This is a genomic window from Cupriavidus sp. JZ107, assembly GCF_053903255.1.
In genome coordinates this window covers 1,265,304-1,380,185 of sequence record NZ_CP096481.1, presented here as the reverse complement: position 1 = coordinate 1,380,185, position 114,882 = coordinate 1,265,304, and the positions used below count along the sequence as shown (strand labels likewise).

93 protein-coding genes, 1 tRNA gene, 1 other RNA gene and 1 pseudogene (2 of these 96 running past the window's edge) are annotated in these 114,882 nt (G+C 68.2%); 17 read left to right on the top strand and 79 right to left on the bottom strand.

What is annotated here, in order from left to right:
* A protein-coding gene (locus M1D55_RS15730; RefSeq protein WP_456282549.1) for an HlyD family secretion protein crosses the window boundary here: on the top strand, window positions 1–1,248 show its 3' portion. The gene continues 36 nt to the left of window position 1, outside the view; only the last 1,248 of its 1,284 coding nucleotides appear in the window; the start codon falls outside the window, past its left edge; its stop codon occupies window positions 1,246–1,248.
* Between the two features lie 2 nt (window positions 1,249–1,250).
* Entirely contained in the window at window positions 1,251–2,864 is a 1,614-nt protein-coding gene (locus tag M1D55_RS15725; RefSeq protein WP_456282548.1) for a DHA2 family efflux MFS transporter permease subunit, read from the top strand.
* Between the two features lie 199 nt (window positions 2,865–3,063).
* On the opposite strand, the gene truB is transcribed toward M1D55_RS15725, so the two are convergent.
* The 8 genes from truB to M1D55_RS15685 form a co-directional block, all read right to left on the bottom strand.
* Entirely contained in the window at window positions 3,064–4,035 is a 972-nt protein-coding gene (truB, locus tag M1D55_RS15720; protein WP_232207189.1) for a tRNA pseudouridine(55) synthase TruB, read from the bottom strand.
* 74 nt (window positions 4,036–4,109) lie between these two features.
* A complete protein-coding gene (rbfA, locus tag M1D55_RS15715; RefSeq protein ID WP_006577321.1) occupies window positions 4,110–4,478 on the bottom strand; it encodes a 30S ribosome-binding factor RbfA in 369 nt (122 codons plus the stop codon).
* Between the two features lie 107 nt (window positions 4,479–4,585).
* Window positions 4,586–7,462: a translation initiation factor IF-2 gene (gene infB, locus M1D55_RS15710; protein WP_023264588.1), complete on the bottom strand. Its 2,877-nt coding sequence runs from the start codon at window positions 7,460–7,462 to the stop codon at window positions 4,586–4,588.
* Window positions 7,463–7,537: 75 nt separating this feature from the next.
* Entirely contained in the window at window positions 7,538–9,013 is a 1,476-nt protein-coding gene (gene nusA, locus M1D55_RS15705; protein WP_006577322.1) for a transcription termination factor NusA, read from the bottom strand.
* The gene (gene rimP, locus M1D55_RS15700) at window positions 9,010–9,498 is read right to left on the bottom strand and encodes a ribosome maturation factor RimP (RefSeq protein ID WP_006577323.1); all 489 of its coding nucleotides are present in this window, start codon (window positions 9,496–9,498) and stop codon (window positions 9,010–9,012) included. Before rimP ends, nusA begins: the two co-directional genes overlap by 4 nt.
* A gap of 296 nt (window positions 9,499–9,794) precedes the next feature.
* Entirely contained in the window at window positions 9,795–11,654 is a 1,860-nt protein-coding gene (gene rluB, locus M1D55_RS15695) for a 23S rRNA pseudouridine(2605) synthase RluB (protein WP_082928709.1), read from the bottom strand.
* Window positions 11,655–11,660: 6 nt separating this feature from the next.
* Window positions 11,661–12,623, bottom strand: a complete 963-nt coding sequence (scpB, locus tag M1D55_RS15690; RefSeq protein ID WP_456282547.1) for an SMC-Scp complex subunit ScpB — start codon at window positions 12,621–12,623, stop codon at window positions 11,661–11,663.
* Between the two features lie 586 nt (window positions 12,624–13,209).
* A complete protein-coding gene (locus M1D55_RS15685; RefSeq protein ID WP_456282546.1) occupies window positions 13,210–13,983 on the bottom strand; it encodes a sulfite exporter TauE/SafE family protein in 774 nt (257 codons plus the stop codon).
* 190 nt (window positions 13,984–14,173) lie between these two features.
* Between M1D55_RS15685 and fnr the strand changes: the two genes are divergently transcribed.
* Window positions 14,174–14,821, top strand: a complete 648-nt coding sequence (gene fnr / locus M1D55_RS15680) for a fumarate/nitrate reduction transcriptional regulator Fnr (RefSeq protein WP_370646882.1) — start codon at window positions 14,174–14,176, stop codon at window positions 14,819–14,821.
* A gap of 61 nt (window positions 14,822–14,882) precedes the next feature.
* Here the strand turns inward: fnr and M1D55_RS15675 are convergent, their stop codons facing one another.
* From M1D55_RS15675 to ugpB, 18 genes are all read right to left on the bottom strand, one after another.
* Window positions 14,883–15,152: a hypothetical protein gene (locus M1D55_RS15675; protein WP_064577217.1), complete on the bottom strand. Its 270-nt coding sequence runs from the start codon at window positions 15,150–15,152 to the stop codon at window positions 14,883–14,885.
* A complete protein-coding gene (locus M1D55_RS15670) occupies window positions 15,149–15,397 on the bottom strand; it encodes a FixH family protein (protein WP_456282545.1) in 249 nt (82 codons plus the stop codon). Before M1D55_RS15670 ends, M1D55_RS15675 begins: the two co-directional genes overlap by 4 nt.
* 12 nt (window positions 15,398–15,409) lie before the next feature.
* Window positions 15,410–16,849 carry a cytochrome c oxidase accessory protein CcoG gene (ccoG, locus tag M1D55_RS15665; RefSeq protein ID WP_456282544.1) on the bottom strand — a complete coding sequence of 480 codons (1,440 nt, stop codon included), beginning with the start codon at window positions 16,847–16,849 and terminating at the stop codon, window positions 15,410–15,412.
* 52 nt (window positions 16,850–16,901) lie between these two features.
* Window positions 16,902–17,864 carry a cytochrome-c oxidase, cbb3-type subunit III gene (gene ccoP, locus M1D55_RS15660; protein ID WP_456282543.1) on the bottom strand — a complete coding sequence of 321 codons (963 nt, stop codon included), beginning with the start codon at window positions 17,862–17,864 and terminating at the stop codon, window positions 16,902–16,904.
* A gap of 4 nt (window positions 17,865–17,868) precedes the next feature.
* Window positions 17,869–18,078, bottom strand: coding sequence for a cbb3-type cytochrome oxidase subunit 3 (locus M1D55_RS15655; RefSeq protein WP_043438507.1), 210 nt, complete (start codon window positions 18,076–18,078; stop codon window positions 17,869–17,871).
* A gap of 2 nt (window positions 18,079–18,080) precedes the next feature.
* Window positions 18,081–18,728 carry a cytochrome-c oxidase, cbb3-type subunit II gene (ccoO, locus tag M1D55_RS15650; RefSeq protein ID WP_456282542.1) on the bottom strand — a complete coding sequence of 216 codons (648 nt, stop codon included), beginning with the start codon at window positions 18,726–18,728 and terminating at the stop codon, window positions 18,081–18,083.
* A 19-nt stretch (window positions 18,729–18,747) separates the two neighbouring features.
* Window positions 18,748–20,244, bottom strand: coding sequence for a cytochrome-c oxidase, cbb3-type subunit I (gene ccoN / locus M1D55_RS15645; RefSeq protein WP_456282541.1), 1,497 nt, complete (start codon window positions 20,242–20,244; stop codon window positions 18,748–18,750).
* 146 nt (window positions 20,245–20,390) lie between these two features.
* On the bottom strand, window positions 20,391–20,582 hold the full coding sequence (ccoS, locus tag M1D55_RS15640) for a cbb3-type cytochrome oxidase assembly protein CcoS (protein WP_006576823.1): 192 nt from the start codon (window positions 20,580–20,582) through the stop codon (window positions 20,391–20,393).
* Window positions 20,583–20,598: 16 nt separating this feature from the next.
* The gene (locus M1D55_RS15635) at window positions 20,599–23,307 is read right to left on the bottom strand and encodes a heavy metal translocating P-type ATPase (RefSeq protein WP_456282540.1); all 2,709 of its coding nucleotides are present in this window, start codon (window positions 23,305–23,307) and stop codon (window positions 20,599–20,601) included.
* 113 nt (window positions 23,308–23,420) lie between these two features.
* Window positions 23,421–24,518 carry a cell division protein ZapE gene (zapE, locus tag M1D55_RS15630; protein ID WP_456282539.1) on the bottom strand — a complete coding sequence of 366 codons (1,098 nt, stop codon included), beginning with the start codon at window positions 24,516–24,518 and terminating at the stop codon, window positions 23,421–23,423.
* Window positions 24,519–24,833: 315 nt separating this feature from the next.
* Window positions 24,834–26,270, bottom strand: a complete 1,437-nt coding sequence (gene lpdA, locus M1D55_RS15625; protein WP_456282538.1) for a dihydrolipoyl dehydrogenase — start codon at window positions 26,268–26,270, stop codon at window positions 24,834–24,836.
* 141 nt (window positions 26,271–26,411) lie between these two features.
* The gene (gene odhB, locus M1D55_RS15620) at window positions 26,412–27,668 is read right to left on the bottom strand and encodes a 2-oxoglutarate dehydrogenase complex dihydrolipoyllysine-residue succinyltransferase (protein ID WP_149319125.1); all 1,257 of its coding nucleotides are present in this window, start codon (window positions 27,666–27,668) and stop codon (window positions 26,412–26,414) included.
* Window positions 27,669–27,867: 199 nt separating this feature from the next.
* Window positions 27,868–30,720 carry a 2-oxoglutarate dehydrogenase E1 component gene (locus M1D55_RS15615; protein WP_006578969.1) on the bottom strand — a complete coding sequence of 951 codons (2,853 nt, stop codon included), beginning with the start codon at window positions 30,718–30,720 and terminating at the stop codon, window positions 27,868–27,870.
* 348 nt (window positions 30,721–31,068) lie between these two features.
* Window positions 31,069–31,857 (bottom strand): glycerophosphodiester phosphodiesterase, encoded by a 789-nt coding sequence (ugpQ, locus tag M1D55_RS15610; RefSeq protein WP_456282537.1) that lies wholly within the window; start codon window positions 31,855–31,857, stop codon window positions 31,069–31,071.
* Between the two features lies 1 nt (window position 31,858).
* Window positions 31,859–32,995: a sn-glycerol-3-phosphate import ATP-binding protein UgpC gene (locus M1D55_RS15605; RefSeq protein ID WP_006578416.1), complete on the bottom strand. Its 1,137-nt coding sequence runs from the start codon at window positions 32,993–32,995 to the stop codon at window positions 31,859–31,861.
* A gap of 219 nt (window positions 32,996–33,214) precedes the next feature.
* Complete coding sequence (gene ugpE, locus M1D55_RS15600) at window positions 33,215–34,063, bottom strand: sn-glycerol-3-phosphate ABC transporter permease UgpE (RefSeq protein ID WP_006578417.1); 849 nt, start codon at window positions 34,061–34,063, stop codon at window positions 33,215–33,217.
* Between the two features lie 48 nt (window positions 34,064–34,111).
* On the bottom strand, window positions 34,112–34,993 hold the full coding sequence (ugpA, locus tag M1D55_RS15595) for a sn-glycerol-3-phosphate ABC transporter permease UgpA (RefSeq protein WP_006578418.1): 882 nt from the start codon (window positions 34,991–34,993) through the stop codon (window positions 34,112–34,114).
* Between the two features lie 150 nt (window positions 34,994–35,143).
* Window positions 35,144–36,475, bottom strand: coding sequence for a sn-glycerol-3-phosphate ABC transporter substrate-binding protein UgpB (gene ugpB / locus M1D55_RS15590; RefSeq protein ID WP_232207162.1), 1,332 nt, complete (start codon window positions 36,473–36,475; stop codon window positions 35,144–35,146).
* A 235-nt stretch (window positions 36,476–36,710) separates the two neighbouring features.
* Here ugpB and M1D55_RS15585 point away from each other — a divergent pair, with 235 nt between their 5' ends.
* Complete coding sequence (locus M1D55_RS15585; RefSeq protein WP_456282536.1) at window positions 36,711–37,532, top strand: HAD-IIB family hydrolase; 822 nt, start codon at window positions 36,711–36,713, stop codon at window positions 37,530–37,532.
* 135 nt (window positions 37,533–37,667) lie between these two features.
* On the opposite strand, the gene M1D55_RS15580 is transcribed toward M1D55_RS15585, so the two are convergent.
* The 3 genes from M1D55_RS15580 to M1D55_RS15570 all read right to left on the bottom strand — a co-directional run bounded on the left by M1D55_RS15580 (window position 37,668) and on the right by M1D55_RS15570 (window position 41,448).
* The gene (locus tag M1D55_RS15580) at window positions 37,668–39,227 is read right to left on the bottom strand and encodes a UxaA family hydrolase (protein WP_023263641.1); all 1,560 of its coding nucleotides are present in this window, start codon (window positions 39,225–39,227) and stop codon (window positions 37,668–37,670) included.
* A gap of 157 nt (window positions 39,228–39,384) precedes the next feature.
* Entirely contained in the window at window positions 39,385–40,401 is a 1,017-nt protein-coding gene (locus M1D55_RS15575) for a Bug family tripartite tricarboxylate transporter substrate binding protein (RefSeq protein ID WP_232207165.1), read from the bottom strand.
* Window positions 40,402–40,503: 102 nt separating this feature from the next.
* On the bottom strand, window positions 40,504–41,448 hold the full coding sequence (locus tag M1D55_RS15570) for a dihydrodipicolinate synthase family protein (RefSeq protein ID WP_456282535.1): 945 nt from the start codon (window positions 41,446–41,448) through the stop codon (window positions 40,504–40,506).
* A gap of 353 nt (window positions 41,449–41,801) precedes the next feature.
* Between M1D55_RS15570 and M1D55_RS15565 the strand changes: the two genes are divergently transcribed.
* On the top strand, window positions 41,802–42,677 hold the full coding sequence (locus tag M1D55_RS15565) for a LysR family transcriptional regulator (protein ID WP_064577299.1): 876 nt from the start codon (window positions 41,802–41,804) through the stop codon (window positions 42,675–42,677).
* Window positions 42,678–42,710: 33 nt separating this feature from the next.
* Here the strand turns inward: M1D55_RS15565 and M1D55_RS15560 are convergent, their stop codons facing one another.
* Entirely contained in the window at window positions 42,711–44,528 is a 1,818-nt protein-coding gene (locus M1D55_RS15560) for an IlvD/Edd family dehydratase (RefSeq protein ID WP_456282534.1), read from the bottom strand.
* Window positions 44,529–44,663: 135 nt separating this feature from the next.
* Entirely contained in the window at window positions 44,664–45,686 is a 1,023-nt protein-coding gene (locus M1D55_RS15555) for a Bug family tripartite tricarboxylate transporter substrate binding protein (protein ID WP_456282533.1), read from the bottom strand.
* A gap of 324 nt (window positions 45,687–46,010) precedes the next feature.
* Here M1D55_RS15555 and M1D55_RS15550 point away from each other — a divergent pair, with 324 nt between their 5' ends.
* The gene (locus M1D55_RS15550) at window positions 46,011–46,712 is read left to right on the top strand and encodes a fumarylacetoacetate hydrolase family protein (protein ID WP_232207169.1); all 702 of its coding nucleotides are present in this window, start codon (window positions 46,011–46,013) and stop codon (window positions 46,710–46,712) included.
* Window positions 46,713–46,877: 165 nt separating this feature from the next.
* Here M1D55_RS15550 and ntrC read toward each other — a convergent pair whose 3' ends face one another.
* The 4 genes from ntrC to M1D55_RS15530 form a co-directional block, all read right to left on the bottom strand.
* Complete coding sequence (gene ntrC, locus M1D55_RS15545) at window positions 46,878–48,536, bottom strand: nitrogen regulation protein NR(I) (protein WP_456282532.1); 1,659 nt, start codon at window positions 48,534–48,536, stop codon at window positions 46,878–46,880.
* Between the two features lie 104 nt (window positions 48,537–48,640).
* Window positions 48,641–49,819 (bottom strand): nitrogen regulation protein NR(II), encoded by a 1,179-nt coding sequence (gene glnL / locus M1D55_RS15540; RefSeq protein WP_006578618.1) that lies wholly within the window; start codon window positions 49,817–49,819, stop codon window positions 48,641–48,643.
* 10 nt (window positions 49,820–49,829) lie between these two features.
* Complete coding sequence (locus tag M1D55_RS15535; protein WP_456282531.1) at window positions 49,830–50,438, bottom strand: DUF4124 domain-containing protein; 609 nt, start codon at window positions 50,436–50,438, stop codon at window positions 49,830–49,832.
* 138 nt (window positions 50,439–50,576) lie between these two features.
* Complete coding sequence (locus M1D55_RS15530) at window positions 50,577–51,992, bottom strand: 3-hydroxylaminophenol mutase (RefSeq protein WP_023264285.1); 1,416 nt, start codon at window positions 51,990–51,992, stop codon at window positions 50,577–50,579.
* 571 nt (window positions 51,993–52,563) lie between these two features.
* Here M1D55_RS15530 and M1D55_RS15525 point away from each other — a divergent pair.
* The gene (locus M1D55_RS15525) at window positions 52,564–53,028 is read left to right on the top strand and encodes a rhodanese-like domain-containing protein (RefSeq protein WP_064577293.1); all 465 of its coding nucleotides are present in this window, start codon (window positions 52,564–52,566) and stop codon (window positions 53,026–53,028) included.
* 104 nt (window positions 53,029–53,132) lie between these two features.
* On the opposite strand, the gene M1D55_RS15520 is transcribed toward M1D55_RS15525, so the two are convergent.
* The 6 genes from M1D55_RS15520 to hrpA form a co-directional block, all read right to left on the bottom strand.
* Window positions 53,133–53,957, bottom strand: a complete 825-nt coding sequence (locus tag M1D55_RS15520) for a competence/damage-inducible protein A (RefSeq protein WP_006579614.1) — start codon at window positions 53,955–53,957, stop codon at window positions 53,133–53,135.
* 13 nt (window positions 53,958–53,970) lie between these two features.
* Complete coding sequence (locus M1D55_RS15515; protein ID WP_006579613.1) at window positions 53,971–54,843, bottom strand: EI24 domain-containing protein; 873 nt, start codon at window positions 54,841–54,843, stop codon at window positions 53,971–53,973.
* A 204-nt stretch (window positions 54,844–55,047) separates the two neighbouring features.
* Window positions 55,048–56,022 carry a sterol desaturase family protein gene (locus tag M1D55_RS15510; protein WP_456282530.1) on the bottom strand — a complete coding sequence of 325 codons (975 nt, stop codon included), beginning with the start codon at window positions 56,020–56,022 and terminating at the stop codon, window positions 55,048–55,050.
* On the bottom strand, window positions 56,022–56,813 hold the full coding sequence (locus M1D55_RS15505; protein ID WP_456282715.1) for a polysaccharide deacetylase family protein: 792 nt from the start codon (window positions 56,811–56,813) through the stop codon (window positions 56,022–56,024). The genes M1D55_RS15510 and M1D55_RS15505 overlap by 1 nt, the downstream gene beginning before the upstream one ends.
* A 221-nt stretch (window positions 56,814–57,034) precedes the next feature.
* A complete protein-coding gene (locus M1D55_RS15500) occupies window positions 57,035–58,024 on the bottom strand; it encodes a YVTN family beta-propeller repeat protein (RefSeq protein WP_456282529.1) in 990 nt (329 codons plus the stop codon).
* 198 nt (window positions 58,025–58,222) lie between these two features.
* The gene (gene hrpA / locus M1D55_RS15495) at window positions 58,223–62,335 is read right to left on the bottom strand and encodes an ATP-dependent RNA helicase HrpA (protein WP_456282528.1); all 4,113 of its coding nucleotides are present in this window, start codon (window positions 62,333–62,335) and stop codon (window positions 58,223–58,225) included.
* 23 nt (window positions 62,336–62,358) lie between these two features.
* On the opposite strand from hrpA, the gene argA reads away from it, so the two are divergent.
* On the top strand, window positions 62,359–63,852 hold the full coding sequence (gene argA / locus M1D55_RS15490) for an amino-acid N-acetyltransferase (RefSeq protein WP_023263804.1): 1,494 nt from the start codon (window positions 62,359–62,361) through the stop codon (window positions 63,850–63,852).
* Window positions 63,853–63,967: 115 nt separating this feature from the next.
* The gene (locus M1D55_RS15485) at window positions 63,968–64,240 is read left to right on the top strand and encodes an oxidative damage protection protein (protein WP_006577139.1); all 273 of its coding nucleotides are present in this window, start codon (window positions 63,968–63,970) and stop codon (window positions 64,238–64,240) included.
* 208 nt (window positions 64,241–64,448) lie between these two features.
* Here the strand turns inward: M1D55_RS15485 and rpiA are convergent, their stop codons facing one another.
* Entirely contained in the window at window positions 64,449–65,135 is a 687-nt protein-coding gene (rpiA, locus tag M1D55_RS15480) for a ribose-5-phosphate isomerase RpiA (RefSeq protein WP_006577138.1), read from the bottom strand.
* Window positions 65,136–65,351: 216 nt separating this feature from the next.
* On the opposite strand from rpiA, the gene tal reads away from it, so the two are divergent.
* A complete protein-coding gene (gene tal / locus M1D55_RS15475; protein ID WP_064577306.1) occupies window positions 65,352–66,305 on the top strand; it encodes a transaldolase in 954 nt (317 codons plus the stop codon).
* Window positions 66,306–66,348: 43 nt separating this feature from the next.
* Here tal and M1D55_RS15470 read toward each other — a convergent pair whose 3' ends face one another.
* From M1D55_RS15470 to rnr, 3 genes are all read right to left on the bottom strand, one after another.
* Window positions 66,349–67,092, bottom strand: coding sequence for an SIR2 family NAD-dependent protein deacylase (locus tag M1D55_RS15470; protein WP_064577288.1), 744 nt, complete (start codon window positions 67,090–67,092; stop codon window positions 66,349–66,351).
* Window positions 67,093–67,118: 26 nt separating this feature from the next.
* Window positions 67,119–67,865, bottom strand: a complete 747-nt coding sequence (gene rlmB, locus M1D55_RS15465; RefSeq protein WP_064577287.1) for a 23S rRNA (guanosine(2251)-2'-O)-methyltransferase RlmB — start codon at window positions 67,863–67,865, stop codon at window positions 67,119–67,121.
* A 381-nt stretch (window positions 67,866–68,246) separates the two neighbouring features.
* Window positions 68,247–70,919: a ribonuclease R gene (gene rnr / locus M1D55_RS15460; protein WP_064577286.1), complete on the bottom strand. Its 2,673-nt coding sequence runs from the start codon at window positions 70,917–70,919 to the stop codon at window positions 68,247–68,249.
* Between the two features lie 70 nt (window positions 70,920–70,989).
* Between rnr and M1D55_RS15455 the strand changes: the two genes are divergently transcribed.
* The 3 genes from M1D55_RS15455 (at window position 70,990) to M1D55_RS15445 (ending at window position 72,762) form a co-directional block, all read left to right on the top strand.
* Window positions 70,990–71,076 (top strand) — tRNA-Leu (locus M1D55_RS15455).
* A gap of 526 nt (window positions 71,077–71,602) precedes the next feature.
* Window positions 71,603–72,037 carry an Rrf2 family transcriptional regulator gene (locus M1D55_RS15450; RefSeq protein WP_006577133.1) on the top strand — a complete coding sequence of 145 codons (435 nt, stop codon included), beginning with the start codon at window positions 71,603–71,605 and terminating at the stop codon, window positions 72,035–72,037.
* Window positions 72,038–72,141: 104 nt separating this feature from the next.
* Window positions 72,142–72,762 (top strand): NAD(P)-dependent oxidoreductase, encoded by a 621-nt coding sequence (locus M1D55_RS15445; RefSeq protein WP_456282527.1) that lies wholly within the window; start codon window positions 72,142–72,144, stop codon window positions 72,760–72,762.
* A 196-nt stretch (window positions 72,763–72,958) separates the two neighbouring features.
* On the opposite strand, the gene M1D55_RS15440 is transcribed toward M1D55_RS15445, so the two are convergent.
* From M1D55_RS15440 to ndk, 16 genes and pseudogenes are all read right to left on the bottom strand, one after another.
* Window positions 72,959–73,522: a phosphoribosyltransferase gene (locus M1D55_RS15440; RefSeq protein ID WP_006577131.1), complete on the bottom strand. Its 564-nt coding sequence runs from the start codon at window positions 73,520–73,522 to the stop codon at window positions 72,959–72,961.
* Between the two features lie 132 nt (window positions 73,523–73,654).
* Window positions 73,655–74,995 carry an adenylosuccinate synthase gene (locus tag M1D55_RS15435; RefSeq protein ID WP_456282526.1) on the bottom strand — a complete coding sequence of 447 codons (1,341 nt, stop codon included), beginning with the start codon at window positions 74,993–74,995 and terminating at the stop codon, window positions 73,655–73,657.
* A gap of 96 nt (window positions 74,996–75,091) precedes the next feature.
* Window positions 75,092–76,243, bottom strand: a complete 1,152-nt coding sequence (locus tag M1D55_RS15430; protein WP_023263801.1) for an ATP phosphoribosyltransferase regulatory subunit — start codon at window positions 76,241–76,243, stop codon at window positions 75,092–75,094.
* A 202-nt stretch (window positions 76,244–76,445) separates the two neighbouring features.
* Window positions 76,446–77,336: a protease modulator HflC gene (gene hflC, locus M1D55_RS15425; RefSeq protein WP_006577129.1), complete on the bottom strand. Its 891-nt coding sequence runs from the start codon at window positions 77,334–77,336 to the stop codon at window positions 76,446–76,448.
* A gap of 13 nt (window positions 77,337–77,349) precedes the next feature.
* On the bottom strand, window positions 77,350–78,711 hold the full coding sequence (gene hflK, locus M1D55_RS15420) for an FtsH protease activity modulator HflK (protein ID WP_456282525.1): 1,362 nt from the start codon (window positions 78,709–78,711) through the stop codon (window positions 77,350–77,352).
* A 330-nt stretch (window positions 78,712–79,041) separates the two neighbouring features.
* Window positions 79,042–80,226 (bottom strand): annotated as a pseudogene (hflX, locus tag M1D55_RS15415) (GTPase HflX); the annotation flags it as partial.
* Between the two features lie 173 nt (window positions 80,227–80,399).
* Window positions 80,400–80,639: an RNA chaperone Hfq gene (gene hfq / locus M1D55_RS15410; protein ID WP_006577126.1), complete on the bottom strand. Its 240-nt coding sequence runs from the start codon at window positions 80,637–80,639 to the stop codon at window positions 80,400–80,402.
* A 230-nt stretch (window positions 80,640–80,869) separates the two neighbouring features.
* The gene (gene der, locus M1D55_RS15405) at window positions 80,870–82,213 is read right to left on the bottom strand and encodes a ribosome biogenesis GTPase Der (protein ID WP_006577125.1); all 1,344 of its coding nucleotides are present in this window, start codon (window positions 82,211–82,213) and stop codon (window positions 80,870–80,872) included.
* A gap of 273 nt (window positions 82,214–82,486) precedes the next feature.
* Complete coding sequence (gene bamB / locus M1D55_RS15400; protein ID WP_370646875.1) at window positions 82,487–83,656, bottom strand: outer membrane protein assembly factor BamB; 1,170 nt, start codon at window positions 83,654–83,656, stop codon at window positions 82,487–82,489.
* 113 nt (window positions 83,657–83,769) lie between these two features.
* Window positions 83,770–84,402 (bottom strand): YfgM family protein, encoded by a 633-nt coding sequence (locus M1D55_RS15395; protein WP_006577123.1) that lies wholly within the window; start codon window positions 84,400–84,402, stop codon window positions 83,770–83,772.
* 63 nt (window positions 84,403–84,465) lie between these two features.
* Window positions 84,466–85,857 (bottom strand): histidine--tRNA ligase, encoded by a 1,392-nt coding sequence (gene hisS, locus M1D55_RS15390; protein ID WP_064577282.1) that lies wholly within the window; start codon window positions 85,855–85,857, stop codon window positions 84,466–84,468.
* Between the two features lie 66 nt (window positions 85,858–85,923).
* Window positions 85,924–87,210: a flavodoxin-dependent (E)-4-hydroxy-3-methylbut-2-enyl-diphosphate synthase gene (ispG, locus tag M1D55_RS15385; protein ID WP_006577122.1), complete on the bottom strand. Its 1,287-nt coding sequence runs from the start codon at window positions 87,208–87,210 to the stop codon at window positions 85,924–85,926.
* Between the two features lie 64 nt (window positions 87,211–87,274).
* Window positions 87,275–88,294: a RodZ domain-containing protein gene (locus M1D55_RS15380; RefSeq protein WP_456282524.1), complete on the bottom strand. Its 1,020-nt coding sequence runs from the start codon at window positions 88,292–88,294 to the stop codon at window positions 87,275–87,277.
* Window positions 88,287–89,153 (bottom strand): tetratricopeptide repeat protein, encoded by an 867-nt coding sequence (locus M1D55_RS15375; protein WP_456282523.1) that lies wholly within the window; start codon window positions 89,151–89,153, stop codon window positions 88,287–88,289. The genes M1D55_RS15380 and M1D55_RS15375 overlap by 8 nt, the downstream gene beginning before the upstream one ends.
* Window positions 89,150–90,298, bottom strand: a complete 1,149-nt coding sequence (gene rlmN / locus M1D55_RS15370; protein ID WP_456282522.1) for a 23S rRNA (adenine(2503)-C(2))-methyltransferase RlmN — start codon at window positions 90,296–90,298, stop codon at window positions 89,150–89,152. Before rlmN ends, M1D55_RS15375 begins: the two co-directional genes overlap by 4 nt.
* Before the next feature lie 53 nt (window positions 90,299–90,351).
* Entirely contained in the window at window positions 90,352–90,777 is a 426-nt protein-coding gene (ndk, locus tag M1D55_RS15365) for a nucleoside-diphosphate kinase (RefSeq protein WP_006577119.1), read from the bottom strand.
* A 339-nt stretch (window positions 90,778–91,116) separates the two neighbouring features.
* On the opposite strand from ndk, the gene M1D55_RS15360 reads away from it, so the two are divergent.
* Window positions 91,117–91,821: a Bax inhibitor-1/YccA family protein gene (locus M1D55_RS15360; RefSeq protein ID WP_456282521.1), complete on the top strand. Its 705-nt coding sequence runs from the start codon at window positions 91,117–91,119 to the stop codon at window positions 91,819–91,821.
* Between the two features lie 51 nt (window positions 91,822–91,872).
* Here the strand turns inward: M1D55_RS15360 and rlmD are convergent, their stop codons facing one another.
* The gene (rlmD, locus tag M1D55_RS15355) at window positions 91,873–93,441 is read right to left on the bottom strand and encodes a 23S rRNA (uracil(1939)-C(5))-methyltransferase RlmD (RefSeq protein ID WP_456282714.1); all 1,569 of its coding nucleotides are present in this window, start codon (window positions 93,439–93,441) and stop codon (window positions 91,873–91,875) included.
* Between the two features lie 40 nt (window positions 93,442–93,481).
* Between rlmD and M1D55_RS15350 the strand changes: the two genes are divergently transcribed.
* The gene (locus M1D55_RS15350; protein WP_456282520.1) at window positions 93,482–94,342 is read left to right on the top strand and encodes an endonuclease/exonuclease/phosphatase family protein; all 861 of its coding nucleotides are present in this window, start codon (window positions 93,482–93,484) and stop codon (window positions 94,340–94,342) included.
* A 42-nt stretch (window positions 94,343–94,384) separates the two neighbouring features.
* Here M1D55_RS15350 and M1D55_RS15345 read toward each other — a convergent pair whose 3' ends face one another.
* From M1D55_RS15345 to surE, 5 genes are read right to left on the bottom strand one after another with little or no spacing between them, the layout of a single operon-like run.
* Complete coding sequence (locus M1D55_RS15345) at window positions 94,385–95,227, bottom strand: 3'-5' exonuclease (RefSeq protein WP_064577276.1); 843 nt, start codon at window positions 95,225–95,227, stop codon at window positions 94,385–94,387.
* Window positions 95,224–96,390, bottom strand: coding sequence for an RNA polymerase sigma factor RpoS (rpoS, locus tag M1D55_RS15340; protein WP_043438004.1), 1,167 nt, complete (start codon window positions 96,388–96,390; stop codon window positions 95,224–95,226). The genes M1D55_RS15345 and rpoS overlap by 4 nt, the downstream gene beginning before the upstream one ends.
* 6 nt (window positions 96,391–96,396) lie before the next feature.
* Entirely contained in the window at window positions 96,397–97,257 is an 861-nt protein-coding gene (locus M1D55_RS15335; RefSeq protein WP_064577275.1) for a peptidoglycan DD-metalloendopeptidase family protein, read from the bottom strand.
* Between the two features lie 8 nt (window positions 97,258–97,265).
* On the bottom strand, window positions 97,266–98,192 hold the full coding sequence (locus M1D55_RS15330; protein WP_456282519.1) for a protein-L-isoaspartate(D-aspartate) O-methyltransferase: 927 nt from the start codon (window positions 98,190–98,192) through the stop codon (window positions 97,266–97,268).
* 45 nt (window positions 98,193–98,237) lie between these two features.
* A complete protein-coding gene (gene surE / locus M1D55_RS15325; protein WP_006579632.1) occupies window positions 98,238–98,990 on the bottom strand; it encodes a 5'/3'-nucleotidase SurE in 753 nt (250 codons plus the stop codon).
* 193 nt (window positions 98,991–99,183) lie between these two features.
* Here surE and M1D55_RS15320 point away from each other — a divergent pair, with 193 nt between their 5' ends.
* The gene (locus M1D55_RS15320) at window positions 99,184–100,158 is read left to right on the top strand and encodes an NADPH:quinone oxidoreductase family protein (RefSeq protein WP_456282518.1); all 975 of its coding nucleotides are present in this window, start codon (window positions 99,184–99,186) and stop codon (window positions 100,156–100,158) included.
* Between the two features lie 168 nt (window positions 100,159–100,326).
* Here M1D55_RS15320 and M1D55_RS15315 read toward each other — a convergent pair whose 3' ends face one another.
* From M1D55_RS15315 to M1D55_RS15265, 11 genes are all read right to left on the bottom strand, one after another.
* The gene (locus M1D55_RS15315; protein ID WP_064577454.1) at window positions 100,327–101,118 is read right to left on the bottom strand and encodes an ABC transporter permease; all 792 of its coding nucleotides are present in this window, start codon (window positions 101,116–101,118) and stop codon (window positions 100,327–100,329) included.
* Window positions 101,119–101,193: 75 nt separating this feature from the next.
* Window positions 101,194–102,006: an ABC transporter ATP-binding protein gene (locus M1D55_RS15310; RefSeq protein ID WP_006579634.1), complete on the bottom strand. Its 813-nt coding sequence runs from the start codon at window positions 102,004–102,006 to the stop codon at window positions 101,194–101,196.
* Between the two features lie 242 nt (window positions 102,007–102,248).
* The gene (locus M1D55_RS15305) at window positions 102,249–103,295 is read right to left on the bottom strand and encodes an ABC transporter substrate-binding protein (protein ID WP_006579635.1); all 1,047 of its coding nucleotides are present in this window, start codon (window positions 103,293–103,295) and stop codon (window positions 102,249–102,251) included.
* Between the two features lie 236 nt (window positions 103,296–103,531).
* A complete protein-coding gene (locus tag M1D55_RS15300; protein ID WP_023263603.1) occupies window positions 103,532–104,515 on the bottom strand; it encodes a Bug family tripartite tricarboxylate transporter substrate binding protein in 984 nt (327 codons plus the stop codon).
* Window positions 104,516–104,675: 160 nt separating this feature from the next.
* Window positions 104,676–105,674: a hydroxymethylglutaryl-CoA lyase gene (locus M1D55_RS15295; protein ID WP_456282713.1), complete on the bottom strand. Its 999-nt coding sequence runs from the start codon at window positions 105,672–105,674 to the stop codon at window positions 104,676–104,678.
* Window positions 105,675–105,676: 2 nt separating this feature from the next.
* A complete protein-coding gene (locus M1D55_RS15290; RefSeq protein ID WP_064577457.1) occupies window positions 105,677–106,873 on the bottom strand; it encodes a CaiB/BaiF CoA transferase family protein in 1,197 nt (398 codons plus the stop codon).
* A gap of 375 nt (window positions 106,874–107,248) precedes the next feature.
* The gene (locus M1D55_RS15285; protein WP_006579697.1) at window positions 107,249–108,154 is read right to left on the bottom strand and encodes a LysR family transcriptional regulator; all 906 of its coding nucleotides are present in this window, start codon (window positions 108,152–108,154) and stop codon (window positions 107,249–107,251) included.
* A 49-nt stretch (window positions 108,155–108,203) separates the two neighbouring features.
* Complete coding sequence (recR, locus tag M1D55_RS15280) at window positions 108,204–108,818, bottom strand: recombination mediator RecR (protein ID WP_053822074.1); 615 nt, start codon at window positions 108,816–108,818, stop codon at window positions 108,204–108,206.
* Window positions 108,819–108,846: 28 nt separating this feature from the next.
* On the bottom strand, window positions 108,847–109,179 hold the full coding sequence (locus tag M1D55_RS15275) for a YbaB/EbfC family nucleoid-associated protein (RefSeq protein WP_023263605.1): 333 nt from the start codon (window positions 109,177–109,179) through the stop codon (window positions 108,847–108,849).
* A 109-nt stretch (window positions 109,180–109,288) separates the two neighbouring features.
* Entirely contained in the window at window positions 109,289–111,691 is a 2,403-nt protein-coding gene (locus tag M1D55_RS15270; RefSeq protein ID WP_456282517.1) for a DNA polymerase III subunit gamma/tau, read from the bottom strand.
* 158 nt (window positions 111,692–111,849) lie between these two features.
* Window positions 111,850–114,369: an adenosylcobalamin-dependent ribonucleoside-diphosphate reductase gene (locus M1D55_RS15265; RefSeq protein WP_456282516.1), complete on the bottom strand. Its 2,520-nt coding sequence runs from the start codon at window positions 114,367–114,369 to the stop codon at window positions 111,850–111,852.
* Window positions 114,370–114,426: 57 nt separating this feature from the next.
* Here M1D55_RS15265 and ffs point away from each other — a divergent pair.
* An RNA gene (ffs, locus tag M1D55_RS15260) (signal recognition particle sRNA small type) lies at window positions 114,427–114,525 on the top strand.
* A 316-nt stretch (window positions 114,526–114,841) separates the two neighbouring features.
* Here the strand turns inward: ffs and M1D55_RS15255 are convergent.
* On the bottom strand, window positions 114,842–114,882 hold the 3' portion of the coding sequence (locus M1D55_RS15255; protein ID WP_456282515.1) for a UvrD-helicase domain-containing protein. Its footprint extends 3,625 nt past the window's final position; the window shows 41 of its 3,666 coding nt (coding positions 3,626–3,666); its start codon lies beyond the right edge, outside the window — the gene reads right to left on this strand; the stop codon is at window positions 114,842–114,844.

Below are 114,882 nucleotides of genomic sequence, written 5' to 3'. Positions count from 1 at the left end.
CAACTCTCCGACAACAACAACGGCAAGCGCAAGCGCCTGCTGCTCTCGCTGACCGCCGCCGTGGTGGTCGCGGGCCTGGCCTACGGCGGCTACTGGGCCCTGTATGCGCGGCATTTCGAAAGCACCGACGACGCCTACGTGGCGGGCAACGTGGTCCAGGTGACCCCGCTGGTGCCCGGCACCGTGGTGGCGATCGGCGCCGACGACACGCAGCTGGTCAACGCCGGCCAGCCGCTGATCCAGCTCGACCGCGCCGACAGCGAGGTCGCGCTGGCCCAGGCCGAGGCCCAGCTGGCACAGGCGGTGCGCGAGGTGCGCACGCTGTACGTCAACAACGGCTCGCTGGCGGCCAACGTGGCGCTGCGCCAGGCCGATGTCGCGCGGGCGCGCGAGGACCTGAAGCGCCGCCAGGCAATCGCCGGCTCGGGCGCGGTCTCGTCGGAAGAGCTCGCGCATGCGCGCACCACGCTGCAGGCCGCCGAATCGGCGCTGCAGGCGGCGCGCGAACAGCTCGCGTCGAACAAGGCGCTGACCGACCAGACCACCGTCGAGAAGCACCCGAACGTGCAGCGCGCCGCCGCCAACGTGCGCGCCGCCTATCTGAGCTATGCGCGCTCGGCGCTGCCGGCGCCGGTGACCGGCTATGTCGCCAAGCGCTCGGTGCAGGTCGGCCAGCGCGTGGCCGCCGGCGCGCCGCTGATGGCGGTGGTGCCGCTCGACCAGGTCTGGGTCGACGCGAACTTCAAGGAGGTCCAGATCACGCATATGCGGATCGGCCAGCCGGTCACGCTGCATGCGGACGTCTACGGTACCGACGTCGAATACCACGGCAAGGTGGCCGGCTTCTCGGCCGGCACCGGCTCGGCGTTCTCGCTGCTGCCGGCGCAGAACGCGACCGGCAACTGGATCAAGGTGGTGCAGCGCCTGCCCGTGCGCATCGCGCTCGATCCGCAGCAGCTGAAGGACCATCCGCTGCGCATCGGCCTGTCGATGAACGTCACCGTCGACGTGCGCAAGACCGAGGGCGCGGCGATGACGACGACCACCGCCAGCAAGCCGATGCAGACCGATGTCTATGACAAGGTCGGCCACGATGCCGATGCGCTGATCGCCCGCATCATCGCGACCAACAGCGGCCGCCAGGGCGCCGAGCCGGCGGCTCCGGCCTCGGCGGCGCGCGCTTCGACCGCCCGCGCCTCGACCGCGAATTCCACGGCAACCGCCAAGAAAGCGACCACGCACGCCTGATCATGGCCGATACCCTGACCGCCCGCGAGGGCGTCGAACCCACGCCCCCGGCGGCCCCTGCTGCGCCAGCCCGCCCGGCGCACCAGCAGCCGCTGACGGGCGGCAAGCTGATCGTCGGCACGATCGCGCTGTCGCTGGCCACGTTCATGAACGTGCTCGACTCGTCGATCGCCAACGTATCGATTCCCGCGATCTCGGGCGACCTCGGCGTGTCGCCGAACCAGGGCACCTGGGTCATCACCTCGTTTGCGGTGGCCAACGCGATCTCGGTGCCGCTGACCGGTTGGCTGACCACCCGTTTCGGCGCGGTGCGGCTGTTCGTCACGTCGATCCTGCTGTTCGTGCTGTCGTCGTGGCTGTGCGGCGTCGCGCCGAACCTGGAAGTGCTACTGGCCGCGCGGATCCTGCAGGGCGCGGTGGCCGGGCCGATGATTCCGCTGTCGCAGTCGCTGCTTCTGTCGAGCTACCCGCCGCACAAGAGCACGATGGCGCTGGCGCTATGGGGCATGACCACGCTGGTCGCGCCGATCATGGGCCCGCTGCTGGGCGGCTGGATCTCGGACAACATGACGTGGCCGTGGATCTTCTACATCAATATCCCGGTCGGCATCCTGGCCGCGTACGCGACCTGGGTCATCTATCGCGACCGCGAGACGCCAAAGCGCGTGCTGCCGATCGACACGATCGGGCTGGCGCTGCTGGTGATCTGGGTCGGCGCGATGCAGCTGATGCTAGACAAGGGCAAGGAGCTCGACTGGTTCCATTCGACCGAGATCGTCATGCTGACGGTGGTCGCGGTGGTCGGTTTCCTGTTCTTCCTTGCGTGGGAGCGCTACGAGAAGCATCCGATCGTCGATATCAGCCTGTTCAACGGCCGCAACTTCAGCGCGGGCGTGGTCGCGATCTCGGTCGCCTACGGGCTGTTCTTCGGCAATCTGGTGATCCTGCCGCTATGGCTGCAGACCATCGTCGGCTATACCGCGACCGATGCCGGCATCGTGATGGCGCCGGTGGGCATCTTCGCGATCCTGCTGTCCCCGGTGATCGGGCGCAATCTGCCGAAGATGGACCCGCGCTGGGTCGCCACCGCGGCCTTCGTCACGTTCGGCATCGTCAGCCTGATGCGTTCGCGGTTCACGATCGACGTGGACACCACCACGCTGATGATTCCGACGCTGATCCAGGGCGCGGCGATGGCGATGTTCTTCATCCCGCTGACGTCGATCATCCTGTCGGGACAGCCGCCCGACAAGATCCCGGCGGCCTCGGGCCTGTCGAACTTCGTGCGGATCACGTTCGGCGCGATCGGCGCCTCGGTGTCGACCACCGTGTGGGAAAACCGCTCGGCGATGCACCATGCGCACCTGGTCGAACAGGCCAATCCGTACAACCCGGTCTACAACGCCCAGGTCGAACACCTGATGCAGCAGGGCATGAGCCATCTGCAGGCGGTCGGCATGATCGAGCGCACCATCTCCCAACAGGCGTCGATGCTGGGCGCCAACGATATCTTCTGGATCTCGGGGGTGATGTTCTTCGCGCTGATCGTGTTCGTCTGGCTGACGAAGCCGAAGAGTGGCGGAGGCGGGTCGGCGGATGCGATGGGGGCGCATTGAGGCTCGCGCAATGGCGCACGCCCCCTGCCCTCTCCCCCGCCCCTGTCCCGCAGGCGGGAGAGGGGAGAAAACCAGCAGTGCCCTCGACCCCTCTCCCTTCTCGCTCCCCTTCTCGCTTACTGGTCTCCCTTCGTTGACCGATTGGGTTCTCCCTCTCCCGCTTGCGGGAGAGGGCCGGGGAGAGGGAGATCCGCCCGGATCAGTCGGCGGGAGTCAATCTGACCAGCCGCTCCGGCCGCAGCGCGCCTTCGCGCCATCTGGCCACGCCCAGCAGCCGCGGCGGTTCGCCGCCATAGACGCGCGCCAGCGCGTCTTGCTGCAATCCAAGCGCTGCGAACGCCTGTGCCGGCAGATCGCGCCCAGCAATCCGTTGGCCCTGCAGAAAGCGCTGCGTCGCGGCGGCATCGAGCGTGACCGGCGCGCAGCGTTGCAGCAGCGCGTCCACCGGCGCCAGCAACGCCGGACGCGCCGCGTCGTCGTGCTCGCCCAGCTGCTCCAGCGTGACCGCGCCGTCCAGCGTCAGATCGCCGACCGCGGTGCGCCGCAGCGCGGTCAGATGCGCGCCGCAGCCGAGCGCCTCGCCGATGTCCTCGGCCAGCGTCCGGATATAGGTGCCCTTGCTGCAGGTCACGCGCATCGCGAACACTGGCGCGCCGGGCAGCTCGCAGCGGAGCAACGCGATCTCGTGGATCGTCACGCTGCGCGCCGCGCGCTCGACGGTCTGGCCCGCGCGCGCGTACTCGTACAGCGGGCGGCCGTCCTTCTTCAGCGCCGAATGCATCGGCGGCACCTGCTCGATCGCGCCGACGAAACGCGCCAGCGCTTCGTTCAGCGCCGCGGCATCGCAGCGAACCGGACGCTCGGCGATCACCTCGCCTTCCGCATCGCCGGTCGACGTGCGCTGTCCCAGCCGCACGGTCGCCTCATAGGTCTTGTCGGCATCGAGCAGATCCTGCGAGAACTTGGTCGCCTCGCCGAAGCACAGCGGCAGCAGCCCGGTCGCCAGCGGGTCTAGCGTGCCGGTATGGCCGGCCTTGTTGGCGCGCAGCAGCCGCTTGGCGCGGATCAGCGCATCGTTCGACGACAGCCCGAGCGGCTTGTCGAGCAGCAGCACGCCATGCACGTCGCGGCGCGGCAGCCGCGGCGGACGTGGAGCGTTGGAATCGGTCATGGGAGAGGAAACGGCGGGGAGCGGTGCCGTACTTGAGGAGCGATGACGACGCAGGACGCACCGGCGCCGCGGACTTACTCGTCCTTGGCGCGCGTGGCGTTGGCCTGGTCGATCAGCCTGGACATCTCGATCGCGTGTTCGACCGAGGTATCGTGCACGAAGCGCAGCGTCGGCACGGTATGGATATGCAGCCGCTTGAACAGCAGCGAATGCAGGTAGCCGGCCTTCTCGTTGAGGATCGCCTCGGCGTCGGCCGGTTCGGCGCCCAGCACCGTGAAGTGGACCTTGGCGTGCGCGTAGTCGGGCGTCAGCGCCACCGACTGCAGCGTGACCAGGCCCAGGCGCGGATCGCGCAGTTCGCGCTGGATCATCTCGGCCAGATCCTTCTGGATCTGATCGGACAGGCGCAGGTTACGGGAGGAGATATTGCCTTTCTTGGCCATGCGATACGACTTTGCCAGCGGCGTCGCCGGCTAAGGCGATGGGTCCGACGGCGTGGATGGGCCGGCGGCGGCAAACCGGTGAAGGTTCGCCGCCGCGGCGCGCCGCCTTACAGCGTGCGCGCGACCTCGGTGATTTCATACACTTCGAGCTGGTCGCCTTCCTGAACGTCGTTGAAGTTCTTGATCGACAGACCGCACTCGAAGCCCTGCTTGACTTCCTTGACATCGTCCTTGAAGCGCTTGAGCGAATCGAGCTCGCCCGAGAACACCACGACGTTGTTGCGCAGCACGCGCACGAAGGCGCCACGCTTGACCAGACCGTCGGTGACCATACAGCCGGCCACCGCGCCGATCTTCGGCACGCGGAACACCTGGCGCACCTCGACCTGGCCGATCGTCACTTCGCGCTTCTCCGGCGCCAGCATGCCCGACATCGCCGCCTTGATCTCGTCTACCGCATCGTAAATGATGTTGTAGTAGCGGATGTCGATGCCGTTGCTCTCGGCCAGCTTGCGCGCACCGGCGTCGGCACGCACGTTGAAGCCGATGATGACCGCCTTCGATGCCGTCGCCAGGTTGACGTCCGACTCGGTGATGCCGCCCACCGCGCCGTGCACGATCTGCACCCGCACTTCGTCGGTCGACAGCTTCTGCAGCGACTGCACCAGCGCTTCCTGCGAACCCTGCACGTCGGCCTTGACGATCAACGGCAGCGTCTGCACTTCGCCTTCGGTCATCTGCTCCAGCATGGTCTCGAGCTTGGCCGCCTGCTGCTTGGCCAGCTTGACGTCGCGGAACTTGCCCTGGCGGAACAGCGCGATTTCGCGCGCCTTGCGCTCGTCGGGCAGCACCAGCACTTCCTCGCCGGCCGCCGGCACTTCGGACAGACCCTGGATCTCGACCGGAATCGACGGGCCGGCTTCCTTGGTCGGCTTGCCGTTCTCGTCGAGCATCGCCCGGACACGGCCGTAGGCGCTGCCCGCCAGCACGACGTCGCCGCGCTTGAGCGTGCCGCTGTTGACCAGCACCGTTGCCACCGGGCCCTTGCCCTTGTCCAGCTGCGCTTCGACGACTAGGCCCTTGGCCGGCGCGTCGACCGGCGCCTTGAGCTCCAGGATTTCGGCCTGCAGCGACACCTGCTCCAGCAGTTCTTCGACGCCAGCGCCGGTCTTGGCCGACACCGGCACGAACGGCGAATCGCCGCCGTACTCTTCCGGCACGACCTGCTCGGCCACCAGTTCCTGCTTGACGCGGTCCGGGTTGGCTTCGGGCTTGTCGATCTTGTTGATCGCCACCACGATTGGCACACCGGCCGCCTTGGCGTGGGCGATCGCCTCCTTGGTCTGCGGCATCACGCCGTCATCGGCGGCCACCACCAGGATCACGATATCGGTCGCCTTGGCGCCGCGCGCGCGCATCGCCGTGAAGGCCTCGTGGCCCGGCGTATCGAGGAAGGTGATCACGCCGCGATCGGTTTCCACATGGTAGGCACCGATATGCTGCGTAATGCCGCCCGCTTCGCCGGCCGCGACCTTGGTGCGGCGGATGTAGTCCAGCAGCGAGGTCTTGCCGTGGTCGACGTGACCCATCACGGTGACGACCGGCGGACGCGGCAGCTGCTCGGCGTCCGACTGGTCCTCGCCGCCTTCGATCAGCAACGCTTCCGGGTCGTCCAGCTTGGCCGCCAGCGCCTTGTGGCCCATTTCCTCGACCACGATCATCGCGGTCTCCTGGTCCAGCACCTGGTTGATGGTGACCATCTGGCCGAGCTTCATCATCTGCTTGATGACCTCGGAGGCCTTGACGGCCATCTTGTGGGCCAGATCCGCCACCGAAATCGTCTCGGGCACATGGACCTCGCGCACCACCGGCTCCATCGGCGCCTGGAAGCCGCTGCGGTCGTCCTGCTGATGCTTGCCGCCACGGCCGCGCGGGCCGCCGCGCCAGCCGCCGACACCGCCCGACGAATCGCCGCGGGTCTTCAGGCCACCGCCCTTCTTGCGCGAACCCTCGTCCTGCCAGGTCGACGAGCCCTTGACCACCTTGCCGGTCTTCTTGTCGACCGTCGTGGCAGCCACCGCGGGCTTCTTGTCGTCCTTCTTGGCCTCGACCGTGCCGGCCGGCTTGACCGGCTTGTGCAGCGTGCCGCTCTGCTCGGCCTTCTTTTCCTCGGCCTTGCGCTCGGACGGTGCCTTCAGCACGCGCGCCGGCGCATTGAGCATCTGCTGGATCGCGCGGGCCTCGGCTTCGGCGGCCTCGCGGCGCTTGCGGGCCGCGTCCTGCTCGGCGCGCACCTTGTCGGCGGCGGCCTTCGCATCGTCGGCGGCCTTCTGCGCGGCGGCCCGTTCGGCCGCCAGACGCGTCTTGTCGTCCTCGGCCTTCTTGCGGTCCGCGTCCTCGTTGGCCTCGCTCGCGGCGCGCGTCGCCGCGGCCTCTTCCTCGGCCTTGCGGGCAGCCAGCTCGGCCTGGCGGCGCTCTTCCGCCTCCAGCGCTTCCTGGCGGGCGCGGCGTTCGGCTTCCTCGCGTTCGGCCGCCTCCTGGCGGGCCTTCAGCTCGGCTTCCTGGCGCGCCAGCAATTCGGCCTGGCGGCGTTCCTCTTCGGCGCGGCGCGCCAGCTCGGCCTGGTCGACCACCGGCTCGGACACTTCCTGGCCGTCGGCCGCGCCATCGGCGGGCGTCTCGTCGCGCTTGATCAGCACGCGCTTCTTGCGCACCTCGACCTGCACCGTGCGCGTCTTCCCGGTCGCATCCGCCTGGCGGATCTCCGAGGTTTCGCGCTTGGTCAGCGTGATCTTCTTGCGCGAGCCGTCATCGGCCTGACCGTGCGAACGCTTCAGGTAGTCCAGCAACCTGGCCTTGTCGGTCTCGGTGACCACGTCCTCAGGCTTGGACTTGCCCACCCCAGCTGCCTGCAATTGTTCCAGCAGGGCAGCTGCGCTGCGACTCAGTTCTGCGGCCAGTTGGGCAACTGTTGTGCTTGCCATTCAAACCCTTTCAATGCTCGGTTTCTACGTCGGGACAGTCTTGTGCGGAAAGCGCGCTCTATGCGAACGTGTCCCTCAGTTGAACCAGTGTTCCCGTGCTTTCATGATCAGCGCCTTGGCTTCTTCTTCGCTGACCCCGGTCATCTCGACCAGTTCGTCGACCGCCAGTTCGGCGAGGTCGTCACGCGTGTGGATGTCGCCTTCGGCCAGCTTGCCGATCAGCTCCGGCGTCAGGCCGTCGAGCGAGCGCAGGTCCTGCGACACCGACTCGACCTTCTCTTCGCGGGCCAGCTCCATCGTCAGCAGCGCATCGCGGGCGCGATTGCGCAGCTCGTTGACGGTGTCCTCGTCGAAGGCCTCGATCTCCATCATCTCGCTGATCGGCACATAGGCGACTTCCTCGAGCGAGGAGAAGCCTTCCTCGATCAGGATGTCGGCCACTTCCTGGTCCACGTCCAGCTTGGACATGAACAGGCGCCGCACCACTTCGCTTTCCTCGGCCTGCTTCTGCGCCGATTCTTCCTGCGTCATGATGTTGATCTGCCAGCCGGTCAGCTCGGACGCCAGGCGCACGTTCTGTCCGCTGCGGCCGATCGCGACGGCGAGGTTTTCCTCGTCGACCACGACATCCATGCTGTGCTTCTCTTCATCGACGACGATCGACTGCACTTGCGCGGGCGCCAGCGCGCCGATCACGAACTGCGCCGGATCTTCCGACCACAGCACGATGTCGACCGCTTCGCCGCCGATCTCGTTGCGCACCGCGGTGACGCGGGTACCGCGCACGCCGACGCAGGTACCGATCGGATCGATGCGCTTGTCGTGCGCGACCACCGCTATCTTCGCGCGCACGCCCGGGTCGCGGGCGGCCGCCTTGATCTCCAGCAGGCCCTGTTCCATCTCGGGCACTTCGTTCTCGAACAGCTTGATCAGGAACTGCGGCGAGGTGCGCGACAGCTCGATCTGCGGGCCACGCGCGGTGCGGTCCACATTCAGGATATACGCTCGAACGCGGTCGCCGGTACGCAGATTTTCCTTCGGAATGATCTGGTCGCGGCCCAGCAACGCCTCGACGCGGCCGGACTCGACGATCAGGCCCTTCTTGTCGGCGCGCTTGACCGTGCCGGTCATGATCTTCTCGCCGCGCTCCAGGTAATCGTTGAGGATCTGCTCGCGCTCGGCGTCGCGGATCTTCTGCAGGATCACCTGCTTGGCGGCCTGCGCGCCGATGCGGCCGAATTCGACCGACTCGATCTGCTCCTCGACGAATTCGCCCAGTTCGATATTGGCATCCTGCTCACGGGCTTCGAACAGCAAGATCTGCTTGTCCGGCTCCTGCAGGCCCTGCTCGTCGGGCACCACCAGCCAGCGGCGGAAAGTCTCGTGCTCGCCGGATTCCCGATCGATGTGCACGCGGATATCGACGTCTTCCTCGAAACGCTTCTTGGTGGCCGAAGCGAGAGCCGCTTCCAGCGCACCGAATACCACATCCTTGTCGACGTTCTTCTCGCGCGCAAGCGCATCGACGAGCAACAGAACTTCGCGGCTCATTGCTTGTTCCCTTTTCTCTGATTTCCTTTGAAGTCGATTACCGGCACCAGGCGCGCCTTGTCGACATCGGATACGGTAAATTCCAGCAGCGCCGGGCCATCCTTGCCCTCGAATTCCAGGCCGATCTTCTCGGCGCCGGGCTCCCCGGTGGGCGGCTGCAGGATGCCGACGAAGTTCTTGCGGCCGTCGATCGGCAGGCGCAGCGTCACGCGCACCTCCTCGCCGGCAAAGCGAACATAGTCGGCCAGTTTTTTCAGCGGACGGTCCAGTCCCGGCGAGGAAACCTCGAGGCGTTCGTAATCGACGTTCTCGACGGTCAGCACGTGGGTCAGCTGGCGGCTGACCTTCTCGCAATCCTCGATGGCAATGCCGGTGTCAGGCTGATCGATATAGACGCGCAGCAACCCGCCTGGGGCGCGTTCGAGTTCGACCAGCTCATACCCCATGCCGGTCAGTGTGGTTTCGATCAAATCTGCCAGATGCACTGTCGTTCCGAAAAATGGCCATCAAACTACCGGGCGAGGCCGCGGCGAATGGCCGGCTGCCTGCCGTCATCTCCGGCGGAGCCCCACATCGCGATTTTCCGCGTGTTCGGACGATCGGACGAACCAAAAAAAAAATGGGCGGAACGCCCATCATTCGCCCATCCCCTTGGAGGATGACTTTTTGAATAGACTCGCATTATACGCGCTAGAGCCACAAAAGGCAAAGCCGAGCGAAGGGGGCACGGACTGTGCCCGCCCTCGCCCCGTGCCACCCTGCGGCCGGGCGCGCACGCGCCTCAGCGTTTGCCGCCGCGCGGGCGTCCGCGCCCGGGGCCGCTCGGCTTGCCAGCCTTGGGCATCACATTACCATTGGGCTCGCCACCGCGCCGTTGCGGACGTCCCTGCCCCTGGCCGCCCTGCCCCTGCGCGCCGCGGGCACCGCCACGCGGACCGCCGCGGCCGCCGCCGGCCGGCCCGCGCATGCCCGGCTGCTGCGGCAGGCCGACGCCCGCCGCGAACTTGCCGGTGTGCGAGGTCAGCAGCGTCGGCGCGGTGATATAGCCCATCGACGTCTGCATCGGATCGGGCTGGCCGCGATTGGCACCGCCGCGGCCGCCTTCCTTGTTGAAGCGCGGCAGGCCGTCCATGCCGGTCGCCATCGGCCGGCCCTCGATCGCGGCCTGCTCGCGCTGCTTGCGGCCGCCGACCTTGGTCGCCCCCTTCGGCGCGCCTGCCTGCTTGGCCGGCGCCTTCAGGCCGATCGCGGCCATCATCGCGCGCACCTCCTCGGGCTCGAGCTCCTGCCAGCGGCCGCGCTTCAGGCCCCTCGGCAGCAGGAACTGGCCATAGCGGGTACGGATCAGCCGCGACACGGTCAGGCCGACCGCCTCGAACATGCGGCGCACCTCGCGGTTGCGGCCTTCGGTCAGCGCCACGTGATACCAGTGGTTGACCCCTTCGCCGCCGCCATCGACGATGCGCAGGAAGTTGGCCTGGCCATCATCGAGCTGGATGCCGTGCAGCAGGCGCTGGCGATCCGCTTCGGCGAGTTCGCCCAGCGTGCGCACCGCGTATTCGCGCTCGACGCCGTAGCGCGGGTGCATGAAGCGGTTGGCGATATCGCCGGACGTCGTGAAGATCAGCAGGCCTTCGGTGTTGAAGTCCAGCCGGCCCACGGCGACCCATTTGGCGGTCTTCAGGCGCGGCAGGCTGTCGAACACGGTCGGGCGGCCTTCCGGATCCGACTGGCTGACGATCTCGCCCGACGGCTTGTGATACAGCAGCACGCGCGGGGGCTTGGTGGTCACACGGCGATGAATCAGCTTGCCGTTGACGCGGACCTGGTCGGTCGGCAGGATCCGCTGCCCGATATGCGCAGGCAACCCGTTGACCGACACGCGGCCCTGCAGGATCAGCTCTTCCATTTCACGGCGCGAACCGAGGCCGCCTTCGGCCAGCACCTTGTGCAGCTTGGGCGCGTCGTCCTCGGCGGACAGTTCGCGCACCGGCTTGGCCTTGCGCGCCGGGCCCGCGCCGCCGCCGTCGGCGTCGTACTGGCCCGAGATCACGAAGCGGAACAGGTCCTCGGCCGCGGCGCTCTTGTCGCCCTTCGCGGCCGGCCTGGCGCCGCCCTTGTCCGCCGTCGGCGCGGCCGGCTTGCCGGCGCCCCTGGCGGGCCGGGCCGCGTTCTTGCCGCCCTTGCGCTTGCCGGCCGGACGGGGCTGGCCGTTGTTGCCGCCCTCGCCTTCCGGGCGCGCGCCTTCCGTTCTCGCGCCAGCCTGCTGGCCTGCGTTCTGGCCGCCGCCCTGGCCGGCATTGCCTGCATTGCCGGCATTGCCGCGGCCGCGGCGCTTGCCGGCGTTCTCGCGCGACGCGTCGCCTTCGGCGGGCTTGGCGCGACGGCCGCGTCCGCCTCGCGATCCGGGCGCGGGCGCCGCCGTGGCGCCACCCTCGGGCGCCACCGCCGCGCCGGCTTCGCCTGCCACGGCGTCGGCGGCATCGCGGTCCTGCGCGGCCTGGCGGCGCGAGGCCACCAGATTGCGCAGCCCGCGGCGCAGGCCCTTGCGGCGCGGCGCGGCGCCCTCGGCAGGCGTCTCGGCCTCGCGCACGTCTTGATCGATAGAGTCGGACAAAGTATTCACACTCGCTTGTTGCATCTGGTGTTAGTTCGGGACGCGCGCGCCTTGCTCGTCGGCATCGCGTTCATCGAGTTGGGGCGCGTCGGCGTCGGCCTGGTCGGCTGTCTGGCCGACAGCGTCAGCAGCGTCGGCGGCTTCCGCGGCAGCGTCGCCGGTATCTTCGGCGGCCGCCGCGGCGGGCATCTCCGCGGATTCGCCAGGTATTTCAGGTTCGGCCGGTTCGTCGGTATCGGCCTGCGGCGGCGTCTCGTCTGCCTGTTCCGCAACATCGACCGCATCGACCGCATCGACCGCATCGACCGCATCGACCGCAGCGACCTCATCGACCGCAGCGACCGCGACCGCATCGACGCCATCCGCCTGCGCCACACCTTCCGGCGCCGCGGCGAAGGTTTCCTCATCGGCGCCGGCCGCGGTGGCGACCTCTTCGAAGTCGATGGCGCCCTGGTTCAGCAGCGCTGCCTGGACCTGCGCCTGCGGATCCTCCAGCGGCGGCAGTTCATCCAGCGTACGCAGCCCCAGGTCGTCGAGGAAGGTCTTGGTGGTTGCGTACAGCGCCGGCTTGCCGGGCACGTCGCGATGGCCAATGACCTCGATCCAGCTGCGATCCTCGAGCTTCTTGATGACCTCGGTGCTGACCGTGACGCCGCGGATTTCCTCGATATCGCCGCGCGTGACCGGCTGGCGATAGGCGATGATGGCCAGCGTCTCCATCACCGCGCGCGAATATTTGGGCGGCTTTTCGGGATTGAGCCGGTCAAGGTATTCGCGCATCGCCGGACGGCTCTGGAAGCGCCAGCCGCTCGCCAGCGCCACCAGTTCGACACCGCGCGGCTCCCAGTCCTTGCGCAACTCCTCCAGCAGAACACGGATCGTGTCGGCGCCGACATCGTCGGCGAACAAGCGGCGCAGATCGGCGACGCGCAGCGGCTCCTGCGCGCAGATCAGCGCCGTCTCGAGGACGATTTTCGCCTCTTGGGTATTCATGTTGTGGTGTGCGGCCTGTCTTTGCATCTGCGTCCGTGACACCCGGACGCGCTGGAGATTGGTCGATTCAGCGGCGCGCGTTCCGCTTCAGGGACGCCTGCCGCCATTCATCGCGCAGCCGACCGGGATGCTTGCCGCATCGGGTCCGCGCGCTTCTCATCGGTGCATCGATTGCCGGTCCGTTCCGGCAGAAGATCGTCCGCCCGTCTCCCGATATCGGTCGGCGGAAGGACCAGCGTGTCGCGCCGTCTCCCCTGTTGCGGCCGACACGCCCGGACAGCCGCGACCGTCCGGAATGCGAGACAACTTGGTCATGGCCTGGCGTGCAGCCTGTCGGGCCCCTCGCTGCCACGCCGCTGGCCGGTATTCTTGGCCGATGTCGACATCGGATGTTCTAGCCGGACAGTGCGGGGAGGGAGATGGGTATGGATACCCATGAGTGCCTTGACAGACGCCTGGATCAAGCGCGACCGGGCGACCACGACACCTGCGCGAAAGCGGCCCGGTCGCCGTGGCTTCCCGCGATTGTATGGCATTCCCGCGCCGGCCTGCAACCGCGGCCTTGGCGGGCGGGCGGCGCCCGGCCTCACAGGGTCAGGCAGAAGCCGTGCGCGGCCAGCGTCTCGGGCAGCATCGCGGCCCGCGCAAGACCGGCCGCGCCAAACAGCGCGACGGCCGCGCCGATGCCGCGGCGGACCCACGGCCGGCGCGCCAGCACGCGCAGGCCGGCCGACAGGCTCGACAGCATCAGCAGATTGGGCAGCGTACCGAGGCCGAAGGCCAGCATTACCAGCGCGCCGGACGCGGCGCTGCCGGCCAGCAAGGCCAGCGCGAGCGCGGCGTAGACCATGCCGCAGGGCACCAGCCCCCAGGCCAGTCCGGCGACGTAGCGGCGCAACAGGCGCCGGGCGCCGCGCGGGGCCGCGCCAGTTTCCTTGCGCGCGATGGCCCTTGCGCCCCAGCGCGCCCAGCGCGCGGCGAGCCGCCGCGCCACGGCATCGACGCCGGGGATCGCTCCAACCAGCCGCGCGGCACCCAACGTCCACAGCCCCGCCAGCAGCAGGCTCGCGCTGCCGGCGGCGAACAGCGCCCGCTGCACGGGCAGATACTGCGCCTTCCAGGCGGCCGCGCCGACCGCGCCCAGCAATGCGCCGAGCAAGGCGTAGGCGCTCAGGCGGCCGGCATGCAGCACCAGCAGTTCGCGCACCCACGCCGCGCGGCTGCGGTACAGCGCCACCGGCGCGGCCTGCCCGGCATCGTTGCCCTCGAGCACCAGCGCGATGCCGCCGCACATCGCCGCACAGTGGACGCCGCCCAACAGCGCCAGCAGAAACACGCTGGCCAGTACGCCGATCGCCATGTCAGGCTCCCCTCGCCGGCATGGGGCACGGTAGAATGGCCGCTTGCTTCACGCCCATCGCGCCCATCGCGCCGTCGATGGCAGTCCCTTCCCTTCGCGCGGATTCCAATTGCTGAACGCCATTCCCCTGAACGACCAATCGACCCGCTGCTCCACCTGCTCGCTGGGACAGCTGTGCCTGCCGGTCGGCATGTCGGCGCAGGACGTCGAGAAGATGGACACGCTGGTGCAGGAGCGCGTGCGCGTGCGCAAGGGCGAACCGCTGTATCGCCTCGGCGATCCGCTCGACGCGGTCTATGCGATCCGCTTCGGCACGCTGAAGACCCACGTGACGATGGAAGACGGCCGCGCGCAGATCACCGGCTTTCATCTGCCCGGCGAAGTGGTCGGCTTCGATGGGCTGACCGAGATGCGGCATGCGTCGGACGCGACCGCGCTCGAGGACACCGAGGTCTGCGTGGTGCGCTACGACGAGATCCAGACGCTGTCGGCCTCGCTGCCTTCGCTGCAGCACCAGTTCATGCGGCTGATGAGCCGGGAAATCACGCAGGACCAGATGATGCTGATTACGCTGGGCTCGATGCGCGCGGAGGAGCGGCTGGCGGGCTTCCTGATCAGCCTGTCCGAGCGCCTGTCGGCACGCGGCTATTCGCCGTCCGAGTTCGTGCTGCGGATGAGCCGCGAGGAAATCGGCAGCTATCTGGGCCTGAAGCTCGAGACCGTCAGCCGGCTGTTCTCGCGCTTCGCCGAGGCCGGCCTGATCCAGATCCGTCAGCGCCACGTAAAGCTGGTCGACATGGACGGCATCCGCCAGCTGCTGGGCAAGACCGCCTGCTGATCCCCGCGCGGCAGTCGCGGCAGTGACGCCCGCGGCAGCCGCTGCCAGCATTGCCATCGCCCTACTCCAGTTCGTCGGCCGCCGACATCGGCGACGACATCGGGGCCAGCATCGATGCCGGCAGCATGCACAGCGTCAGCGCGCTGGACAGCGCGCACACCGCCCACGCGACCGCGAAGCCGATCGTATAGATGGCGCCGTGCGACAGCTCGAGCGGCCGCCCGAAGACGCGCAGATCGCGCGGATCGATCAGCGAAAACACCAGCACGAAGGCCACGGCCGCGCCGACGAAGGCGGGCCACAGCACCCACATTAGCCAGCGCGCCTTCATGGCCGTGCCACCGTCCGAGCATTGGGCCCCTCGCCCACGCCCCGCCCGCCCGGTGTTGCCGGCGCCGAGGTTGCGGCGGTCTGCCGAATCACCAGCCCCTGACGCACCACGCCGTCGACGATCGGCCGGTCCGCGTGCCGCAGCGCGACCCAGATCGTCACCGCACAGCCGATCATCGCCAGCGCCGGGCCACTGATCAGCAGCCACGGCCACGGCTCCTTCCACCACGGTTTGCATTGGGACATGTCGATGCCTCGTTACGGTTGGTCGGGAACGAAAAAGCGGGTGGACTGCCGCACCTGCGCGCGCTCGGCTCCGGGTCCGGCCCCAGGCGCTGCGGGCGAGCCGCTGACGACGATGTCGACCACATGGGTGCCCGACGCGGCCTGCTCCAGCGGCACGCGCAACCGCAGCGGCAGCAGCCGGTTCGACGTCGGCGCCAGATGGCCGGCAGCGCGCTCGTATTCGACGGACAGCCCCGGCAGGCCAGGACTTTCCGCCGCGATGGCCACGTCCAGTTCGCCTTCGGTGGTGTTGATCAGCTGCAGCCGGTAGACGTTCTCGATCCAGCGCCCTTCCACTTCGCGCGCCAGCGCCTGCCGGTCGCGGATGATGTCCACCTTCAGCGGCGTGCGCACCGCGACCGACCAGACGAAGCCGCCGGCCAGCGCCAGCCACAGCACCGCATACAGCACGATGCGCGGGCGTACCACGCGGCGGCGCGCATTGGCCGCGGACAGCGCGCGCCGCATCGCGTTCTCGGAGGTGTAGCGAATCAGTCCGCGCGGATAGCGCATCTTGTCCATGACCTGGTTGCAGGCATCGATGCAGGCCCCGCAGCCGATGCACTCGTACTGCAGCCCGTCGCGGATATCGATGCCGGTCGGGCACACCTGCACGCAGATGCTGCAGTCCACGCAGTCGCCGATGCCCAGCGCGCGCGGGTCGGCCTTGCGCGAGCGCGAGCCGCGCGGCTCGCCGCGCTGCGTGTCGTAGGTCACCACATAGGTGTCCTTGTCGACCATCACGCTCTGGAACCGCGCATACGGGCACATGTACTTGCAGACCTGCTCGCGCATGAAGCCGGCGTTGCCCCAGGTGGCGAACGCGTAGAAGCCGATCCAGAACGTTTCCCACGGCCCGGTGGACAGGTCCAGCACCGCACGGCCCAGCGCGTCGATCGGCGAGAAGTAGCCGACGAAGGTAAAGCCCGTCCACAGCGCGATCGCGATCCACAGCAGATGCTTGGTCGCCTTCAGCCGCAGCTTGCGCGCGCCCCAGCGTTCGCCGTCGAGCCGGATGCGCGCGATGCGGTCGCCCTCGACCTTGCGCTCGATCCACAGGAAGATCTCGGTGTAGACCGTCTGCGGACAGGCATAGCCGCAGAACAGCCGTCCGGCGATCGCGGTGAACAGGAACAGCGACAGCGCCGAGATCACCAGCAGTACGGCCAGGTAGATCACGTCCTGCGGCCACAGCACCAGGCCGAACAGATAGAACTTGCGCGCGCCGAGGTCGAACAGCACCGCCTGGCGGCCGTTCCATTGCAGCCACGGCGTGCCGTAGAACACCAGCTGCGTGGCCAGCACCATGGCGATGCGCCAGTTGGCGAAGGCCCCGCTTACGGCGCGCGGATAGATCTTGCGCCGGACCTCGTACAGCGAGGCCTCGGCCGAGTCGATGCCTGGCGCGTTCATGGCTGCTCCGGACGAGTCGGCATGCGAGACCGGTTGCCGCAAGCGATGTCCATCATTGCCCCGCGGCCGGCATCGTGCCGTTGTCGGCCGACAGTCCCCACACGTATGCGGTCAGCATGCGGATGCGCTCGGGCGTCAGGATGTCCTCGTGCGCGGGCATCCGGTTGTCGTGTCCCTGCAGGATCGCCTTGACGATATTCGCCTCGGCGCTGCCGTGCAGCCAGACCTTGTCGGTCAGGTTGGGCGCGCCGAGCGCCTGGTTACCCTTGCCGGCGCCACCGTGGCAGGCGACGCAGGTCGACTTGAACAACGGCTCGCCGCGTGCCGCGCGGATCGGGTTGAAGGCCAGGCCCGCCAGCGATCGCACGTATTGCGCGACATCGCCGGCGCCCTTCTCGTCGATGACGGCGGCGAACGACGGCATCACGCCATGCCGGCCCTTGGCGATGCTGTGCATGATCGTGGCCGGATCGCCGCCATGGAGCCAGTCGCGGTCGGTCAGGTCGGGAAAGCCGCGGCTGCCGCGCGCATCGGACCCATGGCACTGGGCGCAGTAGTTCAGGAACAGCCGCTGCCCGATCTCGCGCGCCTCGGGATCGGCGGCCACCTGTTCGATCTTCAAGTCCATGTACTTGCCGTACACCGCCTGCTGGCCGCGCAGCGCGGCCTGCCGCTGCGCCGCCAGCTCGCCCTGGCTGGTGAAGCCGAGCATGCCGCGATACGCGCCGAGGCCCGGATACAGCACCAGATAGCCGAGCGCAAACACGCAGCTCAGCAGGAACATCCACATCCACCAGCGGGGCAGCGGGTTGTTCAGCTCGCGCAGATCGCCGTCCCAGACGTGGCCGGTGTCCTGCGTCGGTGCACCGTGATCGGCGCCCGCGGGGGCGTTCGATGCGGCCGCTCCCTTGGCGACGCGCGTCTGCGAAAACAGCAGCCAGACGCACCAGACGATGCCGCCCAGCGCGATCGCGCCGATGTAGTAGCCCCAGAAATCCGAAATAAAGTCGCTCATGACATCAATGTCCCTGCTCGATGGCCTGCGGACGCGCGGCGCCGCCGCTGGTGTTGTCGCTGGTGTTGTCGCTGCCGGCCTCGTCGGGCAGCGCGAACGGCAGCCAGGCGGCTTCCCGATTGGCGTGGCGCCGGCCGCTGGACCACGCCCAGCAGACGATGCCGATAAAGACGACGAGGAAGATCAGCGTGGAAAACGCGGTCAAGGTCGCCATGGTCATTGCCCTGCGCTGGGCGCGCCCACGGCTCGCCGATTGGTGCCGAGGCCCTGCAGATAGGCCACCAGCGCGTCCTCTTCGGTCTTTCCCTTCAGCGCGTCGGGCGCCGTTTCGATGTCGGCCTCGCTGTACGGCACGCCGAGCGTGCGCAGCGTGCGCATGCGCTGGCGGATGTCTTCGGTCGGCAGCGCCGTCCTGGCCAGCCACGGATACGAAGGCATCACCGACTCGGGCACGACGTCGCGCGGATTGCGCAGATGGATGCGCTGCCAGTCGTCCGAGTAGCGGCCGCCGACGCGCGCCAGATCGGGGCCGGTCCGCTTGGAGCCCCACAGGAACGGATGGTCGTAGACCGACTCGCCCGCGGTCGAGTAAGGGCCGTAGCGCTCGACCTCGGCCTGCAGCGTGCGCACCTGTTGCGAGTGGCAGCCGACGCAGCCCTCGCGGATATAGATGTCGCGCCCCATCAGCCGCAGCGGCGAGTAAGGGACGATGCCCGGATCGGGCTGGGTGGTCGAATGCTGGAAAAACAGCGGCAGGATCTGCACGAAACCGGCAATGCTGACCACCACGATGGTGCACAGGATCAGCCAGCCGATGTTCTTCTCCAGCGTCTCGTGCGAAAGGAAGCGTCGTTGTTGGGACATGATGGAATCCGGATGACGTTCAGGCTGCGGGGGCGGTCGCGGCCACGGCGGCCGCGGCACTGGCACTCGCCGGAATCACCGCATCGAAGGCGCGGCGGCCGGCGATGGTGCGCGCGACGTTCCACGCCATCAGCAGCATGCCGGCGAGGAAGCACAGGCCGCCCAGCAGACGGATCAGGTAGAACGGCGTCTTGGCCTTGACCGCTTCGACGAAGGCATAGGTCAGCGTGCCGTCCGGCTGCGTGGCACGCCACATCAGCCCTTCCATCACGCCGGCGATCCACATCGAGGCGATATAGAGCACCACGCCGATGGTCGCGATCCAGAAGTGCCATTCGATCAGGCGCGTGCTGTACATCTTCTGCTGGCCGAACAGCCGCGGCACCAGGTAGTACAGCGAGCCGATCGTGATCATCGCGACCCAGCCCAGCGCGCCCGAATGCACGTGACCGATGGTCCAGTCGGTGTAGTGCGACAGCGCGTTGACCGTCTTGATCGACATCATCGAGCCCTCGAAGGTCGCCATGCCGTAGAAGGACAGCGCCACCACCAGGAACTTCAGGATCGGATCGGTACGCAGCTTGTGCCAGGCCCCCGACATCGTCATGATCCCGTTGATCATGCCGCCCCACGACGGCGCCAGCAGGATCAGCGAGAACACCATGCCCAGCGATTGCGCCCAGTCGGGCAGCGCGGTGTATTGCAGATGGTGGGGACCGGCCCACATATAGGTGAAGTTCAGCGCCCAGAAATGGACGATCGACAGCCGGTACGAGTAGATCGGGCGCTCGGCCTGCTTCGGAATGAAGTAGTACATCATGCCGAGGAAGCTGGTGGTCAGGAAGAAGCCGACCGCGTTATGGCCGTACCACCACTGCACCATCGCGTCCTGCACGCCGGCATAGGCGGAATACGACTTCCACAGCGACGCCGGCAGCTCGATGTTGTTGACGACATGCAGGATCGCGATCGTCAGGATGTAGGCGCCGAAAAACCAGTTGGCCACGTAGATGTGGCGGGTCTTGCGGCGGGCGATGGTGCCGAAGAACACGATCGCGTAAGCGACCCATACCGCCGTGATCAGCAGGTCGATCGGCCATTCCAGCTCGGCGTATTCCTTCGAGGTCGTGATGCCCAGCGGCAGCGTGATCGCCGCGGCGACGATCACCGCTTGCCAGCCCCAGAAGGTGAACGCCGCCAGCGGCCCGGCGAACAGGCGCGCCTGGCAGGTCCGCTGCACCACGTAGTACGACGTCGCGAACAGCGCGCTGCCGCCGAAGGCGAAGATCACCGCATTGGTATGCAGCGGACGCAGCCGTCCGAACGACAGCCACGGCGTATCGAAATTGAGTTCAGGCCAGATCAGTTGCGCGGCAAGCAGCACGCCGACCGCCATGCCGACGATGCCCCATACCACGGTCATGACGGCGAATTGCCTCACGACGTGATAGTTGAAGGTGTCGGCGGCGCGCGCGGGCGTGGCCGTGCCGGTCAGGCCGGCGGCGGTGACATCCATTCAGACCCCCAAGGATGGATATGGATTAGAAATCGATGGGGACAATGTAGAGGGGGTCGGACGGCGCGCCCTTGATCCGGATCAAGCGCCGTGCAGATGCACCGCGCCCCGGGGAACCTCGGTAGTGATTCACGCAACGGCCATCGCTACGGCGCGGCCGCGCCGCGGCGCCCGCCTGCGTTTCGGGGCATATCGGGACGGTCGTTGTCGAGCAGGATCGCCTGCCCCGGCCGCTCGAGATCGTCGTATTGGCCGGCGCGCAGCGCCCACCACAACGCGGCCGCGATCAGCACGACCAGCGCGAGGCTCATCGGCACCAGCAGGAACAGCGTATCCATTACAGCGCGTCCATCGCTAGCGCCCCTTCGGCACGCGCAGCAGGCGCCAGGCATTGGCGACCACCAGCAGCGAGGACAGCGACATGCCGACGCCGGCCATCCATGCGGTGACGTGGCCGCTCGCGGCCAGCGGAATGGCCACCACGTTGTACGCGAAGGCCCAGCCGAGGTTCTGCCGGATCACCGCCCGCGTGCGGCGCGCGATCGCCAGCGCGGTGGCGACGTCGGCGATGCCGTCGTGGGTCAGCACCGCATCGGCGCCGACTTGCGCCAGCGGCGCGCCGCTGCCCAGCGCGATCGACACCTGGGCCTGCGCCAGCACCGGCCCATCGTTGATGCCGTCGCCGATCGCGAGCACCACCGCGCCGTCGCGCTGCAGCGCCGCCACGTAGTCGCGCTTGCCCTCGGGACTGACGCGCCCGTGCGCGGCGTGGATGCCGAAATGCCGGGCCCACCAGCACACCGTCGCCTGGCTGTCGCCCGATATCAGATGACAGCGCAAGCCCAGCGCGCGCAGGCGCGCCAGCAGCTCGGCCGCCTGCCCGCGCTCGGTGTCCGACAGCACGAAGACGGCAAGCAGGCCGTGCCGGTCGCCCAACCACACCGGCGACGCGCCGTCGTGCAGATGGTGGCGCAGCGCGTCGAGGGCTGCCTGATCACCGGCGGCGTTGTTCGTACTGTTTTTGACGGCGTTGTCGGACGCGTTGCTGGAGGCGTTGTCGGAGGCGTTGTCGGAGGCGTTGTCGGAGGCGTTGTCGGAGGCGTTATCGGAGTCATCATCGCCGTCGCCGCACATCGCGAGCGCGTCAACGAAATCGCGACGCCCGATCCGGATCGGGCGGCCGTCTAGCAACGCCTCCACACCCTGTCCCGGATGGTTGCGCAATCGCGTCAACCGTCGTGCGAATGTCCGGTCCCCGGCCGCGGCGGCCAGCGCCCGCGCCACCGGATGCTCCCCGCCGCGGCACAGCGCGCCGGCCAGCGCCAGGCATTCGGACTGCGCCACAGCGCCGAGCACGATCACGTTGGCGACGGCGAAGCGTCCCTCGGTCAGCGTGCCGGTCTTGTCCAGCACGACATCGGTGACACCGGCCAGCGTTTCCAGCGCATGGCCGCGCGTCAGCAGAACGCCGCGCCGCGACAGCGCCGCACCGGCCGCCGCCAGCGCCGCGGGCGTGGCCAGCGACAGCGCGCACGGGCAGCTGACCACCAGCACCGCGACGGTCACCATCAGCGCGCGCGCCGGGGCGATGGTCCACCACAGCAGCCCCACGGCCACCGCAATGAGCAGCAGCGCCGCGACGAACCACGCCGCCACGCGATCGGCGATCACCGCGAGGCGCGGCTTGTCCGCCAGCGCACGCTCCAGCAGCGCGACGATTTCAGCCAGGCGCGTGCTTGCTCCGACGCGGCGCACTTCGATCACCAGCGCACTGCTGGCGTTGTAGCAGCCAGCCAGCACAGATTGCCCCGGCCCGCGCGGCACCGGCCGGCTCTCGCCGCTCAGCATCGACTCGTCCAGATCGCTGCCCCCTTCGACGATCTCGCCGTCGGCCGGCACGATCTCGCCGGCCCGCACGCGCACGCGGTCGCCGGGGGACAGCCGCGCGACCGGCACGCGGCGCTCCGTGCCATGGGGCAATAACTGCTCGCAGGTGGCCGGCAGCTGCCGCGCCAGCATCTCGGCGCCGCTGCGCGAAGCCTGCCGCACGCGCAATTCGAGATAGCGTGCCAGCAGCAGCAAGGCGACGAACATCGTCACCGAGTCGTAGTAGACCTCGCCGCTGCCGCGCACGGTGGCAAGCAGGCTGGCGCCGAACGCCGCCGCCAGGCCCAGCGCGACCGGCACGTCCATGCCGACATGGCGCTGGCGCAGGCTGCGCCAGGCGCCCGCAAAGATCGGCGCCGCGCTGTAGACGATCACCGGCAGCGTCAGCGCGAGGCTCGCCCATTGCAGCAGCCGCAGATGCGTCGCGGCGATCGTGCCCTCGTGCGTATAGACGGGCCACGCGTACATCATCACCTGCATCATGCCGAGCATCGCCACCGCCAGCCGCATCAGCAGCCCGCGCCGGGCCACGCTGTCCCGGCGGTCCGCCGCGGAGAACTCGAACGGCCACGCGGTGTAGCCGATATCGGCGAGCGCGCCGAGCAGCCCCGCGACGGTCAGCGCGCCGCCGCGCCAGCGTACCAGCACGCGGCGCGTGGCCAGATTGGCGACCGCGGACTCGACGCCGGGCAATTGCGCCAGCTTCTGTTCGATCAGCCAGGCGCAGGCGGCGCAGCGGATGTTCTCGGGCGCCAGCGTGATTTCGAAGCGGTGCTGCGGTCGTTCCTGCGCCCGCGCCTGACCCGCGCCATCAAGCCGCCGCACGAAGCGCGCGCGCAGCTCGTCGGTGTCGTAGGCCTGCCAGACCGGCTCCAGCCGCGCCCGTGCCGCCGCGTCGAGCGGCCGGCCGAAGCGGAATTCGCCGGCATACAGATGTGCGAAACCGGCCTGGTCCAGTGCCTGCGCCAGCGCCAGGCAGCCGGCGCAGCAGAAGCGGCGCGATCTCCCGCCGACCTGCGCGCGCAGCACGTCCGGCGCGGCGCCGGCCGGCAGCCCGCAGTGGAAGCACGAGGTGGCGTCCGCGTTGGCGTCCGCGTTGGCGTCCGTAGCGGCGTCCGCCTGCACGGCGGACCCGGATGGTTGGGCGTGGGAAGAAGGGGCGAAAGCGATCGGCATCGTGGTCCTGGATGTCCGATCGATTCTAGGGATCGCCGCCGGGCGGCGGTTTGATCCCGGTCAAGGCGCACGCAAACGGCGCCCCTGACTGAGCTGCGGCGTGCCGGGGCCGTTCAGGCCAGCTCGGTAGCGCCGGCGCGCCGCGGCGCCTCGAGATACTCGCGCGACTGCATCTCGATGATGCGCGACACCGTGCGATGGAATTCGTTGGCCATCTGGCCTTCGACATAGAGCTCGTCGGGCGGCACCTCGGCCGACATCAGCAGCTTGACCTTGTGGTCGTAGAACACATCGACCAGCCAGGTGAAGCGGCGCGCCTCCGACGACATCCGCGGCGTCATCTTCGGCACGTCCGACAGGATCACCGTGTGGAAGCGCTCGGCCAGCTCCAGATAGTCGTTCTGCGAACGCGGGCCGCCGCACAGCGTGGCGAAGTCGAACCAGACCACGCCGTTGGCCTTGCGCAGCGCGTGCAGTTCGCGCTTTTCGATATGCAGGATCGGCGATTCGTCGGCGATGCCGGCCAACGCCGCGAAGGAATCCCGCAGCGCCGCGCTGGCCTTGGCGTCCAGCGGCGTGTAATAGGCCTGCACCTGTTCCAGCGTGCGCTTGCGGTAATCGATGCCGGCATCGACGTTCAGCACGTCGAGCTTGCGCTCGAGCAGCGCGATCGCCGGCAGGATGCGGTCGCGATGCAGGCCGTCCGGATACAGCAGGTCCGGGCGGTAGTTCGACGTCATCACGAACTGCACGCCATTCTCGAACATCTGCTCGAGCAGCCGATGCAGGATCATCGCGTCGGCGACATCGCTGACATGGAATTCATCGAAACAGATCAGCCGGTACTTGCGGGCGATCCGTTTGGCCAGCTCGTCCAGCGGATCGGGCCGGCCGCGCAGTTCCTCGAGCTGGCGGTGCACCTCGCGCATGAACTCGTGGAAATGCAGGCGGGTCTTCCTGACCACCGGCACGCAGTGGTAGAAGCTGTCCATCAGGAACGACTTGCCGCGCCCCACGCCACCCCACAGATAGACGCCCTTGGGCACCTCGGGCCGGATCAGCAGCTTCTTCAGCGCATTGTTGCGCCGCTGCTTGTAGGCGACCCATTCGTCGTAGCACTGCTGCAGCCGCGCCACCGCGCGCAACTGCGCCTCGTCGGACCGATAGCCGCGCTGCTGCAGTTCGTGGTGGTAGTACTCGGTGACGTTCATTGGGGGAAGGAGTGGTAGCGGAGCATCGGCGGCCCCGAACGCATGGCGTACGCCGTCGCACCGCGAGACTCCCGTCTCCCGCTTGCGGGAGAGGGGCCGGGGGAGAGGGAGAGCAGCGGCCGATCGACCGGCAGCGCCCTTGCAAGCGCCCTTGCAAGCGCCCCTACCCTCTCCCCAACCCTCTCCCGCAAGCGGGAGAGGGAGCAGATTGTCGCCAGCGCCCTCGCTCCCGCGATCAGCAAGCGGGAGAGGGAGCAGGTTGTCGCCAGAGCGTCGGCCACCGCAATCGGCGAGCCGGCGAAGGCGACACCGGACTTACATATTGAGCTGACGCTTGTCCACCGCGAGCGCGGCTTCGCGCATCACCTCGGACATCGACGGGTGCGGGTGGCACACGCGGCCGATATCCTCGCTGGCGGCCTTGAACTCCATCGCCACCACGGCTTCGGCGATCAGGTCCGAAGCATTGGCCGCGACCACGTGCACGCCCAGGATCTCGTCGGTCTTGGCATCGGCCAGCATCTTGACGAAGCCGTCCGAGGCGCCCATGCCCAGCGCGCGGCCGTTGGCCACGAACGGGAACTGGCCCGACTTGTACTCGCGCCCCTCGGCCTTGAGCTGCTGCTCGGTCTTGCCGACCCAGGCGATTTCCGGGTAGGTGTAGATCACCCACGGAATGCAGTTGTAGTCGATGTGCGGCTTCTGGCCGGCGATGCGCTCGGCCACGGCCACGCCTTCGTCCTCGGCCTTGTGCGCCAGCATCGGGCCGCGCACCACGTCGCCGATCGCCCACAGGCCCGGCACCGAGGTCGCGCAGTGGTCGTCGACCGGAATGAAGCCGCGCTCGTCGGCAGCCAGGCCGACCGCGTCGAGGCCCAGGTTGTCGGTATTCGGCACGCGGCCGACCGACACGATCAGGCGATCGACTTCCAGCGTCTGCGCGTTGCCGTCCTTGTCGGTGTAGCTGACGGTGACGTTGTTGTCGCCGGTCTTGACCTCATTGACCTTGACGCCCAGGCTGAACTTCAGGCCCTGCTTGGTCAGCAGCTTCTGCGCTTCCTTGGCGACGCCTTCGTCGGCGGCACCCAGGAACGCCGGCAGCGCTTCCAGCACGGTCACGTCGGCACCGAGACGGCGCCACACCGAGCCCAGCTCCAGGCCGATCACGCCGGCGCCGATCACGCCCAGCTTCTTCGGCACCTCGGCGAACTTGAGCGCGCCCTCGTTATCGTTGACCAGCTTGTTGTCGACCGGAATGCCGGGCAGATGGCGGGCCTTCGAACCGGTGGCGATGATCACCTGCTTCGCGGTGATGGTCTCGGTGCCGGCCTTGCCGGCGATCTCGACCTGGAAGCCGTCGGCGTTCTTGCCGACGAACTTGCCGAAGCCCTTGAACAGCGTGACCTTGTTCTTGCGGAACAGGAACTCGATGCCCTTGGTCATCTTGCCGACGATATCGTCCTTGCGCTTGAGCATCTTGGCGATATCGACCTTGACGTCGCCCACGGTGATGCCATGGTCCGCCAGGTGGTGCTGCACGTTCTCGTACTCTTCGGACGAGGCCAGCATCGCCTTCGACGGGATGCAGCCGACGTTCAGGCAGGTGCCGCCCAGGCGCGCTTCGCCCTTCGGATCGTCGTACGGATTGCCTTCGCAGCAGGCGACGTTCAGGCCAAGCTGGCCCGCGCGGATCGCGGCGATATAGCCGCCGGGGCCCGCGCCGATCACCAGCACGTCGAATTGTTTGCTCATGGGAATTCCTCGTTGCGTCGGCGCGCCCTGCCCGACTCGGGTCGGGGCCGGCGCGCGGCATGGTGTTGCATTCGGTTGGCCGCCGGGCTCGCCCCAAGCGGCGCGCGGTCTCCGCCAGGGAGACCGCGGCGGGTGCTGCGATTACAGGTCCAGCAGCAGGCGGGCCGGATCTTCCAGCGCTTCCTTCATCGCCACCAGGCCCAGCACGGCTTCGCGGCCGTCGATGATGCGGTGGTCGTAGGACATCGCCAGGTAGTTCATCGGACGGATCACGATCTGGCCGTCCTCGACCACGGCGCGGTCCTTGGTCGCGTGCACGCCCAGGATCGCCGATTGCGGCGGGTTGATGATCGGGGTCGACAGCATCGAGCCGAACACGCCGCCGTTCGAGATCGAGAAGGTACCGCCCGACAGCTCGTCCAGCGACAGCTTGCCGTCACGGGCCTTGGCGCCGAACTCGGCGATCTTCTTCTCGATGTCGGCCAGGCTCATCTGGTCGGCGTTGCGCAGGATCGGCACCACCAGGCCGCGCGGCGAACCGACCGCGATGCCGATGTCGAAGTAGCCGTGGTAGACGATGTCGTTGCCGTCGACCGAGGCGTTGATGATCGGGTACTTCTTCAGCGCATGCACGGCCGCCTTGACGAAGAAGGACATGAAGCCCAGCTTGACGCCGTGTTCCTTCTCGAAGCGGTCCTTGTACTTGTTGCGCAGATCCATCACCGGCTTCATGTTGACTTCGTTGAAGGTGGTGAGGATGGCGTTGGTCTGTTGCGATTGCAGCAGACGCTCGGCGATACGGGCGCGCAGGCGGCTCATCGGCACGCGCTCTTCCGGACGATCGCCCAGCGCGGCGAAGTCGACCGGTGCGGAGACCTGCTGCAGCGCCGGCTTGGCGGCCGGGGCCGGGGCGGCCTTGGCGGCGGGCGCCGAACCGGCGGCGAGCACGTCGCCCTTGGTGATGCGGCCATCCTTGCCGGTGCCGGCGACCTGGCCGGCCGACAGGCCCTGCTCGGCCATCAGCTTGGCGGCCGACGGCATCGCCACGGCGCCGGCGGCGGCGGGCGCGGCGGCAGCCGGGGCGGCGGCCGGAGCCGGTGCCGGTGCGGCAGCGGGTGCCGGTGCGGCGGCGGCCGGAGCGGCGGCGCCAGCGGTGGCCTCGGTATCGATCTTGGCGATGACTTCATCGGCCGTCACGGTGTCGCCGTCGTTCTTGACGATCTGCGACAGCACGCCCGCGGACGGTGCCGGCACTTCGAGCACGACCTTGTCGGTCTCGATTTCGATCAGGATTTCGTCCTGCGCGACCGCTTCGCCGGGCTTCTTCTTCCAGTTCAGCAGGGTCGCCTCGGCGACGGATTCGGACAGTTGCGGGACCTTGACGTCAACAATGGCCATGGTGTGAGTTTCCTCGGTAAATGCGTGTATGCAGCGGTATTCGGGGCGAACCGGCGCAGTCGTGGCGGATGCGGGCGACTGCGCGCGATTCGATGCGTTCGATGCGATGCGTCGGGGATTGCAGGGCGCAGGTGCAAGCACGGCGGCAAGCGCAGCGCGGGAGGGCCCGCCAACCGGCGCGCCCTGCCCGCACTGGCGCTTACTTGCTCAGCACGAAGCCCTTGAGCTTGGAGAACGCCGCGTCCAGCAGCGCCTTCTGTTGCTCGTTGTGCTTGGCGTAGTAGCCCACGGCCGGCGAAGCCGACGCCGGACGGCCGGCGTAGCCCAGCTTCTGCCCTTCCGTCATGTTCTCCATGATGTAGTGCTGGACGAAGAACCAGGCGCCCTGGTTCTGCGGCTCGTCCTGGCACCACACGATCTCGGTGGCGTTCGGATACTTCTTCAGTTCGGCGGCCACCGCCTTGTGCGGGAACGGATAGAGCTGCTCGAGGCGGATGACGGCGACATCGCTGGCGCCCCGCTCCTTGCGCGTCGCGACCAGGTCGTAATAGACCTTGCCCGAGCACATGATCACGCGCTTGACCTTGCTGGCGTTCAGTTCTTCCTGCTCGCCGATCACGGTCTCGAAATGGCCCTTGGCCAGATCCGACAGCGGCGACACCGCGTCCTTGTTACGCAGCAGCGACTTCGGCGTCATGATGACCAGCGGCTTGCGGAACAGCCGGATCATCTGGCGGCGCAGCAGGTGGAAGATCTGCGCCGGCGTGGTCGGCTGGCAGACCTGCATATTGTGGTCCGCGCACAGCTGCAGGAAGCGCTCGATGCGCGCCGAGCTGTGTTCCGGACCCTGGCCTTCGTAGCCGTGCGGCAGCATCAGCGTCAGGCCCGAGGCGCGGCCCCACTTGACTTCGCCCGACGAGATGAACTGGTCGATCACGACCTGCGCGCCGTTGACGAAGTCGCCGAACTGGGCTTCCCAGATCACCAGCGCGTTCGGCTCGGCGGTCGAGTAGCCGTATTCGAAGCCCAGCACCGCTTCCTCGGACAGCACCGAGTCGATCACGGTGAACGGAGCCTGGCCTTCCGACACGTTCTGCAGCGGCACGTACGAGCCCGCATCCCAGCGCTCGCGGTTCTGGTCATGCAGCACGGCGTGGCGGTGCGTGAAGGTACCGCGGCCGGCGTCCTGGCCGGTGATGCGCACCGGATAGCCCGAGGCCACCAGCGAGGCGAAGGCCAGGTGCTCGCCCATGCCCCAGTCCAGCGGCTGGTCGCCGCGGCCCATGTTGGCGCGATCCTTGATCACCTTCTCGACCAGCGGGTGCAGCTTGAACTGTTCCGGGATCGTCGTGATCCGCTCGGCCAGGCGCTTCAGTTCGGTCACCGGCACGGCGGTGTCGGCGGCGTCGGTCCACTTGCGGTTCAGGAACGGCATCCAGTCGACGGCGAACTTGTTCTTGAAGTTCGACAGCACCGGGTCGACCGTGTGCTTGCCCGCGTCCATCGCGGCGCGGTAGGCCTTGACCAGCTCGTCGCCGAAGTCGGCCGGCACCACGTTCTGCGTGGCCAGCTTGTCGGCGTAGACCTTGCGCGTGCCCGGATGCTGCGAGATCTTCTTGTACATCAGCGGCTGCGTGACCGCCGGGGTGTCCTGCTCGTTGTGGCCCAGCTTGCGGAAGCAGATGATGTCGACGACGACATCCTTCTTGAACTCCATGCGGTAGTCCACCGCCAGCTGCATCGCGAACACGACGGCCTCGGGATCGTCGCCGTTGACGTGCAGCACCGGCGCTTCGATCATCTTGACCACGTCGGTACAGTACAGCGTCGAACGGGCGTCGCGCGGGTCCGAGGTGGTGAAGCCGATCTGGTTGTTGATCACGATGTGCATCGTGCCGCCGGTACCGTAGCCGCGGGTCTGGGCCAGGTTCAGCGTTTCCATCACGACGCCCTGGCCGGCGAAGGCCGCGTCGCCGTGCACCTGCACCGGCAGCACCTCGCGATGGCCGGCTTCGCCGCGGCGCTCCTGGCGCGCCTTGGCCGAACCCTCGACCACCGGGTTGACGATTTCCAGGTGCGACGGGTTGAAGGCGAGCGACAGGTGGACCGGGCCGCCTTCGGTCGACACATCGCTGGAGAAGCCCTTGTGGTACTTGACGTCGCCTGCCGGCAGATCGTCGACGTGCTTGCCTTCGAATTCGGCGAACAGGTCGGCGGGCATCTTGCCCAGCGTGTTGACCAGCACGTTCAGGCGGCCACGGTGGGCCATGCCGATGACGATTTCCTGCACGCCCTGCTTGCCGGCGCGCTGGATCAGCTCGTCCATCGCGGCGATGAAGCTCTCGCCGCCTTCCAGCGAGAAGCGCTTCTGGCCGACGTACTTGGTATGCAGGAAGCGCTCGAGGCCTTCGGCGGCGGTCAGGCGCTCGAGGATGTGCTTTTTCTTCTCGGCCGTGAACACCGGACGGGCGCGCGTCGATTCGAGGCGCTCCTGCCACCAGCGCTTCTGCGCCTGGTCGCTGATATACATGAATTCGGCGCCGATGCTGCTGCAATACGTCTCGCGCAGGTTCTGCAGCAGCTCGCGCAGGCTCATCGACTCCTTGCCGAAATAGGTATTGCTGGCATTGAAGACGATGTCGAGGTCGGCCTCGGAGAAGCCGTAGAAGGCGGGATCCAGATCCGGCAGGGGCGGACGCTCCTGGCGCTTGAGCGGATCGAGGTCGGCCCAGTGCGAACCGATGTTGCGGTAGGCGGCGATCAGCTGGGTCGCGGCGACGCGCTTGCGGCCCATGTCGGCATCGGCCGAGGCGACGATGGTGCGGATCGGGCCCTGCTTGGCGCGCTCGGCGAACGAGGCGACGATCGGGGCGTGGGGAATGTCTCGGGAGGCGGTGCCGTTCGCGGCCGGCACGTTCTGCATCGCGTCGAAGTACGCGCGCCAGTTGTCGGGGACGGAGGCGGGATTCTGGAGGTAGGCTTCGTACAGCTCTTCCACGTACGGCGCGTTGCCGCCGAAGAGGTACGAATTGCTCTGATACTGCTGCATCATGGGGCGCTCACTATTCTTCGGGTATGCCGAAGTTAAGCGGGTTTATCAACCTTCCGCGACACGGCTTGACCGGTTAGCGGATTGCAAACAACTCTTGGAGGCCCCTAAGCAAACGGCACCACTGGGGTGCCGGCGCGCAGAAGCCCGGAAGGGCAAGTTGTGCGGGGAAGGACCTAAGTCTTCACTGCGCGTAAGAATAGCACGATTGCGCAAACGTCCACCGCTCTTTTCCTGTAGTGCAACACCGATCCAACGATTTCCCGCGGTATTGCGCGCCTTGCCGGTTTTCCGGGCCGAAAACCCCGTCTGGAACAGGGAATGGCTGTTGCGAAATCCCCTCGCTTTCTTTCAGCCGGCTTTCATTTCTGATTCACCCCGGCTTTCATTTCCGTGCTGCGGCGCAATAAGGTCGACCGCGTCGGTAATCACCGCGTCGACGCCCCAGGCCAGCAAAGCCGTGGCCCGGTCAGGGTCGTTGACGGTATAGCAGGCGACCCGATAACCGGCCTGATGCGCCTCTTCAATCACGTCTTGGTCCAGTTCCCGGTGATTGGCATCCAGCGCGACGCAGCCCAGCCGCGCCAGCCGGTCCCGCCAGTCGGCCGGCAGCGTGTCCAGCAGCAGCGCGCGCGGCAGGTCCGGCGCGACCCGGCGCGCCGCCTCCAGCGCCGTCTCCGAGAACGACGACAGCAGCGGCGGCACGGCGGCGCCGGCCCACAGCGCCAGCGCGTCGAGCGCCACCGCCGCGCCGGTGCGCGCCTCGGTACCGGGCACCGGCTTGATCTCGATATTGACGTGCAGGCCGTTGGCGCGCGTGTAGGCGGCGATCGCCGCCAGCGTCGGGATCGGTTCGCCGGCATAGGCCGGGCTATGCCAGCTGCCCGCGTCGAGCTGCGCCAGCTCGCCCAGCGTCAGCGCGTCGGCGCGGCCGCGGCCGCTGGTGGTGCGATCCAGCGTCGCGTCGTGCAGCAGCACCGGCTTGCCATCGGCCGACAGCTTGACGTCGAACTCGAACATCCGATAGCCGAACGAGGCGCCGTGGCGGAACGCCGCCAGCGTGTTCTCGGGCGCCAGCTTGCCGGCGCCGCGATGGGCGATCGTGCGCGGATAGGGCCAGGGGGAAAGCGTGGTCGCCATCTCAGGCCTCGATCCGCTTCTCGATCCGCTTGCCGCTGGCATGGTCGAAGAAGTGCAGATGGTCGGCCGATGCCGTCACCGGCAGCTGCTCGCCCGCGCGCACGTGCATATGGCTATCGAGACGGACCACCACCTGCTGGCCGCCGAGCGTGCCGTAGGCGAACGAGTCCGCGCCCAGCGCCTCGACCACGCGCACGTCGATCCGCGCGATGGCCTCGTGGGCCGCGCACGGTTCCAGATGTTCGGGCCGCAGGCCCAGCAGCGCCTGCTGCGGCAGATGCAGCCCCATCGGCAGATGGCCCAGCGTCGCGTCCGACGGCTTGCCGTCCGCGCCGAGCACGCGCATCTGCGCGTCCGATGGCACACCCGAAGGTACCGTGCCCTGCCCCGCCTCGTTGCGCGCCACCGGAATCAGGTTCATCGGCGGCGAGCCGATGAAGCCGGCGACAAAGATGCTGGCGGGCCGCGCATAGACCTCGAGCGGCGTGCCGATCTGCTCGACGCGTCCGCCGTTGAGCACCATCATCCGGTCGGCGAGCGTCATCGCCTCGACCTGGTCGTGCGTGACATAGAGGCTGGTGGTGCGCAGCCGCCGATGCAGCTCCTTCAGCTCCAGCCGCATCTGCACGCGCAGCTTGGCGTCCAGGTTGGACAGCGGCTCGTCGAACAGGAACACCGCCGGCTCGCGCACGATGGCCCGCCCCATCGCGACCCGCTGGCGCTGGCCGCCCGACAGCTGGCGCGGCTTGCGCTCGAGCAGCGGCGCCAACTCGAGAATGCCGGCCGCATGGCGCACGCGCTGTTCGATCTCGGCCTTCGGCATGCCGCGGATCTTCAGGCCGTACGCCATGTTGTCGTAGACGGTCATGTGCGGATACAGCGCGTAGTTCTGGAACACCATCGCGATATCGCGCTCGGCCGGCTCCAGCCGATTGACGACGCGATCGCCGATATGGACCTCGCCGCCGGTGATGGTCTCGAGCCCCGCGACCATCCGCAGCAGCGTCGACTTGCCGCAGCCCGACGGGCCGACGATCACGATGAACTCGCCATCGTCGATCTCCATGTCGATGCCATGCACGGCCGTGACATTGCCGGCGTAGGTCTTCTGTACGTTTCGGAGCGACAGTTTTGCCATGTGTTTCTGTTGTTCTGTTCGATATCGATCGATGCGACCTTACGCATTTACTCCCCTCTCCCGCTTGCGGGAGAGGGGTTGGGGGAGAGGGAAACGGCGGTTGACGCCGCGAACGCGTTCGCGATTGTCAAGCGCCCGTTGCCCTCTCCCCCGCCCCTCTCCCGCGAGCGGGAGAGGGGAGGAAACCATCGCGGATGGAGGATCGTGACAGTCTTCCCCTTACTTCTCGGTCTCCACCAATCCCTTCACAAACCACTTCTGCATCAGGATCACCACCACCGCAGGCGGGATCATCGCCAGCAGCACGGTCGCCATCACCAGGTTCCACTCGGTGGCGGCATCGCCCGAGCGCGAGATCATCTGCGTGACGCCGACCACCACCGGGATCATCGACTTCTGCGTGGTGATCAGGAGCGGCCACAGGTACTGGTTCCAGCCGTAGATGAACTGGATCACGAACAGCGCCGCGATGCTGGTCTTGGACAGCGGCAGCAGCACGTCGAGGAAGAACCGCATCGGCCCGGCGCCATCGATGCGCGCGGCCTCGGCCAGCTCGTCGGGCACGGTCAGGAAGAACTGGCGGAACAGGAAGGTCGCGGTCGCCGACGCGATCAGCGGCACCGTCAGGCCGACGTAGCTGTCGAGCATGCCGAGGTCCGACACCACCTCGTAGGTCGGCAGGATGCGGACCTCGACCGGCAGCATCAGCGTGATGAAGATCATCCAGAAGAAGGTCTTGCGCAGCGGGAACTTGAAGTACACCACCGCGAAGGCCGAGATGATCGAGATCGCGATCTTGCCCAGCGAAATGCCCAGCGCCATGATCATGCTGTTCATCAGCATGGTCGACACCGGCGCCGCGGCCACGCCGACGCCCTCGAACAGCACGGTGCGGTAGTTGTCCAGCAGATGCGGGCCGGGGATCAGCGTCATCGGCGCGTCCAGCACCTGCTCGGCGGTCAGCGTCGAGGCGACGAAGGTCACGTAGACCGGAAAGGCCACGATCAGGATGCCGACGATCAGCACCACGTGGGTCAGGAAATCGAGGAAGGGACGCCGTTCTACCATGAGGGATACCTGTCTGCGGTCTTCATTGCCGTATTCATCGGCCGCCGTTCAATACTGGACGCGCCGTTCGACGTAGCGGAACTGCACCACGGTCAGCGCGATCACGATCGCCATCAGCACCACCGACTGCGCCGCCGAGCCGCCGATGTCCATGCCGCGGAAACCGTCGTGATAGACCTTGTAGACCAGCGTGTTGGTCGAATTGAACGGCCCGCCGTGCGTGACCGCATCGATGATCGCGAAGGTATCGAAGAACGCGTACACCACGTTGATCACCATCAGGAAGAACGTGGTCGGCGACAGCAGCGGGAACACGATCGACCAGAAGCGGCGCCACGGTCCGGCGCCGTCGATCGCCGCCGCCTCGATCAGCGAGCGCGGGATGCTCTGCAGCCCGGCCAGGAAGAACAGGAAGTTGTAGCTGACCTGCTTCCACGCGGCGGCGATGATCACCAGCAGCATCGCCTGGTCGCCGTTGAGCAGGAAGTTCCAGTCCACGCCCATCTGGCGCAGCACGTACGAGACGATGCCCAGCGTCGGATTGAACAGGAACATCCACAGCACGCCGGCCACCGCCGGCGCCACCGCATACGGCCAGATCAGCAGCGTCTTGTAGGCGACCGCGCCGCGCAGCGCGCGATCGGCGAAATAGGCCAGCAGCAGCGCGAACGACATGCCCAGCAGCGCCACCCCGACCGCGAAAATGGCGGTCACGCGGAACGACTCGATGTAGTTCGGGTCGTTCCACAGCGTCATGAAGTTGGCCGCGCCGACGTATTCGAGGCTGATGCCGAAGGCGTCCTGCTGCAGCACGGACTGGTACAGCGCCTGGCCGGCGGGCCAGAAGAAGAAGATCAGCGTGATCGCGATCTGCGGCAGCACCAGCAGATACGGCAGCCAGGGCGAACGGAAGACGACGCGTTTTTCCATGCGTGGCGATGGCAAGGGAGCGCCGTCGCGGCGCCCCGGGGGAAATCAGGCTGCCGCCGGTCCCAGGACACGGCGGCAGGTTCCGATGGAAACAGGGATCGCAGGCGGCGGACCGGCGGGCAAACCGTGGCGCCGATCGCCTGCCGCCGCTTACTCCTTGGCGGTGCGCTGGAAGCGTTCGAGCAGCTCGTTGCCGCGCTTGACCGCGGTATCGAGCGCTTCCTTGGGCTCCTTCTTGCCGGCCCAGACCGCTTCCAGTTCCTCGTCGACCACGGTGCGCACCTGGACCATATTGCCCAGACGCACGCCGCGCGACTTGTCGGTGGTCTTGACGACCATCTGCTGCACCGACACGTCGGCGCCCGGATTCTTCTCATAGAAGCCGGACTTCCTGGTCAGCTCGTAGGCGGCCATCGTAACCGGCAGATAGCCGGTGGCCTGGTGCCAGTCGGCCTGGACTTCGGGGCGCGACAGGAAGGTGAAGAACTTGGCCACGCCCTTGTATTCCTCGGGCTTGCGGCCGGCCATCACCCACAGCGAGGCGCCGCCGATGATGGTGTTCTGCGGGGCACCCTGCACGTCCGGGTAGTACGGCAGCTGCGACACGCCGAAGGCGAACTTGGCGTTCTTGCGCACGTTGGCCAGCGTCGCCGACGAGCCGGTGAACATCGCGCATTCGCCGTTGAAGAACTTGGCGCCCGACTCCGCCTTGCGGCCGCCATAGCTGAAGTAGCCCTTCTTGACCATGTCCTGCAGATTGCCGATGTGCTTGACATGCAGCGGGCTGTTGAACACCAGGCGCGTGTCGGTGCCGCCGAAGCCGTTGTTCTTGGTCGCGTACAGCGTGTTGTGCCAGGCCGAGAAGCTTTCCAGGTGGACCCAGCCCTGCCAGTCGGTGGTGTAGGCGCAGTTGCCGCCCGAGGCCTTGATCTTGGCCGAGTACTGCATCACCTCGGGCCAGGTCCTGGGCGGCTTCTCGGGATCGAGGCCGGCCTTCTTGAAGGCGTCCTTGTTGTAGTAGAACACCGTGGTCGAGCTGTTGAACGGGAACGACAGCATCTCGCCCTTGGCGGACGTGTAGTAGCCGGCCACCGCGGGGATGTAGACCTTCTGGTCGAACTTCTCGCCGGCTTCCTTCATCACGGTGGACACCGGCTTGATCGCGCCCTTGGCGCTCATCATCGTGGCGGTGCCGACCTCGAATACCTGCAGGATCGCCGGGGCGCCGCCGGCGCGGAAGGCGGCGATGCCGGCGGCCAGCGTCTCGTCGTAGTTGCCCTTGTTGACCGGCACGATCTTGTACTCGGTCTGGCTGGCGTTGAACTTGCTGGCAACCTCGTTGACCTTGTCGTTCAACGCGCCCTGCATCGCATGCCACCACTGGACTTCGACAGCAGCATGGGCGGCACCGGTGGCGGACAGCGCGGCCACGGCGGCAGCCGCGGCGGCGAGCTTGATGGTGATGGTGCGGGGGTTGGTCATCGACGGCTCTCCTCGTTTATTGCGTCATCCAGTCTGAAACCGGCTGAATGTATGCATTTTTTGTGACAAGCGGATGTTACTCCGCCAGCGCGCGCCGAGAAACCGAGCGTTTCTACCAATGTCCATGCGGCCTCGAGCCGAATCGGACCGGGGCCAAGGCAAGATGACAGCGCCGTGACATAGCTTAGGCCACGCCACATGCGAGGTACAATGCGCCGCCATGCCGACCCGCCAAATGCCCCCCGCGCTCCCCGACCTTCCCGTCTTTCCGGCGGCCCTGCCCGCCGCCGCGCTGCGCCGCGTGCGCGGCGTGCTGACCGATATCGACGGCACACTGACCACCGCCGGCCGCCTGCCGGCCGTGACCTACTTGGCGATCGAACGCCTGCGGCACGCGGGCCTGCAGGTGATCCCGGTGACCGGCCGCTGCATCGCCTGGGCCGAGATCCTGACGCGGCTGTGGCCGGTCGACGCGATCATCGGCGAGAACGGCGCCTTCTACTCGCATCTGCGCGACGGCCGGCTGGTCACGCGCTTCATCGACGACGCCCAGACGCGCGCGCACAACCTGCGGCGCATCGACGAACTGGCGCAGCGGATCCTGCGCGAGGTGCCGGGCTGCGCGCTGGCCTCCGACCAGCACTGGCACGCGGCGGACCTGGCGATCGACCACGCCGAGGACGTCGCGCCGCTGCCGCCCGCGGCGGTCGACCGCATCGTCGCGCTGATGCGCGAGGCCGGCATGACGGCCACCGTCAGCTCGATCCATGTCAACGGCTGGTTCGGCCGGCACGACAAGCTGAGCACCAGCCGCCTGTGCGCGGCCGAGCTGCTGGGCGCCGACCTCGACGCCCAGCGCGACGAATGGGTGTTCATCGGCGATTCGGCCAACGACGCGTCGATGTTCGCCCACTTCCCGCTGTCGGTCGGCGTGGCCAATGTGGGGGAGATCCTGCCGTTGCTGCCGGTGCCACCTGCCTATGTGACCGAGGCCGCCGGCGGCGAGGGTTTTGCCGAGATGGTCGACGCGCTGCTGGCGGTGCGGGACGCCGGCTAGGCGCCCTGCCGTCCGGCCGCACCGCCGTATCACCGCACCGCCGTATCACCGCACCGCCGCATCGCCGCATCGCCGCCCGATCCGGCATGGTCCCGGTCCCGGTGCCGGCGTAAACACCGACACCGGCCGCCGGCATCAGCTCATGATGCCGATGTGCCAGGGCACGAACTCGTTGTCGCCGAGCCCCAGCAGCTCGCTCTTCGAGCGCTGCCCCGACGCGGTGCGCAGCATCAGCGCGAAGATCTCCTCGCCGACCTGCTCGATGGTCTTGTCGCCGTCGAGGATGCTGCCGCAGTTCAGGTCCATGTCCTCTTCCAGCCGGCGGTACATCGGCGAATTGGTCGCCAGCTTGACGCTGGGCACCGGCTTGGCGCCGAACATCGAGCCGCGCCCGGTGGTAAACGCGATCAGGTTGGCGCCGCCGGCGATCTGGCCGGTGGCCGACACCGGGTCGTAGCCCGGCGTATCCATGAAGACCAGGCCGTGCTCGGTCACCGGCTCGGCATAGCGGTAGACCGCCATCAGCGGCCCGGTGCCGCCCTTCATCGACGAGCCCAGCGACTTCTCGAAGATGTTCGCCAGCCCGCCCATCTGGTTGCCGGGGCTGACCTGCCCGTTGATCTGCACGTCGCGCCCGACCGAATACTCGTCCTTCCACCAGCGGATCCGCTCGACCAGCTTCTCGCCGACTTCGCGGCTGACCGCGCGCCGCGTCAGCGTGTGTTCGACGCCATAGATCTCCGGCGTCTCCGACAGGATCGCAGTGCCGCCGTGGCGCACCAGCAGATCGACGGCGGCGCCGAGCGCCGGATTGGCGGTAATCGACGAAAAGCCGTCCGAGCCGCCGCACTGCAGGCCCACCGTCAGGTGGCTGGCCGGCACCGGCCGGCGTTCGACGCGGTTGGCCTCGGGCAGCATCGCCATCACCGCGGCGATGCCGGCCTCGATGGTCTTGCGCGTGCCGCCGCTGTCCTGCATCACGAAGGTCCGCAGCATCGGGCCGTCCCGCAGCGACTGCGTCTCGAGCAGGCCCTTCAGCTGGTTGCGCTCGCAGCCCAGCCCGACGACCAGCGCGCCGCCGAGATTGGCGTGGCGCGCGTAGCCGGCCATGGTCCGCCGCAGCAGGTCCATCGGCTCGCCGGTCATCTCCATGCCGCAGCCGAGCGAATGGCTGAAGGCGACCACGCCGTCGACATTCGGATAGTCGGCCAGCCGCTCGGGCGTGAACCACTCGGCGATCTTGCGCACCACGGTCGCCGAGCAATTGACGGTCGACAGGATGCCGACATAGTTGCGCGTCGCCACGCGGCCATCGGGCCGCACGATGCCGTCGAACATCGCCTGGCGCGACGCCGGCACGCGCTGCACCGGCACATAGTCGCGGCCGTAGGCGTAGTCGCGCTCGTACTCCTGGAAGCTGACGTTGTGCGAATGCACGTAGCTGCCCGCCGCAATGTCGGTCGCGGCGAAGCCGATGCAGACGTTGTACTTGACGATCGGCTCGCCGGCACGGATCGCCCGCGCGGCGATCTTGTGGCCGGCCGGCACCTGGCCGCGCGTGGTCCAGGCCTGGCCCGGCACCTGCGCGCCGATGCCGACATCGATGCGCGCGACCAGCACGTTGTCGGCGGGATGCAGGCGGATGCAGGGCCCCAGCAGGGCCTTGTCTTGGCTGACGGGAGGGCGAACTTCCATACGGGAGGGGATTGGCTGGTTTGGTGGAGGGGAACGCAGATCGAGAACAACCATCCTGTCGTTCCCGCGCACGCGGGAATCCAGCGTCCTCCAAAGACCCTGGGTCCACGCCTGCGCGGGGATGACAACGTTGGCTCAGCGTTCTGCTCGGATACGCTTATTCCGGCCGGATATTCGACGCCTTGACGACCGCAGCCCATTTCGGCACTTCTCCGGTCATGAACTTGCCGAACTGCTCGGGATTGGTGCCCAGGATGTTCAAGCCCTGCTCGGCGAATTTGGCACGCAGCCCCGGCTCCTTCAGCGCCTTGGCCACCTCGTCGCTGATGCGCGCGGCGATCGGGCGCGGCGTGCTGGCGGGCAGGAACAGGCCATACCAGGTCAGCACCTCGAAGTCCTTCAGGCCGGCCTCGGCGACGGTCGGCACCTGTGGCAGGCCTGGCGCGCGCGCCAGGCTCGATACCGCGATCGCCTTGAGCTTGCCGGACTGGATGAACGGCGCGGCCACCGGCACGTTGGCGAACATCACCGGCACATTGCCGGCGATCACATCGGTCAGCGCCGAGGACTCGCCCTTGTACGGCACGTGCGTCAGCTTGATGCCGCTCATCGTGTTGAACAGCTCGCCGGCGATGTGCTGCGGACCGCCGGGCCCGGACGACGCGTAGCTCGTCAGCTTGCCGGCACGCACCAGGTCGGCGACCTCCTTGATTGTGCTGGCCGGCACCGATGGATTGACCACCATCACCAGCGGCATCGATACCACCTGGGTCACCGGCATGAAGTCCTTCAGCGGATCGAACGGCAGCTTCGCGTACATGCTGGGCGCGATCACCATGGTCGATTGCGAGGCCAGCATCATCGAATAGCCGTCCGCCGGCGATTGCGCGACGTTCGACGCCGCGATCGTGCCGGTCGCGCCGGGCCGGTTCTCGATGACGACCGACTGCCCCATCTGCTTCGACAATTGCGCGCCGAGCTGGCGCGCCACGATGTCCGCGCCGCCGCCGGGCGCAAAGCCGACCACCACGCGGATCGGCTTGCTCGGGAACGTGTCGGTGGCGGCCGCCGCGGGGACCGCCGTCGACGCGGCGATGGCGAATCCGGCCACGGATGCGCACAGCGCGAGGCGAAGGCCGGCGGGACGCCGGCATGGCTGGGTAGCGAACATCATGTCGTCTCCTGGTGTTGTCGTTGTGTGTGCTGGTGTATGTCTTGCTGCCTGTGTCGCTGCCTGCGTCATTGTGCGAACCGCTGCGTTACGCGCCGGCCGACATCAGGCCGCAAGCCGCTCCGCGCCCGGCATCGCGAAGCCGAGCGCATCGAGCGCCTGGCGTAGCAGCGCGCGCTGGCCTTGCTGCAGCTCGGTCAGCGGCGGCCGCACCGTGCGCCAGCCGCCGTCGGCGCTCTGCACCGCGATCGCCTCCTTCATCGCGGCGATCATCGGGAATTGCTGGAAGGCCGCGCGCGTGCGGTTCAGCGCGGCCTGGCGCGCATCGGCATCGGGCGCCTGCCAGTTGTCGTACAGGTCGACGATCGGCCCGGGATTGACGTTGCCGGTCGCCGTGATGCAACCCGCCCCGCCCGCGCGCATCGTCTCCAGCAGGATCGCCTCGGTACCGGCGAAGACATCGAAGCCGCGCGCGCCGAAGCGCTCGATCATCGCGCGCGTGTTGGCGAGGTCGCCGGAGCTGTCCTTGATGCCGGCGACGATGCCGGGATAGGCGCTCAGCAGCCGGTCGATCAGGTCCAGGCCGAGCGGCACCTGGCTGACCGCGGGGATGTGATACAGGTAGATGCGCAGCCGCTTGTTGCCGCTCCCCTCGCCAACCGCCTCGATGACCTGCGCAAACGCGCGGAACAGGCCATCGTCGCTGACGCCCTTGTAGTAGAACGGCGGCAGCATCAGCACGCCGGCGCAGCCGGCCGCCACCGCGTGGCGCGTCAGTGCAATGGCGTCCGGCAGCGCGCAGGCCCCGGTGCCCGGCATCAGGCGATCCGGCGGGATGCCGGCCTCCAGCAGACGATCCAGCAGCGCGCGCTTCTCGTCCAGCGACAACGAATTGGCCTCGGAGTTGGTGCCGAACACGGCCAGGCCGACGCCCTGCTCGATCAGCCAGTGGCAATGCCGCACCAAACGCTCGGCATCCGGCGCATAGCCGTCGGTGAACGGCGTCAGCACGGGGGAAAAGACGCCGCGTGGGCGGGCGGACTGGATCATGGCTGTCTCCGGGGATGGGCGCCCTCCATGTCGTCCCCGCGAAGGCGGGGACCCAGCGGCTTCCCATTGCGCGCAAAGATGAGCGCGGAAAGACGGACGCGGAAAGGCGCTGGGTTGCCGCCTGCGCGGCAACGACATCGATAGCGATGCGGGCCTGGTTGGCGGTCTTGGCCACCTGGTCGAATGGAGCCCATTCTAGGAACCGCCACCCCGCGAAAACAGCATCGGACGGCTGCTTCAAACGATAAAGTTTTTTGCGTTCCAGCCAGACCGATCTGGCGCGCACCCTTTGCTAAGATTTGCCGCGCGCCCCCCTACGACAACAACGAGAGACAACCAGAGGCCTGCCCGCCGTGGACATTCGCTACCTGCAGAGTTTCGTCGCCGTGGTCGAGCACGGCTCGTTCGCCGAAGCGGCGCGACGCCTGGGCCTGACGCCGGCCGCCATCGCGGCGCGGGTCAAGGCACTGGAAGAATCGCTGGATACGCCGCTGGTGCAGCGCGCCGGCCGCACCGTGGTGCCGACCCAGGGCGGGCTGCGCATCCTGCCGAAGGCGCGCGCGGTGGTGCGCGATGTGCGCGACCTGAACGCGGTCGCGCACGACGACAGCCTGCTGGGCGAACTGCGGCTGGGCGTATCGACCTCGGCGCTGACCGGTCTGCTGCCGCCGATCCTCAAGCGCGTCTATGCCGCGCATCCGCGGTTGAAGATCTTCGTCGAACCGGGTTCGTCGTCGCACCTGTATCGCCGCATCGTCGGCGGCGATCTCGATGCCGGCATCATCGTCGCGCCGCAGTTCGCGATCCCGAAGGCGTTCGAGTGGCACGTGCTGGTGCGCGAGCCCTTCATCGTGCTGGCGCCCGAGTCGATGGCCGAGCGCGGCGCGCACGAGCTGCTGGCGACCGAGCCCTTTATCCGCTACGACCGCGGCATGTGGGGCGGCATGGTCGCCGACCGCTATCTGCACGAGCACAACATCGTGCCGCACGAACGGCTCGAGATCGACGCGCTGAACGCGATCGCGACGATGGTGGACCAGGGCATCGGCGTGTCGCTGGTGCCGGACTGGACGCCGCCCTGGCCCGAAGGGATTCGCGTCGCCCGCATTGCGCTGCCGGGGCGCGCGCCGGTGCGGCAGGTCGGCCTGCTGTGGTCGCCGCACGCCGCGCACGGCGCGCTGTCGCGCACGCTGCTCGAGCATGCGGCGAGCGCGACCGGGCAGCGCTAGGCGGCCGGCCGTCGCGCTACGCGCGCGGGCCGCTCATTCCGGAGTTCCAGGCGTCTTGCCGCGCGTCTCGGCGGCGCGCAGGAAGTCGAAGTCGACGCCGCGGTCCGCCTGCGTCACGGACTGCAGGAACAGCTTCAGATAGCCGCGCGGTGCGCTCGGCTCGCGCACCGGACTGGCCGCACGGCGCCGTTCCAGCTCGTCGTCCGGCACCAGCAGGCTCAGCTCGCGGCGGCTGACGCTCAGGCGAATACGGTCGCCGGTGCGCACCAGGGCCAGCGGTCCGCCCACCGCGGCTTCCGGCGTGACATGCAGCACCACCGTGCCGAACGCGGTGCCGCTCATGCGCCCGTCCGAGATCCGCACCATGTCCTTGACGCCGGCGCGCGCCAGCTTGCGCGGGATCGGGATATAGCCGGCTTCCGGCATGCCGGGCGCGCCCTTCGGTCCGATGTTCTTCAGCACCAGCACATCGTCGGCGTTGACGTCGAGATCGTCGCCGTCGATGCGCTCGACCAGGTCCTGCGAATTCTCGAACACCACCGCGCGCCCCTCGTGCTCCATCAGCGCGGCGTCGGCGGCGGACTGCTTGATGATCGCGCCGCCCGGCGCCAGGTTGCCGCCGAGCACGGCGATGCCGCCCTGCGGATAGACCGGATCGGCGATCGGGCGCACCACGTCCTGCGCGAAGCCCGGCCCGGCGGCGTCGAGCTCCTCGCCCAGCGTGCGTCCCGTGACGGTCAGCGCATCGAGCCGCAGCAGCGGCCGCAGCTCGCGCAGCAGCGTGGCCATGCCGCCGGCCTTGTGGAAGTCCTCCATGTAGTGCTGGCCGCTGGGCTTCAGGTCGAGCAGCACCGGCGTCTCGCGGCCCATGCGGTCCAGCGCCTGCATGTCGATGTCCAGCCCCATGCGGCCCGCGATCGCGGCCAGGTGCACGATGCCGTTGGTCGAGCCGCCGATCGCCAGCAGCACGCGCATCGCATTCTCGAACGCGGCCGGCGTCAGCACCTTGTCGATGGTCAGCCGTTCGCGCGCCATCGCGACCGCGCGGGTGCCGGTCAGTTCGGCGATGCGGATGCGATCGGCGGTGACGGCCGGCGGCGTGGCGGCACCGGGCAGGCTCATGCCCATCGCCTCGGTCAGGCAGGCCATCGTGCTGGCGGTGCCCATCACCGAACAGGTGCCGACGCTGGCGACCAGCTGGTCGTTGACCTGCGCGGTCTCGTGCGCGTCGATCTCGCCCGCGCGGAACTTGCCCCAGTAGCGGCGGCAATCGGTACAGGCGCCGACCCGCTCGCCGCGATGCGAGCCGGTCAGCATCGCGCCGGTCACCAGCTGGATCGCGGGCACGCCCGCCGAGGCCGCGCCCATCAGCTGCGCCGGCACGGTCTTGTCGCAGCCGCCGATCAGCACCACCGCGTCCATCGGCTGCGCGCGGATCATCTCCTCGGTATCGATCGACATCAGGTTGCGCAGCACCATGCTGGTCGGCGCGGCGAAGCTCTCGTGGATCGAGATCGTCGGGAACGGCATCGGCAGCCCGCCGGCCAGCAGGATGCCGCGTTTGACCGCCTCGATCAGCTGCGGCATGTTGCCGTGGCATGGGTTGAAGGCGCTGCCGGTATCCGCGATGCCGATCACCGGCCGCTCGAGCGCGGCGTCGGTATAGCCCGATCCCTTGATGAAGGCCTTGCGCAGGAACAGCGAGAAGCCCTGGTCGCCGTAGTTGGTCAGGCCCTCGCGCAGGCCGGTGTCGGGCCGGGTATCGCCTCGGATATCGCCTCGGGTATCGCTGGGCGTATCGCGTCGCTTGTCGTTGCCGGATGCGTCGGGTGTCTTCGAAATCGTGCTCATGGTGGGTGCGGAAATGATCGGTCTCGCGAATGCCTGTCAAACGATGTCGTCCCCGCGCAGGCGGGGACCCAGTGACTTAAAAAGACGCTGGGTTCCCGCGTGCGCGGGAACGACGAGATGAATGCGGAATCGGCTTCAGCTGTCCGACTCGATGCCGGCGTCGGTGATCACCTTGTGCCAGCGGCTCACCTCGTCGCGCAGCCGCTCGGCGGCCTTGTCCGGCGTGGTCGCGGGCAACGCGTAGACGCCCTGCTGCAGCAATTGCGCCTTGACCGCCGGCATCTGCAGCATCTTCGCCAGCGCGGCGTTCAGCCGCTGCACCACCGGCGCCGGCGTGCCGGCCGGCGCCAGCACGCCGAAGGTCGAGCTGACATCGAGCGCCGGCATGCCGCTCTCGCCGGCCGCCGGCACGTCCGGCAGCATCGAGATCCGTTTCGACGCCGCCACCGCGACCGGCCGCAGCTGGCCGCTCTTGATGAAGGGCTGCGCCGCCGGCACGGTCTCGACCATCATGTTGACCTGCCCCGCGACCAGGTCGGTCATGGCCGGGCCGCTGCCCTTGTATGGCACGTGCACCATGTCGATGCCGGCCTCCTTGCGGAAGATCTCGGCCGCCATTCGCTGCGGCGCGCCGGCGCCCGAGCTCGCGTAGTTCAGCTTGCCGGGATTGGCCTTGCCGTACTGGATCAGCTGCTGCAGCGTGGTGACCGGCAACTGCGGATTGACCACCACGACCAGCGGCACCGAGCCGACCACCATCACCGGCACGAAGTCCTTCAGCAGATCGTAGCGCAGCCGCCCCTTCTCCAGCGTCGCCATCGTCGAATGCGAGGTCAGCGCGCCCATCAGCAGCGTGTAGCCGTCCGGCGCGCTCTTTGCGACCGCCTCGGCGCCGATATTGCCGCCGGCGCCGCCGCGGTTCTCGACCACGACCTGCTGTCCCAGCGCCTCGCCGAGCCGTGCGGCGACGATGCGGCCGATCACGTCGGTGGCGCCGCCCGGGGGATAGGGAATCACCAGGCGCACCGGCTTGTCCGGGTACGCGGCCAGGGCGGCGGGCGCGAGCGCGGCCCATAGCGGCGCGGACAAGGCGAGCAGGCCGGCGCGCAGCCAGGTCCGGCGGCGTCGCTGGAATGAGGGGATCGGCTTGGTGGTCATGGGGTCTCCTGGATCTCGTTGTCGTGGGCGCTGTCCTCGGGCCTTGCGTGGGAACGCATCGAAGCACGGGGCGCCGTGACGGCAAGTGTGGAGACGGGCGGCGGGCGGAAGAAGCGGTTGCCGCACCGATTAACCAAAAAATTATTTTGGTCTGGGCGGATCGCGCCAGCGAATCATCGATCGGAGTTTTTGATGCTCAGCGCCAAAATCATTCGTTTCATATCGCGAGTCCTGCTCAGTACAATCGGCCTGGCTTCGCGCGGATCTCGCCGCTGTCGACGACCCTCGCCGAACCCTTCGCTTCTCTCTCGATTCCATCACACCATGACCGAATTCGTGATTCCGCCCGTTGAACAAGCCAGCGTCGCCGTCGCCGGCAGCCACGCCCGCTTTCCGATCCGCCGCGTGTTCTGCGTGGGGCGCAACTACGCCGCGCATGCGCGCGAGATGGGCAAGGACCCGGACCGCGAGCCGCCGTTCTTCTTCACCAAGCCGGCCGATGCGGTGGTGCCCGCGCAAGGCACCGTGCCCTACCCCCCGCTGACGGACAACCTGCACCACGAGATCGAAATGGTGGTCGCGATCGGCACGGGCGGCACCGACATCGCCGTCGAGCGCGCGCTGGATCATGTGTGGGGCTATGGCGTCGGCGTGGACCTGACGCGCCGCGATCTGCAGGATGTCGCCAAGTCGATGAGCCGGCCGTGGGACTGGGCGAAGGCCTTCGACGCGTCCGGCCCGTGCGGGCCGCTGCAGCCGGCCAGTGCGGTCGGCCATCCGGCCCAGGGCCGCATCTGGCTCGAGGTCAATGGCGAGGTGCGCCAGCAGGGCGACCTCGACGAGATGATCTGGCCGGTGGCCGACGTGATCGCCTATATCTCGCAGAGCGTCGCGCTGGCCCCCGGCGACCTGATCTTCACCGGCACGCCGGCCGGCGTCGGCAAGCTGCAACCGGGCGACGCCGTGCGCGGCGGCGTGCAGGGGCTCGGCGAGTTCGTGTTTACGGTGGGTCAACGCCGCGGTTGAGCGCGGACGCGTCTTTCGCTGTCATTCCCGCGCAGGCGGGAATCCAGCGTCGTTTTCAAGCCGCTGGGTCCCCGCCTTCGCGGGGACGACAGCGCCGCCAAGCAAAAAGGCCACGGCATGGGACCGTGGCCTTTTGTTTGCGTGGCGGCAAGCACCACGCAGCGTTCAATCGAAGCCCAGCTCCTGCAGCTTGCGCGTGATGGTATTGCGGCCGATGCCGAGCCGGGTCGCCGCCTCGACGCGGCGGCCGCGCGTGACGCCCAGCGCGGCCTCCAGCACCGCCTTCTCGAAGCGGCGCGTCAGCAGGTCCATCACCTCGGGCTGGCCCGCTTCCAGCATTGCGCGCGCCTCGCCCGCCAGCAGGCTTTCCCAGCCGGGGGCCGGCGCCGAAGGCAGCGCGCCCGCGGCGCCGAAGCCCGGCGCCAGCCGGCCGCCGTAGGCCGGGCCTTCCGCATCGGCTGACAGCGTGGCCGTGCCATCGGCGGCAAACCCGCCCCCCATCGCACCGGCGATGCCGCCCGCCACGCCGCCCGCCACGCCGCCCGCCAATCCGCCAGCCATGCCGTTGCCCAATGCCCCCGCCTCGGCCGCCTCGGCGCCGCCCTGCGCGTCGCGTTCGGTCACGCGCGCGCCGCCGTAGCCGGCCATGCCGGCCTGCCCGTCCGGGGCACCGCCGCCGATCATCTCGCGCGGCAGATCCTTGACCTCGATGGTCTGCGCCGGCGCCATCACGGTCAGCCAGTTGCACAGGTTTTCCAGTTGCCGCACGTTGCCGGGGAACGGCAGCGTGCTGACGTAGGCCAGCGCCTCGTCGGACATCCGCTTCGGTTCGACGCCCAGCTCCTTGGCGCTCTTCTGCAGGAAATGCCGCGCCAGCAGCGTGATGTCCTCTGGCCGTTCCCGCAGCGGCGGCAGCCGCAACCGGATCACGTTCAGGCGGTGGAACAGGTCCTCGCGGAACAGTCCCTCCTTGACGCGCGTTTCAAGGTTCTGGTGCGTGGCGGCGATCACGCGCACATTGGCGCGCAGCGGATTGTGGCCGCCGACCCGATAGAAGTTGCCGTCCGACAGCACGCGCAGCAGCCGCGTCTGCAGGTCGAACGGCATGTCGCCGATTTCGTCGAGGAACAGCGTGCCGCCCTCGGCCTGTTCGAAGCGGCCGCGCCGCATCGTCTGCGCGCCGGTGAAGGCGCCGCGCTCGTGGCCGAACAGTTCGGACTCGAGCAGGTCCTTCGGAATCGCCGCGGTATTGAGCGCGATGAACGGGCCGTTGGCACGCGGGCTGTGCTTGTGCAGCGCGCGGGCGACCAGCTCCTTGCCGGTGCCCGACTCGCCGGTGATCAGCACCGTCACGTTCGACTGCGACAGCCGGCCGATCGCGCGGAACACGTCCTGCATCGCCGGCGCCTGGCCGAGGATCTCCGGCGCGTCGAGCAGGCGGTCGTCCATCTCCTCCTCGCGCAGGCTTTCCTCGAGCGCGCGGCGGATCAGCTCGACGGCCTTGTCGACGTCGAAGGGCTTGGCCAGGTATTCGAAGGCGCCGCCCTGGAAGGCCGCCACCGCGCTGTCGAGATCCGAATAGGCCGTCATCACGATCACCGGCAGGCCCGGATGGCGCGCCTTGATCGCCTGCAGCAGATCGAGCCCCGAACCGCCGGGCATGCGGATGTCCGAGATCAGGACCTGGGGCTCGTCTTCCTCGAGCGCCGACAGCACGTCGCGCACATTGGTAAAGCTGCGGGACAGCAGGCTCTCCCGGGCCAGGGCCTTTTCCAGGACCCAGCGAATAGATTGATCGTCGTCGACTATCCAGATCGGCTTCATGTGCGTCGCTTGTCTGCTCGGTGTTTCGGAGGTCCGCCTTCGCTGCGCTGTTCAGCCCGCCGCCCGGCGGGGGAGGCATCGATCGTCAGCCGATCTCGGGCGATTCAGCGCAGCGGCAGCAGGATGCGGAAATCGGTACAGCCGGGCCGGCTCTCGCATTCGATCAATCCCTCGTGCTGCTGCACGAAGGTCTGCGCCAGTGTCAGACCGAGCCCACTGCCGCCATCCCTGCCCGACACCAGCGGGTAGAAGATGCGTTCGCGAATATCGTCGGGAATGCCCGGACCGTTGTCGATCACATGCAAGTCCAATGCCAGCTTGTACAGCCGCTTGGCGATCGTGACCTGGCGCGCGACGCGCGTGCGCAGCACGATCTGCGCATCGCCGCGCGCGATGCGCTCGGCCAGCGCCTGCGCCGCGTTATGGACGATGTTGAGCACGGCCTGGATCAGCTGCTCGATGTCGCCCGACAGCTCGGGCAGGCTGGCGTCGTAGTCGCGCACGATCTCGAGGCCATTGGGGAATTCGGCCAGCACCACCGAGCGCACCCGCTCGAGCACCTCGTGGATATTGAGCTCGCGCACGATATGCGGATGCCGGTGCGGTTCGAGCAGCCGGTCGACCAGCGTCTGCAGGCGGTCCGATTCCTTGATGATGACCTGCGTGTATTCGCGCAGGCTGCGCTCGGGCAGCTCGAATTCGAGCAGCTGCGCCGCGCCGCGGATGCCGCCCAGCGGGTTCTTGATCTCGTGGGCCAGATTGCGGATCAGCTCCTTGTTGGCCGAGGTCAGGTCGAGGATCCGTTCCTCCCGTTCACTGCGGACCTTCTGCTCGTTGGGCAGTACCTCGACCAGCGCGGTGCCGGGGCTGGCGTCGATGCCGCCGATCACCACGTGCGCGTGCATCGGCTCGCGCAGCGGCGGTTGCAGGACCACGTCCTGGCGCCGCGCGTCGACCTGGCGCGCCAGCACCGAATCGATCATCGCGTCGAGCTCGTCGGCGCGGCCGAACAGCGCCGACAGCGACAGCTCCAGCATCGACTTGCGCGAGAGGCCGAAGCTCGCCTCGGCCGCCGGGTTCGCATAGACGATCCGCATGCCGGGCTGCGCGACCAGCAGCACCGGGTTCGGCATCATGTCGAGCCCCGCCGCAAGTCCGGTCAACGCGGCCAACGCGGGCGCCACCGGTGGCGCGGCGCTTGCCGGCGACCCGGTGTCGTCGTCGGCCGGCGCGCGTTCGCCGCCGCCGACCTTGCGTGAAACGCTGCGAATCAGGCGGCGCATCGATCGATCCTCAGTCCTTCAGGTTGGCCAGCTCGCGCCGCAGCGCGGCCGCATTGGCCTCGCTGCGCGCGATGTCGTCGCGCAGCGCGGCGGTCCGGTCCAGATAGCGCTGGTAGTTGCGCTCGTCGCCCTGCCGCTCCGGCTGGCCCTCGTTGAATTGCGCACGCAGCGCGGCCAGCTTGGCGTGTTCGCTGCGCAGCTCCTCTTCCAGCACCGCGCGGCGTTCGCCGTCGCGGCGGCGCTGCGTGGCCGCGTCGATGCGCGGGAAGTTTGCCGCGGCGGCGCCATCGGGCGGGGCCGCACCGGCACCACCGCCGCCGCCACCGCCGCGTGACGGCTGGCGGGTCACCGGCACGGTCAGCACCTCGGGCAGGTCCAGCCGCCTGCAGCCCTTGCCGCCGTTGCCGTTGCGGTATTCGGGCACGCCCTTCGGGCCGCTGCAGACGTAGATCTCCGAGCCGTTCGGCGCGGCCTGCGCCGCTGCCGGCGACACGCCAGCGGAACCGAGTGCCGCGGCGACGCCCAACAACAGGGCGGCCGATGCACCGGGCCGGGCAGGCGGCGCCGATCCGGCACCGGGGCGGTGCGGCAAGCGGAACGAAGACAGGGTCGCGGTCATGGACGGGCGTCGCATCAAGAGGCATCGAAATCGGAGGAAGCCCAATTCTAGCGAGCCAAACAAAAAGGGACAGCCGAGGCCGCCCCTTCCTGGTGCAACAAGCACGGTGTGCTTACAGCGCGTGCTGGCAGCGAGCGCTTACAGCGAGTAATACATCTCGAACTCGAGCGGATGGGTGGTCATGCGGAAGCGGGTCACTTCCTCCATCTTCAGTTCGATGTAGGCGTCGATCATCGTGTTGCTGAACACGCCGCCACGGGTCAGGAACTCGCGGTCCTTGTCGAGGTACTCGAGGGCCTGATCCAGGCTCGCGCACACGGTCGGGATCTTGGCATCCTCTTCCGGCGGCAGGTCATACAGGTTCTTGTCCGCGGCTTCGCCCGGGTGGATCTTGTTCTGCACGCCGTCCAGGCCGGCCATCATCAGCGCGGCGAAGCCCAGGTACGGGTTCATCAGCGGATCCGGGAAGCGCGTCTCGATGCGGCGGCCCTTCGGGTTCGCCACGTACGGGATGCGGATCGAGGCCGAGCGGTTGCGGGCAGAGTAGGCCAGCTTGACCGGGGCTTCGAAGCCCGGCACCAGACGCTTGTACGAGTTGGTACCCGGGTTGGTGATCGCGTTCAGCGCACGGGCGTGCTTGATGATGCCGCCGATGTAGTACAGCGCGAACTCCGACAGGCCGGCGTAGCCGTTGCCCGCGAACAGGTTCTGGCCGTCCTTCCAGATCGACTGGTGCACGTGCATGCCCGAGCCGTTGTCGCCGACCACAGGCTTCGGCATGAAGGTCGCGGTCTTGCCGTAGGTGTGGGCGACGTTCTGGATCACGTACTTCTGCAGTTGCGTCCAGTCGGCGCGCTGCACCAGCGTGCTGAACTTGGTGCCGATCTCGTTCTGGCCCTGGCCGGCCACTTCATGGTGGTGGACTTCGACGGGGATGCCCAACGATTCCAGGATCAGGCACATTTCCGAACGCATGTCCTGGAACGTGTCGATCGGGGCGACCGGGAAGTAGCCGCCCTTCTTGCCCGGACGGTGGCCGCTGTTGCCGTGCTCGAATTCGCGGCCCGACGACCACGGCGCTTCTTCCGAGTGGATCTTGACGAAGCAGCCCTGCATGTCGACGTTCCAGGTCACGCCGTCGAAGATGAAGAACTCGGGCTCCGGACCGAAGTAGGCGGTGTCGCCCAGGCCGGTGCTCTTCAGATAGGCTTCGGCGCGCTTGGCGATCGAACGCGGGTCGCGGTCGTAGCCCTTGCCGTCCGACGGCTCGACCACGTCGCAGGTCAGCACCAGCGTCGGCTCTTCGTAGAACGGGTCGATATGGGCGGTGTTCGGGTCCGGCATCAGCAGCATGTCCGAGGCCTCGATACCCTTCCAGCCAGCGATGGACGAGCCGTCGAAAGCATGGCCGCTCTCGAACTTGTCGTCACCGAAGTGCGAGGTCGGCACGGACACGTGCTGCTCCTTGCCCTTGGTGTCGGTGAAACGGAAGTCGACGAACTTGACGTCGTTTTCCTTCACCAGCTTCATCACATCTGCAACGCTCTGCGCCATGCCTATCTCCTGGTAATTCGGCTGAGTTCAGTTGGAGCCATTCACGTGCCGGCCGCCGGGGGCGCATCGCTGCCGCCTGCCGGCGGCGACCGGCCTTCAAAAGGACGAAGCATGTTAGCAGAAAGCATGCCAACGTCCGCACGGATTTGGCGCGGCGGTGACGCGCGCGCCGCGTCCACGACCGGCCGTTCCCGCAATCTGTGCATCGGCGCGGGAAGGCGGCCTCGCACCGCGTTGGCGCACGGACCGGGACGGATGCCGGCCACGCCGCAACAGCGCGCCGCTTGCGCGGCCGCGGCGCCGTCCGGCCGGCCGCGCACCCCAAACCGGTGCATCGCCGCCGTCGAATGCACCGTCATGGTGCCACCAGCACCATGCTGGCGCCAGCACCGGATTTCGGACCTGCCGGCTGGCCTCGCACTGCGGCCGCGCCGCGCCGGCGGAGTAGAATAACGGTCTTTGCAGCAGGCGTGGCCGCGATCGGCGTCACGCCCGTATCGATCCCAACCCGCGACCCGAACCCGCGACCCAATCCCGCGATCCAAACCCGCGATCCAAACCGCCCCTTGCAATGACCACCCGAGACGCGCTTCTGCAGGCCGCCAACGCGCGGCAACAACAGGACCAACTGCCCTACTACGGCGCGCTGACGCCGCAGCAGGCCTACGATCTGCTGCTGGCCGATCCCGCCGCGGTGCTGGTCGACGTACGCACCCAGGCCGAGCTGGACTGGGTCGGCGGCCCGGACGTGCCGGAGCGCCAGTCTCTGCATGTGGAATGGTCCGGGTATCCGGGCGGCGCGCAGAATCCGCGTTTCGTCGAGGAACTGAAGGCGAAGGTGCCGCAGGACGCGCCGGTGCTGTTCCTGTGCCGCAGCGCGGCGCGCTCGAAGCACGCCGCCCGGGTCGCCACCGAAGCCGGCTACCGCTACGCGATCGATGTGCTGGAAGGCTTCGAAGGGCCTCGCGACGAACACCATCACCGCAAGACCGTCGAGGGCTGGTGCGTGCGCGGGCTGCCTTGGCACGGGGCTTGAGGACTGGACAGTGTCGTCCATGCGCTTGTTTTCTCCCCTCTCCCGCCGTGCGGGAGAGGCGAGCAAACCCGGCGAGACTGGCAGCGCAATAGCCTACGGCCTGTTCACCCAGCGCTGACGCCCGCCCCCGCGTTCTCCACTACCTCGAATCCCATCGCGCGCACGCCGTCGCGCAGCATCGCGTAGGCCGGCTCCACCAGCGCGGGCGTGCCCTTGACGCCCAGATCGATATGCCGGCGCGCATAGAGCTCGCCGCGCTGGGCGTCGCCGACCGACGGCAGGCTGAACACGCGCACGCCCGGGAAGGCGGTCTCGACCTGCTCCATCAGCGGCGTCAGCGTCGATTCGGGCGCCTCGAACACCAGGAAAGCGCGCTCGACATGCTGGACCTGGTGGAACAGGTGCGAATACTCGTTGTCCAGCACCCACTCCATCATCGGCCACGCCATTACCGGGAAGCCCGGCATGAAGTGGTGGTGGCCGATCGAGAAGCCCGGGATCCGGTTGTAGCTGTTGGGGATGATGCGGGCGCCCCGCGGAAACTCGCCCATCTTGAAGCGATGCTGGTTCTCGGGCAGCGACAGATCGGCCTTGACCGGGTCGCCGCCCGCCGTTTCCGCGATCCGCTGCGCGATCAGCTCCCGCGCCTCGGGATGCAGCTCGAGCGGCACGCCCAGCGCCGCGGCCGCGCACTGGCGCGTGTGGTCGTCAGGCGTGGCGCCGATGCCGCCGGTGCAGAACACCACGTCGGGGCCCGCCAGCGTGCGCCGCAGCGTCGCGGTGATGCGCTCGCGTTCGTCGCCGACATACTCGGCCCATTGCAGCGCCAGTCCGCGCTCGGCCAGCAGCGCGATCGCGCGCCGCATGTGCTTGTCCTCGCGTCGTCCCGACAGAATCTCGTCGCCGATCACGATCAGGCCGAAACCCATGATGCCCCTCTTTTCAGGATGATTCGATGCGGCGCACGTCCGACGGCGCCAGCTCAATGACGTCCGGCCCGGCCGGGGGCGGTGCCACCGACTGCCGCTCGGCGCGCAGCTGGCCGAGCGCGTGCAGGCAATAGTGGCCGAACCACAGCGCCGAGAAGATGAAGATCAGCGCGTAGAGCCACAGCGCGCCGGCCAGCACGAACGGAAACAGGAAGATGATCGCCGCCGAGGACACCCACAGCAGCGTCGGCGCGGAGCCCAGCAGGCCGACCACCACGCCGATGATCAGCAGCGGCATCCGGTGGCGCCGCATGATGGCCTTGCGCTCGTCGGCGCTGGCATGGTCGGCCAACGCGTCATAGGTCATCACGCGATAGGTCAGCCAGCCCCACAGCAGCGGCGGCACCAGCGCGAAGAACGGCGGCACCAGCCACAGCGGCAGCGAGATCAGCACCAGCAGCAGGAACACGCCGGTGCTCGACAGCGAATGCCAGACGCTGCCCAGCACGCTGCCGCCCTTGCTCTTGGCCAGCTCCGGATAGCTGCGCTCGAGAAAGCGCACCGCCGCCGGCACCGACCACAGGCCGATGAACAGCAGCAGCGAGGCCACCGCCAGCGGAATCGTCAGCGCAACCACGAACAGCGGCGCCACCACCGCGCGGAGCGACGACAGGCCGAACCAGTCGAGCGCGCCGTAGATCCAGCTGGTGAAGATCGAGGTTTCGAGGAAGCCGCGCGCGGCGGTCATCACCGGATCCCAGGTGAAGTACAGCAGGCCGCCCCAGAACACGGTGGCCAGTACGAAGGGAATCACGGTCAGCGCCAGCATGCGCGGATGCAGCTGGCTGATCAGCGCGCGGACGAAGGAGCGGACGAGGTCGTTCATGCAATGCGAAGGTCGAAACGGATCGGCGCGGATTCCGATGGCGTCATGCCGATGGCGTCATGCCGATGGCGTCATGCCGATGGCGCAGGCCGCGCGCAGCGGGGCGGCGGCCGGCCGGCGGGGCCGATTCAGGTGGGACAGACTAGCACACGTGCCGGCAACGCATCGTGTCGGCGCGGCATGACGCCGCCCACGGCGACGGCTTCAGGCGCGCCGGAACCAGCGCTTGATACCGTACCACTGCTGCTGCAGCAGGCCCGCACCGTAGTCGCGCCCACGGCCCGCCGGCGGCGGCAGCTGATCGCGGATGCCGGTGGCCTGGTAGTCGCCGACGAAGCGCGCGGTGCCGAACAGCATGTCCCACCAGGGGAACAGCACGCCATAGTTGCAGCCGCCCAGCCGCGCCGGCTGTCCGTGCGCCTCGTGGCCAATGCCGATCGCATGATGGGTGCGGTGAAAGCGCGGCGATACCAGCAGGCGCTCGCCGATGCGGCCGAAATGCAGCCGCACGTTGGCATGCTGCAGGCTCTGCATCAGCTGCGACAGCGCCACCAGCAGCAGGAACTGCGACGGCTCGACGCCGATCGCCAGCGCGGTCAGCGCGAACACCAGGCTGCGCAGCAGGTCGTCGAGCAGATGGTTGCGGTTGTCGCTCCACAGCGTCATCTGCCGCTGGCTGTGATGGACCGCATGCAGGCACCACCACCAGCGCACGGTGTGCGACAGCCGGTGATACCAGTAGCCGAGCAGGTCGAACAGCAGCAGATAGACGAGGAAGCTGACCAGCGGCTCGCTGGTGACGCCGGGCCACCAGTCCTCGACGTTGATCCGCTGCCAGCCGGCCAGGTGCAGGCGCCCTTCGATCGCGTCGACGACCGGATCGAGCGTGAAGAACAGCACCAGCCGGAACAGGCCGAGCCGGTGGATCATCGTGTACAGCATGTCGGTGCGGATCGCGGCGCGATCGGTGACCGGCTCGACCGGACGCAGCCGCTCCAGCGGCCACAGCAGCGCGACCATCACGGTCAGCTGCAGCAGCCCGACCACCAGCCATTCGGTGCCGGTGAACGCGTCCTCCGCATAGCCGCCGAGGCCGAGCGCGTAGACCACGGGCAGCACCACGTGCTGGAACAGCGCGCCCTCGAGATCGCCGAGCCAGGCGTCCAATGTCTGCAGCATCAGTTGGCCCCTTTGCCGTTGCCGGCCGGGCTGGCCTGGCGGTAGTCCGGATGCTCGCGCAGCGTGGCGAAGCAGAACCCCTTGCGGCGCAGCCCCTCGATCAGCGGCTCGAGCACGGCCGGCGCCCACGGATCGCGGCGAGACCAGATACCAAGGTGCGCCATCGCGATATCGCCGTCGCGCAGGTCGCGCAGCGCCCGCGTCAGCAGCGCGGTGTTCGGATAACGATCCGAATCGAGTTCGTCGCCGAGAAAGCCCGCCTGCGCCCAGCCGACATGGCGATAGCCGCATTGCCGCGCCCAGGCCAGCGTCTGCGGCGCGGTGCGGCCGCCGGGCGCGCGCCACAGCGGCTCCATGCCGACCCCGGCCAGGCGCTGCAGCGCGGCGGCGCTGCGGTCCAGTTCGGCGCAGAAGGCGGCCTGGTCCATTGCGATGTCCTGGCCGGCCTTCGGGCCGAACTGCGGCCGCATCAGCACCTTGCCGCCGCGCGTGCTGCGCAGGTACACGTGGTCGAAGGTGTGCGAGCCGAATACGTGGCCGTCGGCCGCCAGCGCCTTCCAGTACGGCGCCCAGCCGGGATCGAGCGAATGGTCGCCGCGCACGGTCGGCTCGTTGGCCAGGAAGAAGGTCGCGCGCACGCGCTGGCGGCGCAGCACGTCGGCGATCAACTGCGCCTGGCTCATGCTGCCGGTGTCGAAGGTCAGGTACAGCGTTCCGGCACGGCAGTCGTCGGGTGCGGCATGGGCGGATGGCGGGAGTGCCGGAGCGATGCCGATCAGCGCGGCCACCAGCGTCCGCGCCAGCCAGCAACGTCGGCGTAATGAACTCCCCTCTCCCACTCGTGGGAGGGGGGCCGGGGGAGAGGGCAAAGGCAGTCGCGCTCGCGATACGGCATCAGCCTGGTGCAGGCCGCTTGCCCTCTCCCCCGCCCCTCTCCCGCTGGGCGGGAGAGGGGAAACAACCGACAGCATCGATACCGGCAGCAGATGGCCGAGCTTCATGCCGCCCCCCTTTAATACAGCGGCGCCCGCGTGCGGAAATAGATGCCGTGCGGCGAGCGTCCGACGCGGATGGTCTTGATCAGCTTGCGGCTCGGCACGTCGATCACGCCGACCGACCGGGCCCAGCGGAAGGTGACCCACAGCGTCTTGCCGTCGGCGGCCAGTTCCATGTCGTCCGGTCCCGGCGGCAGGCCGGTGATGTCGCCGACCTTGGTCAGCGTCTGCTGGTCCAGGATGCTGATGGTGCCGGAGACGCGGTTGGTCAGCAGCAGATGGCGCTTGTCGCCGAGCGCGCGGAAGTTGTGCGCGCCCTTGCCGGTCTGGATCTGCTTGACCACCGCGCGCGTGCGCCAGTCGATCACGGCGACATAGTCGGCGCCGGTCATGCCGACCAGCAGATAGCGCTGGTCCGGCGTGACCCAGATACCGGCCGGCGCCGAACCGGCCTCCATGCGCCACAGCAGCGTCTGCGTCGGCAGGTCGATCGCCGCGACCTCGTTCGAATCCTGCAGCGTCACGAAGGCGATGCGGCTGTCGGCCGTGAAGGCGATATGGCTGGGCGTGCGGCCCAGCGGCAGCTGCTTCGCCGCCTTCAGCGCGCGCCCGTCCCAGCGGTACAGGTCGACGCGGTCGAGCCGGTTGCCGGTGACGACGAACCATTTCTGGTCCGGCGAGAAGCCGATGTGATAGGGATCGTCGATGTCCGGCACGCGCTGCTGGACCCGCCCGCTGACCGGATCGAGGAAGACCAGGTCGTTGCCGACCGCGTTGGCGACGATCAGCGAGCGATCGTCGGGCGTGGCGATCAGGTGATGGGGCTCCTTGCCCACCGGAAAGGTCTCCAGCACCTTCTGGCTGTCGCGGTCGATAAGGGTAACGCTTGCGTCACCCGAATTGAGTACCACGACCACTTCGGCATGGGCCGACAGGCCTGGCAGAGCCGCCGCGCCAAGACAGGCCCAGGATAAACAGGCGGCAACGACACGGCGAAAGGCGGGCATAGACAGGCGAACGGAACGGTTGGCGGACCGTTCGGAACGGTCGGCGGAAGGTAGGAACAAGGAAACGGATCAGGCGGAAGGGCACGGTCCGAAGGGTCCGGTTGCCCCCGGATAATGCGACCGCCAAGGCCCACGCATTCTAACGTCGAGCCCCACCGTTTCGATGACCGGGCGCGCCAAAATCGTGCGCCACCCGCCCTACCGTTGCATCGACTCCCACACCTTCTGCAGACGCTTGACAGACATCGGCACTGGCGTTCGCAATTCCTGCGCGAACAGCGCGATGCGCAGCTCCTCCAGCATCCAGCGGAATTCCTCGAGCCGCGCGTCCTCGCCGCCCCTGGCCTGGCGCCGCTGCTTGTCCGCGCGCTGCCACTGCTGCAGCAGCGGCGCCATTTCCTGCTGCCGCTGGGTATCCCGGGACGGATCGCCCTTGAGCTTGTCGATCCGCATCGCGATGCCCTTCAGATAGCGCGGGAAATGCACCAGCCTGTCGTACGGCGTCTCGGCCAGGAAATGCTTGCCCATCAGCTGCGACAACTGCGCCTGCATGTCGGCGTGGGCCGCGGCGAACGGCTTGGCCTGCAGCAGCTTGCGCGGCAGCGCCGCGTACTCGGCCAGGATGGTGCCCGCCAGCCGGGCGATCTCCTGCGCCAGCAGGCCGAGCCGCCCGCGGCCCTCCTCCTTGCGCGCGGCGAACTCCGCCTCGTTGCGCGGCAGCGGCGCCTGCATGCAGGCGCGCTCGAGCGCCAGCGTCACGATCTGGTCGCGCAGCATGTCCTGCGTGCCCAGCGTCATGTATTGCATCGCCATCTGCGACAGGCCGGGGATGTTCTTCTGCACGAACTTGACCTGCTCGCGCAGCTGCAGCGCGAACAGCCGCCGCAGCCCGGCATGGTGCAGCCGCTCGGCCTCCTGCGGGTCGTCGAACACCTCGACGTCGCAGTGGGTGTCGCGGTCGACCAGCGCCGGGTAGCCGAACAGCGTGCGGTTGCCCTTGCGGATCTCCAAGAGCTCCGGCAGCTCGCCGAAGGTCCACCCGGTCAGCCCTTCGTACTGCGCCGCCTCGGCGACCGGCGCCTCGCGCGCGACCAGGCTCTGGAACGACTGCTGCGCCTGCCCGCCCAGTTCGGCGCGCAGCTGGGCCAGGTTGCGGCCCATGTCGAGCTGGCGGCCGTGCTCGTCGACCACCTTGAAGTTCATGAAGTGGTGGGCCGGCAGCGTCTCGAGCTTGAAGTCCGCGCGCCGGATCATCGTGCCGGTCTGCTCGCGGACATCGGCAATCAGCACGTCGATCAGCTCGCCCTCGCCGAACGGCCGGCGCTCGACGAAGCCCGCCGCATAGTCCGGCAGCGGCACGCAATGGCGGCGCAGCTTCTGCGGCAGCGACTTGAGCAGCAGGTGCACCTTCTCCTTGATCATGCCGGGCACCAGCCAGTCGGCGCGCTCGGGCCGAACCTGGTTCAGCGCGTACAGCGGCACCGTCAGCGTGACGCCGTCCCGGTGACTGCCGGGCTCGAAGTGGTAGCTCAAACCCATGTCGACGCCGGCGACGTTCAGCGTCTTCGGGAACAGGTCGGTGGTGATGCCGGCCGCCTCGTGCCGCATCAGCTCTTCGCGGTTCAGGTACAGCAGCTTGCGGTCGCCCACGCTCTCCTTCTGGTACCACTGCTCGAACTGCGTCTGCTGATGGATGTCGGCCGGGATATGGCGGTCGTAGAACGCGTAGATCAGCTCGTCGTCGACCAGCACGTCCTGCCGGCGCGCCTTGTGCTCGAGGTTCTCGATTTCGCGCACCAGCCGCTGGTTGTGCGCGTAGAACGGCAGCCGCGTATCGAACTCGCCTTCGACCAGCGCGCGGCGGATGAACAGCTCGCGCGCCTCCTGCGGATTCATCGGGCCGTAGTGCACACGCCGATGCTGGTAGACCGTCAGCCCGTACAGCGTGGCGCGCTCCATCGCCAGCACCTGGCCGGCCTTCTTCTCCCAGTGCGGATCGCTCCAGCTGACCTTCAGCAGATGGCGGCCGACCTGCTCGAGCCAGTCCGGCTCGATGCGCGCCAGCGTGCGCGCGAACAGCCGGCTGGTCTCGACCAGCTCGGCGGCGACCAGCCAGCGGCCCATCTTGCGCGCCACCAGCGAGCCCGGCCACAGGTGGAACTTGATGCCGCGCGCGCCGAGGTACTCGCGGCCGCGGCCGTCGGCCTCGTCCAGCTTCTGGCCGATATTGCCCAGCAGACCGGTCAGCAGCGCCTTGTGGACCTGCTCGTAGGTCGGCTCGCTGTCGTTGAGCTTCCAGCCCTGCTCGGCGACCGTGGTCAGCAGCTGCGAATGGACGTCGCGCCATTCGCGCAGCCGCAGATGCGACAGGAAGTTGGCGCGGCACTGGTCCTGCAGCTGGCGATTGCTCTTCTTGTGCGCGACCGCGTCCTCGAACCACTTCCACAGCTTGACCCAGCCGAGGAATTCCGAGCGTTCGTCCATGAACTTGCGGTGCGCCTGGTCGGCGGCCTCCTGCGCCTCCTGCGGCCGGTCGCGCGGATCCTGCACCGACAGCGCGCTGGCGATGATCAGCACCTCGCGCAGGCAATGCTGGTCGCGCGCGGCGAGGATCATGCGGGCCACGCGCGGGTCCAGCGGCAGGCGCGCCAGTTGCTTGCCGAGCGGCGTCAGCGCATTGGCCTCGTCGACCGCGTCGAGCTCCTGCAACAGCTGGTAGCCATCGGCGATCGCGCGCCCGAGCGGCGGCTCGATGAAGGGGAACGACTCGATCGCGCCGAGGCGCAGCGCCTTCATCCGCAGGATCACCGCGGCCAGCGACGAGCGCAGGATCTCGGGATCGGTAAAGCGCGGGCGCGCGGCGAAATCGGCTTCGTCGTACAGGCGGATGCAGACGCCGTCCGCGACGCGGCCGCAGCGGCCGGCGCGCTGGTTGGCGGCGGCCTGCGAGATCGGCTCGATCTGCAGCTGCTCGACCTTGTTGCGATACGAATAGCGCTTGACGCGCGCCAGGCCCGTGTCGACCACATAGCGGATGCCGGGCACCGTCAGCGAGGTCTCGGCGACGTTGGTCGCCAGCACGATGCGGCGCGCGTTCGACGGCTTGAACACGCGCTCCTGCTCCTGCACCGACAGCCGCGCGAACAGCGGCAGGATCTCGGTGTGCGGCGGATGGTGCTTGCGCAGCGCCTCGGCTGCCTCGCGGATCTCGCGCTCGCCGGGCAGGAACACCAGCACGTCGCCCGGGCCGAGCCGGCTCAGCTCGTCGACCGCGTCGACGATGCCGTCGTACAGGTCGCGCTCGCGCGCCTGGGCCGCCTTCGCCGGGCCATCGCCGGCCCTGGCACCCTTGTCGCCCTTGTCACCCTTGTCGCCCTTGTCACCCCGCTGGTTCGCGCCGCCTTCGTCGGCGATCGGGCGATAGCGGACCTCGACCGGATACAGCCGCCCGCTGACCTCGATCACCGGCGCCGGCTTGCCGCCGCTGCCGAAATGCTCGGCGAAGCGTTGCGCGTCGATCGTCGCCGACGTGATGATGACCTTCAGGTCCGGGCGGCGCGGCAGGATCTCCTTCAGGTAGCCCAGCAGAAAATCGATGTTCAGGCTGCGCTCGTGCGCCTCGTCGATGATGATCGTGTCGTAGGCGCGCAGCAGCGGATCGGTCTGCGTCTCGGCCAGCAGGATGCCGTCGGTCATCAGCTTGATCGACGCGCCGGGCGACATCGTGTCGTTGAAGCGCACCTGGTAGCCGACGTGCTCGCCCACCGGCGAGCCGAGTTCCTGCGCGATGCGCTTGGCGGTCGAGGTCGCGGCGATGCGGCGCGGCTGGGTATGGCCGATCAGGCCGCCGCGGCGCCGGGGCTGGCCGTCCTTGTCCTTGTCCTGGTCTTCGCCCTTCCCTTCGCCGTTCCCTTCGCCGCCGGCGGCATCGGCACGCGCCGGTCCGCGGCCGATCGACAGGCAGATCTTGGGCAGTTGCGTGGTCTTGCCCGAGCCGGTCTCGCCAGAGACGATCACCACCTGGTGCTGCTCGATCGCGCGCGCGATCTCGTCGCGCCGTGCCGAGACGGGCAGCGCTTCGGGGAAGGTGATCGGAGGCAGCGGATTGGCGAGCACGGCGCGGCGCGCGGGCCGGCCTTCAAAGCGGCGTTCAGGCTTGCGTTCGGGCTTGCGTTCAGCCTGGTCTTCGGTCGGACCCTGGGACGAGCCCTCGGAGCGGCCCTTCGATGGGCCCTGGGACTGGCGTGCGGACTGCGGTCGGGACGGCCTGCGGCGCGGGGCTGCGGGTGGGACGGGGCGTTGTTCGGACATTGGCCGGGATTATAATCCGCGCCATGAACGCCAGAACCGCCACGACCCCGACAGCCGGCACGCACAACGACGCCGCCGGCGATCCCCTGCCCGACCCCGCCGCCGACGCGCTCGATCCTCCGGCTGCGACCGTGGCCGTTCCCCCCACCCCTGCCGATGTGCCAAGCGTGCCGCGGGCACCGGCCACGCCCGAGCGCGCCGCGCCCGGACCGGACCGCCAACAGTTCGTCGACTGGCTGCGCGCGGTCGCGCCGTATATCCACGCCTTCCGCGGCAAGACCTTCGTGATCGCCTTCGGCGGCGAGCTGGTCAAGGCCGGCATGCTGAACGCGCTGGTCAACGACGTTGCGCTGCTGCACGCGATGGGCATGCAGATCGTGCTGGTCCATGGCTCGCGTCCGCAGGTCGAGGAACAGCTGGCGCTGCGCCAGGTCGAGTCGCGCTTCGTCGACGGCCTGCGCATCACCGACAACGCCGCGCTCGAATGCGCGAAGGAAGCGTCCGGCGAACTGCGCCTCGATATCGAGGCCGCCTTCAGCCAGGGCCTGCCCAATACGCCGATGGCCGGGGCGCAGCTGTCGGTGGTGTCGGGCAACTTCGTCACCGCGCGTCCGGTCGGCATCGTCGAGGGCACCGACTACCAACACACCGGCCTCGTTCGCAAGATCGACGGCGACTCGGTACGCATGTCGCTGCAGCACGGCAAGATCGTGCTGCTGTCGCCGCTGGGCTTCTCGCCCACGGGCCAGGCCTTCAACCTGTCGATGGAAGATGTCGCCAGCGCGACCGCGACCGCGCTGAAGGCCGACAAGCTGATCTTCATCACCGAGGTGCCGGGCGTGCTGGACCCGGTCGGCAAGCTGATGCCGGAGATGTCGCTGCGCACCGCGGTCGAACGGCTGCAGAACAACCATCTGCCGCCCGACGTCGCCTACTACCTGCAGCATCTGGTCAAGGCGCTGAAGGGCGGCGTGCCGCGCGCGCACCTGATCCCGTTCGACATGGACGGCTCGGTGCTGCTGGAACTGTTCCTGCACGACGGCGTCGGCACGATGGTGTCGGACACCGATCTCGAGAGCCTGCGCGAGGCGACGCTCGACGACGTCGGCGCGATCGTGCAGCTGATCGCGCCGCTCGAACAGGACGGCACGCTGGTGCCGCGCGGCCGCCATCTGATCGAGCGCGACATCGCCAACTTCTCGGTGATCGAGCACGACGGCGTGCTGTTCGGCTGCGCTGCGCTCTATCCGTATCCGCGCGAAGGCATGGCCGAGATGGCCTGCCTGACGGTGTCGCCCGAGGCCCAGGGCACCGGCGACGGCGAACGGCTGCTCAAGCGCATCGAGCGGCGCGCCCGCGCGCTGGGGCTGGAACGGCTGTTCGTGCTGACGACCCGCACCGAGCACTGGTTCCTGAAGCGCGGCTTCGTGCGCGCCAGCGTCGACGACCTGCCCGAGGACAAGCGCAAGCTGTACAACTGGCAGCGCAAGTCGATGGTGCTGATGAAGAAACTGTAAGGGCGGTAGGGGCGGCGCGCGGCGGACGCGCCCGCTTCGCTACAATGGCCGCCGGACGAACGCGCCACGACATCGCACCGCGATCACACGAACAGAACGATAGAAGGAGTTCCCCATGGCCCGCATGGTCCATTGCGTCAAGCTGAACAAGGAGGCCGAGGGCCTCGATTTCCCGCCGCTGCCCGGCGAACTGGGCAAGAAGATCTGGCAGAACGTGTCGAAGGAGGCCTGGGCCGGCTGGCTCAAGCACCAGACCATGCTGATCAACGAAAACCGCCTGAACATGGCCGACGCGCGTGCGCGGCAGTATCTGCTGAAGCAGACCGAGAAGTACTTCTTCGGCGAAGGCGCGGACCAGGCGGCGGGGTATGTGCCGCCGCAGGCTTGAGTCCGCTGCAGCCGTCGACATCCCGTAGGTGTTCTCCCTCCCCCCCAGGGCGAGAGGGTCGGGGCGAGGGGGTGGTTTCGAGCCGCTGCGGCATAACGACCGCCTAATGCCCTCTCCCCTGCCGCTCTCCCGCGAGCGGGAGAGGGGAAAAGAAAAAGGCGCCAGGTTTCCTGGCGCCTTTGTCGTTTATGCGGGCTGACGAATCGGCTCAGAAATCCGTGCGCCGTACCCCGTCGGCCGTGCCCAGCAGCAGCACGTCGGCGCCGCGCAGCGCGAACAGCCCCACGGTCACCACGCCGGGCAGCTGGTTGATCGCCTGCTCCATGCCCTTCGGATCGCCGATGGCCAGGCCGCTGACGTCCAGGATCACATTGCCGTTGTCGGTCTTGTAGATGCCGCCTTCCCTGGTCATGCGCAGGCGCGGCTGGCCGCCCAGCGCCGCCAGCTGGCGCGCCACCGCGGCGCGCGCCATCGGGATCACCTCGACCGGCAGCGGGAACTGGCCCATCACGCCGACCAGCTTGCTGGCGTCGGCGATGCAGACGAAGGTGCGTGCCACCGAGGCAACGATCTTCTCGCGCGTCAGCGCGCCGCCGCCGCCCTTGATCATCGCGCCGCTGGCGTCGATCTCGTCGGCGCCGTCGACATAGACCGGAATCTCGTCGACCTCGTTCAGGTCCAGCACCTTGAAGCCGTGCTGCTGCAGGCGGCGCGTCGAAGCCTCGGAGCTCGATACCGCGCCGGCGAAGCGGTCCTTGAAGCGCGCCACCGCATCGATGAACAGGTTGGCGGTCGAACCGGTGCCGACACCGAGCACCGCCCCTTCCGGGACTTCCTTCTCGACATAGTCCGCGGCGGCCTGCGCCACCTGCGCCTTCAGTTCATCCTGAGTCATTGCCTGCTGCCTTCGGCGCCGCCGCGAACGGGTGCGGTACGGTGCGGCGCCGGAAAAGTCGGTTGCGGAAACCGCGTAGTGTAACGGATTGCGCCCGGGCCGCCAGGGGTCCCACAATGGGCCGGTACAATGAACCGATGCGGCACCGATGCGGCACCGATGCAGCCCCGCTGCGGCAGCCCCGTTCCGATTCCTTTCCCGTCCGACGCAATCATCATGAACCAGCTAGCGCAACTGAAGCAGTTCACCACCGTGGTGGCCGATACCGGCGACTTCCAGGCGATGAAGCAGTACACGCCGCAGGACGCCACCACCAATCCGTCGCTGATCCTGAAGGCCGTGCAGAAGCCCGAATACCGGCCGCTGCTCGAGAAGGCCGTGCGCGATCATCACGACGCCGGCGTCGATGCCGTGATGGACGCGCTGCTGATCGCCTTCGGCGGCGAGATCCTGAAGATCGTGCCGGGCCGGGTGTCGACCGAGGTCGATGCGCGGCTGTCCTTCGATACCGCCGCGACCGTCGACAAGGCACGCCACCTGATCGCGCTGTACGAACGCGCCGGCGTGCCGCGCGAGCGCGTGCTGATCAAGATCGCCTCGACCTGGGAAGGCATCCGCGCCGCCGAGGTGCTGCAGCGCGAGGGAATCCGCTGCAACATGACGCTGCTGTTCTCGCTGGTACAGGCAGTCGCCTGCGCCGAGGCCGGCGCCCAGCTGATCTCGCCGTTCGTCGGCCGCATCCTCGACTGGTACCGCAAGCAGGCCGGCGACAAGTGGAATCCCGACGCCAACAGCGGCGACGCCGATCCGGGCGTGCATTCGGTGCGGCAGATCTACGACTACTACAAGCGTTTCGGCTACAAGACCGAGGTGATGGGCGCGAGCTTCCGCAATACCGACCAGATCCTGTCGCTGGCCGGCTGCGATCTGCTGACGATCAGCCCCGAGCTGCTGGAGCAGTTGGCGGCCAGCACCGCGCCGGTCGAGCGCAAGCTGTCGGTCGACGATGCGCAGGCCGGCCATATCGCGCGCGTCCATTGCGAAGAGCCGGCCTTCCGCTGGCAGCTGAACGAGGACGCGATGGCCACCGAGAAGCTGGCCGAGGGCATCCGCGCGTTCGCGGCGGATGCGATCAAGCTGGAACGGCTGATCGCCGAGACGTTCTCCTGAAGACGGGCGCGGGCGCGGCTCCGCAGGCCTGCCGGGCCTTGCGTCAGGCGCTCGCCCCGTCCCACAGCATCGGCAGGCATTGGCCGGCCGGTGCCGCCAGCACCAGGTCGGCGGTCGCGTCGAGCGCCGACGGCTGCGGATTGACGACGATCACGCCGGCGCCATGGTCCTTGGCCAGGCCCGGCAGACCGGCCGCGGGATAGACCATGCCCGAGGTGCCGACCACCAGGCACAGGTCGCAGGTCTGCGCCGCATGCTCGGCGCGGTAGCGCGCCACGCGCGGCAGGTCCTCGCCGAACCACACCACGCCGGGCCGCATCGGCGCGCCGCAATGGATGCAGCGCGGCGGGCTGCGGCCGTCGTCCGGCGCGGCCTCGCAGCGGCCGCAGCCGTCCAGCCATTTGTTGGCGAACAGGTTGCCGTGCAGCTCGATCACGTCGGGGCTGCCGGCGCGCTGGTGCAGGCCGTCGACGTTCTGCGTGACCAGCGTCACCTTCTTCTGCGCGGCCAAAGCGACGATCGCATGATGCGCGGGATTGGGCTGCGCCGCCGCAACCAGCGCGCGGCGATGCTGATACCAGTCCCAGACCAGGCCGGGCTGGCGGCGGTAGGCCTCCTCGGTGGCCAGTTCCTCGGGATCGAAACGGGCCCACAGGCCCGTCAGCGCATCGCGGAAGGTCGGCACGCCCGACTCGGCCGAGATGCCGGCCCCGGTCAGCACCAGGATGTCGTTGGCGGCGGCGATGCGCCGCCGCGCGTCGGCCAGGTCGGCGGCATCGATCAGCATCGCGCCCCCTTCATTGAACCGTCCGCTCAACGCGCCACGGCGCGGCGCTGGCGCACCGCTTCATAGAGGCAGACGCCGCTGGCGACCGACACGTTCAGGCTCTCGACGCCGCCGGCCATCGGGATCGACACCAGCTCGTCGCAGGTCTCGCGGGTCAGGCGGCGCATGCCCTCGCCTTCGGCGCCCATCACCAGCGCGGTCGGGCCCTTCAGGTCGATGTCGTAGACAGTGCGCTCGGCGCCGTCGGCGGTGCCGATGACCCAGATGCCGCGCTCCTGCAGTTCGCGCAGCGTGCGCGCCAGATTGGTCACGGTGATATAGGGCACGGTCTCGGCCGCGCCGCTGGCCACCTTGGCCACCGTCGCGTTCAGGCCGACGCTGCGGTCCTTGGGCGCGATCACCGCATGGGCGCCGGCGCCGTCGGCCACGCGCAGGCAGGCACCGAGATTGTGCGGATCGGTGACGCCGTCGAGCACCAGCAGCAGCGGCGTGCCTTCGATGCCGTCGAGCAGTTCGTCGAGATTGAGCGCCAGCGACACGTCCTCGGCGCGGGCGACCACGCCCTGGTGGCGGTCGGTGCCCGCCATGCCGCGCAGGCGTTCGGCATCGACCGGATGGAGACGCACGCCGAGTCCCTCGGCGAGGCGGATGAAGTCCTGCATGCGGCGATCGCGCCGGTTGGACTCGATATAGACGTCGGTAACGCCGGCCGCGTCCTGGCGCAGGCGCGCGGTGACGGCGTGAAAGCCGATCAGAAGTTTTTGTTTGGCCATGGGCGGGATTGTACCCGTCCGAGCTTGCCCTCCCCCCACCCTTCTCCCCACCCCTCTCCCGCTTGCGGGAGAGGGGAGTGAGGTCTGCATGCGGCGGCGCGATGCGGGGCTCCATCCGATGGAAACGCTCACGGCATCCGCATGAGCGGCAGTCGGAGGGGGACCGCCTTGCTTTCCGCTCCCGCTTGCGGGAGAGGAGAGTGAGGTCTGCATACGGCGGCGCCTTGCGGGGGGCGCGGCTTATGGAAATCGCGGCGTTCGCACGAGGCGCACTCGCGGATGGCGCGCCGTCTTGCTTCCGTATTGCTCCCCTCTCCCGCTTGCGGGAGAGGGGCCCGGGGGAGAGGGCAGCGGCGGTCAATCCGCCACCGCCCGCGTGGCTCACCGCGTCCGCGTGGACTTCTTCGACGCGGTCTTGCGTGCCGTCTTGCCGGCGGCCTTGCCGGCCCGCTTGGCGGTCGACTTTGCCGCGGTCTTGTCGCCCGCCCTGCCGCCCGCCCTGCCGCTTTCCTTGCCCGCCGTCCTGGCCACCGCGCCGGCCGGCTTGGGCTTGGCCGCGCGCCTGGACGGCTTGCCGGTACCACCGGCGGTACCGCCCTCGGGCCTGCCCTTGATCGGCGTGATCACCGCCTCGAACACCGGTTGCTCCTCGAACACGCGATCGAGCGTTTCGTCGAACGACTCCTCGGGCTTGGAGGTGCCGCCCAGCAGCGCCGCCAGCTGGCGGCCCTTCTTGCGCGCGGGCAGCGCATGCGCGGCGGGCACATGCGGCGCCGGCTCGGTGGTCGGACGCGCGCGCAGGCTCTTGGCCGACGGCTCCTGCACCAGGCGGAAATCGATCTTGCGGGCGTCGAGGTCGACGCGCGAGACCTGCACGCGCACGCGATCGGTCAGCCGGTAGCGGATGCCGGTGCGCTGGCCGCGCAGCTCGTTGCGCGCCTCGTCGTACTCGAAGTAATCGCTGCCCAGCTCGGTCACGTGGACCAGCCCTTCGACATACAGCTCGTCGAGCTGCACGAAGATGCCGAACGAGGTCACCGCGCTGACCGTGCCGGCAAACTCGTTGCCGAGCTTGTCGCGCATGAAGTAGCACTTGAGCCAGGCCTCGACGTCGCGCGAGGCCTCGTCGGCGCGGCGCTCGTTGGCCGAGCAATGCAGCCCGAGCTCGTCCCACACCGCTTCGTTGCGGCGCGCGCGGCCGGCCATCTTCTCGGCGCGCGCGGCCTCGTCCTTGGCCTGCATGCGGCGGGCCTTCGGCGAGATTGCGGTATTGAGCGCGGTGCCCGGGGCGAAGGCCGGCTGGTACTTGGTGTGCGCCAGCACCGCCTTGATCGCCCGGTGCACCAGCAGATCCGGATAGCGCCGGATCGGGCTGGTGAAGTGGGCGTAGGCCTCGTAGGCCAGGCCGAAGTGGCCGATGTTGTCCGGGCTGTAGACCGCCTGCTGCATCGAGCGCAGCAGCATGGTCTGCAGCATCGGCGCATCGGGACGCGCCTTGATCTTGTCCATGACCTCGGCGTAGTCGGAGGCCTGCGGCTTGTCGCCGCCGCCCAGCGACAGGCCCGAGGTCTTCAGGAACTCGCGCAGCGCCTTCAGCTTTTCCTCGCTGGGGCCGGCGTGGATCCGGTACAGCGCCGGATGCTTGAAGCGTTCGAGGAAGTCGGCCGCGCAGACGTTGGCGGTCAGCATGCATTCCTCGATCAGCCGATGCGCGTCGTTGCGCGTGCGCGGCAGGATCTGTTCGATCTTGCCCTGCGCATTGCAGACGATATAGGTCTCGGTGGTGTCGAAGTCGATCGCCCCGCGCTCGCGGCGCGCCTTCAGCAGGACCTGGTACAGCTCGTACAGGTTCTGCAGATGCGGCACCAGCTCGGCACGCTTGTGGGCCTCCGGACCCTTGGTGTTGGACAGCACCGCCCAGACCTCGTTGTAGGTCAGGCGCGCGGCCGAATGCATCACGGCGGGATAGAACTGGTAGGCCTTCAGTTCGCCCTTGGCGGTGATCACCGCATCGCAGACCATGCACAGCCGGTCGACCAGCGGGTTCAGCGAGCACAGGCCGTTCGACAGCTTCTCCGGCAGCATCGGAATCACGCGGCGCGGGAAGTAGACCGAGGTCGCGCGGTCGAGCGCGTCGGCGTCCAGCGGCGTGCCGGGACGCACGTAGTGCGAGACGTCGGCGATCGCGACGATCAGGCGCCAGCCCTTGGCGCGGCCGATCTTGACCGGCTCGCAATAGACCGCGTCGTCGAAGTCGCGCGCGTCCTCGCCATCGATCGTCACCAGCGGCACGTCGCGCAGGTCGATGCGGTGGTCCAGGTCGGCCTCGCGCACCTCGTCGGGCAGCGCGGCGGCCTCGCTCTGCGCGCCCGGCGAGAACGTATGCGGCACGCCGTACTTGCGCACCGCGATCTCGATCTCCATGCCGGGGTCGTCGATCTCGCCCAGCACCTCGACCACGCGGCCGACCGGCTGCACATAGCGGTCCGGATATTCGACGATCTCGACGCTGACGACCTGGCCGACCTTGGCCTTGCCCTGCGCCCGCGGCGGGATCAGGATGTCCTGGCTGATGCGCTTGTCCTCGGGCGCCACCACCAGCACGCCGCCCTCGCTGAGCAGGCGGCCGATCACGAAACGGTTGGCCCGCTCGACGATCTCGACGATCTGCCCTTCGGGACGGCCGCGGCGGTCGTAGCCGATCACGCGCACCTGCGCACGGTCGTTGTGCATCGCCTTCTGCAGCTCGCGCTCGGGCAGGAAGATATCGTCCTCGCCGTCGTCGCGGATCAGGAAGCCGAAGCCGTCACGGTGGCCCTGCACGCGGCCGACCACGAAATTGGGCTGATGGGCGAGCTCGTAGCGGCCCTTGCGGTTCAATTCGATCTGGCCGTCGCGTTCCATCGCGGCCAGCCTTTTCTGGAAGCCGTCATGCTCCTTGCGCGTGACGGCGAGGGCCTTGGCGATGTCGCCGGCCGACAGTGGCGAACCGGAGGTACGCAGGACGCCGAGGATTTCTTCCCGACTCGGGATCGGATAGTTGTTCTGATTCAATTTCTTCTAAAGAGGATTTGACAAATCGATTGTCGTCGCTATAATGAGCGCTTCGGTTGTTTCGACACCTGCCCAGGTGGCGGAATTGGTAGACGCACTAGGTTCAGGTCCTAGCGGTGGCAACACTGTGGAGGTTCGAGTCCTCTCCTGGGCACCAGATCAAAAAACCCGCATCGCTTTCCGGCGCTGCGGGTTTTTTCTTTCCCGCGTGCATCTGCGTTTCCATCCGGATCGCTTGCGCGTTCTGCTTTGATCGGGCCATTGGCGCTCCAGTTCGGCGCCGCGAGCGCCGGTTGCCCCGGATCCCCGGGATCGCGTCCCGACGAATTCCGACCATGTGCCGACCTTGCGCGGCCGACGACCATCTTTCACTGCTTGCGGCGCGCTGGCAACCGCTCGAACCGACCAAACCAACCGGCCGAACCGACGCGCGACTGCGCCGCCCCTTGCGCCGGGCACGACCGTCATCGCCGCGCCTCGGCATCAACGCGCAGTGTATCAGCTTCAGTGGCGCTTCCGGCATTCTGTCGAGTTCGTGTCTGCATCGCTTGCCGGCCGCTTGCCCGCCGATCGCCCGCCGATCGCCCGCCGATCGCCCGGCGCCCTTCCCTCCATCGTTTTCCGCCGCGGTTGACAGTCGGATTATATGTAACTACGATGGTTTCACTTGTTCGTTCTCCGCCATGTCCACCAGCAGCCGATTCGCCGTTGCCGTCCATATCCTGACCCTGCTGGCCAGCGCCGACGAGCCGCTGCCTTCGTCGCTGATCGCCGGCAGCGTCGGCACCAATCCCGCGCTGATTCGCCGTCTGATCGGCGTGCTGGCGCAGGCGGGACTGGTCTGCACCGCGATGGGCGCGGCGGGCGGCGCCTCGCTGGCACGGGCCGCGAACACGATCACGCTGCGCGATGTGTTCCGCGCGGTGGAGTCGGACAGCGTGATCGGGCTGCATGCCGGCGCACCGAATCCGGCCTGCATGGTCGGGCGCGAGATCACCGGCGCGCTGACCCGCATCACCGACCGGGCGCAGGCCGCGATGGAGGAGAACCTGGCGCAGACGACGATCGCCGGCATGCTGGCCGACGTCGAGCGATCGGCCCGGGCGCGGCGGCGCTGATTTTTTTGTCCGCATATTTTTTGTCCGCATATGTAACCAAAGTAGTTTCATATACGAATCTCTCTTTGCTTCCTCGCGAAGCCAACCTGTGAAGGAGTTCCATCATGCAAATCGCCATCCTCGGTGCCACCGGACGCGTCGGCAGCCGCATCGCCGACGAAGCGCTACGCCGCGGCCATACCGTGACCGCCATCGCTCGCCACGCCGGCACGCTGGCGGATCGTCCGGGCCTGAAACGGCTGGACGCGGATATCGCCGATCCGGCCAATACCGCAAAGCTGGCGCCGGCCCTGGCCGGTCACGATGCGCTGGTCAGCGCGGTGCGCTTCGCGCAGGCGGGGCCCGAGCCGCTGCTGCAACTGGCCCGCCAGGCCGGCGTCAAGCGCGTGGCGGTGGTCGGCGGTGCCGGCAGTCTGTATGTCGCACCCGGCGTGCAGCTGGTCGACACGCCTGAATTTCCGGCGGCCTACAAGGACGAGGCGCTGGCCGGCCGCGACTTCCTGAATGCGCTGCGGGGAGAAAACGAGCTGGACTGGGTCTTCCTGTCACCGTCCGCGCTGCTGGAGCCAGGCCAGCGCACCGGCAGCTATCGCGTCGGCAAGGACGAGCTGCTGAGCGATGCCGACGGCAAGAGCTGGATCTCGATGGAGGACTTCGCCGTCGCGCTGGTCGACGAGCTGGAGCGGCACGCGCATTCGCGCGAGCGGTTTACGGTGGGGTATTGAAGAGAAACGCAACAGGTGCGCTGCCCTCTCCCCGGCCCCTCTCCGGCAAGCGGGAGGGGTAGAAAACCAATTGGGTTCGCCTCTTCCCTCAGGGGAAAGAAAACCGACAAGCGTCGATTCGCGCCGATTGGGTTCTCCCTCTCCCCTCGGGGGGAGAGGGTTGGGGAGAGGGGGTGGTCTGAACCGGTCAAAAAATTCAGCCCTGACCGCCCTCGCCCTCTGCCCGCTTGCCGCGCTTGAGCCAGGCGGCCAGGTTGTGCGGTCGCAGCGTGTCGTATTCCTCGAACGGCTGATGGATCCACGGATTGGTCGGCAGGAAGCTGACGTGATAGTCGGGCTTGACCTTCGAGCACGCCTTGTACCACAGCACCGCCGAACGAACTTCGGTCACCGCGGGATAGCGCTCCTGCAGATGGCGGCCGACGCGCTCCAGCGTCACGCCCGAGTCGACCAGATCATCGACCAGCAGGATGCGCCCGCTGAGCTCGCCGCGCGTCATCGTGATGTACTGCGCGATATCGAGATCGCCCTGCACCGTGCCGGCCGCCTCGCGGTAGCTGCTGGTGGCCAGGATCGCCAGCGGCACGTCGAAGATGCGCGACATCTGGTCGCCGACGCGCAGGCCGCCGCGCGCCAGGCACAGGATCTTGTCGAAACGCCAGCCCGACTCGTGCACGTTCAGTGACAGGCGGGCAATCAGCCGGTGGTATTCGTCCCACGAGATCCACAGGTTCTCGTCATCGTTCTGGGGCAGGGTCATCGCTTGCTCTTCGTCGCTGCTTTGTAATAGGGGGTTCCCGTGCGCGGGATACAGTAAGGCCCGCTTGCGCGGGCCGTCATTCCATCGAAGGCCGCGGTTTGCCCGCGGCTCGCGCCGGATCAGATCACCGAATCAGACCAGATACGGATGGCGCAGCAGAATGGTTTCGTCGCGGTCCGGACCGGTCGAGATCATGTCGATCGGGATGCCGACCACTTCCTCGATGCGCTTCAGGTACTGGCGCGCGGCCTCGGGCAGCGCGTCCCAGCTCTTGATGCCGAACGTCGATTCGTTCCAGCCGGCGAAGTCCTCGTAGATCGGCTCGCAGCGCGCCACGGCGTCCGAGCCGCGCGGCAGCATGTCGATCTGCTTGCCGTCCAGCGTGTAGCCGACGCACAGGCGGATCGTATCGAGACCGTCGAGCACGTCCAGCTTGGTCATGCACAGGCCCGACACACCGTTGATCTGCACCGAGCGCTTCAGCGCGGCGGCATCGAGCCAGCCGGTGCGGCGCGGGCGGCCGGTGACCGAGCCGAATTCCTTGCCGACATTGGCCAGGCGCACGCCGACCGGATCCTGGCGGCGCGGATTGTCGTTGTCGTACAGCTCGCTCGGGAACGGGCCCGCACCGACGCGGGTGCAATAGGCCTTGGTGATGCCCAGGATGTAGTGCAGCCGGCCCGGACCGACGCCGGCGCCCGCGGTGGCGGCGCCCGCCACGCAGTTGCTCGAGGTCACGAACGGATAGGTGCCGTGATCGACGTCGAGCAGCGTGCCCTGCGCGCCCTCGAACATCAGGTTCTGGCCGGCGGCGTTGACCGCGTACAGCTCGGCCGACACGTCGGCGACCATCGGCGCCAGGCGCGGCGCATAGGCCAGCGCCTCGTCCAGCGTCTGCTGGAAGTCCACCGCCTCGGCGCCCAGGTACTGGGTCAGCATGAAGTTGTGGAAGTCCAGGTTCTCGCGCAGGCGTTCGGCGAATTGCTGCGGATCGAACAGGTCCTGCACGCGCAGCGCGCGGCGGGCCACCTTGTCCTCATAGGCCGGGCCGATGCCACGGCCGGTGGTGCCGATCTTGCCGGCGCCACGGCGCAGCTCGCGCGCCTTGTCGATCGCCACGTGGTACGGCAGGATCAGCGTGGCCGCTTCGGAAATGCGCAGGCGGTTCTGCACCTGCAGGCCGGCCGCTTCCAGTTCCTCGATCTCGCGGAACAGCGCCTCGGGCGACAGCACCACGCCGTTGCCGATATAGCAGACGGTGCCTTCGCGCATGATCCCCGACGGGATCAGTCGCAGGATCGTTTTCTTGCCGCCGATGATCAGCGTGTGGCCGGCATTGTGGCCACCCTGGAACCGCACCACGCCCTTTGCATGATCGGTAAGCCAATCGACGATTTTTCCTTTGCCTTCGTCACCCCACTGGGTGCCGATCACGACGACGTTGCGTCCCTGGCTTACTGCTGAAGCGGACATGTTGAACTGGTCAGAAGGTTAAAAACGTATTCTACTCTTGTTGCGGGCCGATCCCCGATTTTGCGGGGAGAACCGCTCAGTCGGGCGAACCGGCGCTCAGCGCGGCACCACCACCCAGCGGCTACCGTCGCGCACCAGCTGGCGGTCGCAATTGAACTCGTCGAGCTCGTGCGTGTGGCCCGGCAACGACTGGATCACGATCTCGCCGCCCTCGCGCAGCGCCGCGATCGCGGTGCGCAGCGCGGGATCGGCGTCCCACGGCGCGAAGATGGCCAGTGCGCGCACCTCGACCGGCGACAGCGCCGCCACCTCTCGCAGGTCCAGCGAAAAGCCGGTGGCCGGACGCGCGCGGCCGAAGGCCTCGCCCACCTTGTCGTAGCGGCCGCCGCGGGCAACGTGGTTGGGCAGGCCCGCCACGTAGGCGGCGAACATGACTCCACTGTGATAGTGGTAACCGCGCAGATCGGCAAGGTCGATGTTGACCGTGGCGCCGCGCACCTCGCCGGCCAGGAAGGCCAGCTCGTCCAGCGCGCGGCCGATGGCCGGGCTGGCCGGCAGCACCGCGCGGGCCCGCTCGATCACCTCGGGGCCGCCGTACAGCGTCGGCAGCGCCAGCAGCGCGTCGCGCTCGACCTGCGGGAATCCGGTGGTCAGCTCGCGCAGGCCCGGCACATCCTTGTTCTCGAGCGCATCGAACAGTGCCTGCTCGTTGCTGCGCGCCGGCGGCAGGCCGTCGAGCAGCGCCGCGACGATGCCCGCGTGGCACAGGTCCAGCCGCACCTCGCCCAGGCCAGCCGACTGCAGCGCGGCCAGCATCAGGTTCTGGATCTCGACGTCGGCCTCGAGACCGGCATGGCCGTAGATCTCGGCGCCGACCTGGATCGGCTCGCGCGTCGCGTGAAAGCCCGCCGGGCGCGCGTGCAGCACGTTGCCGGCGTAGCACAGCCGCGTCACGCCGGGACGGTTCAGCAGGTGCGCGTCGATGCGGGCGACCTGCGGCGTGATATCGGCGCGCAGGCCCATGGTGCGGCCCGACAGCTGGTCGACCAGCTTGAAGGTACGCAGGTCCAGGTCGTGGCCGGTGCCGGTCAGCAGCGACTCGATGTATTCCAGCAGCGGCGGCATCACCAGCTCGTAGCCGTAGGTGCGGAACAGATCGAGCATGCGGCGGCGCAGCTCCTCGATCTTGCGGGCCTCCGACGGCAGCACGTCGGCGATGTTCTCGGGCAGGAGCCAGTGGTTGGACATGGTGCTTCTCAGATTCGTGTGGATCGCGGGCCGGGCGCGGGCGGCTCGCACAAAAGGGGCATCGGTCAGCGGACGGCGCCGATGGCGCACCGTCCTGCGAGCGAACAAAACCCCGGCAAGCCGGGGTTCGGGCACAGCGGACTACCGCATTGACGCACTCACCGAAGACCGGGCTGTCGCACTGCGGAGGCCGGCACGCTCGCTAGCGGCGGGTCGCCGTCTGCGCGCCGCCCGACGAGCGCATGTAGCGGAAGAACTCGGAGTCCGGCTCCAGCACCAGCACGTCGCGCTTGTCGCGGAAGGTGTTGCGATAGGCTTCCATGCTGCGCCAGAACTGCGCGAACTGCGGATCGCGTCCGAACGCGTCGGCGTAGATCTGCGAGGCGCGGGCATCGCCCTCGCCCTTGATCTTCTGCGCTTCGCGATAGGCCTCGGCCAGCACCACCTCGCGCTGGCGGTCGGCGTCGGCGCGGATCTTCTCGCCCTCGGCCGCGCCGGTCGAGCGCAGCTCGTTGGCGACGCGCTTGCGCTCGGCTTCCATCCGGCGGTAGACCGATTCGCTGATCGCCGGCAGCAGGTCGACGCGCTTGAGGCGCACGTCGAGAATCTCGACGCCGACCGACTGGCCGTACTCGGTCATGCTGTTGCGGATGTTCTGCATGACCTTGTCGCGCTCGCCGGCGACCACCTCGGCCACGGTGCGGCGCCCGAACTCCTCGCGCGCCGCGGCATCGATCCGCTGCGTCATGCGGTCCTGCGCGCCGCGCAGGTTGCCGCCGAAGGCGACGAAGAACTTGCGCGGATCGGTGATTCGCCATTTGACGAACCAGTCCACCATCATGCTCTTCTTCTCGGCGGTCAGGAAGCGCTCGCCGGCGGCCACGTCGATCGTCTGCAGGCGGCGGTCCATGAAGACCACGTTCTGCAGCGGCGGCGGCAGCTTGAAATGCAGGCCGGGGTCGCGCACCACCTGCTTGATCTCGCCGAAGGCGAACACCACGGCGTACTGCCGCTGGTCGACCACGAACACCATCGAGGAGGCAATCGCCAACACGATGAAGAGGCCGATGGCATAGGAAATCAGTCGGTTCATCTCGGTTCTCTCCTCAACGGGAATCGCGATCGCGATTGCGCAGCGCTTCGCGCGAACGCGTGTCGGCGCTGGCGTCCGGCACCGGTGCCGGCGTGGCCGGCGGCGGCACCGCGCCCGCCATCCCGCGGGAATCGCCCTGCGACTGCGCCATCAGCTTGTCCAGCGGCAGGTAGAGGAGATTGTTGCCCTGTTTCGTATCGACCAGCACCTTGCTGGTATTGGCGTAGATCTGCTGCATCGTTTCCAGATAGATGCGGTCGCGCGTGACCTGGGGCGCCTTGGCGTACTCGTTCTGCACCTGGCGGAAGCGCGAGGCATCGCCCTCGGCCTGCGCGATCACGCGGGCCTTGTAGGCCTGCGCCTCCTCGGCCAGGCGCGCGGCGGTACCCTGGGCGCGCGGAATCACGTCGTTGGCGTAGGCCTGGCCTTCGCTGATCGCGCGCTCGCGGTCCTGGCTGGCCTTGTTGACGTCGTCGAAGGCGGCCTGCACCTGCTCGGGCGGCTGCACGCTCTGCACGTTCACCGAGATCACGCGGATGCCGGTCTTGTAGGCCGACAGGATCGCCTGGATCGACTTGGCCAGGCCCTGGGCGATCTGCTCGCGGTTCTCGTACAGCACCGAATCCATCTTGTTGCGGCCGACGATCTCGCGCACCGAGGTCTCGGCGGCCTGCGTCACCAGTTCCTCGTCGCCGCCGCGGTCGGTCTTGTTGAAGAACAGGAATTCGGTCGCGTCCTGGATGTCGTACTGCACCGTGAAGCGGACGTCGATGATGTTCTCGTCCTGCGTCAGCATCGACGAGTCCTTCAGATTGCTGTCCTTGATCGAGGTCGAACGGCCGACCTCGACCGAGCGCACGGCCGACAGGTTGACGATCTCGGCCGACTGGATCGGCCACGGCATGCGCCAGTTGATGCCGGGGCCGGTGGTGTATTTGAACTTGCCGAACTGCAGCACCACCGCGGTCTGGCCTTCCTGCACCATGAAGAAGCCGCTGGCCAGCCAGATCGCGATCACCGCGACCGCGATGACGCCGGCACCGATGCCCGATCCCTTGCCCGGCGTACGCGTGCCGCCGCCGAAGTTCTGGTTGTTGTTGCCGCCGCCGTTGTCCTTGCGGCCCAGCAGGCTGTTCAGGCGGCGATTGAAGTCGCGCCACAGCTCGTCCAGGTCCGGCGGACCGTCCTGCGGGCGCTGGTTCTGACGGCCGTTGTCGCGTCCGCCGTCGCGCCCATCCTTGTCCTCGTCGTCCTTGTCGCCACGGCCCCAGCGGGGATCGTTCAGCGACAGGATCGCGCGCAGACGCTGCCAGCTGCTCGGCCGACAGGCGCCTCGGGCAAGGCTTGTATCAGAGGTCCGGGAGAACTGGGGCATGTAGGGCACGGTTCCGGGAAAGTTGTAACGAGGGGATTCTAGCAGCCATCGACGCCACTTTTGCTCATTTGATGCCGAAGGCGGCGCATGGCGCCGCCCGCATCAGTCGGCGTCGCGATCGGGAAGACGACGATTGGCCCGTGCCTGGGGGTCCAAACCGGGGTCCGGACTGCGGTCCGAATCAGGGTCTAGATCGGGGTCCAGATCGGGCTCCGAATGCGGATTGGCGTCTTGCGCATCCGGCCGGACATCGGCGCCGGAATCGGCAAACCCGGCGCCATCGGCGCCATCGGCCCCATCGGCACCATCGACCCCATCGGCACCATCGCCCTCCCACTGGCGGCGTTCGTGCAGGTCCTGCAGCCGCGGGTCGGCGGGGTCCGGCGCGGCCGGCCGCTCGGCCAGCCAGCGCGCGACATCGACGATCGCATCGCGCAGGCCGTCCAGTCCGATGCCGTCGCGCGCGCTGATGTAGACGCGCACCGGCACGCCGTCCTCGTTGCGTTCGATGCGGGGACCGTGCTCGAGCAATTCGGGCGCCGCGTCGATCTTGTTCATCACGACGATCTGCGGAATGTCGGCCGCGTCGATCTCGGCGAGCACGCGATTGACCTGTTCGATCTGCTCGTGGCGCACCGGACTGGCGGCATCGACCACATGCAGCAGCAGATCGGCATGCACGGTCTCTTCCAGCGTGGCGCGGAACGCCGCCACCAGTTGCGTGGGCAGGTCGCGGATGAAGCCGACCGTATCGGACAGCACCACATTGCCCAGGCCATCCAGATAGAGACGGCGCGAGGTCGTATCGAGCGTCGCGAACAGCTGGTTGGCCGCATAGGCGCGCGCCTTGGTCAGCGCGTTGAACAGCGTCGACTTGCCCGCGTTGGTATAGCCGACCAGCGAAATGCTCAGCGTCTCGTTGCGCGCGCGGGCACGGCGCTGCGTGCTGTGCTGGCGCTGCAGCCGCGACAGATCCGTCTTGAGCCGCTTGGCGCGGTCGTCCAGCATGCGGCGGTCCAGTTCGAGCTGGCGCTCGCCGGGGCCGCCGCGCATGCCGATACCGCCCTTCTGCCGCTCCAGGTGGCTCCAGGCGCGAACCAGCCGCGAGGCGCGGTATTGCACCTGGGCCAGTTCGACCTGCACCTTGCCGACATGGCTCTGCGCGCGCTGGCCGAAGATATCGAGGATCAGGCCCGTGCGGTCGATCACGTGCCGGTTCAGAAAGCGTTCGAGATTGCGCTGCTGCGCGGGGCTCAACGCGTGGTTGAACACCACCACGTCGGCGTCGAGCGCGTCGGCCGCTTCCTTCAGTTCCTCGGCCTTGCCCGAGCCGATGAACAGCGCCGGGTCCGGACGCGAACGCTTGCCGGTCAGGGTGTGCACCGGCGTGGAACCGGCGGTGGACGTCAGCAACGCCAGTTCGCTCAGGCTCTCTTCGAAATCGTGCTTGCCGAAATCGACGCCGACGAGAATGGCGCGGGTGGGTTCGGAGGGGGAAGTGGCTCTAGGTTGCAAGCTCGGGGCGCACAGCGGCGCGGGAAAAAACGGGGATCAGGAACAGGAAGGCGCGCTCCGCAAAACGCGACGATACAAAGAACGATGCCGCGCCAGCACCGGATGGCGCTGGCGCGGCGTCGGAGCGTGATTGCCGCGCGTGCGCGCGGCGGGAAATACGTGCGGCGTCGGAATCAGCCTTCCGCGGAGTCGTCGACGCGGAAATTGACCGCGCGCGCGGGAACGACAGTGGAAATTGCATGCTTGTAGACCATCTGCGTCACTGTGTTACGCAGCAGGACGACGTATTGGTCGAACGATTCGATATTACCTTGCAGCTTGATGCCATTGACGAGGTAGATGGAAACCGGCACGTGCTCCTTGCGCAGCGCGTTCAGGAACGGGTCTTGTAGCAATTGCCCTTTGTTGCTCATGGCACACTCCAAATTTATAGATTTAGTGATCAATGATGGGGATCGATATCCCCGGTTTCAAGTCGGACGACGCAAGATCGCGTCAAAAAAAGTCAAAACGGTACCAGGCCGGCATCAACCAGCGGGGGCTCCCGCTAGTGTGAATTTAGCCGCAGTTCCAAACGAACGCAAACGAAACTTCGGCGCCACAGACGGGGCTGCGGCGCCCCCATCTGGCCGCCTTTTCCGACTCAATCCTTCGAGTCCGCGTACGGGTTTTTGTTCGTACGAAATTCGATTCGAAGCGGTGTTCCCTTCAGATTGAAGGCCGCACGGAAACGCCCTTCCAGAAAACGCCGATAGGTTTCCGGCACCGCGTTCAGCGAGTTGCCGTGCACGACGATGATCGGCGGATTGGAACCACCCTGGTGCGCGTAGCGCATCTTCGGGCGAGTCGCGCCGACGCGGCGCGGCTGCTGGAAGGCCACCGCGTCGTGCAGCACGCGGGTCAGCTTCGGCGTCGGCATCTTGAGCATCGCCGCGGCGTACGCCTCATCGACCGAGCGCAGCAGCGGGCCGATGCCGGTGCGCTCGCGCGCGGAGATGAAATGGAAGTTGGCGAAGTCGAGGAACTGCAGCTTGCGCTGCAGATCGTGCTTGATCCGGTCGCGGGTATGGCCGTCCAGCCCGTCCCACTTGTTGACGCCGACCACCAGCGCCCGTCCCGACTCGACGATGAAGCCGGCGATATGGGCGTCCTGCTCCGACACGTCCTGCTGGGCGTCCAGCAGCAGCACCACCACATTCGCATCGGCGATCGACTGCAGCGTCTTGACCACCGAGAACTTCTCGATCGCCTCGAACACCTTGCCCCGCTTGCGCAGGCCGGCCGTGTCGATCAGCGTGTACGGCTTGCCGCCCCGTTCGAACTCGACATAGATCGCATCGCGCGTGGTGCCCGGCATGTCGAACGCGATCACGCGCTCCTCGCCGATCAGCGTATTGACCAGCGTCGACTTGCCGACGTTGGGGCGGCCCACGATCGCGATCTTGGTGCCGCGCGTGTTCTGGTCCTCGGGCTCGGCCAGCTCGGGACGCTGCTCGACTGCGGCCTCCAGCGCCTCCTCGACCAGTTCGCGCACGCCGTCGCCGTGGGTGGCCGAGATCGCATAGGGGTCGCCCATGCCGAGCTCGTAGAAGTCGGCCGCGACCGCGGTGTACTTCATGCCCTCGGCCTTGTTGACTGCCAGCATCACGCGGCGGCCGGTCTTGCGCAGATAGTCGGCGATGACCAGGTCCTGCGGCGCCAGGCCCAGGCGGCCGTCGACGATGAAGATCACGACGTCGGCCTCGACCACGGCCTGCCTGGTCTGCTTGGCCATCTCGGCGACGATGCCTTCCTTGGCAACCGGTTCGAAGCCGCCGGTATCGATGACGATATACGGACGGTCGGCGCCGCGCCCCTCGCCATAATGGCGGTCGCGGGTCAGGCCCGGCAGGTCCGCGACCAGCGCGTCGCGCGAGCGGGTCAGGCGGTTGAATAACGTCGACTTGCCCACATTGGGGCGGCCGACGAGTGCGATCACTGGTTTCATGCAAATCGTGGAGGGCCACGCCGGGCGCGGTGCGCCGGGCATGCCTCCAAAGAATCAGGTTGGTCCGACAGCCTGGCGCAACGCGCCGGGCCGGCAATCCTGTCGGGTGAAATCAAGTCGCGGGCCATGGCCCGCATGACGCATGCGGCCGACCCCACCATTGCGGCGGGTCGGCCATGCTGTCGGGTCCGGCGATCGCGCGCACCGACAGGTGAGCGCGCGGTTGCCGGCAGGACGCCCGCCGTGGCGGCCGCCCCTGTTTCGGTCAGCGCTTCAATCCGGAATATAGCCGTAGACGTCGCCCCCTCGGCTCTGCACCACCAGAGTCTGGCCGGCCACCACCGGTGCGGCGGTGATCGGGCTGCTGCCGGCTCGCACGCGCGCGACGAACTTGCCGTCCTCGCGCGACAGGAAATGCAGGTAGCCCTCGAAGTCGCCGAACACCACCGAGCGGCCCAGCGCCAGCGGCATGCCGAGCGGACGGTTGCGCAGCTGCTCGTTGCGCCAGCGCTCGTTGCCGTTCTGGCGGTCGAAGGCATAGACCACCGAATTCTCGTTGGCGGCAAACAACGACACGTCGTCCTGGGTCGGGCCCACCGGCGACGAGAAGTCCTTGCCCCACTGCGGCTGGCCGTTGGCCAGTTCCAGGCAGGCGATGCGGCCCTGGAAGGTCGTCGCACAGACCTGGCGGCCGTTGATCATCGGCAGGCCCGTCACGTCGTTGAGCCGCTCGATCTCGGACACACCCTTCGGATACGAGATCGTGCTCTCCCAGCGCAGCACGCCATTGGACGGGGCCAGCACGCCCAGCTTGCCGCCGGGGAAGCCCATCACGATGCCGTCGCCGGCGAACACCATGCCCATCGCGGCGCGCAGGTTCAGCGGCGTCTGCGCGCGCTGGTAGATCCAGCGCCGCTCGCCGGTCTGCGCATCGAGGCCGAGCACGCGGGTATCGGTGGTGCGCACGACTACCAGGTCATGGCCGACCAGCGGCGACGACAGGATCTCGCCATTGATCTGCTTCTTCCACAGCTGCTTGCCGCTGGCATCGAAGGCGAACACCACGCCCTTCTCGCCCGCCACCGCGGTCACGTTGCCGTCGCTGCCGGGACCGGTGGTCAGGTCGACGTCGGTGTCGACCTTCCACAGCGTGCGGCCGCTGGTGGCGTCCAGCGCCATCACGTCGCCGCCGTGCGACGACACATAGACCTTGTCGCCGACCGCGACCGGCTGCAGCGAATACGGGCCGCTCTTGCCGACGCTGGCGCGCCAGGCTTCCTTGACCGTCAGCGTCTGCGTGACCGGCTGCAGTTGGGCCGGCGGATTCTTGTCGGCCTTGCCGAACAGCGAGCAGCCAGCCAGGGCGGTGGCACAGGCAACGACGAGCGCCTGGGTCAAGCGAACAGGGCGAGAGATCCGGGCAGCGCCGTTGGGCATCGACATCATCTGGTTGCGTTCCTGAAAAAAGGTGGGAAGCGAAATGGGGAGCGTTCTGTCAGCAATGGACCACGGCCGATGCAGCGGCCGGGCCGGTGCATCGGTGGCGGCGGCCCTGCTTACGCGGTACCCAGGGCGTCCAGCTTGAACTGGATGATCTGGCGCATGCCGGCCTCGTCGACGCCGAGCTTGTCGAGCGCCTGGCGGTAGGCCGCGCGCGCCTCGTCGCGCTTGTCCTGGGCGGCCAGCAGATCGCCGCGGCGGTCCGCATACAGCGCGACGAACGGGCTCGGCGGCTCGTTCTTCAGCAGCGCCAGCCCCTGGTCGTAGGCCTTCTCGTCGAGCAGCACGCCGGCCAGCCGGACGCGCGCCAGGTGCTGGTACTCGCCATCACCGTGATCGACCGCCCATTGCAGCTGGCTCTTGGCGCCGGCCAGATCGCCGGCCTCGTACAGCACCTTGGCCGCAACCAGCGCGGTCATCTGCCCATAGGCAGTCTTGCCGTACTTGTCCTCGAGGTCGCCGGCCGCGCGCTTGGTGCGCTCGACATCGCGGGCCTCGGCGGCCTTCAGCACCTGTTCGTACAGCACCGCGGCCTCGCCGGCCTGCTTGCGCTGCCACCAGTTCCAGCCGTTCCAGGCCGCGAAGGCCAGCAGGCAGGCGATCAGCAGCCAGGTCAGGAAGTTGCCGTACTGGCGCCACCATGCCTTGATGTTTTCAAGCTGTTCCTGCTCTTCCAGATCGTAAGCCATCTCGTGGTTTCAACCGCGTTGGTTTGTCGTCGGGCAAGCGCGCGCATCAGCGCCGCGCCTGCGTCATTGAAGGTCTTCGCCGGCCTCGCCGCCCATGCCGGCGACCATCGATTCGACCAGATAGTCGACCAGGTCCTCGGCGGGCACCGTGGCCTGCTGGCCGTTGTTCTCGGTCTGCCCGTCCGCGGCACGCAGGGCCTTGACCTGCACCACGCCGGCGGCCAGCTCGTCCTCGCCAATGATAACGGCATGCGAAGCCCCGCTCGCGTCGGCGCGTTTCATCTGCGACTTGAAGCTGCCGCTCTTGCCGTCCGCGGTGGCGTGCACGACCACGTCGAAACCGGCGTCACGCATGCGCTCGGCGGCGATCATGGCCTGCTGCGCGGCGGCCTCGCCCTGGTGCACGACATAGACGTCGCAGGCATCGGCCTGGCGCGCCAGGCCTTCCTCGCGCATCAGCTCGATGATCCGCTCGATCCCCATCGCCCAGCCGCAGGCCGGCGCCGGCTTGCCGCCCATCTGCGCGATCAGCGGATCGTAGCGGCCGCCGCCGGCGATCGTGCCCTGCGCGCCGAGCTTGTCGGTGATCCACTCGAACACCGTCAGGTTGTAGTAGTCCAGCCCGCGCACGAGCCGCGGATTGATCGTGAACGGAATATTGTTGGCCTTCAGCAGACGCTGCACGCCCTCGAAGTGGGCCAGCGAGGCCTCGCCGAGGAAGTCGATCAGCTTCGGCGCGTTCGCCGCCATCTCCTGCAACGCGGGGTTCTTGGTGTCGAGCACGCGCAGCGGGTTGGTGTACAGGCGGCGCTTGCCGTCCTCGTCGAGAATGTCCTGGAAGCCTTCCAGATACTGGATCAGTTCCTGGCGATGGGCCGCGCGCTCGTCGGCCTGGCCCAGCGAATTGATCTCCAGCCGCACGCCGGTCAGGCCCAGGTCGTCCCACAGCCGCTGGCACATCAGGATGATCTCGGCGTCGACATCGGGGCCGGCAAACCCCAGCGCCTCGGCACCGAGCTGATGGAACTGGCGATAGCGGCCGCGCTGCGGACGCTCGTGACGGAACATCGGACCGGTGTACCACAGGCGCTTCGGGCCGTCGTACAGCAGGTTGTGCTCGATGGTCGCGCGCACCACCGCTGCCGTGCCCTCGGGACGCAGCGTCAGTTGCTCGCCGTTCAGCGAATCGGTGAAGGAATACATTTCCTTCTCGACGATGTCGGTGACCTCGCCGATGCCGCGCACGAACAGCTGGGTCGGCTCGACGATCGGCGTGCGGATCTGCTGGTAGCCGTAGGCGCGCAGCATCGCACGGGCCGCCTGGTCGAACTGTTCCCACAGCGGGGCGTCGGCGGGCAGCATGTCGTTCATGCCCTTGACACCCTGCAGCGCGCGGGCCTTGCCTGGGTTCTGGGCGCCGCCGTTGGCCGGCGCCGGATTCTCGGATGCGTTCATGGTTGTCATTCTGTTGCTGGGGCGCGTGGCCGATCACTGGCCGATCACTGGCCGATCATTGGCCGATCATTGGCCAATACTGGCCGCCGCGCTCCCCTTGCCGTAGTGCGTCCGCACGTATTCGTCGACCATCGCCTGGAATTCCTCGGCGATCCGCTCGCCGCGCAAAGTCCTTACCTTGACGCCGTCGACGAACACCGGCGCCGCCGGCGACTCGCCCGAGCCTGGCAGCGAGATGCCGATATTGGCGTGCTTGCTCTCGCCCGGACCGTTGACGATGCAGCCCATCACGGCCACATCCATCTCCTCGACGCCGGGATACTCGGTCTTCCATACCGGCATCTGCGCGCGCAGGTACGACTGGATGCTGGCGGCCAGCTCCTGGAACACCGTGCTGGTGGTGCGCCCGCATCCCGGGCACGCGATCACCATCGGCGTGAAATTGCGCAGGCCCATCGTCTGCAGGATCTCCTGCGCGACATGGACCTCCTTGTCGCGCGACGCCCCGGGCTCGGGCGTCAGCGAGATGCGGATCGTGTCGCCGATGCCTTCCTGCAGCAGCACCGCCAGCGCCGCGGTCGACGCGACGATGCCCTTGCTGCCCATGCCGGCCTCGGTCAGTCCCAGATGCAGCGGATATTCGCAGCGGCGCGCCAGTTCGCGGTAGACCGCGATCAGCTCCTGCACCTGCGACACCTTGCACGACAGGATGATCTGGTCGCCCGGCAGGCCGATTTCCTCGGCGCGCTGCGCGGACTCGATCGCCGACGTGATCAGCGCCTCGATCATCACGCTCTGGGCGGGCCACGGTTCGGCGCGCCGGCCGTTCTCGTCCATGATGCGTGCCAGCAGGTCCTGATCCAGGCTGCCCCAGTTGACGCCGATGCGCACCGGCTTGCCGTGCCGGCAGGCCATCTCGATCATCTGCGCGAATTGCGTGTCGCGCTTGGCGCCCTGGCCGACGTTGCCCGGATTGATGCGGTACTTCGACAGCGCCTGCGCGCAGGCCGGATGGTCCTGCAGCAGCTTGTGTCCGTTGTAATGGAAGTCGCCGACCAGCGGCACGTCGACGCCCATGCGGTCGAGCTGGTCGCGGATCGCCGGCACCGCCGCGGCGGCTTCTGGCGTATTGACCGTGATGCGCACGATTTCGGAGCCGGCGCGCGCCAGTTCCTTGATCTGGATCGCGGTGCCGACCGCATCGACGGTGTCGGTATTGGTCATCGACTGCACGCGCACCGGCGCGTCGCCGCCGATCGTCACCACGTTGTCGCCCCAGACCACGCGCGCCTGCCGAGCGCGGCGGCGCGGCAGCGATCCGGGCAGTACGGGCAGACAGGCCTGTGCGTTCATGGGGTTACCTCGTTGCTTTGGCGTGTGGTCGACGAACGGGAACGATTCGGGACCGACGGATCAATCAGGGCAGCGTCAGGCGCGCCACGTTGTTGCGGTTGGCCGCCTGCAGATCGACCGGCTCGCCGTTGCGGGTCATCGCGGCGACACCCTTGACGTTGCCGATCACGACCTTGTACGGCGCCGTGCCACCACCGACGACCTCGTCGCCGGCCTTGGCGGTACCGCCCAGCACGACCTTGCCGCTGGCGTCGCGGACCTCATACCAGGTCGGCGCGCTAAAGCGCAGCTGCAGCTCGCCGGCGGCCGGCGTGGCGGTCGCGACAGGCGCCGCCGCTGGCGATGCCGCCATCGGCGCCGACTCGTTCGCGGTGGCGGACAGACCGGTCACCGGGGCCAGCGGGGTCGCCAGCGTGGCGGACGCATTGGCAGTACCGGTACCGGTGCCGGTGGCGCCTTCCGTGCCGGTCGCGGCGCCCGGTGCCTCGCTGGCGGCACCGCCCATCACATGCGGCAGCACCGCGGTCACGGTGCCCGATTCGGACTCGACCGCGGTTTCGGAGCTCGACTGCGTGAACTGCTGCTCGCGCGCATCGAGCCATTGCTTGACATGGTCGACGCCGAACAGCGCGCCGGCGCAGACCACGGCCGCGACCAGCGCGAGCCAGACCCAGCGCCCGCCGGTACCCGATGCCGAAGCGCCGCTGCTGCGGAAGCGCCGGCGATCGTCGAAGCTTGCGTTCAGGCTGCCCTGGCGGCGGATCGCCACCTCGGGCGCCGGCGGCGCGGCCTGGGCATGGAACCGGGCCAGCAGCGCGTCGATATCGACCTGCAGCAGGCGCGCGTAGGCGCGCATCAGACCTTTGGCGAACGTCAGATCGGGCAAGGCGTCGACATTGCCGGATTCGATCGCATCGACCTTCTGCGCCGGCACCTTCAGCCGCGCGCCGACGTCGTGGATCGACAGCCCCTGGGCCGCGCGTGCCTTCGCCAGGCTCGCGCCGATCTCCTGTGCGACCGCGTTGGCGCTGCCGCTCGCATTGGTCGAGACGGCCTGGCCCTCGGCGCGCTCGTGCTCATTCATCCCATGCTCCTTGTTGGTATGCGCTCGACTCCCGCGAGTCCGGGAAGCGCTTATGTAATTGCGTCAGCAATGCCTGCTGCGCGGCCGCGTCTCCCTCGCGGTGCGCAATGCGGGCGCCCAGCCACAGCGACGCCGGACTGGCGAAGCGTCCCGCATTGACTTGCGCCGCCTCCACACGGGCGCGCGGCAGATCGCCCTGCTTCCAATACAGCAGCCCGAGCTGGGTGTGCGCGGCCGCATGGGTCGCGGCATCGCTGGCGGCATCGCTCGAATAGGCGCCCGCCATCGTGGCCGGCTGCGCGACTGCCGCGGTCAGGCTGCGGTGCGCGGCCGCCAGATCGCCCTGACGCAACTGGCAGGCGCCGAGGCTGGTCAGCATCCTGGCTGTGCCACCGGTAGAGGGCGCGGTCACCGCGCGCTGCAGCTGGGCCAGCCCTTCGGCATAGCGCCCCTGCTCGCACAGCAGCCAGCCATAGTTGTTCAGCAAGTCGCCGTCGTCCTGGCGGCGCGACAGCGCGGCACGAAAGCTCTGCTCGGCCTCGGCGGGCCGCCGTAGCGCCATTTGCGCCAGCGCCTGGACGTGATAGGCGTCGGTCAGGTCCCGATCGAGCGCGATCGCCTGCCGGGCCTCATCGAGCGCGATCGCGCTCTGGCCGGCCTGCAGATAGCGCGAGGCCAGTTGCAGCCGCAGCGCGGCGCGCTGATGCGCAGCAGCCGGTGCGGGATCGGCGTCCCGCGCCTGCGGCGCCTGCTGTCCCGGCGTGCCCTGGGTACCCGGTGTGCCGGTCGACTGGCACGCGCTCAGCAGTGCCAGCCCGGCCAGAACCACGGCGGGCAGACCGGCAGGCAGACGCCTCATGCAGATCGCGCCTCCCCGCCCGGCGCCGCCACCACGGGCGGAATCTTGCCGAAGCGGCCGCGCTCGGCAAGCCGGGTGCGATCCTGCACGCGGCCCTCGGCGGCAAGCTGGCCGCAGGCGGCGTCGATATCGTCGCCGCGCGTCTTGCGGATCGTCGTGACGATGCCGGCGTCCATCAGCACCTGGGCAAAGCGCCGGATCTGCTCGTTGTTCGAGCGCTTGAGCCCCGATTCGGGGAAGGGATTGAACGGGATCAGGTTGAACTTGCATGGCACGTCGGCCACCAGCTTCAACAATTCCCGCGCATGCTCGACGCCGTCGTTGACGCGGTCCAGCATGCAGTATTCGAAGGTGATGAAGTCGCGCGGGGCGAACTCCAGATAGCGGCGGCAGGCCGCCATCAGCTCGGCCAGCGGGTACTTGCGGTTCAGCGGCACCAGCCCGTCTCGCAAGGCATCGTTGGATGCGTGCAGCGACACGGCGAGCGCGACCGGCAGGTCCCTGGCCAGGCGGTCCATCATCGGCACCACGCCGGACGTGGACAGCGTGACGCGGCGGCGCGACAGCCCGTAGGCGTTGTCGTCAAGCATCAGCCGCATCGCCGGCACGACCTGGTCGTAGTTCAGCAGCGGCTCGCCCATGCCCATCATCACCACGTTGGAGATCACGCGATCGTCCTTCGGACCGCGCCCCAGCTGCGAGCGCATCGCGAATTCGGCCATCCAAAGCTGGCCGATGATCTCGCCGGTGGTCAGATTGCGGGAGAAACCCTGCTTGCCGGTCGAACAGAAGCGGCAGTTGACCGCACAGCCGGCCTGCGAGGAAACGCACAGCGTGCCGCGCGTTTCCTCGGGGATATAGACCGTTTCGACCGCATTGCCGTTGCCCACGTCGAGCAGCCACTTGCGCGTGCCGTCCGCCGACACGTGGTCGGTGATCGCCGATGGCGCGCGGATCTCGGCGCGCGTGGCCAGCTTCTGGCGCAGCGACTTGGCCAGGTCCGACATCTCGTCGAACTGGCTGGCGCCGAACTGGTGGATCCAGCGCTGCAGCTGCCGCGCGCGAAATGGCTTCTCGCCGAGCTCGCCGCAATAGGCGGCAAGCCCGTCCGCATCCAGATCGAGCAGGTTGACGAGTGCGTTCATGACGGCAGCGGGGCTTCGGGTAGCAGTCTAGTGTCCGGGTTCAGGCCAGACAATCAGCGCGAGTAAACGTTCATGCCGGGGAAGAAGAACGACACTTCGACGGCCGCGGTTTCCGGGGCGTCGGAGCCGTGCACGGCATTGGCGTCGATGCTGTCGGCGAAATCGGCGCGGATCGTGCCCTTCTCGGCCTTCTTCGGGTCGGTGGCGCCCATCAGCTCACGGTTCTTCGCAATCGCGTTCTCGCCTTCGAGGACCTGGATCATCACCGGGCCCGACACCATGAAGTCGACCAGATCCTTGAAGAACGGGCGCTCCTTGTGGACCGCGTAGAACTGCTCGGCTTCGCCGCGCGACAGATGCGCCATCTTGGCGGCCACGATCTTCAGGCCGGCGGCCTCGAAACGGGCGTAGATCTGACCGATGACGTTCTTGGCCACGGCATCGGGCTTGATAATCGACAGGGTACGTTCGATCGCCATAAAAACTCCGAAAAATGAAGGGGTTACCAAATTGGGAAACACAAGATTCTAGCACGAGACCCCAATCGTTTCGAGAGCGGGCGGCGGCGAAACGAAAGGGGCTGCATCCCCAACATTATCGCGGCGCACCATCGCCGCGATATGGGACAAAGGGACGGGAACACCGGCGCCTCCCATCGATCCAAGGCAACGTAAGCGCCTCATCTGTTCCTCGACGGTTTCGCGATTTTTAGTGCCTCTTGAATCACTCTGCACTTGCAATCGTGCAAGGACGATGCCACATTGGCGAGGTGTCCGCCGGCGCTTCTTCCGGCACCGCCCTTTGAATGAGGAGTCATCATGAACGACAAGCTGAATACCTATGGGTTCGGCAATGCCGGCGCGACGGCGCGAGCCGTCACCGTCCGCAATCGGGTCTTGCGCAATACCTACTGGCTGCTGGCGCTGTCGCTGGTGCCGACCGTGCTCGGCGCCTGGATCGGCGTGGCCACCGGCTTCAGCTTCATGGCCGCCAGCCCGGGCCTGTCGCTGATCCTGTTCCTCGCGATCGCCTTCGGCTTCTTCTTCGCGATCGAGAAGACCAAGAACAGCGCCATGGGTGTCGTGCTGCTGCTGGCCTTCACCTTCTTCATGGGCCTGATGCTGTCCCGGCTGATCGGCTCGGTACTGCAGTTCTCGAACGGCCCCGCGCTGATCATGTATGCGTTCGGCGGCACCGCGGCGGTGTTTGCCGCGATGGCGACCATCGCCACGGTCAGCAAGCGCGATTTTTCCGGCCTGGGCAAGTTCCTGTTCGTCGGCGTGATCCTGCTGATCCTGGCCAGCGTCGCCAACATCTGGCTGCAGCTGCCCTCGCTGATGATCACCGTCTCGGTCATCGCGATCGGCATCTTCTCGGCCTACATGCTGTACGACGTGCAGCGCGTGGTGAACGGCGGCGAGACCAACTACATCACGGCGACGCTGGCGATCTATCTGGACATCTACAACGTCTTCGTCAATCTGCTGGCGCTGCTGGGCATCTTCGGCGGCAGCCGCGAATAAGCGATCGCTTCTTCACCGCCATGACGAAGGGCCGGCAATGCCGGCCCTTTCTTATTGCCCCGCTGCTTGCCGCGGCGTTCGCCCGGACCCGGCCGCGCGCTCGAACACCGCGATCGATTCGACGTGCGAGGTGTGCGGGAACATGTTGACCACGCCGGCGCCGCGCAGCCGATAGCCGGCTTCGTGCACCAGCAGGCCGGCATCGCGTGCCAGCGTGGCCGGATTGCAGGATACATAGACGATACGGTCAGGCAGCACGTCGCTGCCGGCCTGCGCCAGTTCGGCCAGCGCCTTGCTGACGGCCAGCGCGCCTTCCCGCGGCGGGTCGACCAGCCAGCGGTTGAACCGTCCCAGCGCCGCGATATCCTCCGCGCTGACCTCGAACAGGTTGCGGCACGCGAAAGCTACCTTGTGTGCCAGGCCGTTGTAGTCGGCATTGGCCAGCGCCCGCGCGGTCAGCGCCTCGCTGCCCTCGATGCCCATCACCTCGCGCCCCTGCGTCGCCAGCGGCAGCGTGAAGTTGCCGATGCCGCAGAACAGATCCAGCAACCGGTCGCCCGGCTGGGCGTCCAGCAGGCGCAGCGCGCGCTTGATCAGCACGCGGTTGATCTGATGGTTGACCTGGGTGAAGTCGGTCGGCTTGAACGGCATGCGAATGCCGAATTCCGGCAACGTATAGGCCAGTTCGCGATCGAGCGGATAGAACGGCACCACCGTGTCCGGGCCCTTGGGCTGCAGCCAGAACTGCACGTTGTGCTGGTCGGCGAAAGCGCGCAACAGGTCGCGGTCGGCATCGTTCAGCGGCTCGAGGATCCGCAGCACCAGCGCGGTGACATCCTGGCCGACCGCAAGCTCGATCTGCGGCATGCGGTCGCGAATGGACAGTCCGGCCACCAGCTCGCGCAGCGGCACCAGCATCGCCGACACATGCGGCGGCAGCACCTCGCACGACGTCATGTCGGCGACATAGCTGCTCTTGCGCTCGTGAAAGCCGACCAGCACCCCGCCTTTCTTGGCCACGTGGCGCACCGTCAGGCGGGCACGGAAGCGATAGCCCCAGTCCGGTCCGGCGATCGGCCGGAACACCATCTGCGGCTTCACCTTGCCCAGATGCCACAGATTGTCCTCGAGTACGCGCTGCTTGATTGCCAGCTGGGCGCGCGCGTCCAGGTGCTGCATCGAACAGCCGCCGCAGACGCCGAAATTGACGCAACCGGGCTGCACCCGCATCACCGACGGATCGCGAACCTCGACCAGATGCGCCTGCTCGAAGCTCGGCTTGCGGCGATAGCTCTGGTAGGCCACCGTTTCGCCGGGCAGCGCGCCCTCGACGAAGATCACCTTGCCGGGCGTGCCGTCCTCGTTCACCAGCCGTCCGACACCGCGCGCCTCCATGTCGAGGCTGTCGATCCTGACGGTCGGATGGGCCTGGGCCTCAGTACCGGTGGCCGACGCGTTGGCCGATGCGGCGGCACCGCCACGCTTGCGGACGGGAGCGGGCGAGGCGACCGGCTGTTGCACCGGCTCGGGAGCGGATTGCGGGGAAGACACGGCTTGAGACACCAGCGGGACCTGACGTATTGTTTTGCGAAAGCGCGATTGTAGACCAGTCGCCGCGATCGGAATGGGCGAGGCGACGGCCGTCCGGCAGAGGCAAGCGATGGAACTGATCAACTGGAACATTCAATGGGGGCGCGGCTGCGACGGCCACGTCGACCTCGCCCGCACCGTGGCGACGCTGCGCGGACTGGCCGACTTCGACGTGCTGTGCCTGCAGGAGGTGACGCGCGGCTTCGGCGAGATGCCGGGCGACCCGGGTGCGGATCAGGTCGCCGAACTCGCGGCCCTGCTGCCGGGTTACCAGTTGCTGTTCGCGCCGGGCGTCGACCGCTTCGGGCCCGACGGCATGCCGCGCCAGTTCGGCAATCTGATCGCGACGCGGCTGCCCGTAACCGAAGTATTCCGCCATGCGCTGCCGTGGCCGGCCGATCCGACGGTCGCGTCGATGCCGCGCGTCGCGCTGGAAGCAACGGTGATGGTCGGCGGCCAGCGGGTGCGTGTCATCTGTACCCATCTGGAGTACTACTCGGCCTTGCAACGCAATGCGCAGGCCGAGGCCCTGCGCACCTGGCATGCCGGGGCCTGCCAGCATGCGGCAAGGCCGGGCCCGGCGGAACAGCGCTTCGGCCCGTTCACGCCCGAGCCGCGCCCGCGCAGCGCTATCCTCTGCGGCGACTTCAACAGCAAACCGGACGACACCGCCTACCAGAGGCTGACCGCGCCGTTCGACGACGGCACGCCGGCGTGGCGCGATGCCTGGCTGCATCTGCATCCCGGCCAACCGCATGCACCGACCTGCGCGCTCTACGACAAGGCGCAATGGAACGAGCCGCCATTCGCCTGCGACTTCGTGCTGGTGACCGAGGATCTGCTGGAGCGGGTGACGCGGTGCGAGGTCGACGGCAGCACGCAGGCATCGGACCATCAACCGCTGCGCCTGTCGCTGCGCGACTTCGATTAAGGAAGCAAGGGAACGACGAGCGCAGCCGCGCCGCCTGACTGCTCAGTCGATCGGTTCGTCGTCGGCCACGCGGCTCGCCGGCTGCAGTTGGAAGGCGCGCAGATATTCCATCCATTGCGGCCCGGGCAGTTCCGCCAGCGATTCCTGGACCAGTTCGACTTCGGCATCGAACTCGCGCGGCGTCAGCCCGCCGCGCATCATCTGGAAGCGGCAGTACATCAGGTAGGTGTTGACGACGTCGGTCTCGCAGTAGGCGCGGATCGCGCCGATCTGCCCTTGCTGGAACGCCTCCCAGACCTTGCTGCCGTCCATGCCCATCTTGCCGGGGAAACCGCACAGCTTGGCGAGGTCGTCCAGCGGCGCGCTGGCACGTGGCTGGTACATCGCCAGCAGATCCATCAGATCCAGATGCCGCATGTGATAGCGGCTGATGTAGTTGTTCCACTTGAAGTCGCGGCTGTCGTCGTCGCGACCCTCGCCCATTTCCCAATAGCGCGGCGCGCTGACGCCGTGGACCAGTCCGCGATAGTGCAGTACCGGCAGGTCGAAGCCGCCGCCGTTCCATGACACCAGTTGCGGACTGTAGCGCGCGATCAGTTCGTAGAAGCGCTGGATCAGCGTCGCTTCGCCATCGTCCTCGCTGCCTAGCGAGCCGACGTGGAACAGCGCGGTGCCGTCGCGTTGCGTGCGGCGCAGCACGCAGGAGATCGCGACCACGCGTTGCAGATGCAGGGGGAGAAAATCGCTGCCGGTCTTTTCGCGGCGGGCGGCGAAGGCCAGCTGCGCGACTTCGGCATCGGAGAGGCCCGGCGGATGGTCGTGCAGACGGCGCAGGCCGGCGACATCGGGAACCGTCTCGATGTCGAATACCAGCACAGGCGTCATAGAACCGCGTCCTTGCGCACCCCTTGCGAAGCGAAATGCCGCTTGAGCTTGACCAGCGCTTCCTGCTGGATCTGGCGCACGCGCTCGCGCGTCAGCCCCATCTCCTCGGCCAGCTCTTCCAGCGTGGCCGGCTCGATATGGTTCAGGCCGAAACGGCGCTCGACGACATAGCGGTGCTTCTCGGACAGGCGCGCCAGCCACAGCTTCATCAGGTTCTCGAGCTCGCGGTGTGCGACCTCCTGGTCCGGCGCGGCATTGTGTTCGTCCGAGAGGAAGTCGAGCAGGCTCGAACCCGGATCGAGATCGAACGGCGTATCGAGCGAGGTCGTGTGTTCGTTCAGTGCGAGCACGTCCTGCACTTCGTCGGGGGTCTTGCCGAGCAGATGCGCGATGTCCTCGAGACTGGCATCGCGTCCGTCGGTACCGCCCTTCTCCAGATGCCGCTTGGCGCGCAGCACCTGATTGAGTTCGCGGATCACGTGCACGGGCAACCGAACGGTACGCGCCTGGTTCATGATCGCGCGCTCGATGCTCTGCCGGATCCACCAGGTGGCATAGGTCGAGAAACGGAAGCCGCGCGAGGGATCGAACTTCTCGATCGCATGCATCAGGCCGAGGTTGCCCTCCTCGATCAGATCGAGCAGCGGCACGCCGCGATTCAGATAGCCCTTGGCGATGCTGACAACCAGGCGCAGGTTGCGCTCGATCATGACCTGACGCGCGGAGAAATCGCCGTCCTTGGCCAGCGTCGAGAAATGGAGTTCTTCGGGAGCCGACAACAGCGGCTTGATGCTGATGCGGTTCAGATAGTGCTGGACGGTATCGGCGGCGAGTTCGGTATGCAGGGCGCTGCGGAATTCGTCCTGTTCGGTGGCGACCGCTTCGGTCGCGCCCTCTTCCTCGTCGTTCTCGCGCTCGCTTTCGTCATCGTCGCGCGCGACCGCGTCGCCGTCGTCCGCCATCAGGTCGGCCTCGCGCAGACCTACCGTGCCCGCACCGGGCGCGATCGGTTCGTCGGTCAGGGGAATCAGCTCGGCCGCCAGGTCGTGATCGTAGCCATCGGCTTGCCCGTCACGATGTGCCACACCAGAACGTGTTTCCGGTTGCTTGGCGCGACGGGTGCGGCTGGCGGTTCCGGAGGAGACTGTTTTCTGGCGTGGCATGAACCCTCACTGTGGCGGCAAATACCGCATCGGATCGACCGGTTTCCCGTTCCTGCGAACTTCGAAATGCAGTTTCACGCGATCGGCATCGGAGTTGCCCATCTCTGCAATTTTCTGACCCCGGCGGACCGTTGCCTGTTCGGTCACGACAACCTTGTCGTTGTGGCCGTAGGCAGTAAGAAAAGTCTCGTTGTGTTTGATGATGACAAGATTCCCGTAGCCGCGCAAGGGGCCTACGTGAATCACCCGACCGTCGTCCGCGGCGAGCACCGCATCGCCGCGCTGACCGCTGATATCGATGCCCTTGTTGCCCTTCTCGTCGAAGCGTCCGAGCAGCGAACCACGCGCGGGCCATGCCAGCTGGATCGCGCCGTCCGCGGCCGCACCCGGGATCGGCGCTGCGGCGGCGGGAGCCGACGCGCCTGCGGGCGGGGTCACGCCCGGCGTGGTGGCCGGCGGCAGTCCCGCCTGTTCGAGCGGCTGGCCCTGGACCCCGGCCGGCGCGACCGGCATCGTCGCGACGCCGGTCGCCGCATTGACGTCCGCGCCCGGCGGCACGATGCGCAGCAGCTGGCCGACCTCGATCTGATTGGCGTTGACGATATTGTTCCAGGCCGCGACATCGCGATACGACTGGCCGTTCTCGAGGGCGATCCGATACAGCGTATCGCCGCGCTTGACCCGATAGTAGCCAGGGGGCGCGGGCTCGACCGGGGCGATCGTGGTCCCGGTACCGCCGGCGGTGCGGTCGATCACGGGCGCGGGCATCGGCGAGGAAGCGCAGGCGGCCAGCAGGGCTGCCAGCAGCGAGGCGGTGGCGAGCTGGCCCGCGCGGATAAGACGTTGCGAAGTCACGGTGTTGTGCATAGTTCGACTCAGGTGGTGCCCGATTTTAATGGCACAAAGAAAACGGCTTCAAGCGCGGTGCGGTGAAAGCGATGCCGGCTTCGGCGCTCGATCAGCAGCAATTGCTGCGTCACGGCCTGCCCCTGCTTATGCCCGTCGGCGCCGGCGGACGCGACCGCGACCGGCGCGATCAGCCGACCGCCGACCGCCAGCTGTTCCAGCAGCGCCTCGGGCACTTCCATGCCCGCCGCTGCCAGGATGATCGCGGAGAACGGCGCGGCCTGCGGCAGCCCCAGCATGCCGTCGCCATAGTGCAGGCGCAGATTGGGCAGGCGCAGCGCGCGCAAATTGGCCTTGGCCTGTTCGTGCAGCGGCCGGATCCGCTCGATCGAAAACACGTCGCGCGCAACCAGGCTCAGCACCGCGGCCTGATAGCCGCAACCGGTGCCGATCTCCAGCACGCGCTCGAGCGGCTGCGCGGGTGCCAGGCCATGGCGCAGCAATTCGATCATGCGGGCGACCACCGACGGTTTCGAGATGGTCTGCTGATGGCCGATCGGCAGCGCCGCGTCCTCGTAGGCCTGCGAGGCCAGCCCTGGTTCCAGGAACAGATGGCGCGGCACGGTGGCGATCGCCTGCAGCACGCGCTCGTCGCGGATGCCGCCGCTGCGCAGCCGCGCGGCCAGCGCGGCGCGCGCGCGGTCCGACGCCATGCCGCCGCCGCCCACGCTGGCCGCGATGGTGCGGGCCTGCACCGCGCTGCCCGGCGGCGCGGGCGCGGGGACCGGCGCGGCGGCGGGCGGCACACGGCGCGCCGGCGTCGGCGCCGGGGCCGGCGTGGCCGCGCGCTTGCCCACCATCGCCGGCAAGCCGGCGGTTCGCGCGGGCGCGGGCTTGCGCTCGACCACGGAATCGAGCGTCAGCGGAAACTTCGGTCGGCGCGGGCTCGAACTCATGGCCTCAACGCGCCCATGGTCCCGGCGGCCGGCACGCGGCTGGCCTCATGCGAGCCATTGCCGCAGCGTATCGAGCTGGGCGCGATGGGTCAGATCCAGCTGCAGCGGCGTCAGCGAAACGAAGCCTTCCGCGGTCGCGTGGAAATCGGTGCCTTCGCTGGCATCGAGCGCGTCGCCAGCGGGCCCGATCCAGTAGTTGGTCTCGCCACGCGGATTGACCTGCGAGATCACCGGCTGCGAAGGATGGCGCTTGCCCAGCCGCGTGGCGCGCAGCCCGCGGATATGTTCGAACGGCAGATTCGGGATATTGACGTTGAGCAGGAACGGTTCGCGCGGCGGCGTCGCGATCGCGCGCTCGACGATGCCGCGCGCAATGCGGGCCGCGGCATCCAGATGTTCCCAGCCCTTGTCGACCTGCGAGAAGGCGATCGACGGGATGCCGAGCAGATAGCCCTCGATCGCGGCGGCGACGGTGCCGGAGTACAGCACGTCCTCGCCCATGTTCTGACCCTGGTTGATGCCCGACACCACCAGGTCGGGCTTTTCGTCGAGCAGGCCGGTCAGCGCGATATGCACGCAATCGGTCGGTGTGCCATTGACGAAGCGAAATCCCTTCTGCTCGCCCTCTCTGGCCTCGAACACCGTCAGCGGCCGCTGCAGCGTCAGCGAATTCGATGCGCCGCTATGATTCTGCTCGGGGGCGATCACGGTGATACGGCCCAGCGGCGCCAGCGCGGCATGCAGCATGGCAAGTCCCGGCGCGAGGTAACCGTCGTCGTTGGCGAGAAGGATGTGCATGGCCGCGATTGTACCCGAGGCGATTGCGATGGCGTCGTGCGGAGGGGCTGCTGCACCGGGCGATTTGCACCGCAGCGCCGCCCTCGCCCACCGAACTGAACGACCGTACTATTTCTGCGCTACACTAGCCCGGGCCGCGTGGCCGCGCGGTCCAGATCGAGGCATCAAGACATCAAGACTGAATGGAGACACGATGAAAGCCGTACTGTGCAAAGCCTGGGGCCCGCCCGATTCGCTGGTGCTCGAAACCCTGCCCGACCTGGTCGCCGGTCCCGGCGAAGTCGTGATCGACGTGAAAGCTGCCGGCGTCAATTTCCCGGACGTGCTGATCATCCAGAACAAGTACCAGGCGAAGCCGCAGTTGCCCTTCTCGCCCGGCTCCGAACTGGCCGGCATCGTCAACTCGGTCGGCGACGGCGTCAGCCACGTCAAACCCGGCGACAAGGTGATCGCCTATCTGGGCAACGGCGCCTTCGCGACGCAGGCCAGGGCGCCCGCCGCCGCGGTCGTGCCGATGCCGCCGGGCATCGATTTCGAGACCGCCGCCGCCTTCACGCTGACCTATGGCACGTCGCACCACGCGGTGGTCGATCGCGGCGAACTGAAGGCCGGCGAGACCATGCTGGTGCTCGGCGCGGCCGGCGGCGTGGGCCTGGCCGCGATCGAGATCGGCAATGCGATCGGCGCGCGGGTGATCGCGGCCGCCTCGACCGACGAGAAGCTGGCCGTTTGCAAGGAACATGGCGCCGACGCCCTGATCAACTACAGCACCGAGGACCTGCGCGAGCGCATCAAGGCGCTGACCGACGGCAAGGGTCCCGATGTCATCTATGACCCGGTCGGCGGCATCTATGCGGAACCCGCATTCCGCTCGATCGGCTGGCGCGGCCGCTATCTGGTGGTCGGCTTCGCCAACGGCGAGATTCCGAAGATGCCGCTGAACCTGGCGCTGCTGAAGGGCGCATCGCTGGTCGGCGTGTTCTGGGGCGAATTCACGCGCCGCGAGCCACGCGCCAACCAGGCCAACATGGCGCAGATGCTGGGGTGGATGAAGGAAGGCAAGATCCGCCCGCACATCTCGGCGCGCTATCCGCTGGAACAGGCCGCGCAGGCGCTGAAGGACATGGAAGCGCGCAAGGTCACCGGCAAGATCGTGATCGTGCCGTAAGCCTGCGACACTTGAGATCGAACCTTGGGCCTCCTCCCCTCTCCCGCCTGCGGGAGAGGGGTTGGGGGAGAGGGCAGCGGCGGTGGCCATTTGCGAATTCCATCCACATGACGACCGCCCTGTTCCCTCTCCCCGCCCCTCTCCCGCAAGCGGGAGAGGGAGAACTCCCTACAGCTTCTCCGTCTCCCCGCTCTTCGGCTGCCACTTCATCAGCCGCCGCTCCACCACCCCCACCATCCAGTCCAGCACCAGCGCGAACGCGGTCAGCACCACGATGCCCGCGAACACCGTGTTGATGTCGAACGTCCCTTCCGCCTGCAGGATCAGATAGCCGACGCCGCGCGCCGAGCCCAGGTACTCGCCGACCACCGCGCCGACGAAGGCCAGGCCCACCGAGGTATGCAGCGACGAGAACACCCAGCTGGTCGCGCTTGGCAGATAGACATGGCGCAGCAGCTGCTGGCGGTTGGCACCGAGCATCCGCGCGTTGGCCAGCACCACGGGGCTGACTTCCTTGACGCCCTGGTAGACGTTGAAGAAGACGATGAAGAACACCAGCGTCACCGCCAGCGCGACCTTGGACCAGATGCCGAGGCCGAACCAGACCGCGAAGATCGGCGCCAGAATCACGCGCGGCATCGAGTTCATCGCCTTGATGTACGGATCGAGGATGGCCGAGGCCACCGGGCTCAGCGCCAGCCACAGCCCCACGCCGAGGCCCGCGACGGTGCCGATGCCGAACGCCAGCACCGTCTCGAGCAGCGTCACGCCCAGATGCAGGTAGATGTCGCGCTCGACGAAGAACCAGCTCCAGACGCGCTGCGCCACCAGCCACGGCTCGCCGAAGAAGAACGCCACCTGCTGCGAGCGCGTGGCCAGGTGCCAGGCGCCGAGGATGACGACGAGGACGAGCAGCTGCCAGACGCGCAGCATGCCTTTGGAATCGGTACGAAATGCCATGGATCGTGATTGGTTCGGGTTCGTTGGATCGTCGGCTTGGGGTTGCGGGTCGTCGCGCGCGGGGCGTCGCGCCCTTCAGGCGACCTTGCGCTGCTGCGCATAGCCCTTGAGCACTTCCTCGCGCAGCACGTCCCAGATCGCCGCGTGCAGTTCGACGAAGCGCGGATGGTTGCGGATCTCCGCCACGTCGCGCGGACGCGGCAGGTCGATGTCGAATTCGCCGATCGGATGCGTGGCCGGTCCCGCCGACAGCACCACCACGCGGTCGCTCATCGCGATCGCCTCGTCCAGATCGTGCGTGATGAACAGCACCGCCTTGCGCTTGGCGGCCCACAGCTCCAGCACCTCGTTTTCCATCAGTTGGCGGGTCTGCACGTCGAGCGCGGAGAACGGCTCGTCCATCAGGATGATGTCGGGGTCGAGCACCAGCGTCTGCGCCAGCGCGACGCGCTTGCGCATGCCGCCCGACAGCTGGTGCGGATAGCGGTCGCCGAAGCCGCCCAGGCCCACGCGGCGCAGCCACTCCTCCCCTTCCGCAACCGCCTGCGCGCGCGGCACGCCGCGGAATTCGAGGCCCGCGATCACGTTGTCCAGCGCGCTGCGCCACGGCATCAGCGCCTCGGTCTGGAACATGTAGCCGGCGCGCGCATTGATGCCCGCCAGCGGCTCGCCGAACACGCGCACCTCGCCGGACGACGGCGCCAGCAGGCCGGCGCCGACATTGAGCAGCGTCGACTTGCCGCAGCCGGTGGGGCCGACCACCGAGACGAATTCGCCGGGCGCGATCGCCAGCGAGACGTCCTTGACGGCGGTGTAGCGCTGGTCGCGGTCCTCGCGCGAGATGAAGGTACAGGTGACGTTGTCGAGGGAAAGGGCCGGAGTGCTCATGCGGTTCGCTGTGCGTGCGCCGCGCATCGGGCAGGCCGACGGCGGCGTGATGTTCGATGGCGCCTCGATGGCGCATCCATGGCGCGGCCTTTGTTCGATACAACCGAAAGCCGCGAGAACGGCGGCCCGCTCGGAAACGGGCCGTCGATCGTCCCGTCATTCCCGCGAAGGCGGGAATCCAGCGTCTCTGGAAGCCACTGGGTCCCCGCCTTCGCGGGGACGACGGTGCGTCGCAGAGTGGCTTACTTGTACTTCGCGTTGGCCTTCTGCACGAAGCTGTTGGTGAAGGTCTGGTCCAGCTTGATCGCCTTGCCCTTGAGCGCCGGATCGAACTGCTGCAGCGTGGCCAGCGCGGTGCGCGGGCCGTCGGCCGGCATCATGCCGTCCGGCGAGATCGCCTCCTTGACCTTGTCCCACGCCGACAGGTACAGCGCGCGGTCGCCCAGCAGATAGCTCTCCGGCACCGTCTTGACGATGTCCGACGGGCCCGCCTTCTGCAGCCATTTCAGCGCCCGCACCATCGCATTGGTCAGCGCCTGCGTGGTGTTCGGGTTCTGCTCGATGAACGAGGCCGACGCATAGAGGCAGCCCGACGGCATGTTGCCGCCGAACACCGCCTGCGTGTCCTTCAGCGTGCGGGTATCGGCCACCACACGGACCTCGTTCTTCTGCGTCAGCATCGAGATCACCGGGTCCAGGTTCGCCATCGCGTCGATCTGGCCCGAGCGCATCGCCGCGACCGCGCCGTTGCTGGCGCCCACGCCGATGAAGGACACGTCGGAGGGCTTGAGCCCGGCCTTGGCGAGCACGAAGTTGGCCATCATGTTGGTCGACGAACCGGGCGCGGTGACGCCGATCTTCTTGCCCTTCAGGTCCGCCACCGACTTGAAGTCCGGCATGGTCTTGTTCGAGGTCACCAGCACGATCTGCGGCGCGCGGCCCTGCAGTACGAACTCGCGGTAGTTCTGGCCCTTGGCCTGCAGATTGATGGTGTGCTCGTAGGCGCCGGAGACCACGTCGGCGCTGCCGCCGACCACCGCCTGCAGCGCCTTGGCGCCGCCGGCGAAGTCGACGATCTCGACGTCGAGGCCTTCGTCCTTGAAGTAGCCCTGGCGCTCGGCGATTGTCAGCGGCAGGTAGTAGAACAGGTTCTTGCCGCCGACCGCGATCGTGACCTTGGCCTTCTCCGGCTTGCCCTGCGCATGCGCGAAGCCGCCGAAGGTGAACCAGCCGGCCAGGAACAGCACCAGCGCGATCACCACCTGTTTCCAGAATTTCCGGTTGTACATCTGTGTCTCCTGCTTATTGTGTCCCAACGCCGGTGTGTTCCGCCGCCGCGCGGCTTCGTGCGATGCTATCCGAGCGGCGCGGCGCAGCCCAATCGGGAACACTACCTAGCGGGAACGCCGGCGAGAAGGCTGTCGTCCCGCGCAAGCGAGGACCCAGCGGGTCTCGAAGACGCTGGATTTCCGCTTGCGCGGGAAAGACGCGATGGCGCCGGCAGCCGGCAGAACGCCGCCGGGCCTTACTCGGCCTGGATATTGGCCGACTGGATGACCTTGCCCCAGCGCGTCAGCTCGGCGCGCTGGTACTGGCCCAGCTGCGACGGGTTCATGTACTTCGCCTCGGCGCCCAGTTCCTCGGCCTTCTTGCGGAAGGCATCGGTCTTCATGATCTTGTCGATCTCGCCGGTCAGCTTGTCGATCACCGGCTTGGGCGTGCCGGCCGGCGCGTACATCGCGAACCACGACGACACGTCGAGATCGGCGTAGCCGGCCTCGGGCGCCGACGGCACGTCCTTCAGGCTGGGCAGGCGGTTCTTGCTGGTGACCACCAGCGGACGCAGCTTGCCGGCCTGGATATGCGGAATCAGCGGAGGCGGCGTGGTGATGGTCAGGTCGACCGAGCCGCCGAGCAGGTCCGTCATCGCGGGGCCCGTGCCCTTGTACGGCACGTGCGTGATGCGGATGCCGGCCATCTGGTTCAGCAGCTCGGTGGACACATGCTGCAGCGAGCCGTTGCCCGACGACGCGTAGTTCAGCTTGTTCGGATTGGCCTTGGCGTAGGCCACCAGCTCGGACAGCGACTTGACCGGCAGGCTCGGGCGCACCACCAGCACCTGCGGCGCCGACAGCAGATTGGCGACCGGCGCGAAGTCCTTGACCGGATCCCACGACAGGCCCTTCATCAGCAGCGGCGTGATCACGTGGAAGCCCGAATACTGCACCAGCAGCGTGTAGCCGTCGGGCTTGGCGCGCGCCACCAGTTGGGCGGCGATGCCGCCGGCGCCGCCGGGGCGGTTCTCGACGACGACGGGCTGGCCGAGCGCCTTGGCCAGCGGCTCGGAAATCATCCGCGCGGCCAGGTCGGTGGTGCCGCCCGGCGCCGCCGACACGATCAGCGTGACGGCGCGGTTGGGATAGGCGCCGTCCTGCGCGTGCGCGCCGGCGCTCAGGCACGCTGCGGCCGCGCAAACGGCCGCGGCGAGCAGACGACGGCGGCCCGGCATGGCCGAGTCAGCGACCGGGCTGGCGGAATGGAACGGTTGGGACGAACGGATCGACATGCTGTCTCCTCCAGGAATCGATGTTGTTTTTGGGTTGGGGTTGCGGACCTTCATCCGCGTGCTTGCTGATTGCTGTTGTTCTTGGGGAATAGGCCGCCTGCCCTCACTGCCCCGCGAAATGCTCGGCCAGCCAGGCCGGCGGCTGGTGCGTCCGCAGCCGCGGACCGGCGCGCAGCAGCTGGCTGCAGACCTCGCGCTCGACCACGGTCGGCAGCTCGCCGACGATGCCGAGCAGGCGCTGCAGGTCGACGCCGGTGTCCACGCCCATCGACGCGAACATATGGACCAGTTCCTCGGTCGCGACGTTGCCGCTGGCACCGGGCGCATAGGGGCAGCCGCCCAGCCCGCCGGCCGCCGCGTCAAAGCGCGACACGCCGGTCTCCCAGGCGGCCAGCGCATTCGCCAGCCCCATGCCGCGCGTGTTGTGCAGATGGATCGTCAGGCCGGTGGCCGGCAGTTCGCGCCGGAAGGTCTCGCAGACCGCGCGCACCTGGTTCGGATAGGCCATGCCGGTGGTATCGCACAGCGTGATGCCGTCGGCGCCGGCCAGCGCGAAGCTGCGCGCCAGCGCCATCACCGCGTCGATCGCGACCTCGCCCTCGAACGGGCAGCCGAATACCGTCGACAGCGAGACATTGACCGGCACGCCGGCCGCGCGCGCGGCCTCGATCATCGCCAGCAGCTGCGCCTGCGATTGCGCCCGCGTCATCCGCAGATTGGCGCGGTTGTGCGTCTCGCTGGCCGACATCACCAGATTGACCTCATCGGGCCGGCACGACAGCGCGCGCTCCAGCCCGCGCAGGTTCGGCACCAGCACCGTGTAGCGCACGCCGTCGGCGCGGCGCATCCGGTGCATCACCGCCTCGGCGTCGGCCAGCGCGGGAATCGCCTTGGCCGAGGTGAACGAAGTCGCCTCGATGCGGGCGAAGCCGCAGTCCGACAGCGCCTCCAGCAGCGCGACCTTGGCGTCGGTCGGCACCACCACCGGTTCGATCTGCAGGCCGTCGCGCGGCGCGACCTCGTTGATCTCGATGCGGGCCGGACCACGCAGCGGGAAGTTCGTCGTCGGATGCGTGGCCGATGCGGTCGCGCTGATGTTCATGTTCATGCCACCACCCCGCGTGCGCGCAGATCGGCGATCGTCGCGGCGTCGAAGCCGGCCTGCGCCAGCACCGCATCGGTATGCTCGCCGAGCGTCGGCGCGCGATCGTGGATCGCGCCGGGACTGCCCGACAGCTTGGGCACGATGCCCGGCACCTCGACCGTCAGGCCGCTGGCCGCGGTGACCTGCTCGATCACGCCGCGGGCGCGGTAGTGCGGATCCTCGGCGATGTCCTTGACCGTGTAGATGCGGCCGGACGGCACCTGGGCCTCGCGCAGCACGGCCAGCGCGCTGTCGATGTCCTGCGTGCGCGTCCACGCGGCGATCGCGGCATCGAGTTCGTCGACCCGCGCCACGCGGCCGTCGTTGCGCGCCAGCGCCGGATCGTCGGCCAGGTCGGCGCGGCCGATCGCCTGCATCAGCCGCTTGAAGATGGCATCGCCGTTGGCGGCGACCAGCACGTATTCGCCGTTGGCGCACGGATAGGCGTTCGACGGCGCAATGCCGGGCAACGCGCCGCCGGCCGGCTGGCGCACCGCGCCGAAGGCCGAATACTCGGGCAGCAGGCTCTCGCTCAGATTGAACAGCGCCTCGTACAGCGCCACGTCGATGACCTGGCCGGTGCCGCCGCGCGCATCGCGCTCGTACAGCGCCAGCAGCACGCCCAGCGCGCCATGCAGGCCGGCGATGGTATCGCCCAGCGACAGCCCGGCGCGCACCGGCGGGCGTCCGGGCTCGCCGGTCAGATGGCGCAGCCCGCTCATCGCCTCGGCGACGGCGGCAAAGCCGGGCTCGTCGCGCTTCGGGCCGGTCTGGCCGTAGCCCGATACCCGCAGCATGATCAGCTTCGGATTGGCGGCGTGCAGCACGTCCCAGCCCAGGCCCCATTTCTCCATCGTGCCGGGACGGAAGTTCTCGATCAGCACGTCGGCCTCGGCGGCCAGCTTGCGCACCAGCGCCTGCCCGTCGGGGCTGCGCAGGTCGATGCAGATCGATTCCTTGTTGCGCGACTGCGCCTCCCACCAGACCGAGGTGTCCTGATACAGCATGCGCCATTTGCGCAGCGGATCGCCCTGTCCGGGCGGCTCGACCTTGATCACGTGGGCGCCGAAATCGGCCAGCGTCTTGGCGGCGAAGGGGCCGGCGATCAGCTGCCCGAGTTCGAGCACGCGGATGCCATCCAGAATCTGTCGCGGCATGCGGATTGTCTCCGGGGATCGGTGTGTGTCTGGCGATCGCGAGGCGCACTGGGACACGGCCCTGCGATCGAATTTGGACGCAGTGTGCCGCAGGGCCTTGGGGCGCGGAAGGCGTCAATCGGTGAAGCGGGCTTTCACCGAACGCGAAAGGCTGGTGCCCTCTGCCCTACCCCTCTCCCGCAAGCGGGAGAGGGGAAAACCGTGAGGCCAGCGGGCTCCCTCTTCCTCTAGCCGGAGACGGGAAAACCGTCGGGTGCCAGCAGCAGGCTCCCTCTCCCGCTTGCCGGAGACGGGAAAACCATCGAGTGCCAGCAGCAGGCTCCCTCTCCCGCTTGCGGGAGAGGGTGGGGAGAGGGCAATCCTCAGTGCGGGAAATCAGAACGGCGCGCGCTCGCCGCAAAGATGGGTGATCAACAGCCGGGCCGACACCGTTAGCGCGGCCGGATCGCGCATGCCGATCAGCAGCGAGCGCTGCGCCCAGGCGTCCTGCAGCTTGACCAGCGACAGGCCCATCGACTTGACGTGCGGCTCGGCGGCGATGCGCGGCAGCACGCCGACGCCCAGGCCCGCCATCACCATGCGGCACATCGCATCGAAGCTGCGCACCTGGATGCGCAGGCGGAACGGCCGCTCCAGCCGGCTGCTCTCCTCGAGCAGCCGCGCGGCCAGCGAGGTCACCTGCGGCAGGCTGACGAAGTCGTATTCGAGGGTATCGGCATAGCGCACCGGCCCGCGCTGCGACAGCGGATGCCCCGGCGGCGTCACCAATACCAGTTCGTCCTGGCGATATTCGACGGTGACCAGCCCCGCGCTGGGCGTGCGGTCGGCAAAGATGCCGACGTCGGCGCGGTTCTCGACCAGCGCCGCGACGATATCGCCGCTGTTCTGCTCCTCCAGCTCGATGCGGATGGTCGGATGCAGGCGCATGAAGCCGGCCAGATCGTCGGGCAGGAACTGCGTGATCGCCGACGTGTTGGCGCAGACACGCACCTGCCCGCGCACGCCCGACGCATAGTCCGACATCACGCCCGCCATCCGCTCGACGTCCTGCAGCACGGTCAGCGCATGATGGAAGCACGCCTGCCCCGCCTCGGTCAGCTGCACGCCGGCCGCATGGCGGAAGAACAGCGGCGCGCCGACGGCGGCCTCGAGATCGGAAATCCGTTTGCTGGCCGCGGCAACGGCCAGATGCGACTGGCGCGCGCCGGCCGAGATGCTGCCCTGCCGCGCGACGGCGACGAACAGTCCGAGCGTGACCAGATCGAAGCGGGCCAGGTTCATCGGGCGATCAGACCATGCGAGCCGATGCGATGCGCCGCGGGACCGCGCTTCACAGCGTGCGGCGGTCCATCACCGCGCGCGCGATGGTGCCGGCATCGACGTATTCGAGTTCGCCGCCGACCGGCACGCCGCGGGCCAGCCGCGAGACCTTGAGCCCGCGCGCCTTCAGCATCTCGCCGATGTAGTGCGCGGTGGCCTCGCCCTCGCTGGTGAAATTGGTGGCGACGATGACCTCGGCCACCGGGCCGCCCAGCGCGGGGTCGGTGGCGCGCGCCAGCAGCCGGTCCAGATGGATCTCGCGCGGGCCGACGCCGTCCAGCGGCGACAGCCGGCCCATCAGCACGAAATACTGGCCGCGATAGGTCAGCGTCTGCTCGATCATCACCTGGTCGGCCGGCGTCTCGACCACGCACAGCAGCGAGGCATCGCGGCGCGCGTCCAGGCAGGTCTCGCAGACCTCGGCCTCGGTGAAGGTATTGCAGCGCGCGCAATGGCGCACGCCGTCGGCGGCGCCGCGCAGCGCGTCGCCGAGCCGGCGCGCGCCCTCGCGGTCATGCTGCAGCAGGTGATAGGCGATCCGCTGCGCCGACTTCGGGCCAACGCCGGGCAGCACCTTCAGTGCCTCGACCAGCGCCTGCAGCGAGGTGGGAGTGGATGCCTTCATCGGGAGTCTGCGTGGGGCAAGCCGGCGCTCAGAACGGCAGCTTGAAGCCCGGAGGCAGCGGCAGGCCCGACGTCATCGAGCCCATCTTCTCCTGCGTGGTGGCCTCGGCCTTGCGCACCGCATCGTTGAACGCGGCCGCGACCAGGTCTTCCAGCAGCTCCTTGTCCTCGCCCTCGGCGAGCAGGCTCGGATCGATGGTCACGCGCTTGACGTCGTTCTTGCAGGTCATCACGACCTTGACGAGACCGGCGCCGGACTGGCCCTCGACCTCGATCAGGGCGAGCTGCTCCTGCATCTTCTTCATGTTTTCCTGCATCTGCTGGGCTTGCTTCATCAGCCCGGCGAGTTGGCCCTTCATCATGATGCTTCTCCTGAGTTCGATGGATTCGGTGGATTCGGTGTCGGTGCGCGCCGGGCGGCTTCTCTATGTGCGTGTGGACGTAGGGAACGTGATGGCCGGCGCGCCGGTGTCACAACGCCCGCGGCTGGATCGAGCCCGGCACGATCTGGCCGCCGAACTCGCGCAACAGGCCCTGCACGAAGGGATCGTTCTCGATCGCGGCCTCGGCCGCGCGCTGACGCTCCGCGCGCGCCTGCGCATCGGCGGCCGCGGCGGTCTCGCTGACCGTCCCGACCTCGCAGTGCACGCGCACCGCTTCGCCGAAATGGTCCGACAGTGCCTGCGCCAGCCGCTCCACTGCATTGCCTTCCGCGATCGCCGCCACGGGCGCGCGCAGCACGAAGGTGCGGCCCTGCACGCGCGCCAGTTCGCTCTGGTACGCGAGCTGCTGCGCCAGGCCCTTCAGCGGCAGGCTGGCGGCCAGCGCGGGCCAGTCGCCGCCAAAGATCGCGGGCGTGCCATCCTCCGGCGGCAGCGGCGCGGCGGCCGGCGGCGTCTTGATGGGGCTCGGCGCGAATGCCTCGTCGGCGGCGGCCGCGGCAGGCACCGGCATGGCCGCGCGCGGCGGCTCGGGCCGGCGCAGCGGCGCGGCACGCTGCGGCTCCGGTTCGCTGTCGTACGGGCCGATCAGCGGCAGGTCGGGCGGCAGCTCTTCCCATGGCGGTACGTCGCCGCCGCCGGCCAGCTCCCATGGCGGGGGCTCGGCGGCCGGGGCCGCGGACGGTGCGGCGTGGGCCGGAGCTTGCGCTTGCGCTTGAGCGTGAGTGCGAGCTTGAGCTTGAGGCGGAGCCGACGGGCGCGGCGGCTCTGGCCGGCGTTGCGGCGCGGCCGGGCGCAGCGATTGCGTCGGTGCGGGGACCGGAGCAGGCACCGGCGCGGGCGCAGGCGCTGCGGCCGCGGGCCGTGCCGAAGCGCCGCCCCGCCCTGCCGAGGCCTGGCGCGCCGCCGCCAACGCCGCGCGCGCGGGCGACAGCGGCTTGCCGTCATTGGCGGGCCGGGCGACAGGAGCCGGCGCCGCTGCAGCCGGTGCGGGGGCTGCCGGTGTGGCCGCCGGTGTGGCCGCCGACGCGGGCGCCAATGCAGGTGCCGATGCAGGGGTTGCTGCGCCGGAAGCCGTCGGGCTCGACGGCGCCGGGCGAGGACCTGGCGTCGCTACGGGTGCGGCGGCGGCAATGGTTGCGCCGGTCGCGGGGCCGGCAGCGGCCGGACTCGAGGCCGGAGCCGATGCAGCGGATGCAGCGGGCGAAGCCGGCGCAGCCGATGCTGCCGGCGCCGCAGCCGCTGCTGCGCCGGCCATACCGGCCATCGCCGGGCCCGGCATCCGCCGCGCACCGGTCGTCGCCGGTCCCGCCGGCGCCGGCGCCGACGGCATCGCCGAGGGCCGGAACGCCAGCATCCGCAGCAGCGTCATCGTGAAGCCGGCGTACTCGTCCGGTGCAAGCGCGAGCTCGCTGCGGCCGAGATTGGCGATCTGGTAGAACAGCTGGACTTCTTGCGGATCGAAGGCGGCGGCCAGCCGGCGCACCTCGCCGGCCTCGGGCCATTCCTCCTGCACCGACGCCGGCACCGCCTGCGCCAGCGCGATCTTGTGCAGCAGCGAACCGAGGTCCTGCAGCGCGCCGGCGAACGACAGGCTGCGGTCGGCCATGCTGTCGGCCACCGCCAGCATCGCGGCGCCGTCCTCGGCGGCCAGCGCGTCGAGCAGCTGCACCAGATAGCTCTGGTCGATCGCGCCCAGCATGCCGCGCACCGACGCCTCGGACACCTCGCCCGCGCTGTAGGCGATGGCCTGGTCGGTCAGCGACAGCGCGTCGCGCATCGAACCGTGCGCGGCCTGCGCCAGCAGCCGCAGCGCATTGCCATCGTGCGCGATGCCCTCCTCGGCCAGGATGCGGTCGAGGTGGTTGACGATATGGCCGGGCGGCATCTGCTTCAGATTGAACTGCAGGCAGCGCGACAGCACCGTGACCGGAATCTTCTGCGGGTCGGTGGTGGCGAGGATGAACTTGACGTGGCCTGGCGGCTCTTCCAGCGTCTTCAGCATCGCGTTGAAGGCGTGGTTGGTCAGCATATGCACTTCGTCGATCATGTAGACCTTGAAGCGTCCGACCGTCGGCGCGTAGACCGCCTTGTCGAGCAGCTGGGCCATCTCGTCGACGCCACGGTTCGATGCCGCGTCCATCTCGATGTAGTCGACGAAGCGGCCCGCATCGATCTCGGTGCAGGCCTTGCAGACGCCGCAGGGCTGCGCGGTGATGCCGCCGTTGCCGTCAGGCCCGGTGCAATTCAGGGCCTTGGCCAGGATGCGCGACAGCGTGGTCTTGCCGACGCCGCGCGTACCGGTAAACAGGTAGGCGTGATGCAGCCTCTGCTGTTCCAGCGCATGCGTGAGCGCGCGCACCACGTGCTCCTGGCCGACCAGCGTGGTGAAATCCCTGGGGCGCCATTTGCGCGCTAGAACTTGGTAACTCATGGCGGCGATTGTAGCAAATGGCGTGCCGCGGCAGCGCGGCCGCGGGACGGGCTGGTCGAGGCGTCGCCGTCGCGAGCGCTACCGCATTTCTCCCCTCTCCCGCGCGCGGGAGAGAGGCCGGGCGGAGCGGGCAAGCCACCGCCGCCCAGCGGCACGCACTAGCCGCACTCGCCGACGTAGCCGCAATTGGCGCATTTGGCGCAGCCATCGACCTTGTGCAGCGCATGCGCGCCGCATTCCGGGCATGGCTTGCCGGTGCCGACGCCGGGCGCGCCGACCGGCAAGCCGGCGCCCGGCGCCGAGGCTCCGCGCGGCGGCGCCACGTCGGGCTCAAGGCCGGTCTCGCGCTGCGCCAGCCGCTCGGCCAGCACGGCGACCGGTACCTGCTGGCCCTCGGCATCGAGAAAGCCGCGCTTGATCAGGATCCGCTGCAGCGCGTAGCCGAGCGCGGCCACCTCGGAGTCGTGGAAGCGCGGCACCTCGGTGCCGTCCTGCCGCGTCAGCGTGCCGTAGCGCACCGTGCCCTTGTCCCAGACCACGTTGCGCATGTCGGCCAGCGCCTTGGCGATCGAGCCGCCCGAGCGCGCCACCATCGACAGCAGCCGCATCGTCGAGGTAATCCATTGCTGGCCTTCGCTGCGCTGGCCGGCCGGCATGAAGAACTCGACCGGCCGCTCGATCGTCACTGGCCGACCGTCGACCACGCCGTCGACGCGCATGAAATTGACGGTCAGGTAGACCGTCTTGTGGCCCTCGTAGGTCAGGTACTCGACCTTGGAAGTCACGCCCTCGAGATCGCCCACGGGCCGGCTCTCGAAGGGCCGGCGCAGCGGATCGTCGCCATTGGCGGCCGATGTCGAGGCCGCCGCGCCGGCCGCGCCCGCGCCCTGCCCCGCCTGCTCGACCGACAGCACCGCGCCCAGCACGCGATTGGGCCGGTAGGTCGCCAGGCCCTTCAGCCCTGCTTTCCACGCCTCCAGATACAGGTTGCGGAAGGCCTCGTACGGATAATCCTCGGGCACGTTGACGGTCTTGCTGATGCTGGTGTCGATATAGGGCTGCACCGCCTCCAGCATCTTCATATGGTCCAGCGCGGACATCTGCAGCGCGGTGACGAAGCTCTCGGGCAGCTGCTCGACGTCGCCGCCCAGATGACGGTACAGCCGCCACGCATGGTCCGCGACTTCGTAGACCTTGTAGCTGTCGTCGCCCATCCGCTTGCGCCGCTGGTACGTCCACGAGAACGCCGGCTCGATGCCGTTCGAAGCGTTGTCGGCGAAGGCCAGCGTGATGGTGCCGGTCGGCGCGATCGACAGCAGGTGCGAATTGCGGATGCCATGCGCGCGGATCGCGGCCCGCACCGGCTCGGGCAGCCGGCTGGCGAAGCCGCTGCGCAGATAGGCGTCGGCGTCGAACAACGGGAACGCGCCCTTCTCGCGCGCCAGCTCCGTCGAGGCCAGATAGGCGGCATCGCGCAGCGTCTGCGCGATGCGTGCAGCCAACGCGCGGCCGGCCTCGCTGTCGTAGCGCACGCCGAGCATCACCAGCGCGCTGCCCAGGCCCAGGAAACCGAGGCCGACGCGGCGCTTGGCCATCGCCTCGGCACGCTGTTCGGGCAGCGGCCAGTAGGTGACGTCGAGCACGTTGTCCAGCATCCGCACCGCGACCGCGACCAGTGCGCGAAAGCCGTCGAAATCGAAGGCCGCCGCATCGCCGAACGGGCCGCGCACGAAGCGCGTCAGATCGATCGAGCCCAGGTCGCAGCAGCCGTAGGCCGGCAGCGGCTGCTCGGCGCACGGGTTGGTGGCCTCGATCCGCTCGCAGTAATGCAGGTTGTTGTCGTCGTTGATGTGCGACAGGAACAGGATGCCGGGTTCGGCGTGATCGTAGGTCGCCTGCATGACCTGGTCCCACAGCTGCCGCGCCGGCACGCGCCGGTACACCCACATGCCGTCGTCGCGGCGCCACGCGCCGGCGGCAATCGTCTCCGGCGCCGGCTCGGCAACGTGGACCAGCTCGATCTCGCCATCGGCCTCGACCGCCTGCATGAAGGCGTCGTCGACGCCGATCGACAGATTGAAGTTGGTCAGTTCGCCGCGATCCTTGGCGTGAATGAAGGCCTCGATATCGGGATGGTCGGCGCGCAGCACGCCCATCTGCGCGCCGCGCCGTGCGCCGGCCGATTCGACGGTCGCGCACGAGGCGTCGAACACCTTCATGAACGAGACCGGACCCGAAGCGCGCGAATGCGTGCCGCGCACCAGCGCGCCGGACGGGCGGATGGCCGAGAAATCGTAGCCGACGCCGCCGCCGCGGCGCATGGTTTCCGCAGCCTGCGCCACCGCGGCATAGATGCCCGGCTTGCCGTCGACCGTCTCGGACACCGCGTCGCCGACCGGCTGCACGAAGCAGTTGATCAGCGTGGCCTCGATGCGCGTGCCCGCGGCGGAGTGGATGCGGCCCGCCGGCACGAAGCCGCCTTCGAGCGCCGCCAGGAAGCGCTGCGCCCATCGTTCGCGCTGCGCCTCGGGCTCGGCCTCGGCCAGTGCGCGCGCCACGCGGGCGCGCACATCGGCCGCGGCCCGTTCTTCACCCTTGGCGTACTTCTCGCGCAGCACCTCGACCGAGATTTCCTGCGGCGGCAGCACGGCCTGCATCATCTGTTCGTTGGCATTCATCGCTCGGATCACCGGGTTTTGGCGCGGGACTCGCGCTCTGGGTTACAATGCCGGTCGGACGGGCCTCCTCGCATGGCGGCGCGGTCAACCTGGTCAGGTCGGGAACGAAGCAGCCACAGCCGTTTTCCGCCAGTGCCGAGGGTCAGGCTCGTCCCCCTTCTCTTTCCCCCTCCCCGCTTTCCCCCTGATTTCCCCTGCTTGCTGTTCGCTTCCCGCGTGCCACATCGGCCGAAGGATCGTATTCGTCTTCGTGCCGGGCTGCCCCCGTTGGCACTTGGCCAGCGCCCCTGCCCTTTCCCCCAGCCCCTCTCCCGCGCGGCGGGGAGCGCGATATCGGTATTGGTTGCGCTGAGGAGCTGGTCGCCGGCTCCCTCTCCCGCTTGCGGGAGAGGGGTCGGGCGAGAGGGCAACGACGCCCCGCCACCCCGCATCGTTCGCATCTTATTCCCGTTCGCCGCGCTGCGCCGAGCGCTCAGAACAGCGACGCCTGCCGCGGCTGCACGGGCGCCGACA

Excerpts from the sequence above, each read along its gene's own strand:
- M1D55_RS15725 (WP_456282548.1), top strand. The coding sequence starts at position 1,251 with ATGGCCGATACCCTGACCGCCCGCGAGGGCGTCGAACCCACGCCCCCG.
- truB (WP_232207189.1), bottom strand. The coding sequence starts at position 4,035 with ATGACCGATTCCAACGCTCCACGTCCGCCGCGGCTGCCGCGCCGCGAC.
- rbfA (WP_006577321.1), bottom strand. The coding sequence starts at position 4,478 with ATGGCCAAGAAAGGCAATATCTCCTCCCGTAACCTGCGCCTGTCCGAT.
- infB (WP_023264588.1), bottom strand. The coding sequence starts at position 7,462 with ATGGCAAGCACAACAGTTGCCCAACTGGCCGCAGAACTGAGTCGCAGC.
- nusA (WP_006577322.1), bottom strand. The coding sequence starts at position 9,013 with ATGAGCCGCGAAGTTCTGTTGCTCGTCGATGCGCTTGCGCGCGAGAAG.
- rluB (WP_082928709.1), bottom strand. The coding sequence starts at position 11,654 with ATGCAACAAGCGAGTGTGAATACTTTGTCCGACTCTATCGATCAAGAC.
- scpB (WP_456282547.1), bottom strand. The coding sequence starts at position 12,623 with ATGAATACCCAAGAGGCGAAAATCGTCCTCGAGACGGCGCTGATCTGC.
- M1D55_RS15685 (WP_456282546.1), bottom strand. The coding sequence starts at position 13,983 with ATGGCGATCGGCGTACTGGCCAGCGTGTTTCTGCTGGCGCTGTTGGGC.
- fnr (WP_370646882.1), top strand. The coding sequence starts at position 14,174 with ATGTCGGCGCAGGACGTCGAGAAGATGGACACGCTGGTGCAGGAGCGC.
- M1D55_RS15675 (WP_064577217.1), bottom strand. The coding sequence starts at position 15,152 with ATGAAGGCGCGCTGGCTAATGTGGGTGCTGTGGCCCGCCTTCGTCGGC.
- M1D55_RS15670 (WP_456282545.1), bottom strand. The coding sequence starts at position 15,397 with ATGTCCCAATGCAAACCGTGGTGGAAGGAGCCGTGGCCGTGGCTGCTG.
- ccoG (WP_456282544.1), bottom strand. The coding sequence starts at position 16,849 with ATGAACGCGCCAGGCATCGACTCGGCCGAGGCCTCGCTGTACGAGGTC.
- ccoP (WP_456282543.1), bottom strand. The coding sequence starts at position 17,864 with ATGAGCGACTTTATTTCGGATTTCTGGGGCTACTACATCGGCGCGATC.
- M1D55_RS15655 (WP_043438507.1), bottom strand. The coding sequence starts at position 18,078 with ATGGCGACCTTGACCGCGTTTTCCACGCTGATCTTCCTCGTCGTCTTT.
- ccoO (WP_456282542.1), bottom strand. The coding sequence starts at position 18,728 with ATGTCCCAACAACGACGCTTCCTTTCGCACGAGACGCTGGAGAAGAAC.
- ccoN (WP_456282541.1), bottom strand. The coding sequence starts at position 20,244 with ATGGATGTCACCGCCGCCGGCCTGACCGGCACGGCCACGCCCGCGCGC.
- ccoS (WP_006576823.1), bottom strand. The coding sequence starts at position 20,582 with ATGGATACGCTGTTCCTGCTGGTGCCGATGAGCCTCGCGCTGGTCGTG.
- M1D55_RS15635 (WP_456282540.1), bottom strand. The coding sequence starts at position 23,307 with ATGCCGATCGCTTTCGCCCCTTCTTCCCACGCCCAACCATCCGGGTCC.
- zapE (WP_456282539.1), bottom strand. The coding sequence starts at position 24,518 with ATGAACGTCACCGAGTACTACCACCACGAACTGCAGCAGCGCGGCTAT.
- lpdA (WP_456282538.1), bottom strand. The coding sequence starts at position 26,270 with ATGAGCAAACAATTCGACGTGCTGGTGATCGGCGCGGGCCCCGGCGGC.
- odhB (WP_149319125.1), bottom strand. The coding sequence starts at position 27,668 with ATGGCCATTGTTGACGTCAAGGTCCCGCAACTGTCCGAATCCGTCGCC.
- M1D55_RS15615 (WP_006578969.1), bottom strand. The coding sequence starts at position 30,720 with ATGATGCAGCAGTATCAGAGCAATTCGTACCTCTTCGGCGGCAACGCG.
- ugpQ (WP_456282537.1), bottom strand. The coding sequence starts at position 31,857 with ATGGCGACCACGCTTTCCCCCTGGCCCTATCCGCGCACGATCGCCCAT.
- M1D55_RS15605 (WP_006578416.1), bottom strand. The coding sequence starts at position 32,995 with ATGGCAAAACTGTCGCTCCGAAACGTACAGAAGACCTACGCCGGCAAT.
- ugpE (WP_006578417.1), bottom strand. The coding sequence starts at position 34,063 with ATGGTAGAACGGCGTCCCTTCCTCGATTTCCTGACCCACGTGGTGCTG.
- ugpA (WP_006578418.1), bottom strand. The coding sequence starts at position 34,993 with ATGGAAAAACGCGTCGTCTTCCGTTCGCCCTGGCTGCCGTATCTGCTG.
- ugpB (WP_232207162.1), bottom strand. The coding sequence starts at position 36,475 with ATGACCAACCCCCGCACCATCACCATCAAGCTCGCCGCCGCGGCTGCC.
- M1D55_RS15585 (WP_456282536.1), top strand. The coding sequence starts at position 36,711 with ATGCCCCCCGCGCTCCCCGACCTTCCCGTCTTTCCGGCGGCCCTGCCC.
- M1D55_RS15580 (WP_023263641.1), bottom strand. The coding sequence starts at position 39,227 with ATGGAAGTTCGCCCTCCCGTCAGCCAAGACAAGGCCCTGCTGGGGCCC.
- M1D55_RS15575 (WP_232207165.1), bottom strand. The coding sequence starts at position 40,401 with ATGATGTTCGCTACCCAGCCATGCCGGCGTCCCGCCGGCCTTCGCCTC.
- M1D55_RS15570 (WP_456282535.1), bottom strand. The coding sequence starts at position 41,448 with ATGATCCAGTCCGCCCGCCCACGCGGCGTCTTTTCCCCCGTGCTGACG.
- M1D55_RS15560 (WP_456282534.1), bottom strand. The coding sequence starts at position 44,528 with ATGAGCACGATTTCGAAGACACCCGACGCATCCGGCAACGACAAGCGA.
- M1D55_RS15555 (WP_456282533.1), bottom strand. The coding sequence starts at position 45,686 with ATGACCACCAAGCCGATCCCCTCATTCCAGCGACGCCGCCGGACCTGG.
- M1D55_RS15550 (WP_232207169.1), top strand. The coding sequence starts at position 46,011 with ATGACCGAATTCGTGATTCCGCCCGTTGAACAAGCCAGCGTCGCCGTC.
- ntrC (WP_456282532.1), bottom strand. The coding sequence starts at position 48,536 with ATGAAGCCGATCTGGATAGTCGACGACGATCAATCTATTCGCTGGGTC.
- glnL (WP_006578618.1), bottom strand. The coding sequence starts at position 49,819 with ATGCGCCGCCTGATTCGCAGCGTTTCACGCAAGGTCGGCGGCGGCGAA.
- M1D55_RS15535 (WP_456282531.1), bottom strand. The coding sequence starts at position 50,438 with ATGACCGCGACCCTGTCTTCGTTCCGCTTGCCGCACCGCCCCGGTGCC.
- M1D55_RS15530 (WP_023264285.1), bottom strand. The coding sequence starts at position 51,992 with ATGGCGCAGAGCGTTGCAGATGTGATGAAGCTGGTGAAGGAAAACGAC.
- M1D55_RS15525 (WP_064577293.1), top strand. The coding sequence starts at position 52,564 with ATGACCACCCGAGACGCGCTTCTGCAGGCCGCCAACGCGCGGCAACAA.
- M1D55_RS15520 (WP_006579614.1), bottom strand. The coding sequence starts at position 53,957 with ATGGGTTTCGGCCTGATCGTGATCGGCGACGAGATTCTGTCGGGACGA.
- M1D55_RS15515 (WP_006579613.1), bottom strand. The coding sequence starts at position 54,843 with ATGAACGACCTCGTCCGCTCCTTCGTCCGCGCGCTGATCAGCCAGCTG.
- M1D55_RS15510 (WP_456282530.1), bottom strand. The coding sequence starts at position 56,022 with ATGCTGCAGACATTGGACGCCTGGCTCGGCGATCTCGAGGGCGCGCTG.
- M1D55_RS15500 (WP_456282529.1), bottom strand. The coding sequence starts at position 58,024 with ATGCCCGCCTTTCGCCGTGTCGTTGCCGCCTGTTTATCCTGGGCCTGT.
- hrpA (WP_456282528.1), bottom strand. The coding sequence starts at position 62,335 with ATGTCCGAACAACGCCCCGTCCCACCCGCAGCCCCGCGCCGCAGGCCG.
- argA (WP_023263804.1), top strand. The coding sequence starts at position 62,359 with ATGAACGCCAGAACCGCCACGACCCCGACAGCCGGCACGCACAACGAC.
- M1D55_RS15485 (WP_006577139.1), top strand. The coding sequence starts at position 63,968 with ATGGCCCGCATGGTCCATTGCGTCAAGCTGAACAAGGAGGCCGAGGGC.
- rpiA (WP_006577138.1), bottom strand. The coding sequence starts at position 65,135 with ATGACTCAGGATGAACTGAAGGCGCAGGTGGCGCAGGCCGCCGCGGAC.
- tal (WP_064577306.1), top strand. The coding sequence starts at position 65,352 with ATGAACCAGCTAGCGCAACTGAAGCAGTTCACCACCGTGGTGGCCGAT.
- M1D55_RS15470 (WP_064577288.1), bottom strand. The coding sequence starts at position 67,092 with ATGCTGATCGATGCCGCCGACCTGGCCGACGCGCGGCGGCGCATCGCC.
- rlmB (WP_064577287.1), bottom strand. The coding sequence starts at position 67,865 with ATGGCCAAACAAAAACTTCTGATCGGCTTTCACGCCGTCACCGCGCGC.
- M1D55_RS15450 (WP_006577133.1), top strand. The coding sequence starts at position 71,603 with ATGTCCACCAGCAGCCGATTCGCCGTTGCCGTCCATATCCTGACCCTG.
- M1D55_RS15445 (WP_456282527.1), top strand. The coding sequence starts at position 72,142 with ATGCAAATCGCCATCCTCGGTGCCACCGGACGCGTCGGCAGCCGCATC.
- M1D55_RS15440 (WP_006577131.1), bottom strand. The coding sequence starts at position 73,522 with ATGACCCTGCCCCAGAACGATGACGAGAACCTGTGGATCTCGTGGGAC.
- M1D55_RS15435 (WP_456282526.1), bottom strand. The coding sequence starts at position 74,995 with ATGTCCGCTTCAGCAGTAAGCCAGGGACGCAACGTCGTCGTGATCGGC.
- M1D55_RS15430 (WP_023263801.1), bottom strand. The coding sequence starts at position 76,243 with ATGTCCAACCACTGGCTCCTGCCCGAGAACATCGCCGACGTGCTGCCG.
- hflC (WP_006577129.1), bottom strand. The coding sequence starts at position 77,336 with ATGAACCGACTGATTTCCTATGCCATCGGCCTCTTCATCGTGTTGGCG.
- hflK (WP_456282525.1), bottom strand. The coding sequence starts at position 78,711 with ATGCCCCAGTTCTCCCGGACCTCTGATACAAGCCTTGCCCGAGGCGCC.
- hfq (WP_006577126.1), bottom strand. The coding sequence starts at position 80,639 with ATGAGCAACAAAGGGCAATTGCTACAAGACCCGTTCCTGAACGCGCTG.
- der (WP_006577125.1), bottom strand. The coding sequence starts at position 82,213 with ATGAAACCAGTGATCGCACTCGTCGGCCGCCCCAATGTGGGCAAGTCG.
- bamB (WP_370646875.1), bottom strand. The coding sequence starts at position 83,656 with ATGTCGATGCCCAACGGCGCTGCCCGGATCTCTCGCCCTGTTCGCTTG.
- M1D55_RS15395 (WP_006577123.1), bottom strand. The coding sequence starts at position 84,402 with ATGGCTTACGATCTGGAAGAGCAGGAACAGCTTGAAAACATCAAGGCA.
- hisS (WP_064577282.1), bottom strand. The coding sequence starts at position 85,857 with ATGAACGCATCCGAGAATCCGGCGCCGGCCAACGGCGGCGCCCAGAAC.
- ispG (WP_006577122.1), bottom strand. The coding sequence starts at position 87,210 with ATGAACGCACAGGCCTGTCTGCCCGTACTGCCCGGATCGCTGCCGCGC.
- M1D55_RS15380 (WP_456282524.1), bottom strand. The coding sequence starts at position 88,294 with ATGAATGAGCACGAGCGCGCCGAGGGCCAGGCCGTCTCGACCAATGCG.
- M1D55_RS15375 (WP_456282523.1), bottom strand. The coding sequence starts at position 89,153 with ATGAGGCGTCTGCCTGCCGGTCTGCCCGCCGTGGTTCTGGCCGGGCTG.
- rlmN (WP_456282522.1), bottom strand. The coding sequence starts at position 90,298 with ATGAACGCACTCGTCAACCTGCTCGATCTGGATGCGGACGGGCTTGCC.
- ndk (WP_006577119.1), bottom strand. The coding sequence starts at position 90,777 with ATGGCGATCGAACGTACCCTGTCGATTATCAAGCCCGATGCCGTGGCC.
- M1D55_RS15360 (WP_456282521.1), top strand. The coding sequence starts at position 91,117 with ATGAACGACAAGCTGAATACCTATGGGTTCGGCAATGCCGGCGCGACG.
- M1D55_RS15350 (WP_456282520.1), top strand. The coding sequence starts at position 93,482 with ATGGAACTGATCAACTGGAACATTCAATGGGGGCGCGGCTGCGACGGC.
- M1D55_RS15345 (WP_064577276.1), bottom strand. The coding sequence starts at position 95,227 with ATGACGCCTGTGCTGGTATTCGACATCGAGACGGTTCCCGATGTCGCC.
- rpoS (WP_043438004.1), bottom strand. The coding sequence starts at position 96,390 with ATGCCACGCCAGAAAACAGTCTCCTCCGGAACCGCCAGCCGCACCCGT.
- M1D55_RS15335 (WP_064577275.1), bottom strand. The coding sequence starts at position 97,257 with ATGCACAACACCGTGACTTCGCAACGTCTTATCCGCGCGGGCCAGCTC.
- M1D55_RS15330 (WP_456282519.1), bottom strand. The coding sequence starts at position 98,192 with ATGAGTTCGAGCCCGCGCCGACCGAAGTTTCCGCTGACGCTCGATTCC.
- surE (WP_006579632.1), bottom strand. The coding sequence starts at position 98,990 with ATGCACATCCTTCTCGCCAACGACGACGGTTACCTCGCGCCGGGACTT.
- M1D55_RS15320 (WP_456282518.1), top strand. The coding sequence starts at position 99,184 with ATGAAAGCCGTACTGTGCAAAGCCTGGGGCCCGCCCGATTCGCTGGTG.
- M1D55_RS15315 (WP_064577454.1), bottom strand. The coding sequence starts at position 101,118 with ATGGCATTTCGTACCGATTCCAAAGGCATGCTGCGCGTCTGGCAGCTG.
- M1D55_RS15310 (WP_006579634.1), bottom strand. The coding sequence starts at position 102,006 with ATGAGCACTCCGGCCCTTTCCCTCGACAACGTCACCTGTACCTTCATC.
- M1D55_RS15305 (WP_006579635.1), bottom strand. The coding sequence starts at position 103,295 with ATGTACAACCGGAAATTCTGGAAACAGGTGGTGATCGCGCTGGTGCTG.
- M1D55_RS15300 (WP_023263603.1), bottom strand. The coding sequence starts at position 104,515 with ATGCCGGGCCGCCGTCGTCTGCTCGCCGCGGCCGTTTGCGCGGCCGCA.
- M1D55_RS15295 (WP_456282713.1), bottom strand. The coding sequence starts at position 105,674 with ATGAACATCAGCGCGACCGCATCGGCCACGCATCCGACGACGAACTTC.
- M1D55_RS15290 (WP_064577457.1), bottom strand. The coding sequence starts at position 106,873 with ATGCCGCGACAGATTCTGGATGGCATCCGCGTGCTCGAACTCGGGCAG.
- M1D55_RS15285 (WP_006579697.1), bottom strand. The coding sequence starts at position 108,154 with ATGAACCTGGCCCGCTTCGATCTGGTCACGCTCGGACTGTTCGTCGCC.
- recR (WP_053822074.1), bottom strand. The coding sequence starts at position 108,818 with ATGAAGGCATCCACTCCCACCTCGCTGCAGGCGCTGGTCGAGGCACTG.
- M1D55_RS15275 (WP_023263605.1), bottom strand. The coding sequence starts at position 109,179 with ATGATGAAGGGCCAACTCGCCGGGCTGATGAAGCAAGCCCAGCAGATG.
- M1D55_RS15270 (WP_456282517.1), bottom strand. The coding sequence starts at position 111,691 with ATGAGTTACCAAGTTCTAGCGCGCAAATGGCGCCCCAGGGATTTCACC.
- M1D55_RS15265 (WP_456282516.1), bottom strand. The coding sequence starts at position 114,369 with ATGAATGCCAACGAACAGATGATGCAGGCCGTGCTGCCGCCGCAGGAA.